This window comes from Streptomyces sp. WZ-12 (genome assembly GCF_028898845.1).
Classification (GTDB): domain Bacteria; phylum Actinomycetota; class Actinomycetes; order Streptomycetales; family Streptomycetaceae; genus Streptomyces.
Genome location: NZ_CP118574.1, coordinates 6,745,001 through 6,858,112, shown reverse-complemented (window position 1 = coordinate 6,858,112; position 113,112 = coordinate 6,745,001). Strand labels below are relative to the sequence as shown.

The 113,112-nt window shown below is 72.7% G+C and carries 104 protein-coding genes and 2 rRNA genes (2 of these 106 only partly in view); 26 read left to right on the top strand and 80 right to left on the bottom strand.

Translation table 11 applies throughout. The annotated features are described in order from the left end of the window. Positions 1–724, bottom strand: the start of a protein-coding gene (gene asnB, locus PV796_RS29735; protein WP_274916564.1) for an asparagine synthase (glutamine-hydrolyzing). 1,127 nt of this gene lie to the left of the window's left edge; the window shows 724 of its 1,851 coding nt (coding positions 1–724); it begins with the start codon at positions 722–724; its stop codon lies off the left edge, out of view. A 452-nt stretch (positions 725–1,176) separates the two neighbouring features. On the opposite strand from asnB, the gene PV796_RS29730 reads away from it, so the two are divergent. Further along, on the top strand, positions 1,177–3,696 hold the full coding sequence (locus tag PV796_RS29730; protein WP_274916563.1) for a SpoIIE family protein phosphatase: 2,520 nt from the start codon (positions 1,177–1,179) through the stop codon (positions 3,694–3,696). Between the two features lie 256 nt (positions 3,697–3,952). Here PV796_RS29730 and PV796_RS29725 read toward each other — a convergent pair whose 3' ends face one another. From PV796_RS29725 to PV796_RS29605, 25 genes are all read right to left on the bottom strand, one after another. After that, positions 3,953–5,125 (bottom strand): tyrosine-type recombinase/integrase, encoded by a 1,173-nt coding sequence (locus PV796_RS29725; RefSeq protein WP_274916561.1) that lies wholly within the window; start codon positions 5,123–5,125, stop codon positions 3,953–3,955. 68 nt (positions 5,126–5,193) lie between these two features. Then, complete coding sequence (locus PV796_RS29720) at positions 5,194–5,403, bottom strand: helix-turn-helix domain-containing protein (protein ID WP_274916559.1); 210 nt, start codon at positions 5,401–5,403, stop codon at positions 5,194–5,196. A 136-nt stretch (positions 5,404–5,539) separates the two neighbouring features. Then, positions 5,540–6,766, bottom strand: coding sequence for a DUF3631 domain-containing protein (locus PV796_RS29715; RefSeq protein WP_274916558.1), 1,227 nt, complete (start codon positions 6,764–6,766; stop codon positions 5,540–5,542). Next, the gene (locus PV796_RS29710; RefSeq protein ID WP_274916557.1) at positions 6,763–7,098 is read right to left on the bottom strand and encodes a hypothetical protein; all 336 of its coding nucleotides are present in this window, start codon (positions 7,096–7,098) and stop codon (positions 6,763–6,765) included. The genes PV796_RS29715 and PV796_RS29710 overlap by 4 nt, the downstream gene beginning before the upstream one ends. Further along, positions 7,095–7,979, bottom strand: coding sequence for a DNA primase (locus tag PV796_RS29705; protein ID WP_274916556.1), 885 nt, complete (start codon positions 7,977–7,979; stop codon positions 7,095–7,097). Before PV796_RS29705 ends, PV796_RS29710 begins: the two co-directional genes overlap by 4 nt. 323 nt (positions 7,980–8,302) lie before the next feature. Further along, positions 8,303–8,482 carry a hypothetical protein gene (locus tag PV796_RS29700; RefSeq protein ID WP_274916555.1) on the bottom strand — a complete coding sequence of 60 codons (180 nt, stop codon included), beginning with the start codon at positions 8,480–8,482 and terminating at the stop codon, positions 8,303–8,305. 87 nt (positions 8,483–8,569) lie between these two features. After that, complete coding sequence (gene ssb, locus PV796_RS29695) at positions 8,570–9,028, bottom strand: single-stranded DNA-binding protein (protein ID WP_274916554.1); 459 nt, start codon at positions 9,026–9,028, stop codon at positions 8,570–8,572. Positions 9,029–9,045: 17 nt separating this feature from the next. Next, complete coding sequence (locus tag PV796_RS29690; protein WP_274916553.1) at positions 9,046–9,183, bottom strand: hypothetical protein; 138 nt, start codon at positions 9,181–9,183, stop codon at positions 9,046–9,048. Positions 9,184–9,194: 11 nt separating this feature from the next. Next, on the bottom strand, positions 9,195–9,647 hold the full coding sequence (locus PV796_RS29685; protein ID WP_274916552.1) for a hypothetical protein: 453 nt from the start codon (positions 9,645–9,647) through the stop codon (positions 9,195–9,197). A gap of 29 nt (positions 9,648–9,676) precedes the next feature. Then, the gene (locus PV796_RS29680; protein WP_274916550.1) at positions 9,677–9,871 is read right to left on the bottom strand and encodes a hypothetical protein; all 195 of its coding nucleotides are present in this window, start codon (positions 9,869–9,871) and stop codon (positions 9,677–9,679) included. Between the two features lie 203 nt (positions 9,872–10,074). Next, complete coding sequence (locus PV796_RS29675) at positions 10,075–12,276, bottom strand: hypothetical protein (protein ID WP_274916548.1); 2,202 nt, start codon at positions 12,274–12,276, stop codon at positions 10,075–10,077. Beyond that, positions 12,269–13,408 (bottom strand): hypothetical protein, encoded by a 1,140-nt coding sequence (locus PV796_RS29670; RefSeq protein WP_274916547.1) that lies wholly within the window; start codon positions 13,406–13,408, stop codon positions 12,269–12,271. Before PV796_RS29670 ends, PV796_RS29675 begins: the two co-directional genes overlap by 8 nt. Before the next feature lie 347 nt (positions 13,409–13,755). Next, on the bottom strand, positions 13,756–14,064 hold the full coding sequence (locus PV796_RS29665; protein WP_274916546.1) for a hypothetical protein: 309 nt from the start codon (positions 14,062–14,064) through the stop codon (positions 13,756–13,758). A gap of 499 nt (positions 14,065–14,563) precedes the next feature. Then, positions 14,564–14,809, bottom strand: a complete 246-nt coding sequence (locus PV796_RS29660) for a hypothetical protein (RefSeq protein WP_274916545.1) — start codon at positions 14,807–14,809, stop codon at positions 14,564–14,566. 10 nt (positions 14,810–14,819) lie between these two features. After that, positions 14,820–15,062 (bottom strand): hypothetical protein, encoded by a 243-nt coding sequence (locus PV796_RS29655; RefSeq protein WP_274916544.1) that lies wholly within the window; start codon positions 15,060–15,062, stop codon positions 14,820–14,822. A gap of 31 nt (positions 15,063–15,093) precedes the next feature. Then, positions 15,094–15,408: a hypothetical protein gene (locus PV796_RS29650; protein ID WP_274916543.1), complete on the bottom strand. Its 315-nt coding sequence runs from the start codon at positions 15,406–15,408 to the stop codon at positions 15,094–15,096. A gap of 14 nt (positions 15,409–15,422) precedes the next feature. Beyond that, complete coding sequence (locus PV796_RS29645; RefSeq protein ID WP_274916541.1) at positions 15,423–15,800, bottom strand: RRQRL motif-containing zinc-binding protein; 378 nt, start codon at positions 15,798–15,800, stop codon at positions 15,423–15,425. Beyond that, positions 15,800–16,090, bottom strand: a complete 291-nt coding sequence (locus PV796_RS29640) for a hypothetical protein (protein WP_274916540.1) — start codon at positions 16,088–16,090, stop codon at positions 15,800–15,802. Before PV796_RS29640 ends, PV796_RS29645 begins: the two co-directional genes overlap by 1 nt. Before the next feature lie 243 nt (positions 16,091–16,333). Beyond that, a complete protein-coding gene (locus PV796_RS29635; protein ID WP_274916539.1) occupies positions 16,334–17,554 on the bottom strand; it encodes a hypothetical protein in 1,221 nt (406 codons plus the stop codon). Beyond that, positions 17,554–17,865 (bottom strand): hypothetical protein, encoded by a 312-nt coding sequence (locus tag PV796_RS29630; protein WP_274916538.1) that lies wholly within the window; start codon positions 17,863–17,865, stop codon positions 17,554–17,556. The genes PV796_RS29635 and PV796_RS29630 overlap by 1 nt, the downstream gene beginning before the upstream one ends. Positions 17,866–17,876: 11 nt before the next feature. Beyond that, positions 17,877–18,227, bottom strand: coding sequence for a hypothetical protein (locus PV796_RS29625; protein ID WP_274916536.1), 351 nt, complete (start codon positions 18,225–18,227; stop codon positions 17,877–17,879). Between the two features lie 76 nt (positions 18,228–18,303). Next, a complete protein-coding gene (locus PV796_RS29620) occupies positions 18,304–19,074 on the bottom strand; it encodes a DUF4097 family beta strand repeat-containing protein (RefSeq protein WP_274916535.1) in 771 nt (256 codons plus the stop codon). Positions 19,075–19,131: 57 nt separating this feature from the next. Further along, a complete protein-coding gene (locus PV796_RS29615; protein ID WP_274916533.1) occupies positions 19,132–19,305 on the bottom strand; it encodes a hypothetical protein in 174 nt (57 codons plus the stop codon). Between the two features lie 163 nt (positions 19,306–19,468). Next, positions 19,469–19,813: a hypothetical protein gene (locus PV796_RS29610; RefSeq protein WP_274916532.1), complete on the bottom strand. Its 345-nt coding sequence runs from the start codon at positions 19,811–19,813 to the stop codon at positions 19,469–19,471. A 396-nt stretch (positions 19,814–20,209) separates the two neighbouring features. Then, positions 20,210–20,959 carry a hypothetical protein gene (locus PV796_RS29605; protein WP_274916531.1) on the bottom strand — a complete coding sequence of 250 codons (750 nt, stop codon included), beginning with the start codon at positions 20,957–20,959 and terminating at the stop codon, positions 20,210–20,212. 442 nt (positions 20,960–21,401) lie between these two features. On the opposite strand from PV796_RS29605, the gene PV796_RS29600 reads away from it, so the two are divergent. Then, positions 21,402–22,532, top strand: a complete 1,131-nt coding sequence (locus PV796_RS29600; RefSeq protein ID WP_274916530.1) for a helix-turn-helix transcriptional regulator — start codon at positions 21,402–21,404, stop codon at positions 22,530–22,532. Here the strand turns inward: PV796_RS29600 and PV796_RS29595 are convergent. Then, positions 22,516–23,301 carry an NUDIX domain-containing protein gene (locus tag PV796_RS29595; protein ID WP_274916529.1) on the bottom strand — a complete coding sequence of 262 codons (786 nt, stop codon included), beginning with the start codon at positions 23,299–23,301 and terminating at the stop codon, positions 22,516–22,518. The genes PV796_RS29600 and PV796_RS29595 overlap by 17 nt on opposite strands. Before the next feature lie 515 nt (positions 23,302–23,816). Here PV796_RS29595 and PV796_RS29590 point away from each other — a divergent pair. After that, complete coding sequence (locus PV796_RS29590; RefSeq protein WP_274919297.1) at positions 23,817–24,791, top strand: lytic polysaccharide monooxygenase auxiliary activity family 9 protein; 975 nt, start codon at positions 23,817–23,819, stop codon at positions 24,789–24,791. Positions 24,792–24,825: 34 nt separating this feature from the next. Here the strand turns inward: PV796_RS29590 and PV796_RS29585 are convergent, their stop codons facing one another. Beyond that, positions 24,826–25,293 (bottom strand): Lrp/AsnC family transcriptional regulator, encoded by a 468-nt coding sequence (locus tag PV796_RS29585; protein ID WP_274916528.1) that lies wholly within the window; start codon positions 25,291–25,293, stop codon positions 24,826–24,828. Positions 25,294–25,373: 80 nt separating this feature from the next. Here PV796_RS29585 and PV796_RS29580 point away from each other — a divergent pair, with 80 nt between their 5' ends. Continuing rightward, positions 25,374–26,666 (top strand): APC family permease, encoded by a 1,293-nt coding sequence (locus PV796_RS29580; RefSeq protein ID WP_274916526.1) that lies wholly within the window; start codon positions 25,374–25,376, stop codon positions 26,664–26,666. A 61-nt stretch (positions 26,667–26,727) separates the two neighbouring features. Here PV796_RS29580 and PV796_RS29575 read toward each other — a convergent pair whose 3' ends face one another. Beyond that, positions 26,728–27,633, bottom strand: coding sequence for an esterase/lipase family protein (locus PV796_RS29575; RefSeq protein WP_274916524.1), 906 nt, complete (start codon positions 27,631–27,633; stop codon positions 26,728–26,730). A gap of 344 nt (positions 27,634–27,977) precedes the next feature. Between PV796_RS29575 and PV796_RS29570 the strand changes: the two genes are divergently transcribed. Beyond that, entirely contained in the window at positions 27,978–28,688 is a 711-nt protein-coding gene (locus tag PV796_RS29570; RefSeq protein ID WP_274916522.1) for a pyridoxamine 5'-phosphate oxidase family protein, read from the top strand. Here the strand turns inward: PV796_RS29570 and PV796_RS29565 are convergent. Next, a complete protein-coding gene (locus PV796_RS29565) occupies positions 28,679–29,719 on the bottom strand; it encodes a DNA polymerase Y family protein (protein WP_274916521.1) in 1,041 nt (346 codons plus the stop codon). The two genes, PV796_RS29570 and PV796_RS29565, sit on opposite strands and share 10 nt — an antisense overlap. Continuing rightward, positions 29,716–33,243: a DNA polymerase III subunit alpha gene (locus tag PV796_RS29560; RefSeq protein ID WP_274916519.1), complete on the bottom strand. Its 3,528-nt coding sequence runs from the start codon at positions 33,241–33,243 to the stop codon at positions 29,716–29,718. The genes PV796_RS29565 and PV796_RS29560 overlap by 4 nt, the downstream gene beginning before the upstream one ends. 195 nt (positions 33,244–33,438) lie before the next feature. Here PV796_RS29560 and PV796_RS29555 point away from each other — a divergent pair, with 195 nt between their 5' ends. After that, a complete protein-coding gene (locus PV796_RS29555) occupies positions 33,439–34,512 on the top strand; it encodes a DUF3533 domain-containing protein (protein ID WP_274916518.1) in 1,074 nt (357 codons plus the stop codon). A 135-nt stretch (positions 34,513–34,647) separates the two neighbouring features. Here PV796_RS29555 and PV796_RS29550 read toward each other — a convergent pair whose 3' ends face one another. After that, the gene (locus PV796_RS29550) at positions 34,648–35,418 is read right to left on the bottom strand and encodes an SDR family NAD(P)-dependent oxidoreductase (protein ID WP_274916516.1); all 771 of its coding nucleotides are present in this window, start codon (positions 35,416–35,418) and stop codon (positions 34,648–34,650) included. Between the two features lie 118 nt (positions 35,419–35,536). On the opposite strand from PV796_RS29550, the gene PV796_RS29545 reads away from it, so the two are divergent. Both PV796_RS29545 and PV796_RS29540 read left to right on the top strand, forming a co-directional pair. Then, positions 35,537–36,217 carry a TetR/AcrR family transcriptional regulator gene (locus tag PV796_RS29545; protein ID WP_274916514.1) on the top strand — a complete coding sequence of 227 codons (681 nt, stop codon included), beginning with the start codon at positions 35,537–35,539 and terminating at the stop codon, positions 36,215–36,217. Between the two features lie 329 nt (positions 36,218–36,546). Continuing rightward, positions 36,547–36,990, top strand: coding sequence for a subtilase-type protease inhibitor (locus PV796_RS29540; RefSeq protein WP_274916513.1), 444 nt, complete (start codon positions 36,547–36,549; stop codon positions 36,988–36,990). 126 nt (positions 36,991–37,116) lie between these two features. On the opposite strand, the gene PV796_RS29535 is transcribed toward PV796_RS29540, so the two are convergent. The 11 genes from PV796_RS29535 to PV796_RS29485 form a co-directional block, all read right to left on the bottom strand. Then, positions 37,117–38,181, bottom strand: a complete 1,065-nt coding sequence (locus PV796_RS29535; RefSeq protein ID WP_446750636.1) for a S1 family peptidase — start codon at positions 38,179–38,181, stop codon at positions 37,117–37,119. Between the two features lie 785 nt (positions 38,182–38,966). After that, on the bottom strand, positions 38,967–39,920 hold the full coding sequence (locus PV796_RS29530; protein WP_274916511.1) for a slipin family protein: 954 nt from the start codon (positions 39,918–39,920) through the stop codon (positions 38,967–38,969). Positions 39,921–40,509: 589 nt separating this feature from the next. Next, positions 40,510–41,415 (bottom strand): S1 family peptidase, encoded by a 906-nt coding sequence (locus tag PV796_RS29525; RefSeq protein ID WP_274916510.1) that lies wholly within the window; start codon positions 41,413–41,415, stop codon positions 40,510–40,512. 279 nt (positions 41,416–41,694) lie between these two features. After that, positions 41,695–42,501 carry a DUF1684 domain-containing protein gene (locus PV796_RS29520; protein ID WP_274916508.1) on the bottom strand — a complete coding sequence of 269 codons (807 nt, stop codon included), beginning with the start codon at positions 42,499–42,501 and terminating at the stop codon, positions 41,695–41,697. A gap of 1 nt (position 42,502) precedes the next feature. Continuing rightward, entirely contained in the window at positions 42,503–43,870 is a 1,368-nt protein-coding gene (locus PV796_RS29515; RefSeq protein ID WP_274916507.1) for an NtaA/DmoA family FMN-dependent monooxygenase, read from the bottom strand. Beyond that, complete coding sequence (locus PV796_RS29510) at positions 43,867–44,907, bottom strand: LLM class flavin-dependent oxidoreductase (RefSeq protein ID WP_274916506.1); 1,041 nt, start codon at positions 44,905–44,907, stop codon at positions 43,867–43,869. Before PV796_RS29510 ends, PV796_RS29515 begins: the two co-directional genes overlap by 4 nt. A 41-nt stretch (positions 44,908–44,948) precedes the next feature. Further along, positions 44,949–45,917 (bottom strand): ABC transporter substrate-binding protein, encoded by a 969-nt coding sequence (locus tag PV796_RS29505; protein WP_274916505.1) that lies wholly within the window; start codon positions 45,915–45,917, stop codon positions 44,949–44,951. A gap of 62 nt (positions 45,918–45,979) precedes the next feature. Beyond that, positions 45,980–46,795, bottom strand: a complete 816-nt coding sequence (locus PV796_RS29500) for an amino acid ABC transporter ATP-binding protein (RefSeq protein ID WP_274916503.1) — start codon at positions 46,793–46,795, stop codon at positions 45,980–45,982. Then, complete coding sequence (locus PV796_RS29495; protein WP_274916501.1) at positions 46,792–47,709, bottom strand: amino acid ABC transporter permease; 918 nt, start codon at positions 47,707–47,709, stop codon at positions 46,792–46,794. The genes PV796_RS29500 and PV796_RS29495 overlap by 4 nt, the downstream gene beginning before the upstream one ends. Continuing rightward, positions 47,693–49,597: an FAD/NAD(P)-binding protein gene (locus PV796_RS29490; RefSeq protein ID WP_274916500.1), complete on the bottom strand. Its 1,905-nt coding sequence runs from the start codon at positions 49,595–49,597 to the stop codon at positions 47,693–47,695. Before PV796_RS29490 ends, PV796_RS29495 begins: the two co-directional genes overlap by 17 nt. Next, complete coding sequence (locus tag PV796_RS29485; protein ID WP_274916498.1) at positions 49,594–50,457, bottom strand: amino acid ABC transporter permease; 864 nt, start codon at positions 50,455–50,457, stop codon at positions 49,594–49,596. The genes PV796_RS29490 and PV796_RS29485 overlap by 4 nt, the downstream gene beginning before the upstream one ends. A 505-nt stretch (positions 50,458–50,962) precedes the next feature. On the opposite strand from PV796_RS29485, the gene PV796_RS29480 reads away from it, so the two are divergent. The 3 genes from PV796_RS29480 to PV796_RS29470 all read left to right on the top strand — a co-directional run bounded on the left by PV796_RS29480 (position 50,963) and on the right by PV796_RS29470 (position 53,456). After that, positions 50,963–51,469: a GNAT family N-acetyltransferase gene (locus PV796_RS29480; RefSeq protein ID WP_274916497.1), complete on the top strand. Its 507-nt coding sequence runs from the start codon at positions 50,963–50,965 to the stop codon at positions 51,467–51,469. Beyond that, entirely contained in the window at positions 51,466–52,419 is a 954-nt protein-coding gene (locus PV796_RS29475; protein ID WP_274916496.1) for an ABC transporter substrate-binding protein, read from the top strand. Before PV796_RS29480 ends, PV796_RS29475 begins: the two co-directional genes overlap by 4 nt. A gap of 587 nt (positions 52,420–53,006) precedes the next feature. Then, positions 53,007–53,456 carry a cell division protein SepF gene (locus PV796_RS29470; protein ID WP_274916494.1) on the top strand — a complete coding sequence of 150 codons (450 nt, stop codon included), beginning with the start codon at positions 53,007–53,009 and terminating at the stop codon, positions 53,454–53,456. A gap of 75 nt (positions 53,457–53,531) precedes the next feature. Here the strand turns inward: PV796_RS29470 and PV796_RS29465 are convergent, their stop codons facing one another. After that, the gene (locus PV796_RS29465; RefSeq protein WP_274916493.1) at positions 53,532–54,725 is read right to left on the bottom strand and encodes an acyl-CoA dehydrogenase family protein; all 1,194 of its coding nucleotides are present in this window, start codon (positions 54,723–54,725) and stop codon (positions 53,532–53,534) included. Between the two features lie 163 nt (positions 54,726–54,888). Next, complete coding sequence (locus tag PV796_RS29460) at positions 54,889–56,541, bottom strand: MFS transporter (RefSeq protein WP_274916492.1); 1,653 nt, start codon at positions 56,539–56,541, stop codon at positions 54,889–54,891. 226 nt (positions 56,542–56,767) lie between these two features. Between PV796_RS29460 and PV796_RS29455 the strand changes: the two genes are divergently transcribed. Together PV796_RS29455 and PV796_RS29450 are read left to right on the top strand one after the other, a co-directional pair. Then, positions 56,768–57,961 carry a mannosyltransferase family protein gene (locus PV796_RS29455; protein WP_274916490.1) on the top strand — a complete coding sequence of 398 codons (1,194 nt, stop codon included), beginning with the start codon at positions 56,768–56,770 and terminating at the stop codon, positions 57,959–57,961. Between the two features lie 265 nt (positions 57,962–58,226). Further along, positions 58,227–59,261 carry a phosphatase PAP2 family protein gene (locus tag PV796_RS29450; RefSeq protein ID WP_274916489.1) on the top strand — a complete coding sequence of 345 codons (1,035 nt, stop codon included), beginning with the start codon at positions 58,227–58,229 and terminating at the stop codon, positions 59,259–59,261. Positions 59,262–59,390: 129 nt separating this feature from the next. On the opposite strand, the gene PV796_RS29445 is transcribed toward PV796_RS29450, so the two are convergent. The 5 genes from PV796_RS29445 to PV796_RS29425 all read right to left on the bottom strand — a co-directional run bounded on the left by PV796_RS29445 (position 59,391) and on the right by PV796_RS29425 (position 63,490). Further along, the gene (locus PV796_RS29445; RefSeq protein WP_274916488.1) at positions 59,391–59,615 is read right to left on the bottom strand and encodes an I78 family peptidase inhibitor; all 225 of its coding nucleotides are present in this window, start codon (positions 59,613–59,615) and stop codon (positions 59,391–59,393) included. A gap of 552 nt (positions 59,616–60,167) precedes the next feature. Further along, positions 60,168–60,434 carry a helix-turn-helix domain-containing protein gene (locus PV796_RS29440; protein ID WP_342456932.1) on the bottom strand — a complete coding sequence of 89 codons (267 nt, stop codon included), beginning with the start codon at positions 60,432–60,434 and terminating at the stop codon, positions 60,168–60,170. Positions 60,435–60,483: 49 nt separating this feature from the next. Beyond that, a complete protein-coding gene (locus PV796_RS29435; RefSeq protein ID WP_274916487.1) occupies positions 60,484–61,350 on the bottom strand; it encodes a hypothetical protein in 867 nt (288 codons plus the stop codon). A gap of 83 nt (positions 61,351–61,433) precedes the next feature. Continuing rightward, the gene (locus PV796_RS29430; RefSeq protein ID WP_274916486.1) at positions 61,434–62,705 is read right to left on the bottom strand and encodes a glycosyltransferase; all 1,272 of its coding nucleotides are present in this window, start codon (positions 62,703–62,705) and stop codon (positions 61,434–61,436) included. 206 nt (positions 62,706–62,911) lie between these two features. Continuing rightward, positions 62,912–63,490 (bottom strand): LysM peptidoglycan-binding domain-containing protein, encoded by a 579-nt coding sequence (locus PV796_RS29425; protein WP_274916485.1) that lies wholly within the window; start codon positions 63,488–63,490, stop codon positions 62,912–62,914. A 287-nt stretch (positions 63,491–63,777) separates the two neighbouring features. On the opposite strand from PV796_RS29425, the gene PV796_RS29420 reads away from it, so the two are divergent. Beyond that, the gene (locus PV796_RS29420) at positions 63,778–64,575 is read left to right on the top strand and encodes a hypothetical protein (protein ID WP_274916484.1); all 798 of its coding nucleotides are present in this window, start codon (positions 63,778–63,780) and stop codon (positions 64,573–64,575) included. A gap of 170 nt (positions 64,576–64,745) precedes the next feature. After that, positions 64,746–65,039, top strand: a complete 294-nt coding sequence (locus PV796_RS29415) for a hypothetical protein (protein ID WP_274916483.1) — start codon at positions 64,746–64,748, stop codon at positions 65,037–65,039. 36 nt (positions 65,040–65,075) lie between these two features. On the opposite strand, the gene der is transcribed toward PV796_RS29415, so the two are convergent. From der to PV796_RS29340, 15 genes are all read right to left on the bottom strand, one after another. Beyond that, a complete protein-coding gene (der, locus tag PV796_RS29410; RefSeq protein ID WP_274916481.1) occupies positions 65,076–66,548 on the bottom strand; it encodes a ribosome biogenesis GTPase Der in 1,473 nt (490 codons plus the stop codon). Between the two features lie 70 nt (positions 66,549–66,618). Next, positions 66,619–67,275, bottom strand: coding sequence for a lysophospholipid acyltransferase family protein (locus tag PV796_RS29405; RefSeq protein WP_274916480.1), 657 nt, complete (start codon positions 67,273–67,275; stop codon positions 66,619–66,621). Further along, the gene (cmk, locus tag PV796_RS29400; RefSeq protein WP_274916478.1) at positions 67,272–68,015 is read right to left on the bottom strand and encodes a (d)CMP kinase; all 744 of its coding nucleotides are present in this window, start codon (positions 68,013–68,015) and stop codon (positions 67,272–67,274) included. The genes PV796_RS29405 and cmk overlap by 4 nt, the downstream gene beginning before the upstream one ends. A gap of 166 nt (positions 68,016–68,181) precedes the next feature. Next, positions 68,182–69,267, bottom strand: a complete 1,086-nt coding sequence (locus tag PV796_RS29395) for a prephenate dehydrogenase (RefSeq protein WP_274916477.1) — start codon at positions 69,265–69,267, stop codon at positions 68,182–68,184. Next, entirely contained in the window at positions 69,264–69,626 is a 363-nt protein-coding gene (gene aroH / locus PV796_RS29390) for a chorismate mutase (protein ID WP_274916475.1), read from the bottom strand. Before aroH ends, PV796_RS29395 begins: the two co-directional genes overlap by 4 nt. Before the next feature lie 150 nt (positions 69,627–69,776). Continuing rightward, positions 69,777–70,787: an ADP-ribosylglycohydrolase family protein gene (locus PV796_RS29385; RefSeq protein WP_274916474.1), complete on the bottom strand. Its 1,011-nt coding sequence runs from the start codon at positions 70,785–70,787 to the stop codon at positions 69,777–69,779. An 81-nt stretch (positions 70,788–70,868) separates the two neighbouring features. Further along, positions 70,869–71,978: a pseudouridine synthase gene (locus PV796_RS29380; protein ID WP_274916473.1), complete on the bottom strand. Its 1,110-nt coding sequence runs from the start codon at positions 71,976–71,978 to the stop codon at positions 70,869–70,871. Beyond that, on the bottom strand, positions 71,978–72,661 hold the full coding sequence (scpB, locus tag PV796_RS29375; RefSeq protein WP_274916472.1) for an SMC-Scp complex subunit ScpB: 684 nt from the start codon (positions 72,659–72,661) through the stop codon (positions 71,978–71,980). Before scpB ends, PV796_RS29380 begins: the two co-directional genes overlap by 1 nt. Further along, positions 72,658–73,854, bottom strand: a complete 1,197-nt coding sequence (locus PV796_RS29370; protein WP_274916470.1) for a segregation and condensation protein A — start codon at positions 73,852–73,854, stop codon at positions 72,658–72,660. Before PV796_RS29370 ends, scpB begins: the two co-directional genes overlap by 4 nt. Positions 73,855–74,100: 246 nt before the next feature. Continuing rightward, on the bottom strand, positions 74,101–74,715 hold the full coding sequence (locus PV796_RS29365; RefSeq protein WP_274916469.1) for a hypothetical protein: 615 nt from the start codon (positions 74,713–74,715) through the stop codon (positions 74,101–74,103). Continuing rightward, complete coding sequence (locus PV796_RS29360; RefSeq protein ID WP_274916468.1) at positions 74,712–75,728, bottom strand: ParA family protein; 1,017 nt, start codon at positions 75,726–75,728, stop codon at positions 74,712–74,714. The genes PV796_RS29365 and PV796_RS29360 overlap by 4 nt, the downstream gene beginning before the upstream one ends. A 493-nt stretch (positions 75,729–76,221) precedes the next feature. Continuing rightward, complete coding sequence (gene ald / locus PV796_RS29355; protein ID WP_274919295.1) at positions 76,222–77,337, bottom strand: alanine dehydrogenase; 1,116 nt, start codon at positions 77,335–77,337, stop codon at positions 76,222–76,224. Between the two features lie 167 nt (positions 77,338–77,504). Next, complete coding sequence (locus PV796_RS29350; RefSeq protein ID WP_274916466.1) at positions 77,505–79,613, bottom strand: tetratricopeptide repeat protein; 2,109 nt, start codon at positions 79,611–79,613, stop codon at positions 77,505–77,507. Between the two features lie 173 nt (positions 79,614–79,786). Continuing rightward, the gene (locus PV796_RS29345) at positions 79,787–80,413 is read right to left on the bottom strand and encodes an NUDIX domain-containing protein (protein WP_274916465.1); all 627 of its coding nucleotides are present in this window, start codon (positions 80,411–80,413) and stop codon (positions 79,787–79,789) included. 98 nt (positions 80,414–80,511) lie between these two features. Continuing rightward, positions 80,512–82,182, bottom strand: coding sequence for a CTP synthase (locus tag PV796_RS29340; RefSeq protein WP_274916464.1), 1,671 nt, complete (start codon positions 82,180–82,182; stop codon positions 80,512–80,514). Positions 82,183–82,581: 399 nt separating this feature from the next. Here PV796_RS29340 and PV796_RS29335 point away from each other — a divergent pair, with 399 nt between their 5' ends. Further along, the gene (locus PV796_RS29335; protein WP_274919294.1) at positions 82,582–84,381 is read left to right on the top strand and encodes a glycoside hydrolase family 15 protein; all 1,800 of its coding nucleotides are present in this window, start codon (positions 82,582–82,584) and stop codon (positions 84,379–84,381) included. Positions 84,382–84,454: 73 nt separating this feature from the next. Here PV796_RS29335 and PV796_RS29330 read toward each other — a convergent pair whose 3' ends face one another. Next, complete coding sequence (locus PV796_RS29330; protein WP_274916463.1) at positions 84,455–85,609, bottom strand: beta-1,3-glucanase family protein; 1,155 nt, start codon at positions 85,607–85,609, stop codon at positions 84,455–84,457. 190 nt (positions 85,610–85,799) lie between these two features. Between PV796_RS29330 and PV796_RS29325 the strand changes: the two genes are divergently transcribed. Further along, positions 85,800–87,425, top strand: coding sequence for a PucR family transcriptional regulator (locus tag PV796_RS29325; RefSeq protein ID WP_274916461.1), 1,626 nt, complete (start codon positions 85,800–85,802; stop codon positions 87,423–87,425). 21 nt (positions 87,426–87,446) lie between these two features. Here the strand turns inward: PV796_RS29325 and PV796_RS29320 are convergent, their stop codons facing one another. The 3 genes from PV796_RS29320 to recN all read right to left on the bottom strand — a co-directional run bounded on the left by PV796_RS29320 (position 87,447) and on the right by recN (position 91,571). Then, on the bottom strand, positions 87,447–88,607 hold the full coding sequence (locus PV796_RS29320; protein ID WP_274916459.1) for a glycosyltransferase family 4 protein: 1,161 nt from the start codon (positions 88,605–88,607) through the stop codon (positions 87,447–87,449). A 412-nt stretch (positions 88,608–89,019) separates the two neighbouring features. After that, positions 89,020–89,814 carry a hypothetical protein gene (locus tag PV796_RS29315; RefSeq protein ID WP_274916458.1) on the bottom strand — a complete coding sequence of 265 codons (795 nt, stop codon included), beginning with the start codon at positions 89,812–89,814 and terminating at the stop codon, positions 89,020–89,022. Positions 89,815–89,843: 29 nt separating this feature from the next. Next, on the bottom strand, positions 89,844–91,571 hold the full coding sequence (gene recN, locus PV796_RS29310) for a DNA repair protein RecN (protein WP_274919293.1): 1,728 nt from the start codon (positions 91,569–91,571) through the stop codon (positions 89,844–89,846). Between the two features lie 262 nt (positions 91,572–91,833). Between recN and PV796_RS29305 the strand changes: the two genes are divergently transcribed. Continuing rightward, positions 91,834–93,336: a S41 family peptidase gene (locus tag PV796_RS29305; RefSeq protein WP_274916456.1), complete on the top strand. Its 1,503-nt coding sequence runs from the start codon at positions 91,834–91,836 to the stop codon at positions 93,334–93,336. A gap of 86 nt (positions 93,337–93,422) precedes the next feature. On the opposite strand, the gene PV796_RS29300 is transcribed toward PV796_RS29305, so the two are convergent. From PV796_RS29300 to PV796_RS29290, 3 genes are read right to left on the bottom strand one after another with little or no spacing between them, the layout of a single operon-like run. Beyond that, positions 93,423–94,301 (bottom strand): NAD kinase, encoded by an 879-nt coding sequence (locus PV796_RS29300; protein ID WP_342456968.1) that lies wholly within the window; start codon positions 94,299–94,301, stop codon positions 93,423–93,425. Positions 94,302–94,360: 59 nt separating this feature from the next. After that, complete coding sequence (locus PV796_RS29295) at positions 94,361–95,176, bottom strand: TlyA family RNA methyltransferase (RefSeq protein WP_274916454.1); 816 nt, start codon at positions 95,174–95,176, stop codon at positions 94,361–94,363. A gap of 14 nt (positions 95,177–95,190) precedes the next feature. Beyond that, the gene (locus tag PV796_RS29290) at positions 95,191–95,511 is read right to left on the bottom strand and encodes a hypothetical protein (RefSeq protein ID WP_274916453.1); all 321 of its coding nucleotides are present in this window, start codon (positions 95,509–95,511) and stop codon (positions 95,191–95,193) included. Between the two features lie 64 nt (positions 95,512–95,575). On the opposite strand from PV796_RS29290, the gene PV796_RS29285 reads away from it, so the two are divergent. Further along, positions 95,576–95,923, top strand: a complete 348-nt coding sequence (locus PV796_RS29285; RefSeq protein ID WP_274916451.1) for an alkyl sulfatase C-terminal domain-containing protein — start codon at positions 95,576–95,578, stop codon at positions 95,921–95,923. Here PV796_RS29285 and PV796_RS29280 read toward each other — a convergent pair. The 3 genes from PV796_RS29280 to PV796_RS29270 form a co-directional block, all read right to left on the bottom strand. Beyond that, the gene (locus PV796_RS29280) at positions 95,907–96,734 is read right to left on the bottom strand and encodes an ABC transporter ATP-binding protein (protein WP_274916450.1); all 828 of its coding nucleotides are present in this window, start codon (positions 96,732–96,734) and stop codon (positions 95,907–95,909) included. The genes PV796_RS29285 and PV796_RS29280 overlap by 17 nt on opposite strands. A 91-nt stretch (positions 96,735–96,825) precedes the next feature. Further along, on the bottom strand, positions 96,826–97,914 hold the full coding sequence (locus PV796_RS29275) for a FecCD family ABC transporter permease (RefSeq protein ID WP_274916449.1): 1,089 nt from the start codon (positions 97,912–97,914) through the stop codon (positions 96,826–96,828). Between the two features lie 77 nt (positions 97,915–97,991). Continuing rightward, complete coding sequence (locus PV796_RS29270) at positions 97,992–99,050, bottom strand: FecCD family ABC transporter permease (RefSeq protein WP_274916448.1); 1,059 nt, start codon at positions 99,048–99,050, stop codon at positions 97,992–97,994. Between the two features lie 110 nt (positions 99,051–99,160). Between PV796_RS29270 and PV796_RS29265 the strand changes: the two genes are divergently transcribed. After that, on the top strand, positions 99,161–100,186 hold the full coding sequence (locus tag PV796_RS29265; protein ID WP_274916447.1) for an ABC transporter substrate-binding protein: 1,026 nt from the start codon (positions 99,161–99,163) through the stop codon (positions 100,184–100,186). A 73-nt stretch (positions 100,187–100,259) separates the two neighbouring features. Next, positions 100,260–101,144, top strand: a complete 885-nt coding sequence (locus PV796_RS29260) for a siderophore-interacting protein (RefSeq protein WP_274916446.1) — start codon at positions 100,260–100,262, stop codon at positions 101,142–101,144. Positions 101,145–101,213: 69 nt separating this feature from the next. Here the strand turns inward: PV796_RS29260 and PV796_RS29255 are convergent, their stop codons facing one another. Further along, the gene (locus tag PV796_RS29255; protein WP_274916445.1) at positions 101,214–102,245 is read right to left on the bottom strand and encodes an HAD-IIA family hydrolase; all 1,032 of its coding nucleotides are present in this window, start codon (positions 102,243–102,245) and stop codon (positions 101,214–101,216) included. A gap of 180 nt (positions 102,246–102,425) precedes the next feature. Between PV796_RS29255 and PV796_RS29250 the strand changes: the two genes are divergently transcribed. The 5 genes from PV796_RS29250 to PV796_RS29230 all read left to right on the top strand — a co-directional run bounded on the left by PV796_RS29250 (position 102,426) and on the right by PV796_RS29230 (position 109,136). Beyond that, a complete protein-coding gene (locus PV796_RS29250; protein ID WP_274916444.1) occupies positions 102,426–103,691 on the top strand; it encodes a DUF1015 domain-containing protein in 1,266 nt (421 codons plus the stop codon). Positions 103,692–103,833: 142 nt separating this feature from the next. Beyond that, complete coding sequence (locus tag PV796_RS29245) at positions 103,834–105,399, top strand: pyridoxal phosphate-dependent decarboxylase family protein (RefSeq protein WP_274916443.1); 1,566 nt, start codon at positions 103,834–103,836, stop codon at positions 105,397–105,399. A gap of 40 nt (positions 105,400–105,439) precedes the next feature. Next, complete coding sequence (locus PV796_RS29240) at positions 105,440–106,765, top strand: lysine N(6)-hydroxylase/L-ornithine N(5)-oxygenase family protein (protein ID WP_274916442.1); 1,326 nt, start codon at positions 105,440–105,442, stop codon at positions 106,763–106,765. Beyond that, positions 106,762–107,334, top strand: coding sequence for a GNAT family N-acetyltransferase (locus PV796_RS29235; protein ID WP_274916441.1), 573 nt, complete (start codon positions 106,762–106,764; stop codon positions 107,332–107,334). Before PV796_RS29240 ends, PV796_RS29235 begins: the two co-directional genes overlap by 4 nt. Next, positions 107,331–109,136: an IucA/IucC family protein gene (locus tag PV796_RS29230; protein WP_274916439.1), complete on the top strand. Its 1,806-nt coding sequence runs from the start codon at positions 107,331–107,333 to the stop codon at positions 109,134–109,136. Before PV796_RS29235 ends, PV796_RS29230 begins: the two co-directional genes overlap by 4 nt. Positions 109,137–109,233: 97 nt before the next feature. Here PV796_RS29230 and PV796_RS29225 read toward each other — a convergent pair whose 3' ends face one another. From PV796_RS29225 to PV796_RS29210, 4 genes are all read right to left on the bottom strand, one after another. Further along, positions 109,234–109,992 carry a hypothetical protein gene (locus tag PV796_RS29225; protein WP_274919292.1) on the bottom strand — a complete coding sequence of 253 codons (759 nt, stop codon included), beginning with the start codon at positions 109,990–109,992 and terminating at the stop codon, positions 109,234–109,236. Then, on the bottom strand, positions 109,971–110,798 hold the full coding sequence (locus PV796_RS29220; RefSeq protein ID WP_274919411.1) for a hypothetical protein: 828 nt from the start codon (positions 110,796–110,798) through the stop codon (positions 109,971–109,973). Before PV796_RS29220 ends, PV796_RS29225 begins: the two co-directional genes overlap by 22 nt. A gap of 203 nt (positions 110,799–111,001) precedes the next feature. After that, positions 111,002–111,118, bottom strand: a 5S ribosomal RNA gene (rrf, locus tag PV796_RS29215). Between the two features lie 168 nt (positions 111,119–111,286). Continuing rightward, positions 111,287–113,112 (bottom strand): 23S ribosomal RNA (locus tag PV796_RS29210) (it continues 1,295 nt past the right edge of the window).

The window sequence follows — 113,112 nt, the reverse complement described above, 5'->3', positions numbered from 1 at the left end:
GGACGCGGGCGACGGTGGTGTCGAGGTCGTCGGTGTGCTCGCGGGCCTCAAGGGCCCAATAGCGGCTGACGTGCACGCCGTTGCGGTCGACCCGCACCAGGTGCCCGGGCCGCACCTCGTGCAGTCCCTGATAGACGCCGTGGCCGGGCGTCTTGGTGAAGGTGATCAGCTCGGCGAGGCCCTCGGCGTCGACGGTCGGGCGGACGTCGGGGTGGGCGTGCACCGCCTTGGGCTCGGAGCCGAACAGCACGCCGTCGCGGGTCGGGTAGTAGTAGAGCGGCTTGATGCCCATCCGGTCGCGGACCAGCAGGAGTTGCTCGGTGCGCGGGTCCCACAGCGCGAAGGCGTACATGCCGTTGAGGCGCTCGGCGAACTGCTCGCCCCACTGGAGGTAGGCGTGCAGCACCACCTCGGTGTCGCTGCTGGTCCGGAAGGCGTGGCCGAGCTGCTCCAACTCGGCGCGCAGCTCACGGTAGTTGTAGACCTCGCCGCTGTAGGTGGTGACGAGCAGGGTGCGGCCGTCCCGTTCGACGCTCATCGGCTGCTTGCCGCCGTCGATGTCGATGACCGCGAGCCGACGGTGGCCGAACGCGGCGTGCGGGGCGAGCCATATGCCGCCGGCGTCCGGGCCGCGGCAGGCCATGGTCCCCGTCATCGCCTCAAGGGCGGGGCGCCGGGTGGTGAGGTCGTTGTCGTAGGAGATCCATCCGGTGATTCCGCACATGGTGGCGGCTCCTCCCTCGGGTTACGGCGGGCCGCCGGGGTCCCTCCGACGGCCCGCGCGAGCACCGTACGCCCAGATAGATGCATCGGCCACCTAAGCTTCGGGGGAGGCGCCGGATTGAGCCACGCCTCTACCGGGCGCCGGAAAAGCCGCGGCAATCCGCGCACCGCACACCGGGAAAGCCACGGCAAAGCGGGCGAGTTGGGCCCGCGGTCCGGACCCATGACGCCCACCGTGCGCGCCGCCCGCCCCGTACGCCGGCGGCCGGACGCGACGGCGGGTGATCGGCCGGATCCGGGCCGGGGCGGCGCCCGACGGGGGCGCTGCGGGGCTTACGTCGGGCAGGCGCCCCGGCCGGCCGCGGGAGTACCGTGGGAAGGGCCGGTGGTACGCGGGGGCGGGCCGGTGGCCGGCCCGCACGGGGTGTTGAGCCGGCATGGGAACGGTCTTGTATGAGCGCCTCCCCGAGCAGCCGCCTCCCCGGCAACGGGGCCTTCGACCTCACCCGAACCGCCGTGGTGCTGGCCGATCGCACCGGGGTGGTGCGCGGCTGGTCCGCCGGCGCCGAGCGGCTGCTGGGCCATCCGACCTCCGCGGCCCTGGGCCGGCCGCTGGCCGAGCTGTTCGCCCCGGCGAACCCCGACGCGGCACCCGGCGGGCCGGCCTGGCGGGAGCGGCTCGCGGCGGCGGACGGCTGGAGCGGCCTGACCGCGGTGCAGGACGCCACCGGGCACCGGCTCGACCTGGAGGTGCGGGTGCTGCCGGTCCTCGCCGGACCGGGCCCGGACACCCGGCTGGTGCTGGCCACCGAGACGGCGCGGACGCCCTGGTCGGGCGCCGGCCGCTCGCTGCTGAACGGGATCCTCGGGGCGTCGCCGTTCGGGGTGGCGATGCTCGACCCCGAACTGCGCTACGTCTGGGTCAACGACGCCCTGGAACGGATGGGCGGCGCCCCGCGCGCCGAGCGGTTGGGCAAGCGGCTGGGCGAGGTGCTGCCGGGCATGGCGGTGGAGTCCATCGAGACGGAGATGCGCCGGGTACTGCGCACCGGCCGCCCCTCCCTCGGCTACGAGTACCTCGGCCACCCGGAGTCCGACCCCCGGCACGAACACGCCTACTCCACGTCGTTCTTCCGGCTGGAGGACGAGTCCGGCCGGGTGCTCGGCGTCTGCTACATGGTCCTGGACGTCACCGAGAGCTATCGCGCCCGGCAGCGGATGGCGCTGCTCAACCGCGCGGGCGAGCGGATCGGCGGCTCCCTCGACGTCTGGCAGACCGCCCAGGAGTTGGCGGACGTGGCGGTGCCGGACCTCGCCGACTTCGTCACCGTCGACCTGCTCGACGCGATGGTCAGCGGAGCCGAGCCGGCGCCCGGGCCGGTCGAGCCCGCCGACCTGTTCAGCGTGCGCCGGGCGGCGCAGCAGTCCGTGCGGGACGGCTGCCCGGAGGCGCTGATCCCGATCGGGGAGCGGACCGGCTATCCACCGTCGGCGCCGGTGGTGTTGAGCCTGACCGAGGGCGAGTCGGTGCTGATCCCGGACCTCGATCTGGATCACACCGACTGGGCGGCCGACGACCCGGTCCGGGCCGGGAAGTTGCGGGCGCTCGGCTTCCACTCGCTGATGGTGGTACCGCTGCGGGCCCGGGGCCACTTCCTGGGCGCGGCCGCGTTCGCCCGCTGGCGGCCCACCGGCCCGTTCCAGCCCGACGACCTGGTCCTGGCCGAGGAGTTCGTCACCCGCGCGGCGATCTCCATCGACAACGCCCGCCGGTACACCCGTGAGCACGCCGCGGCGCTCACCCTCCAGCGCAGCCTGCTGCCGCGCGAACTGCCCGAGCAGAGCGCCGTGGAGGCCGCTTACCGCTATCTGCCGGCCGATTCCCGGTCCGGGGTGGGCGGCGACTGGTTCGACGTGATCCCGCTGTCGGGCGCGCGGGTGGCGCTGGTGGTCGGCGACGTGGTCGGACACGGGGTGCACGCCGCGGCCACCATGGGCCGGCTGCGGGCCGCCGTGCAGGCGCTGGCCGACCTCGACCTGTCCCCGGAGGAGGTGTTGGCGCACCTGGACGACATGGTCAACCGGGTCGCGCACGACGCGCACAGCGACGACGGGGTGGTCGGCGCGACCTGTCTGTACGCGGTCTACGACCCGGTCGCCTGCTGCTGCACGCTGGCCCGGGCCGGGCACCCCGCCCCCCTGTTGGTCAGCCCGGCGGGCGGCTGCCAGATGCTGGAGCTGCCCACCGGGCCGCCGCTGGGGCTGGGCGGGATGCCCTTCGAGTCCACCGAACTGCCGCTGGCCGAGGGGAGCTTGCTGGCGCTCTACACCAACGGGCTGCTACTGGGGAAGGCCCTCGACCTGGACGGCGGGATCACCCGGCTGCGGACCGCGCTGTCCGATCCGCAGGCCCCGTTGGAGGAGATCTGCGAGAGGGTCATCAGCACCCTGCCGGGCACCCGGCCGGTGGACGACGTGGCACTGCTGCTGGCCCGCACCCGGGCCCTGCCGCAGGAGCAGTTGGCCACCTGGGACATCGCCGCGGACCCGTCGGCGGTCGGCGAGGCCCGACGGTCCGCCGCCGACCAACTGGCCCAATGGGGGCTGCCGCAACTGGAGTTCTCCACCGAGCTGATCGTCAGCGAGCTGGTCACCAACGCCCTCCGGCACGCCTCGGGGCCGATCGGGCTGCGGATGATCCGGGCGAGGGCGCTGATCTGCGAGGTGTCCGACGGCAGCAGCACCGCGCCGCACCTGCGGCACGCCCGGACCACCGACGAGGGCGGCCGGGGACTGTTCCTGATCGCCCGCTATGCCAGCCGGTGGGGCACCCGCTACACCCCGCACGGCAAGTTCATCTGGGCCGAACTCCCGCTGGACGCCGCCCCCGAGGCGCTGACCGCGGCGGCGCTCGGCGCGCTCACCGACGGCCTGGACGACCCGGCGGCGCCGTTCACCGACGCGGACCGGTGAGGCGCCGACGCCACGGAGGCGCCCCGGAATTGCCCCGGGAGGCTCCCCAACTCCCTTCCCCCGGCCCCCGGATGCCCCTCGCGGGCCGCCTCCCCGCACCCCCGCTTAGCGGCTCCTTACCCGCCCCTTAAGGATCCCCTGAAGTGGGGCACCCTCAAGTTGCCTGCTCCCCCGCAGGTTAGAGCCGCTGGGGCGGCTGCAAGTTGGCGCGGTTGGGAGTCGGGGGAGCCAAACAGGGAGCCATGCCCGCGCATCCTCAGTCAGTGCCGGAGTCCACGCACCTAAAGAAGATCTCGTCCATGGCCTGGGCCCCGTCCGTGACCACAGGGCGGATCTGCTTCCGATACACCTTCTCAGTCGTCTGCGACGTGCTGTGCCCGACAAGCCGAGCGATCTTTTCCAGCGGGATCCCGTGATCCGAGAGGATCGAGACGAAGCTGTGGCGAAGTTCCCTAGGGGTCCACTGCTTCGGGTCGGGAAAGCCTGCTCCCTTCAGCAGCACACGGAAGTTTCGGCGCACGTTCTCCGCCGTTCGCTGCTCACCGCTGCTCGTACCGAAGACCAAGTCGGTAGCCGTCCATGGAAGGCCGAGACCCTCACGGCGCTTCCGCTGCTCAGCCTGGTAGCTCTCCAGCGTCTCCACCAGTTGCCGCGGCATAGCCAAGGTGCGCCGACTCTTCACGGTCTTGGTCTCACCGCGCCGACGCACCGACCTCCAGACTTCAATGTGCGGAGCGACCCCGCCGACGGGGCGAAGGTGGACCCGATCCCAGGTGAGCGGACGCACCTCTTCAGTCCGAATTCCAACTAGCAGTGACACAGCCACATAGACATGCACCCAGGTATCCCGCTGCGCAGTGAGAAGCGACTTCGCTTGCTCCAGGGTGAGGGATTTACTCGGACGCCCGGACTGCCCTTCAGGCAGATCAACAAGCTCTGCCACATTCCTTAGAATCAAGTCGCGACGTTGCGCATGTGTAATCGAGCGCCGCAAGATCGAAAGGATCATTTCCATCGAGCTCTTCGCGAGGGAAATGGATTTTTCATCCAACCAGCAGTCGACGGTGTCAGCCGTGAGATCTTTCAGCCGCGCTTTCCCCAGATCAGCAATTACGTGGTTCTCCGCCATGCTGGTGTACGTACTGATCGACCCTGCGTCACGCCCCTTCAGCCCTTGAGAAAGCCATGCACGCACAGCCTGCTCAATGGTATAGGTGGCACTGGACTTCACTCCCACCTCGAGCTCCTTCCGCTTCTCGCGCAATTTTGCTCGCACCTCGGCCTTGGTCTTCCCTGACACCTTCGGACGGCTCCTCTTACCGGCAGGTGTGAAGCCGAGAGAAATCGCCCCGATGTAGCGATTCTTGGACTTATCCCAGTAGATCGAATCGTCGCCATTCCCTGCCCGGCTTCGCTTCTCGTCAGTCATTCAGATGTCTCCTTCGGAAAGAAACGAGGCCACGCCCTAGCGGGGCGTGGCCTCGTTTGCGTCGCGCTTCAGTTGGAATCTTCCGATTCACGCATCAGCAGGGCGACGTAGTCGTCGATGTACTGGAGTGGCACAAGTCGGCGTCGGCCGATGCGGACGGTGCGGAGCCGGCCGAGTCGGATCTCCTCGCACGCCTTTGAGCGTCCGATGCTGCACAGCCTTGCGGCCTCTTTGATCTCATACAGGCGTGGTCGTACAAATTCGGCTGCGGTGGCCATGGGCACGATCCTTTTGTTTGACCGCGGGGCTCTCCGCCCCCTTCTGGGAGGTCCGCTACATCCGCTACATCCGCTACATCGCAGGTCAGGGGCCTGTTTTGTGTAGCGGGTGGGCGCGATGTAGCGGATAGATGTGCTACGCGGTGCGGGCGACGGTCAGGTGGGGTGTAGCGGCGCTATCCGCTACACCGCTCGTTTCCGCTACAGCCGCCCCCTTGTTGACCTGGGGTGTAGCGGATGTAGCGGATGTAGCGGCTCCCTGGGTAGGGAGAGGGCAGTACCGGCTCCACGCGTCGGCCAGGTCTTCGGCGTAGTACCCCCGCGGCACGCCGCTGGAGGTGCGGATCGAGCGCGGTTTGATGGGCTTGTTGTCCGCGGTGACGTACTCGCCGAGCATCTTCGCCAGCCCCCGGCTCGTCAGGGCCCGGCCGTTCATGTCGCCCCAGGGCGCGTCTTCCAGCGCGACCAACACCTCCAGAATCGCGGCGGTGGGCATGCGGTCAGCTCCCTGGAAGACCTTGTCCCGCAGGTCGGTCAGGAGCTGGACTCCCAGGGAGGCCGGGTCGCCTTCCCGGGCTGCGGCGACGAGTTCGATGCACGCGGCACGGGCCCGCTCGGGCCAGGTGCCACCAGCCGCTTCGGCGACCGCCAGCAATGGCTCCCAGACGTCGGCGGGCCGGTCGGAGATGCCGTCGGGAAGGGTCGGCCACGCGCCGGTGACCTGGTCGCGGACCTGGTCGGCCCATTCGGCGAGGCGGTCGCGAAGGGCGTGCCCTTCCGGCTCGTTGAGCCGCTGACGGAACGGCTCGATCGTCTCGTTGGGCGCGCGCTTACGCATGCGGATGATGACGGAGCGGGACATGATCGTGTCCGGCAGGTGCCCCAACCCGGCCATCGCCACCACGCAGAACGAACGGAAGGGCTGGACGGTCTGGTTGGCGCCGTCGCCGACGCAGCGGTGCATCTTCCCGCTGCGTCGGTAGCCGGAGTTGATGAAGGCGCGCAGCGGCTCGTTGTCGCCGGCCGCGGGCCCGAAGATGGTGTCCACCTCGTCGAAGAGGATCGTGGGGCGTCCCTGGTCCGCCTCCACCATGCGGAACAGCGCGTTGGCGCTGGAGTTGACCGTGGTCTCTGCCCTCGGTGTCAGTGTCTCCACGATCTCCAGGGCGCGCGACTTCCCCGACCCGGGCTCGGGAGAGAGGAACGCGATCCGGGCGGTGGAGTCGAAGGCGTCGAGGAGGTGGGCGTGAGCGTCCCACAGCGCCACGGCGACGTAGGCCGCTTCCCTGGGGAAGATGTTGAAGCGCCGGTGGAAGGCTTCGACTTCGTCCAGCAGGGCGGCGCCGTCGATGGGGGCGGTCATGAGGCTTTCCTCGTTTCGCGGGTAGCGGGGTGGCGCAAGCGGCAGGTGGTGCGGTGGTGTTCCCAGTCCTCGACGAGCTGTTGGACGGCGGCGCGGCCGCGGGCTTCTTTGTCGTAGGTGCCGCAGCGGCAGATGGCGGTGGCGCGGGTGACGGCGCTCCACTGCGGTGGGGCGATGATGTGCAGCCCGAACAGGGCCTGCTCCGGGGGACGGTGGGTGGTCGGGTGCGGGTCAGGGCTTTGAAAGGACGCCCTTCGGGCGACGTCCTTTGAGCCGCTCACGCCAGACGACGGTTGACCGGTGGCGGCGAGGTTCGGTGGGTTGGTGGTCACGTTGCCCTCCGCGTGGTGCTGGCCAGGCCGCGGGTGACGGCGCGTTGGGCGTATGGCTCGGGGACGCCGACGGAGACGGCCGCCTCGACGATCTGCCGGCCCAGGGTGTCGAGTCCACACGGGCCAGGGCAGTTGGCATGCTGGGTGGCCAGGAAGGAGGCGACGCCGTATGCCTTCGAGCCTGCGCCGGATTCGGTGCGGGTGCGGACCATGGCGAGTCCGCGTTCGAGGCCGGTGAGGACGTAGCGCTCGGTGTGGCGGCAGCCGGTGGCGACGGTGCGGTCCCAGGTGGCGCGCTCGCGGGGAGAAGAGACCACCCCCGGCCCGCCCGGCGCGGGGGTGGTTTCTTCCTTCGCTGTCAGGGCGTGGACGGCTGGCGGGAGGTCGGTCATGGTGCCGGTGCCGGGCCCGAGCCAACGGGCATAGACCATGGCGGACTTGATGTCCACGCCGGGGCGCGCCTTGTTGGCGGAGCGCATGGTGCCGCGGTAGATCCAGTGCTCTCCGCGTCCGGTTGGCACGGTCCGAGTGGCAGGCAGCTTCTCGCGGGCCCAGGTGACGGCGTCGGGGTCGTCGAGGTCGACCACGGTCAGGCCGGCGCCGGCCGGGTGGTAGGCGACCGCGGCCGCGTGCTGCCATGCCGGTGCCCATGCTGCGGAGGTGAGGACAGCCGGATTGGTGGTGGCCGCGGCCCAAGCGTGGCACGGGTGCGGGCACTGGCAGGGGCCGGCGGCCTTCATGTGGGGCCGGTCCCCACAGGTGCTGTTTTCACAGGCCGGGCAGTTGCCGAAGGGGCGTTTCCCTCGGCTCAGGGGGAGAACCGGCACGCCGGCGGCGGCCAGAGTCAGGGCGGTATGCCGAATGTCGGCGGGTTGGGTCATGCTGGGGGTCTCCAGTTCTGTGAATGGGGCTGGTTGCCGGGGCGACCGCGGTTCTTTGGCGAGATGCGGCGGTCGCCCCGTGTGCCGTTAGAACGGGGCTCGTTGGCTGCGGCCCGTGCCGGTGGTAGCCAACGGAGCGGTTAGTTCGCCGGCCCTAGGTCAGAAGCGGCGCCCGATGCGGTTGAGGTCTGCGGGCGGCCAGGTGCGGGTGGTCGCGAAGCTGCTGTTCGGTTGCCCAGTCGGCGAGGTCGGCTTTGTGGGCGGCTTTCACGGCATCGGGGGTGGTGTCGGTGAGGATGGCGATGTCGCCTTGGTCCTCGTCATCAAGACCGTGGTAGCGGTTGAGGGGGGGCGTAGAGGGAGGCCACCCACGTGGGGTTGCTGACGCCAGCGTCGGTGAGTTTTGCGACCAGCCACCGCCGGAACGGAGTGTCCTGGGTCTTCCAGGCGGGGTCGTAGTTGTCGTACTCGGGGTCGTCGTAGCCGGGTCCGATGATGGGCATAGGGCCTCTTTCGCAAAGGGTCTGCCAGCGATGACTTCGAAGATTTGTCAGGACGAGCAGGGTGTGGGAGCCAGGATGCGGGGGGTGTCAGAACGGCGGCTTGGCGTCGTCTGCCGCGCCCGCGGGGGCCGAGCCGGTGGTGTCCCACGGGTTGCTGTTGGTCGGGGCTGGGTTGCTGCGCTGGGCGCGTTGGACGGTGGCGGTGGCGAACTGCAGGGAGGGGCCGATGTCGTCGACTTCGACGGCGAGCATGGAGCGGTTCTCGCCTTCCGGTGTCTGCCAGTTGTGTTGGCGGATGCGGCCGGAGAGGACGACGCGGGAGCCCTTGGTGAGGCTGTCGGCGATGTGCTCGGCGAGCTGGCGCCATGCGGCGCAGCGGAAGAAGGCTGCTGTGCCGTCCGTCCACTGGCCGCTGTTCTTGTCGTAGGTGCGCGGGGTGGAGGCGACGGTGAACTTCGCCAGGGCCGCGCCGCTGGGGGTGAAGCGGATCTCAGGGTCGGCGGTGAGGTTGCCGATGATGGTGATCGGGGTTTCGCCCATGGCCATGGGGTGTCTCCTTGGTGTCAGTCGCAGGTGCAGTCGGGGTGTTCGCTGGAGCCGTCGGCGCCACAGCCGCAGCAGTGGGCGTAGGGGTAGGGCTCGCTGTCGTCGCATGACGGCGAGCACAGTTCGCAGTCGATGAAGTCGTCGTCCTCGTACACGAGGTGTCTCCTTAGCGGTGGTTGATGGTGCCGTTGGCGCGGCCGAACAGGCCGGTTGAGGTGATGTGTTGGGTGATGTGCGGGCGTTGCATCTCGCGCTGTGCGGCGGTGATGCGGGCCCGGACGCGGCCGATGACCCCGGCGGCGGCGATACCACCGGTGGCGATGGCGGCCACCGCGGACCACAGAACGTGGCTGACGGCGAGGAGCCCGGGGGCCGCGGCGGAAAGCCCTACCGCGGTGATGGCGATGCCGCCGCCGACCGTCGGCGCCAGCAGCGCAGTTGCTTTGGCCCAGGCCGGGATCGGCTGAGCGGCCGGTGCCGTCGGAACGGTTGGTGCCGGGAGGACCGGCGGGGTGGGGGCGGTGCTGTAGGCGAGGGCCCTCTCGCCGGAGGGAAGGATGACCTCCTGGACGCCGGGTGGGATGTCGTGGGGCGGCAGGGTGGGGTGTTGGGGGTGCACGGTGTCTCCTCCAGCCCGGCGGCCGGGTGTTAGGTGGTGAGGTGGGTGAGGGCTTGGACGATGGCGTGGCAGGCGGCGGTGATGGGCTTGCTGGCGCCGGTGCTGGCGATGAAGAAGCCGAAGAGGAACAGCGCGGTCGCAGAGCCGAGTTGGACGTAGCGGGCGCGTATGAGGACGAGGCTGATGAGGCCGAAGAGGACGGCGGCGGAGATGGTCACGGCCATGAAAGGTGCCTCCGTTTCTGTGCAGTGAGCCCCGGACCGTGGAGGGTTCGGGGCTCACTGGTGGTTACGTTGTGTGCTTGTTGTCGCTTGTTGTCGCTTGTAGCGATAACAAGGAAAAAGGGGTGGTTGGACGTGGGCGGGGTGGGCTGGAGGGGGGTGTGCTTGTTGTCGCTACAAGCGACAACAAGCGGTGTTGGTGACTGTTAGTTGTCGTGGGCGTTGCTGCGGTGGATGTAGTACGCCTGGGTGCCGGTGCCCATTTGGCGGACCTCGGCGGAGGCGACCCAGCGGCGGAGCCAGCCGGAGATGGTGGTGCGGTGGGTGCCGTAGCCGAGGGCTTTGAGGTCGGCTTCCATGCGGGAGGGGCCGGTGCCGTCGGGCCCGGCGTCCAGCAGCAAGCGCATCGCGGCGTCTTGGGCTGAGGGCATCGGCGCCGACGCGGGCGTGGGTGTCGGCGGGGTGGTGTGGGCCGGTGGTTCCTCGCTCTGGCCCGGCTGCTCGACGGTGCCGGGGCTCGGGTGCTCCTTCGGCGGGGTACCGGCGTTGTCGTCGGTGTTGTCGACGACGAGCCGCAGCTTCTTCTCCGGCCCCGGATCCGGTGGAGTAGCCGGGGCCGGAGGTGTGGGTGTGTCGTCGGGCTTGAGGGTGGTGGGTGCGGTGTTACCGCGGTGGGGGAAGAGTCGGCTCCATTCGGTGCTGCCGGGGGTGATGCCGGAGCCGGGGCCGCCGGGGGTGGCGCCGGTGGTCGGATTCTTCGTCAGGTTCGGGGTGTTGGCGGTGGGGACGGCGATGACGGGGATGCCGGTGTAGGGGTGGGTGACGGCGTGGAGGGTCTCGCCTTCGTAGAGGTGGGGGAGGACGCGGGCCCAGCGGGAGGGGTAGTAGCGGCCGTGGGGGACGCTGCGGGAGATCTCGTCGAGTTCGGGGCGGCGGGCGGAGCAGGCGGCGGCGATCTGGTCGATGCGGTCGGGGGTGAGGTTGAAGGCTTTGAAGGGGCGGGGTTTGGTGGAGTTGTAGGCGTTGAAGCCGCAGCCGGGCCAAGGGGCGTCGGCCGGGTCGACCTGCGGGAATCCCGAGAAGAGGTAGGACAGTTCCTCGGGGTCGGTGACGTACATGCCCCAGCGCCATTTGGCGCGCTTCTTGACGGGGACGGGGATGGAGTCGCTGGTGGCCCGCAGCGAGGAGACCTTGACGCGGACGCGGACGGCGCGGCCGGTGTTCATGATGGTTTCGATCTGCTGCTTGATGTCGCGCGGCTGGTCGGCGGTCTCGTCGACCACGATGATGATGGCGGGGACGTCGGCGCGGGCGGGAAGCTTGGTGTCGTTGGCCTGGCGCATGAGCTTTTGGTAGCGGCGCTTGCGGACTTCGATGATCTGCAGGGCCATGGTGAGCATGGCCCGGGTTTCATCGAGGGTGTGGGCGGTCCAGTCGATGACGGGGCGGGTGTGGGTGCCCTCGATGGCCCAGGAGGTCAGCCACGGCAGGGACAGGCCGGCGCCGGTGGTGTCGATGTGCCATACCAACCCGTCGATGGTGCGGATGAGTTGGGCGTTGATGGTGTTGAGGGTGGTGGTCTTGCCCGAGCCGGTGTCGCCGATGCCCAGCCCGCACTGAAACGCCAGCGAGCCCAGTGCGGGGGTGCCGTCGCGGTGGAGGCCGATGGCGAACTCGTCGTCGATGCTGGTCGGCGACAAATCCAAGGGGAATTCGATCTTCTGCTGCATGACGTTGGTGGTGGACACGCGGATGATGGCGGTGCCCTTGCGTCGTCCGCCGGCGACCTCGACGCCGCAGCCCTCGTTCAGGCGCAGGTCGGAGCCAAGGGCGTCCTCGAACCGCTTGAGCTGGCCCCAGGTGGCGCCGCCGGGCAGGTCGGCCTCGACGGTGTAGCCGGTGTTCATCTGCCAGGGCTGGATGGCGACGATCTTGCAGTTGTCCAGCTTGGCGATGCGGGCCAGCCGGTCCTTCCACTGCGCGCCCCACGCATCGTGCTGCTCTTGGCGCTCAGCCTGTTCGGCGGCGCGGGCGGCGGCGGTGCGGCGGAGTTTCTCGGCGCTCTCGTAGCGGCCGACGGCGCTCCAGGAAAGGCGGCCGATCAGGGCGCCGGCGGCGAGGGTGGCCAGGGTGGGAAGGGACCAGGGCGGGCCGCCGGCGGCGGCCCAGGAGGACCAGCCGCCGGCCGCCAGCCACAGCCCGGCCCGGTAGGTGAGGGTGCCGCCGAGCCGGCCGCGGCGGGCGCCGTCCAGGGCCGTGCCCAGCGCGCCGCCGGCGGCGATGGCCATGTCCCACAGCGGATGGATCCCCGACACGTAGGTGAGGGAGGAGGTGGCCAGCGCGGAGGTGACGGCGGTGGCGGTGGCGGTGTTGAGGGTGTGGCGACCCTGCCAGTCGAGGTCAGGCACGCGCTTCTCCGTTCCTGGGGACGGCCCACATGTGCTCGTTGGGGCGGGGGTTTTCGTTGTGGTCGATGTCTTCGGCGTGCAGGCGGCGGAAGGCCGGTTGCAGCTCCATGGCGGCGGAGACGGCCTTGCGCAGGCCGTGGACGACGTCGGCGACCATCTCGGCGATGCACGGATCGACCGGGTAGGTCTCCGCCGACCGCGTCGCCAGCGACGTCACCGCCTCAGCCAGGTGCTCCAACCCCACGGCCACGCCCTCGTACTCGGCGCCGATCACCATCGCGGGACTGTCGCCAGCACCTTCGGGGGACCAGGTCTGGTAGACGCCGCGGACCTCCTCAGCAGCGGTGGCGAGGACGGAGGCCGTGGCCCACAGAGCGCCGTCGCCGTCGATGCCGCCGACGTTCCACCAGTGCTCGTTGACCCGCGGGTTCTCCAGCCGCATCAGGTCGTGGTCGTGGACGGTGCGGAAGGTCGGTTCGATCTCATCGGCGTAGGCGGCGGTGGCCTCCAGGACCTGGGAGACCTGGGCGACGCCCTCGGCCATCGCCGGATCCATCGGGTAGATCGTGGCGGAGTTCTCCGCCAGCGCCATCACCGCGTCGTTGACGTGCCGGATCGCATCCGGCAGGCCCTTGTACTCGGCGGCGACCGCGGCCATGGACGGCGCCTCATAGGCGGCGTAGGCGTTAGCGACCTCCTGTGCGGAGGTGGCGAAGACGCTCACGTGCTCTCCCCTCATCGTGGGTTCCTCGGTCAGCGGCCCGGCATCGGAGCCGGGGTCGTCGCAGACGTGGCCGACGTGCTCGCGCGCATCGGCGGTGATCGGCTGTGCCATGTCGGACAGTTGGGAGTTCAGACGGCGCCGGGAGGCGTCAGCGACCGTGCCGTAGACCTTGCGCCACACCCGGCCCGGCCACGACATCCCCGTATCGGTGAAACGGAACCGCTTGCTCACGGCGGCCGGGACGTTGGCCGCGGCGCCGACGAGCAGGGAGGCGGGCATCACCGCCAGCGCCGCGATGGTCGCGAAGAACACCGCCGCAGCCAGCCGCAACAGATGCCGCAAGTGCGCGTAGCTGCGCCGCCGGAGCGTCCTGGTCGAGTGCCAGAGCCTCGACAGCCTCGACGTCACCCACCCTGCGGCTCGTGCTCCCCAGCCGCGCAGCCACTCAACACCCCGGCCCCACCAGCCCCGCACCCGGTCACCAACTGCCTGCCGGGCCCGGGCCAGACGGCCCCGCGCCGCCTCCACCGTCGACCGCCCCGGACCGCGGCCACGCAACGCCCCAGCGAATACGCCACCGCCTCGACCGGCCCCGGGCGAACCAGTGCCCGAACGCCCACCGCGCCCCAGCCCCAACAGGCCACCACCACCAGGGGTATTGGGCGTGCGGCGGGGCGAGACGAGCCCTGCCGACCGGTTGCGCGCCGACCCAGCCGCCGCCAGACCGGACCTGCCACCAGGGCCCTTGGTCAGACTCACCGGCGTTCGCCCAGCGGAGCCCAGGCCACCGGGCCGCTGCTGACCCAAGCGAGACGCAGCAGCACCAGAGCGCCCAGTTCCGGCACCGGCGCCCGGGCCGCCGCCCATACCTCGATGCGAGGCCGGCCCACGGCCAAACAGCCCTGCGGAGCGGCCCGCCGGTCCAGCGCCAACACCGTGACGCCCGGCTGGACTTGCGCCCTGGCGGCCTCGGCGGAATCCGAAGCCGCCTCGGCCCGCGCCGGCCGCCCCGGCGGTCGCCGCGCCGTGGCGGGCAGCAGCTCGTCCTTGACCGCGGCCCGCACCCATCGTGGTCGCGGCCGCCGCGCGGCGCTGGGCGGTCGTGCGAGACGACCGCGCCGCGGCCAGCCCCAACGCGCCCACACCGGCCGCAGCCACCCCACCAGCCATCACCCCAGCAACGGGGCCCGCGGCACTGAGCGCACCGCACACCCCGACCGTGGAGAGGTTCACGGCATTGGTCAGCAGCGGCACCGCCGCCAACCCACCACGCTCCGGATCGTCTTGCTCCTCCTCGGCTTCGTCGTCCTGGGGCTGCTCCGGCCCGCCCAGGTCGTAGTCCTCCTCCGGCCCCGGAGCCGGCAGGTCCACCACTCCCCCGGCCCCCTCCTGCTGCTGCGGGAGAACCTGCGGCGGGTTTTTCGCTGGTGGGGGTGTGATCTCGTCGGTTTTCTCGGCGGTCGTGTTGGCGTGCGCCATGCTGGAGGTGCTCCTCTCACGGAGTGCGAAGGCGCCCCCGGCCAGGCCCTGAGAAAGCGGGCCGGGGGCGCCATCAGCGAACGGTCAGAGCGCGTTGCGCTCGAAGGAGAAATGCGCGATCGAAAGCGCCCGGGTGCCCATGTGCTCGGCCAGCAGCCCAAGGACGTAGTGGAAGGCGCTCTCCCGCGTGGCCTTCGGGTGGCTCAGGTCGAAGTCGACGACACCGGAGACCAGCCCAAACGCACCGCGCGGGGTGGTGCCGGACATGGCGTAATGGAAGGACACCAGCCCGGTGCCCTGACCCGTGGCCACGGTGTTTTCGTGGGGCATGGCGAGCTCCTCAGCTCAGGTCGAGGCAGTCGGGGATCTCACCGGCACGCAGTTCGCCGGCGATGTGGCGGTACTCCCGGGCGTTGCCACGAGCGATGGCAGCGCAGCGGGAGGCAACGCCCTGGGTGTAGGCGTCGAGGTTGGGGTCCTTGGCGGCGCGCTCACCGTCGCGGGCAGCAGCGTCGGCGCGCTTGGCCTCCCTCTCGAAGCCATCGGCTTCCTCGTTCAGGCGAGCGCGAGAGAAGAACGACATGAGCAAACTCCTTGTGGGACAGGTGGGTTGGTCAGGCGCGGTAGAGGTGGGTGGGGTGCTCGGCGGCGGTCTCCTGCCAGCGGCGGTTCTCGGCGGCGTCACTGCGCCGGACGCGCACGGTGAAGGCGCAGTCCGGATCGGCGCAGCGGTACGTCGTTGAGCCGAGGAGGTCGACCAGGGTGCCGACGACCCAGACGGTCGTGGCGAGGCAGGCCATGGCGCAGGAGACGATCAGCGACAGGGGCACGTGGTAGGCGGCCAGCTTCGTGCCGATGGAGAGGGCGTTGGCCACCCCCAGCACGGCGCTGACGGTGACGACGAGTCGAGAGACGGTCTTGCGGGACATGAAGAGGTCTCCGATCAGGCGGCGAGCGCGAGGGACTTCGCGCAGTTCAGGCAGGTGCCGAGAGAGGTGGGCAGGGTGTATCCCGCATCCCTCCCGCAGACGGGGCAGGTGCGGCGGGCGGCCAACGCCCGCTCCACAGCAGCCCACTTGGCCGGAGTCATCGGCCGGACGGGGCGGGCGAGGTCGAGGCGGTAGAGGTAGGCGGCCCGCACCCCGCTGCGGGTGCGGCGGGAGCGCCACAGGACTTGCGCGGCGACGGGCTGGCCGCCGGGCCGCAATCCGCGGGCGCGGAGTTGGCGGCGGGTGACCAGCCCGTCAGGGGCCAGGTGGTAGGGGTAGGTGGGGATGCCGTAGCGGGCCCCGTCCGGGTCCCAGAACTGCGGATGCGGCATCAGGGGCGGCCGGGGCGAGGCATGCGGGCCGGAAGCCACAGGCGGCGCTTGGGCTGCGAAGTCGACGGCTCGATGGCGGACTTGTCCAGCGCGGCGGCAATCCGGTCGAGGCTGTCGGCGATGCTGGCGAGATGAGCGTTCGTCGCCTCTTGCTCGGTGACGAGAGCGAGCAGTGCGTGAGGCACAGCCCTCTGCGAACCGTCCTGAACGGACCAGCCGTGCATGGGGTCCTTACCGTCCACGCCTTTCTCCGCGCGGCGGATATGGGTGGCGGTCGAGGTAGTGGTCATCGTTTTCTCCTCCGGTGGCCGGGTGGTGGTGAAGCGCTAGATGCGTTCACGGCTGCTGGTGTGTCGGGTTGGGCAGCGCTCGCCGGGTCTGCTGGCGGATCTGCTCGCCGGCCGCGGGCATGGCCGCGCGGTCGGGTCACTCACCGGCTACTCGCCGGGTCTGCGGGGCTTGTGTCGACTTCCGGCAGTCGCAGCAACGGCCAGCCCGAACCGGATGGGCTGGCCGTCACTGGTGGTGCCGGACTACTGGTCCTTCTCAATCTCGCCGACCTCGGCCGCGTCCTCGGCGGCGTCAGCTTCCTCGTGGGACATCAACTCTCCCCACGCCTTGCGCACGCGCTTTTCCGCACCGACGTATCCGGCGTCACGGAACGCGGCGACGGCCTGGCGGTAGGACAGCGGCGGGTCGTCGCAGTAGCGCAGGTGCCGCAGGACCACGACGAGTTGCGTCTCGGTCAGCTGCTCGCCCGTGGCGGGCGTGGCCACGCCCGCCACGGCCGCGACCTCCTCCAGCGTCACGGCCGCGGCATCGTCCGACTCGTCCTCGCGGTCGACGTCGTCGGACGGCGTGGGCGTGACGCCCTCCACCAGGGCCGGCGTCACGGGCGTCACGGACCGCGTGACGGGCCTCTCGACTGCTGGCGGGACCGGGTCGGCGGCGGGTACTGCAGGCGGGTCTTGTGCGGTGACCTGCGCTTGGTCGTCCGTGCTGGCCGAAGTGGCGCTCTCCAGTGCGGGTTGGGTGCTTGCGGTCGGGAGGGGTGCCGTCACGGGGGTCGGGGCGGGCGTCACGGGGTCCGTGACGGCCGTGACGGTGGGCGTCACGGCGAACATGGCACCCAGGGCAGTGTCGGCGCCGTCCGTGACGCGCTCCCGCTGAACCTCCAACAGCCGTGACGCCAGCGACGTGTCACCGGCACCGACCTTCCGGGCCAGCTTCCACGACTCCCGCTCCGACTCCTCACGCAGGTTCTCGTCCGGGTGGTTCGCAGCGCGGGCCCGGTGATACGCCAGCGACTGCACTGTCGAGGCGGCCTTGCGGTCGGCCTCGATGTCCCGGCCGTCCTGGTGGACGACGATGCGACGGGCCAGAAACGCGATGCCCTCGGCCGCCACGCACATGCCCATCGGCGTGATCGCGTAGATGACCATCCGGCTGGCATCGGGCGCGGCCATGGCCGACATCGCCGATGCCGCGGCCGGCAGCGCCCACAACCCCGCACGAACCACCAACGGAGAGGTCTGGCCCAGCATCGTCAGGCCCAGCAGCACCAGCGCCAGCACGGCGGTGGCGCCCTCACCGGCAGCCACCGCACCCATCGCGGTACCCCTGCCATAGGCACGCGAGACGTTGCTGAACGTGCCGATACCACCGGCGATACCGGTGACGAGCATCGGGACGAACGCCGCACCCAGCACCCACCGTTGGGTCGTGGAGAGCGGCCTACGAGACGCTGCGTGCATCACGCCACCGCCTTCCCGGCCTCGACCTGGCCGTAGCCGACCAGGCGCAAACGGGTGCCGGCGTAGTCGGTGCTGGCCTCCAGCACCGAACTGTGCCCCGCCCCCAGTTCCCTCAGGCCCCTGTACGTCACCGCGTCGGGCGGAACCTCCAGGGCTTCTCGCCACGCCTCGAAGGCGCCGAAGCCGTCGTAGCTGATCAGCCTCAACTGGTCGGGGTAGATGAGGTTGATGTCGATGTCGAGGGCGGGCAGGTCGGGGAAGTCCGCGGCCAGCAGACGCAACGCCCGCAGCGGCGCCACAAGGTCAGCCATGGTCAGCGTGCTCACGCGGCATCACCCATCTCGAACGCACCGTCGGCGGCACCGTGCCGGGCGCTCAAGAGGCTTGCCGGGGCAGCGGTGTTGTGGTGGCGAAAAGGGCCGCGGCCGCTGTGGTGCAGGGCGCCCAGGCGGCGGACGCGGTCGTCGCCGAGCACGGTGGCGGCGGTACGCACGGCGCGGTCGTAGAGGTCGGGGTCGGCGCCCAGAATGTCGCGGGCGGCATCCAGACGCGCGGCGCGCTCCTCCCGGCTCTCGCCGTCGGCGCCGAGCCAGAGGTCCAGGGGCGTGCCCAGGGCGAGTTCGAGAGCGTCGACGGTGGTGACAACCTGATGGCTGCCGATGAAGGTCTTCATGAGGTACTCCGAAGTCAGGGTGTGCGCAGGGCGCCTGCCGGCCATGCGGCCAGGGACGCCCTGCGTGAAGTCGTGGTTAGCGGGAGACCAAGCGGCCGGTGACGGTGTGGGTGTCCTTGTGGACGTTGGGGCCGCCGGTGATGTCGATGGCGCCGGAGACGCTGCGTGCGGTGATGGTGCCGGAGGCGGACTTGGTGGCGTGCAGCGTGATGGCGCCGGAGGTGGTGTCCAGTCGGGCGTCGTGGCCGTCGTAGAGGCCGAGGTCGATGTGGCCGGAGATGGAACGGGCGTTGGCTGTCTCGGTGATCCGGCCGGCGGCGATGTAGCCGGAGGTGGTGTCGGCGGTCAGGCGGCGGACGCCGTCGGCGTCCAGGACGCCGGAGATCGATCGGAATTCCATCTCCTCGACGTAGCCGGAGATGAGGGTGTCGGCGGAGGTGGTGACTACTGCGAGGGACGAGCCGGGCGGAAGCGTCACCACGGCCTCGGTCGGGCTGACCGTCTCCAGCGTGGTGCCGCCGGTGATGATCTGGCCGTTGACGATGGTCATGCCCGTGACCGTGCCGTAGACGGTGCCGAAGCTCTGGACGACCTGGCTACCGCGTGCGGTCTGGGTCATCACGGTGCCGGGCAACTCCGGGACCTGCACCGTCAGAGCCTGACCCACCTGCCCGAAGTGAGCCTTGTTGAGGGCGTCGACGGCTTTGCCGGAGGAGTCGTCCGTCCGCAGGGCCACGGTGGCGTACTTCGCGGCGTCGTCGACCTGGACGCGGACGCTGCCTGTCGGCAGGTCCACGCCAAGGACGACGGGGCCGGCGGTCTGCGAGGTGTAGGAGCGTTCAGTCATGTTCCGGTCTCTCCTGGCGTGTTGAAGGTCGGGCGGTTGGCGATCAGGTCAGTCGTGTCAGTGGCGGATGCCGTGCTTGCACGACGAGCACGGCCAACGGCCGATCCCGTAGATGCGGATCGTCTGCACGGTCAGTCCGGCGGCGCGGGCTTCGGCCAGGCCCCGGGCGCAGTCGCCCAGCCAGCCGAAACCGTCGGCGTCGATGATCTTGTAACCCTTGCGCGACTTCATCAGCGATGTCCCTTCCGATGGGGCGTGGTGTGGAGGCCGAGCACGTGGCGGCCCGCGGCGTAGGCGCCGGCGACAGCAACAGCCGCCGCGCCGAGGAGGGAAGGTGCTGAGTGCCCCGGCCGGGAGTCGAACCCGGCCTGCGACCATCGGGGCTGTTGACTGGTCAGATGCAGGTCGTTGCGAGCGCGAGCCCAATACGCAAGTGCCGCTCGGCTCGCCGGAGCAGCACTTGCTCGTCCTCGTGGCCGTCGGGGTAGAGCGCGCCGTCCAGGGCGCGGTGAGCGGCAGCGAACGCGTCGTCGGCGGCCGTCCACCGCGCCTGGTCGCAGGACTCCAGCGCCGAGGCCAGAAGGACGTAGTCGCGGGCGGCGAGCACGGCCGTGGTCAACTCCCAGGCGGTGCCAGGGGAATGCTCCTCGCTATCCCAGAGGCGGGCGAGGGCGGGGCCGTAGGCGACGATAAGCGCCTTAAAGGTCGGCTCCTTGGCCGGCATCAAGTGCACGAGCATGATTCCTTCCGGTAGGCGCAGTCAGAGGGAGCCACCGGGCTCCCGCTGAGGCAGCGGCGGCAGTTGATCGGTGGACTCGGATGCGCGGTCGTGCTGCGGCTCGGGCTCGCTCACCGGCCGCCCCTGTTCTCCGCGGAGCGCCGGTTGGCTTCACGGACCTTGTCCGAGAGCTCACGGCGCTCGTCGTCGGTCAACCGCGTCACAACTCCTGTGAGCGTGGCGGGCGGAGGTGCGAAGATGTGCGTCAACACAGGTGTGCCTCTCGCTAGGTGTGCCTGTGGCGGGCCCCGGGGATTGCGCCCCCGGGGCCCGCGCCTTGTCGGCGCTCGGACGAGCAGCCACGGCCGCCCACCTGCAAGTGCGGGTGGGCGGCCGTGGCCGTTCGTGCTGCGAGATCTACAGACGCCACCACAGCGCCTCGGCCAGCTCGGTGATGCGGAGGTCAAGGCGCGCCCGCTCGAACCGGTCGAGCCGGCCGTTGATCTGCCGCAGCGTGGCGACGAGTTCGTCACGCACTCGCCGGATCGCGGCCTCCTGCGCGGCCGGAGCGACCGCCGCCCACTGGTCTTTCCGCGGCTTGGCCTTGAGCCGCTTGGCCTGCTCCTGACGCCTCAGTTCGGCGTAGGCGAGGGCGCGACGGGTGCCGATCACACAGGCCGTGCTGCTGGAGCAGACCGGGCACTGCTTGCGGTGGGCCCCGTAGGCCGCGAGCGCCTTGTCAGCGGTGGGGCGATGGGACTGGTTGAGTCGGTGGATGGGGGTGGCCGGCGCCGGCAGCGGCTTGTAGAACTGACGGCGCTGGCGCCGGGATTGAGCGTCCCGGGTCACGCCGTCCATCTCCAGGCGCCAGTCCTCCACGGTCATGTCGACGGCCACGCGCCGGTTGCTGCCCGTGCAGCGCTGGCCGAAGCACTTACCGTCGTGCGGGACGAGCTTGGGGGTGCTCACACCCGTGATCGGGCACCACGTCCGGCAGTCGGGGCAGACCAGGCGCTCCGTCCCAGGTTCCAGATCGAATTCCTGGACCGGGAGGGCGCTCAGCTCAAGGGCAGGGAGGTGAGACACGTTCTTCGTCCGGGTGCGCTTAGGACGCTCCCGCTTGGTGCGGGTGTGGTCAGGGCGCTTGCGGGTCTCAGTCGTAGACATGAGGGCTCCTCGATGCGACGAGAGGGGATGCGGGTGCTCTCTCCGCCTGACAGGCGCACACAGGGATCGTGGTGTCCTGGCGAGCGGACAGCGCATCAGCGATGTCCTCGTACAGCAGCCGTCGCCGGCCGGGGGATTTGGTGGAGCTATCAACCCCGACCGCTACATGTAAGCAGCGACGACTGTTCGTGCACCAAGGCCGGGAATCACCCGCCCCCTGGTGCGCACCAGTAGATTGGCATCTGGTGCGCACCAGAGTCAAGGTGGTTCGCTGAGTTGAGTCAGCGTCACCGGCCTTGGCGCACTTCTAGGGGACCCGATAGCGCGTGAGCGCCGGTAGCCAACAGGGGTTAACTCCGTTGCTATTAACCCCTGTTGACCTGCTCTGATGTAGGGCATCCTGAAGCGAACGGCAACCGGAGCTATGGCTAGGTGGTTACCTGTGGGCGCAGGACTTCGGAAAGTGCGTGCGGCGCGCGGATGGTCTCAGGAGCGACTGGTTCGCGAGATTGAACAGTTCGCCCGACGACACGTCATCGACGTTGCCTCGACCGCGAGTCTCAAGGTCTACGTGTCCGAGTGGGAGAACGAGCGGCGCACCATCTCGGACCGCTACGCGGCGATCCTCCGACGTCTTCTCGGAGTCACGGATGATGAGTTGAGAGCTTCCTCGCCAGCGGCTGTACCGGAGATGGCCGACGGATACGACGAACTTCTGGCCAGGATCGACTCGGCGCGAAGCGTCAGCGAGTCCATGGTGAAGGCATTCAACGACCAAACCGAGGTACTGCGCACGATGGACCGCGAGCGGGGTGCATCCTCGCTGGTCGATCAGATGACGGGGCATCTGTCCCGGCTCGAAGACACACTCAGCTTCGCCGTCCTCCCAAGTGCTCGCCGTCCCGTCGCACTTGCTCTTGTCGGCGCCTCGACCCTCGCCGCTTGGCAGGCCATCGACGCCGGTTCAGTAGATCGAGCGTGGCGACACTACGAACTCGCGAAGCGGGCCGCCCGAGACGCGGAAGCGCCAACGCACCTTGCGCATGCCACGGCGGAGCAGGCGTACGTTCTCATGGAGGCTGGCCGCCCTGGTCTCGGCGTGGACCTAATCCGCGAGGCTCACCGCTCACTTGGCCGGGCAGGGTCGCCGCGTCTTCAAGCGTGGCTGCATGCGGCCGAGGCGGAGTTGTGCGCTCACGCCGAAATGCCCGATGACGCTCGCCGGGCGCTCGATGCCGCAACCGCGGTCATCCCTTCCGGACCGGAAGTTCGCGATCCAGACCTGGCGAGCATCTTCCTCAACGGCGGGCATCTCGCTCGTTGGCGCGGGCACGTCCTTGCGATGCTCGGCGACGGTGGCGCTGTCAGCAGCCTGTACGACGCTCTGGAGGCGATGGATCCGACGTTCGTACGCGCTCAGGCTGGCCTGCATATCGACCTTGCGCACGCCCATCTGGTGCGGGGCGAGTACGACGATGCGGATACCCAGGTCCGGCAGGCTCGGCTGCTGGCGAACCGCACCGGGTCGGTTCGCCAACGCCGCCGCATCGATCGCCTCAACTCGAAGCTGTAGAGCGCTTTCCGCGGTTCGCCAGGACGTGAAGCAGGGCGACGAGCGTGCCTGACCCCATCAGTTGCCCGCGAGCCATCAGCCCCGGAATGTCCGCGAGGGGTACCCACTCGATGTGGCCGGCCTCCTCAAGGTCTGTGGGCTCGCCGATGCGCTTTGCGCCGTGCCCCACGTAGATCTCATGAGGTGAGTCCACCATGCCGACCATGGGCTGATAGGTGACGACGTGCTCCAGCGACTTCGGGCGCCAGCCGGTCTCTTCCTCCACTTCACGACGCGCTGTCTCGGCCGGATCCTCACCGGCGTCGACGATGCCGCCCGGAAGCTCCCACCCCCACTGCTGAGGAACGAATCGGTATCGCCAGAGCATGAGCACTCGGTCTTGATCGTCCAAAACAGCCGTGACGGCGACATGTTGAAGTTGCACCACGTGATGCTCGAAGCGCTCGACTCCAGGGGGCTCGACGTCCCAAAGCTGGAGCTTGACCCACTTGTTGTCGTAGATGTCGCGCTCACCGTGGATCTTCCACGCCTCTAGCCCCTCGGGTGCCTTCACACTGATCGCCCCCGGAACTCGGTAGCTGCTCCGGCCCCGTACCTCCAGCGCGCCTTCGGCGACCAGCCGTGCCAGAACCTGTCGAAGCGCGGTTCGCCCAATGTCGAAACGTTCAACGAGCGTTCGCTCGGAGGGCAGCTTGGCACCGGGCTCATACTCGCCCGAAGCAAGTAGCGCCCGCAGCTCCTCGTAAACCTTCGCCGTCTTGGGTCCCATTCGGGGGGCACCCTCCATTCTCTGGTGGTGCGTACCAGCGTAACGGGCGAGTGACACGACGCCTCCTTGCGTATCTGTGGATGCATGAAGCCAGCGATATGCGTCGACTGGCTCTTGAGGAACTACTGGGGAGCCAGAGTCGGAGGGTCCGGGAGCCAGAAAGGGTGCCACTACAGGCGAACCCGGATGGACTTCTATGGACGCTCACGGGCTCATGGCACCTCAACTACTGGCTCCCGCAGGCCCTTTCCTGTGGTCTCACTTAGCCGCCCCTTAAGCGCACCATAAAGATCCACGAGATCGCCCGTCCGCCGCCGATTCCGCTGCTCAGAGCGGTTAGCGTCGCTTCCGCGAGGCGGGGTTCGGGGGTCCGCCGGTGCCGTTCACCGGGAACGGCACCGCTACCGGACGGACCCCCGACCCCCCACACCCCGCCTTCCGTCCCCCGCCGCGCGCGGCGCACCCCGGGTGCGCCGCGCGCCGCAACCGTCCCCCCGATGAAGGAGACCCCCACGATGACCGCTCGCCGCACGGCCACCGGGATCGCGCTGTTCGGCCTCGCCCCGTTGGCGCTCACCGTGCTCACCGCGACCCCGGCCGCCGCACACGGGTCGATGTCGGACCCGGTCAGCCGGGTCTCGGCCTGCTACGCGGAGGGCCCGGAGAGCCCCAAGTCCGCGGCGTGCAAGGCCGCGGTGCAGGTCGGCGGCGCCCAGGCGCTCTACGACTGGAACGCCGTGCGGGACGGCAACGCCGGCGGCACGTCGCGGCAGCGGATCCCGGACGGCAAGCTGTGCAGCGCCGGCAGCGACGAGTACAAGGGGCTGGACCTGCCGCGCGCCGACTGGCCGGCCACCCCGATGAAGGCCGGCAAGCACACCTTCCGCTACAAGGCGACCGCCCCGCACAAGGGCACCTTCGCGCTGTACCTCACCAAGGACGGCTACGACCCGACCAAGCCGCTGAAGTGGTCCGACCTGGAGGCGAAGCCGTTCGCTGAGGTCACCAACCCGACCCTGACCGACGGCAGTTACGTCTTCGACGGCACCGTGCCCGCCCGCTCCGGCCGCCACCTCATCTACAGCATCTGGCAGCGCTCGGACAGCCCGGAAGCCTTCTACACCTGCTCCGACGTGGTCTTCGGCAAGGACAACGGCGGCGCCGGGGGCGCCTCGACGCCCGCTCCGACCGCCTCCGCGCCGACCGACCACCAGATCGCCGCCGGCGCCGACAGGTCCTCGATGGACATGAGCCACCACGACCACGCCATGACCGGCACCGGTGGCCAGGACGCGCCGGCGGCCGGCAACAGCGCGGGCGGGGCGCACCCGGACGGCGCGGCGGCCCCGGTCGACGGGAAGCACCTGGCCAAGACCGGTGGCGACGGCAGCACCGCCCCGCTGGCCATCGGGGGCGCCGCGGTGCTCGCCCTCGGCGCCGGCGTGCTGTTCGCCGCGACCCGCCGCAGGGCCGCCCGCCACCAGGGCTGAGCCGCCCGGCCGCGCACCGCCGCCCGCCGGTCCGTCAGGACCGCGCGGGCGGCAGCGGTTCGATGACGTCGCCCGCGACGTGCTGGTAGATCACCGAGCTGCGGCAGTCCACCACCTCGCGGCGCTTGAAGATCCGGTCCATCAGCAGGGCGTGCAGCCGGTCCACGTCCGGGACCGCGACATGCACCAGGAAGTCGTCGCCGCCCGCGACGACATAGACGTTGAGCACCTCGGGCAGCGAGGTCAGGAACGCCTTGAACCGCTCGATCACCTCCCGGTTCATCGGCCGGATGCGGACCGTCAGCAGCGCCTGCACCGGGCGGTTGAGGGCGCGCAGGTCCACCGTCGCGCGGTAGCCGGTGATCACTCCGCGGGCGCGCAGCGCGCGGACCCGCTCCAGGCAGGTGGAGGGGGCGATGTTCAGTTTGCCGGCCAGCTCGCGGTTGGTCTGCCGTGCATCGCGCTGCAGTTCGCGGACAATCGCCGAATCAATGTCGTCCATGCCCCCATGGTGCCGGCACACGCCGAATGTTGTTCGGAGACACCGCCATTTGATCAACGTTCCTATTAGCGTTTGCGGCCGTGACCGTACAAGAAACATCGCTCGCCCCTTCTGCACGGCCGGATGTACGGCGCCTGGGGATCGGCAGTGGCACCGCGCTGTGCGCCGGCGCCGTCCTGGGTCCCGGCGTGCTGACCCTGCCGTCGCTGGCCGCCGCCGCGGCCGGCCCCGCCTCCCTGCTGGCCTGGGTCGTCCTGCTGGCCATGTGCGTCCCGGTGGCCGCGTCGTTCGCGGCGCTGGGCGCGAAGCACCCCGACGGCGGGGGCGTCGCCACCTTCGTGCACCGGGCGATCGGGCCGCGGGCCGCGGCGGCGGTCGGCTGGTGGTTCTACGGGGCGGTGCCGCTCGGGGTGGTCTCGGCCGCCTGGATCGGCGGCACGTACGTGGCCGACGCGGCCGGTTGGGGCCAGGGCGGGGCGGCCGCGGTCGGCGCGGTGGTGCTGGCCGGGTCGCTGGCCTCCAACGCGGTCGGGCTGCGGATGTCGGGCCGGGTGCAGTTGCTGCTCGGCGGGCTGCTGGCGGCGGTGCTGCTGTGCGCGGTGGTGGCCGCCGCGCCGCGGGTGTCCGCGGACCACTTCACGCCGTTCCTGCCCGGCGGTTGGACGTCGGTGGGGTCGGCGGCGGCGGTGCTGTTCTTCGCGTTCGCCGGGTGGGAGGCGGCCAGCCACCTCTCCGGCGAGTTCGCCGACCCGGCGCGCGACCTGCCGCGGGTGACCCGCCGCACGCTCGTCGTGATCACCGTGCTCTACCTGGGTCTCGCGGTCACCACCATCGGGGCGTTGGGCCCGGCCGCCGCCAGGACCGACACCCCGCTGACCGCGCTGCTCGCACAGAGCGTGGGCACCGCCGCCCGTCCGGTGGCCGCCGCGGCGGCGGTGTTCCTCACCTTCGGGGCGGTCAACTCCTACCTGGCCGGGGCCTCCCGGCTCGGTGCGGCGCTCGGCCGGGACGGCGCGGCGCCGCGCTGGCTGGCCGAGGGCGGCGAGCCCGGCGAGGTGCCGCGCCGGTCCCTGGCGGTGCTGGGTGTGGCGGCGGCGGCGCTGGCGGTGCCGGCCGCGGTCGGCGCGGCCGACCTGGACCTGCTGATGCGGGCCACCGCCACCTGCCTGGCCGCGGTGACCCTGGCGGGGCTGATCGCCGCGCTGGTGCTGCTGCCGCGGCGCACCCCGCTGTGGTTCGGCGGGCTGGCCAGTTCGCTGCTGACCGTGGGGGTGCTCGCCTTCTCCGGGTGGCTGCTGCTGATCCCGGTGGCGCTGGCGGCCGCTTCCTACGGATTCCTGACGCTGCGTCGGACGGGTCGGGCCGCCCGCTGAACCGCCGCGGGCGACCCGGCCCCGGCCCCGGCCCGCGCGCCGACCGCGGGCCGGGCACCGCTCAACTGGCGGCGGAGGCGCAGGTGGTCGGGGTGGCGTGCGCCGGGTCGAGCGCGTTGGCCGTCTCGTGGAAGGCGATCCGGTCGACGGTCCCGATGGCCACGTGGTCGGAGAGGTCGACCGGACACAGGTCCTGGAGCAGGACGTTGTGGACGTCCGGGCCGCTCAGGTAGCCCGAGGCGTAGGGCGTGACGACCTCGTCGTACCGGGTGGCGATGACGGTGTAGTGGATGCCGGGGAGGGTGTCGCCGCCGGCGTTGAGGCGGCCCAGGATCGCGGACCCGACGGCCTGGTCGGTCAGCCCCGGGGTGAACGTGTCGAGGTACTTCTTGGCACCGGGGAAGAGGTCGAGCAGGTTGGTCAGCCCGTCGAGGGTGGTGCCGTGGTTGTCGGGGGACAGCCCGACCAGCGTGTGCACCTTGTCCGCGCCGCCGTGGAACTTCAGGTAGACCCGCGGCATCATGCCGCCCTGGGAGTGCCCAACCAGGTCCACCTTGTCCGCGCCGGTCGCGGAGCGCACCCGGTCGACGTAGCTGGCGAGTTGCTGCGCCGAGGCGTCCACGGGGCCGAGCCCGTAGAAGAGCGGGACGCCGGGCAGTTGGCCATAATCCAGGGAGAAGACGCAGTAGCCGCGGGCCACCAAGTAGGGTGCGAGGCCGAGCCAGTTGTCGACGGAGTTGCCGAAGGTTCCGTGGACCAGGACGACGGGCCGGGGGTGGGCGGCGGAGGGCTTGCAGGAGAAGTCGTTCCAGCCGCTGGTGGTTTGAAGGGGGCGGCGCGAGGCGTCTCCTGCCGGGGCGGCGGCGGGCGACGGGCGGGCAGCGGCGGCGGGGGTCGCCGCGGTGAGACCCATGGCGAGGGCGACGACCGGGAGGACGGCGCGCAGTCTCGACCAACGCTGTTTCATGCGGTGCTCCTTGCGGGGTGAGGGGGACTGGCGAAGAGCTCGTGAGCCGTTCACCTGCGATCCGGATCGCAAGGACCAATGGGGGTGACTGCACAGTAAGTTACGGGCGGGTAAGCGCGACGTACCAGTGGCGTGACGGTGAAGGAACGCGCACCCGATCCGCACCGCACGGCCGGGTGCGCAACGCCGGTTGCGTGCCGGGGAGATGACGGTCGGTCCGGCGGGCCGGCCCCGGTCCGGACGCCGCCGGCCGGGCCGGGCTGTCAGTGGCGTCGCGTAGGGTCGAAAACGCATCGGAGACCCGATCGACCAGGGCGTCCGGGCGAAGAACGAGGGGAGACACCATGGACGCGACGGTGGACGGACCGACGGAAACGGCGGGCGGTCGGGGGCGCGAGGCTCCGGTGGAGCCGGCGCCCGCGCCGGACGTCCTGACGGGGATCGAGGAGGTCTCCTCGGAGGCGGAGCTGCGGGCGCTGGTCGGCGAGCCCAGCCACCACGCCGCGCACAAGACCCGCGACCGGCTGCACGCGCTCGACCGGCAGTGGTTGGCGCAGTCGCCGTTCTGCCTGATAGCCACCGCGGACGCGGCCGGCAACTGCGACGTCTCGCCCAAGGGCGACCCGGCCGGCTTCACCCACGTCCTGGACGACACCACCCTGGTCATCCCGGACCGCCCCGGCAACAAGCGCGTGGACGGCTTCCGGAACGTCCTGGTCAATCCGCGCGTCGGGCTGCTCTACGTGCTGCCAGGGCGGGGCGACACCCTGCGGATCAACGGCCGGGCCCGGCTGCTGCGCGATGCCCCGTTCTTCGACGAGCTGGTCGTGAAGGGGCACCGCCCACGGCTGGCGCTGCTGGTCGAGATCGAGGAGGTCTTCTCGCACTGCCCCAAGGCGCTGCTCCGCTCGGAGCTGTGGAAGCCGGAGAGCTGGCGGCCGGAGGCGGTGCCCTCAAGGGCCAAGATAACCAAGGAGCTTGAGGCCCAGGACGTGCCGCTGGCGGCGCTGGAGGAGCACTACGGCCCGCGGTACGCGGAGCGGCTCTACGGCTGAGCGCGGTGGGGCGGCCGGGCCGGCCCCGGGGAGGGTCCGAGGGCGGCCGCGGGGCGCACCGCGGTGGTGCCGAAGCGGGCCCGGGCCCGGTCGACGGCCGCCTCGATGCGGTGGGCCCTGTCGTCGGCAGCGTCGAAGGTGAGCTGGCGGGCGGCGCGTTCGGCGCGGCACAGGTCCTCGGTGCGCAGGGCCAGCGCGCGCACCCGGGCCCGCTGGAGGCCGAGCGCGGCGTGCAGTGCGTAGGCCGCGGCGGTCAGTGCGGGGCCGTGCGCGGTCGGCGCGTCCAGGCGCCGGGTGCGGGTCGTGGTGGAGCGGTCGGCGTAGCGGACGGTGAGGGTGAGCGCGCGGGCCGCCTGCCCGGAGGCCCGCAGCCGGGCGCCGAGTTCGTCGGCGAGCGAGAGCAGCGCCCGGCGGCGCCGGTCCGGGTCCAACTCGTCGTGGGCGAAGCGGTGTTCGGCGGCGAGCGAGCGGGCGGCCGCGTTGGGCGTGACGGGGGTGGGGTCGATGCCGCGGGCGCGCTCCAGGACCGCCCGGCCGGCCCGGGCGCCCAGGATTCGCTGGAGGGTGGCGGGCGGCGCGGCGGCGATCTTGCCGACGCTGTCGAGCCCGTAGGCGGACAGCGCGCGGGCGGCCGCGGGCCCGACGCCGTACAGCGCGGAGGCCGGCCGGCGATCGAGGAAGGCGGCGACGGCCCGGGGGTCGGCGGGCACCGCGCGGATCCCGCCGGGCGGGGCGTCCTGGGCTGCCAGCCGGGCCAGTTGCGGGGTGCCGCCGACGCCGATGGTGCACCGCACGCCGTGCCAGGCCAGCGCGCGCAGCCGGATCAGCGCGGCGACGCCGGCCGCGTCCCGGTCGAAGTAGCGCAGGGCGCCGCGGACGTCGGCGAGCGCGGCGTCCGGTGGCAGCGCCTGGATGACGGGGGTGAACTGCCCCAGCAGTCCGAGCAGTTGCTCGTACTGCCGGGCGTCGACGGGCTCGCCGGCGGCGGTCCGGAAGCGGAGGTACAGCGTGCCTGCACCGGGGCGGCTCATCCGGCGCTCCCGGGGCTGGCGTGCCACAGCTTCCGGCCGGTGGCGGCGCGTTCGCCGGGCGGCTGGAGGTCCGCCCAGGGGTGCAGCTCGTAGCCGGTCTCCAGGCGGAGGGTGCGGCCGGCGCCCGCGCCGGAGGGTTCGGGCGCGCGGGAGGGCCCGTCCGCCGGGGCGCCGTCGGGGGCGGTCGCGGGCGCCGTGCGGTCCGGTTCCGGCGTGGCGGCGAGGTGGGCGGTGACCGCCTCCAGGCCGCCGGTGCGGCGGAGTTCGGCCAGCTCGGCGAGGTTCCAGGCGGCGCTGCCGACCACGCTGAGGCTGCGCGGGCCGCGCCGCTGCACCGTTCCGCGCACCAGCAGCAGCCACGAGTGGAAGACGGTGCGGGCGCACGCCTCGTGGCTGTCGTCGAAGAAGGCGCAGTCGACCAGGCCGGTGCTGTCGTCGAGGGTGGTGAAGATGACCCGGCGGCCGGAGCGGATCGGCGGCGTCTGGGTGGCCGCCTTGGCGCCGGCGACCAGCACCGTCTCGCCGTGCCGGGCACCCCGCAGCAGCCGGGCCGGCACCGCGCCCAGTTCGGCGAGGAACTCCCGGTGGTCGGCCATCAGATGGCGGGAGGCGTCCATGCCCAGGACGCCGAGCTCGGCGCTGAGCCGCTCCACGTCGGTGAGGTCGGGCAGCCCGGCCGGCTCGACCGGTTCGACCTCCCCCGCCTCCTGGTCGGTGTGGAGCGTCAACTGCCCGCCGGGGGCGGTCCGTCCGTGGTGGTGCAGTTCGGCGACGTACAGCAGCAGGTCCCGCCGGTTGGCGCCGAAGGCGTCCAACGCGCCGACCCGGGCGAGGCGTTCGGCCACCGGGCGGCCGGGCCGGGCCCGCTGCCAGAGGTCCTGGAGCGAGCGGTAGGGCTGACCGTCCGCGATCCGCCGGGCCTCGACCTGGCTGATTCCGTACACGTCGGAGAGGGCCAGCCGCAGCCCCCAGACGTCCGGGGCACCTCCACCATCGGACACCAGTTCGATTCGATGGGTGACCGCGGACCGGTTCACGTCCAACGGCAGCACCGGCACCCCGCGCCGCCGGGCGTCCGCGAGCAGCAGCCGCTTGGGGTACATCCCGGGGTCGTGGGTGAGCAGCCCGGCGTAGAAGGCCGCCGGGTGGTGCGCCTTGAGCCAGGCGGACTGGTAGGTGGGCACGGCGAACGCGACGGCGTGCGCCTTGCAGAAGCCGTACGCGCCGAACGCCTCGACGATCTCCCAGGTGTGCGCGATGACGTCGGGGGCGTAGCCGCGGGCGGCGGTCCGCCGGGCGAACCAGTCGCGCACCCGCCCCTGCTCCTCCGGGTCCGCCAGCGCGCGCCGCTGCTCGTCCGCCTCGTCCCGGTGACATCCGGTCATGATCCGCAGGATCTCGATGACCTGCTCGTGGAACACCACCACCCCGTAGGTCTCGCGCAGCGGTCCCTCCAGGTCGCGGTGCGGGTAGCGGACGGGCCGCCGGCCGTGCCGGGCCTCGATGAAGGGCCGCACCATGTCGGCGGCGACCGGCCCCGGGCGGAAGAGGGAGATGTCGACGACCAGGTCGTGGAAGGTGGCGGGTTGGAGCCGGCCGACCAGGTCGCGCTGGCCGGGCGACTCGATCTGGAAGCAGCCCAGGGTCTCGGTGGAACGGATCAGGTCGTAGGTGGCCGGGTCGCCGGGCGGCACCTGCGCCGGGTCGTCCAGGTCGAGCCGGGTCCCGGTGGCCCGACCGAGCTCGGCGACCGCGTGCGCCATCGCGGACTGCATCCGCACGCCCAGCACGTCCAGCTTGAGCAGCCCCAGGTCCTCCACGTCCTCCTTGTCGAACTGGGACATCGGGAAGCCGTCGCCGGCGGTGGGCACGACCGGGGTGCGGTCCAGCAGGGTGGCGTCGGAGAGCAGCACCCCGCACGGGTGCATGGCGATCCCGCGGGGCAGCGCGTCCAGCGCCTCGACGAGCTGCCACAGCCGCTCGTCGGCGCCCTCCCGCACCCCGCGCAGCTCGGGCAGTTCGGCCAGCGCGGCGCGGGCGTCCCGGGCCCGGATGTGCGGGAACGCCTTGGCGAGGCGGTCCACCCGCGCCGGGTCCATGCCGAGGGCGGCGCCCACGTCGCGGACCGCGTGCCGGACGCGGTAGGTCTCGGGCATCGAGACGGTCGCCACCCGCTCGGCGCCGAAGCGGTCGAAGATCGCGCGGTAGACCTCCAGCCGGCGGGCCGACTCCACGTCGATGTCGATGTCCGGCAGCGCGGCGCGCCGCGCGGACAGGAAGCGCTCCATCAGCAGCCCGTGCGCGACCGGGTCGGCGTGGGCGATGCCCAGCAGGTGGTTGACCAGGGACCCGGCGCCGGAGCCCCGGGCGGCGACCCGGATACCCAACTCCCGTACGTCGTCGACGACTTGGGCGACCGTCAGGAAGTACGAGGGGTAGCCGAGCCGCTCGATGGTGCGCAGCTCGTCGTGGAGCCGCGTCCAGTGGGCGCGGTCGCGGTCGTAACCGTGCAGCACCATCGCGGCGGCGCAGCGGGAGCGCAACACCCGGGCGGCGGTGCGGTGTTCCGCGCCGACGAGGTGGGGTTCGGGGAAGTGGATGCGGCCGAGCCCGATGTCGGCCCGCGGGTCCACCCGGCACTCCCCCGCGGTCTCCTCGGTCATGGTGAGCAGCCGGTGGGCGAGGTCGCGCCGGAAGCCGGCCGCCTCAGCGATCCGCTCGGCGGTGCGACCCATCGCGTCGGCGCCCTTGAGCCAGCGTTCGCCGCTGTCCCAGGTCTCGGGGCGGCGGCGGTCCACCGGCATCAGGCGGCGGGCGGAGTCCAGGACGTCGGCGACCGGGCCCTGACCGGGGTCGGCGTAGCGGACCGCGTTGGTCAACACGGCGTGGACGCCCTGGTCGACGGCGAGGCCGAGGGTGCGGGCGGCCAGCCGCAGGGAACCGGGGCCGCTGCCGGTGCGCCCGTGGTCGACGACCTCCAGGCGCAGCGCGTCGCCGTACCGCTCGCGCCAGGGGGCGAGGAGCCGTGCGGCGCGGTCCGGGCGGCCGGCGGCCAGCGCCCGGCCGACGTCGGAGTCCGGGCCGAGCAGGACGGTGAGCCCGTCGGTGGCGGATTCCAGGGCGTCGCGCGGGAGGACGGGCTGCTCGCCGCGGTGGGCGTGGGCGGCGGAGACCAGTCGGCAGAGCGCGGCCCAGCCGGCCGCGCCGCCCCGGGCCAGGAAGACGGCGCGGGCGGCGGACTCGTCGAGGAAGGCGCCGCCCCGCACCGGGGTGCGGGGGCGGGCGGCGGGCCGGGGCGCCGACTCCCCGTCCGCGACGGCGAGTTCGGCGCCGAACAGCGGGCGGACGCCGGCCTCGGCGGCGGCCTTGGCGAACCGGACGGCACCCAAGAGCCCGTCCCGGTCGGTCAGCGCGAGGGCGTCCAGGCCGCGTTCGGCGGCGCGCTCGACCAGCCGCTCCGGGTGGGAGGCGCCGTAGCGCAGCGAGAAGCCCGAAGCGGTGTGCAGATGCGTGAACCCGGGCATCCGCACCTCCTGCACCTCATACGCCCCCCGGCTGTATTCGCGTCCCTTGTTTCACTTCCTCCACCATAACGCCTTTCTCGAACACTCGTACGAACACGCGCCCAGGGGGCCCACCGACCGGGAGATATCGACCAAAACGGATATAAAGCCCGTGGAGCAGCTACGAGCAGCTACGAACCCAGAACGGAGCGGCGCATGGCCACGAGCGACGACGGCACCCGCCTCACCTTCATCGGGGAGGTGAAGAGCGCGGTGACGACCCGGGCGGCGCTCCTGGTGATCGGGGTGCTGGGCCTGATGGTCGCCTTCATCACGTCGTACACCGGCGCCTTCCACCACCCGAAGCCGGACCGGATGACGCTGGCGGTGGTCGCCCCGGCCCAGGTCCGCGGGGAGTTGGTGAGCAAGCTGGACCGGCTCCCGGGCGCACCGCTGGACCCGCGCCCGGCGGCCTCCGAGGCGGTCGCCCGGCGCCAGCTCGCGGACCGCGAGATCGACGCCGCGCTGCTCTTCGACCCGCGCGGCACCACCGACCGGCTGCTGGTCGCCAGCGGTGGCGGCGCCGCGCTCTCCCAGGCGGTCGAGGCGGTCGTGACGGCGGTCGAGGCGGAGCAGCACCGGACCGTTCGCACCGAGGACGTGCTCCCGACCGGCGCCGGCGACAGTCGCAGCCTGTCGTCCTTCTACCTGGTGGTGGGGTGGTGCGTCGGCGGCTACCTGTGCGCCGCGATCCTGGCGATCAGCGCCGGGGCGCGCCCGGCCAACGGGCCGCGGGCGGTCATCCGGCTCGCCGCGCTGGCGCTGTACTCGATCGCCGCCGGGCTGGCCGGGGCGATCGTGGTCGGCCCGGTCCTCGGCGCGCTGTCCGGCAGCCTCTTCGGACTGTGGGGGCTGGGCGCGCTGGTGGTCTTCGCGGTGGGCGCCACCACCCTTGCCTTCCAAGGGCTGTTGGGCATCATCGGCATCGGCCTGGCGATCCTGGTGATCGTGGTCTTCGGCAACCCGAGCGCGGGCGGCGCCTACCCCTATCCGCTGCTGCCGCCGTTCTGGCGGGCGATCGGGCCCGCGCTGCCGCCGGGCGCCGGCACCTGGGCGGCGCGCTCGATCACCTACTTCCGGGGCCAGTCGCTGACCGGGCCGCTGCTGGTGCTCTCCGCCTGGGCGGTGGGCGGCACCCTGGTCACCGTCCTCCTGGCGACGCTGCACCGCACGGCCGACGAGCGCAGCGCCGGGCCGACACCCGAGGGCGGGAAGCGGCTGCCCGCCTGAACCGACCCGACGCACGACGGCGCCCCGTGCCTGCCACGCCCCTCCCGACGCGGCACGCACGGGGCGCCGTCCATTCTCCCGCTCCGGCCCGCGGCGGCTCGCCCGCGGGCCGTCGCCTTCCGGCCATGCCGGCCGTCACATGTGCGTACCGCCGTCGATCCGGATCTCCGTGCCGGTGATGAAGGCGCCGTCCTCCGAGGCAAGCATGGCTATCACGCCGGCGACGGTCTCCGGACCGGCGAAACCCCGGCCGAGGGCCGGCGCCAGCTTCACGAACAGGCTCATGTCGGCGTCCTCCGGCAGCCCCGGGCCGCGGCCGGTGGTCATCCCGCTGGCGATGGAACCCGGCGCCACGCACACCGCGCGCAGCCCCTGCTTGCCGTACTCGCTGGCGATGGCGTGCGTCATGGACTGGATGCCGCCCTTGCTCGCCGCGTACGCCGCCATGTACGGGTGCGCGAACGAGGCCGAGGTGGAGCTGAAGTTGACGATCACCGGGGCCTGGCCCGCCAGCAGGGCGGGCAGCGCCTCGCGGATCATCAGGAAGGTGCCGGTGAGGTTGACCGAGATGACCTTGTTGAAGAAGTCCAGGGTGGTCTCGTGGGTGTGCGCGGAGCGCAGGATGCCGGCCGCGTTGACCAGGACGTCCAGCCCGCCGAGGCGCTGCACCGCGGCGGCCACGCCGGCGCGCACCGCGGCCTCGTCGGAGATGTCCAGGGGCGCGGTCTGCAGGCGGTCGGCGGTGCCGTCCGCGGCGGCCCGCTCGGCGGTGGCCGCCAGGCCCGCCTCGTCGACGTCCACCGCGACCACCCGGCCGCCCTCGGCGAGGATCCGGTGGACGGTGGCCTGTCCGATGCCCGAGCCGGCCCCGGTGATCAGTGTGCGACGTCCGTCAAAGCGGTTCATGGTGCTGCTCCTTCGTGAAGTGCCTCAGGGGACGTTGTGCGCACCGTACGCCCACTTGGCACGTTGTGCCACATTCACATGACATGCCGATCAGGCACGCGCTCCGTAAGCTGGGCGCATGCCCACCGCACCCCGCCCCTCCCTCACCCAGCGCCGGAAGGCCGAGACCCAGCTGGAGATCGCCCGCACCGCGGCCGCCCTGTTCGCGGAGCGCGGCCCCGGGGTCACCGCGGACGAGATCGCCCGCACCTCGGGCGTCGCGCTGCGCACCTTCTACCGGTACTTCCGCACCAAGGAGGACGCGGTGGCCCCGCTGTTGGCCGTCGGCGTCCGGCAGTGGATCGACGACCTGGCGGCCACCACCGCCGGGCCGGACGCCCCGCCCGCCCGCGCGGCGCTGGAGCGGGCCGCCCGCCGGGCGCTGACCCCCACCGACGAGCGGGCCGCCGAGGCGCTGCGCTGGACCCGCGGGCTGCTGCGGGCGATGCCCGACGACCCGGCGCTGCGCGCGGTCTGGCACCGCGTCCACCACGACTCCGAGGAGGCGCTGCGCCCGGTCCTGGCGCGGCTCACCGGCGCCGGCCGGCTCCAGGTGCGGCTGGCCGCGGCGGCGGCGAACACCGCGATGCGGGTCGCGGTCGAGGAGTGGGCCGCGGGCGACGCGCGGGCGGACGGGCCGCACGGCCCCGCGGAGTTGGTGGCCCGCGGCATGCGGGCGCTCACCGCCGGCCTGCCCGAACTCGACCAACGGCCGGGCGACCAGGGAGATTTCGGCGACACCGAGCAGGGCGCACCCTAGGGCGTACCACCCCTGATCCACCGGGCGGACCCCGGGCCGCCCAGGCCCCGCCCTTCGGACAATCGGCGGAGATCGACTCCCGTCCGAACGGACGGTCGGCGGCCGGATTCCCTCCTCGCGGAGGTGAATCGAGGGCCTCCGGACGGCCCCCATCGGCGCTGGCAGCGCCCCGCGCCCCGGCGCCCCGCACCCCAACTCCCGGACACTTTCGCGCCATTACCCTCAGCTTTCACCTATCGACCAAAAGTGATCGGGGCGCGTGCGTTTGAGATGCGGTTGGGCCAGACTCCCGTCCGGTATCTGGACCTACGAGCAAGGGAGTGTTCGTCATGCGGTACATCACTGGGGCGGTCGCGCTCGGGGCGGCGCTGATTCTCGGCGCGCTGTCCACCACCGCGCAGGCCGCCACGCCGGCCCAGCCCGCCCGGACCGGTGGCCTCTACGCCCCGTCGGAGCTGGTGCTGACGGTCGGCCGGGGCGAGACCCGGGCGGACGCCACGGTGGAGCGCGCGGCGACGCTGAGCTGTATGCCGATGGCGACCGGCACCCACCCGGCCCCGATGGCCGCCTGTACCCAACTGCGCGCGGTCGGCGGCGACTTCGAGGCGGTGACCGAGGGTGCGACGAAGAGCACCCGGGTGTGCAACATGCTGTGGGACCCGGTCGTGGTCACCGCGGACGGGGTCTGGCAGGGCCGTCGGGTCTCGTACACCCACACCTTCGCCAACTCCTGCGTGATGACGGACGGCAAGGGCTCGGTCTTCGAGTTCTGACCGACCGCCGGCCGATCCTGACGCACCACCAGGAAACGGCGGACCGCGGACGGCGCCGGCCCCCGGACGAGGAGAGCGTCCGGGGGCCGGTTCATGCCGTCGACCGGGGCCGGTCGGCCGGGTCGGTCAGCCGATCTGGGTACCGGTCGCCTGGAGGGCGGCCGGAACCGGCTGGAAGAAGGTCTCGCCGCCCTGGCTGCAGTCGCCGCTGCCGCCGGAGGTGAGGCCGAGCGCGCTCTCGCCGTCGAAGAGGGCGCCGCCGCTGTCACCGGGCTCGGCGCAGACGTCGGTCTGGATCAGCCCGTCGACCGTGCCCTCCTGGTAGTTGACGCTGGCGTTCAGCGCCTTGACGGTGCCGTCGTGCACCTGGGTGGTGCTGCCGGACCGCTTCACCTGCTCGCCGACGGTGGCGTCCGCGGCCTTGGTGATCTTCTGGGTGCTGCCGTTGTAGAGGTCGACCTCGCTGGGGTGCTCGGTGCTGCCGCTGTACTTGGCGATCGAGTAGTCGTTGCCCGGGAACTTCGACGTCTCGGTGGTCGCGATCGTCTGGCCGCCCTGCTGGTCGGACCACTCCTGGACGGCGTTGCCGCAGTGGCCGGCGGTCAGGATGTACGGGTCGCTGCCCTTGACCACGTTGAACCCGAGCGAGCAGCGGGCGCTGCTGCCCCAGATCGCGTCGCCGCCGGCGATCAGCGGGCGGAACTGGCTGTTGGTGTGGCGGAGTTCGACGGTGTCGCCGAGGCCCTTGGCCACCTTGGTGAGCCGGTCCAGCTTGGCGCCGGTGACCGTGCGGTCGGAGGTCACCACGACCTTGTTGGCCTTCGGGTCCATCGCCCAGGCGGTGCCGGGGATGGTCGCCTTGGCCTTCAGGGTCTGCCGGGCCGCGTCGAGTTGGGCCATCGTGTGCGTGACCATTCTCGGCTCCGCGCCCTTGGCCCGGACCTTCGCCGCGGACGCCTGGTCCACGACGTTGACCACCAGCTTCTTGGCCTGGGCGTCGTAGTACGCGCCGGCGGTGCCGGACTTGAGCTGGGACGCCAGCGTGGTCGCGGCGGCCGGCGAGAGCTTGGCCGTCGCGGGCGCCGGTGCGGCGTGGGCGTTGGCGAGGGTGACGGTCGCGGTGGCGGCCAGCGCGAGTGCGCCGGCGCCGGCCAGCATCGTGCGGCGGCGGGGTATGCGTCGGTGCTTCAACTCAGGGCCTCCCGTGGGGGGTTGGGCCCGGACCGTGGGGAGTCCATGCGGGCCCGAGAGTGAGGTGTGAGGTACCGAGCACGGACGGCACCACCCCGTGGCGACCACCTCGGGGAGTCGCGTCCATGCCAACGGAGCCGAGTATTCCCACCCGTCCCACTCGTGCACAAGACCGGGTTCCGGTCTCGGGTGCGGGAGTTCACGCTTTCCCCACATCTCGTTCACACCGATATCCGACCGCTTTACTCCTGAGTACGGACATCAGAGGGCGGGTGGCGCGGTCGGCGGCCACCGGAAGTGTGAGGATCGCGGCTGTCCGGAAAAAGTCCCGCCATGGGTGGCCTCAGCGCGCCAAGTGCCCTACGCACCGCGCCATTTCGCCGTCCCACCCTCGTTCTACGTGGAGGTACCCGTTCGCACCGGCCGACGAAGGCGTCATCGGCGGCGGGGCCGCCCCCCTGGGCGCGGCGGGCCGAAAGGCGCTCCGGTTCCGCGGCGGTGCGGGAGAACTCCAGCTCCTGGTGGGCGCATCGGACGGCCGCCGCGTGCGCGGTGACCACGGTGGCGGCGGTGGCGCCCCCGTAGGCCAAGCGGGGACACCACACCCACGGCGGCCACTAACGCCAGCTCCACCCACCGGACTTGGGCAGCTCAGCGCGGTCCGCGCACCCTCCCGGCGCCGTCCCGCGAGGGGCCGGGCACGCCGCTACGGGGGCGGTCGCCGTACAGCGGGCGACCGCCGTACCCGGGTGCGGCGGTCGTCCTCGGTGGCGGTGCGGGGCGGGCTACGGCGAGCCGCTGCGGAGGTTTTCGGCCCGCGGGAGGTCTTCGAGGGCCGGGAGGGCGTCCTCGACGACGCCGTCCGGGACCGACGGCGCGGGCGGGGCGGCGTCCGTCGGAACCGTCCGCTCCTCCGACGGCCGCTGCGCGCGGGCCCGTTCGGTCTCCGCCTGTGTCTGCGCGGTCTGCGCCTGGGCCTGGTGCCCGGCGTGCTCCAGGAACCGCAGCAGCTCGACGGGGAACGGCAGGACGAGGGTGGAGTTCTTCTCGGCGGCGACCGCCACCACGGTCTGGAGCAGCCGCAGTTGGAGCGCCGCGGGCTGACCGGACATCGCCGCGGCGGCCTCGGCCAGCTTCTTGGACGCCTGGAGCTCGGCGTCGGCGTTGATCACGCGGGCCCGGCGGTCCCGGGTGGCCTCCGCCTGGCGGGCCATCGAGCGCTTCATGGTCTCCGGCAGCGAGACGTCCTTGATCTCGACCCGGTCCACGCTCACGCCCCAACCGATGGCCGGGCTGTCCATCATCAGCTCCAGACCCTGGTTGAGCTTCTCGCGGCTGGACAGCAGGTCGTCCAGCTCGCTCTTGCCGATGATCGAGCGCAGCGAGGTCTGGGCCATCTGCGAGACCGCGAACCGGTAGTCCTCGACCCGGACCACCGCGTCGGCGGCGTCCACGACCTTGAAGTAGACCACCGCGTCGACCCGGACCGTGACGTTGTCCCGAGTGATGCCCTCCTGCGCGGGCACCGGCATCGTGACGATCTGCATGTTGACCTTACGCATCCGGTCCACGCCCGGGATGATCATGGTGAAGCCCGGACCGCGCGCCGGGCTGGTCAGCCGCCCCAGCCGGAGCACCACGCCCCGTTCGTACTGCTTGACCACCCGTGCCGCGGCCATCAGATAGACCGCACCCGCGGAGACCAGCCCCACGCCGGCCGCCACCAGTTCTCCGACCATCACGGCCCCCTGAACTGCGCCGATACGGCGCACTAAGGGTTTCTACGGCTCTTGGATCCCATGGTAGGCCCGCGGCCGGCCGGCTTTCCACGTTGGCGGCTGACGCCGCAGGCCCCGTACGTCGTCGGCCTCCCCGCCGTGGTGGGGTTTCCGCCTTCGGCGGAAGGGGTGTTGGGGCGGGGCCCGGCTTTGCGATGGGTGCCGGGTGCGGGCCCACCCCTCCGGCCCCGCACCCTCCCGTACGTAACGGGACCCCGCCCCGGCGGGAGAAGAGGCACAAGCACCACCCCGTTTCCGACTCCCCCTCCGGCGGAAGCAGGGATACGAACAGCACCCCACTCCGCCCCCTCTCCCCTCACCCCCACCGGGCGGAGGCGCCCACCCCACGGGAGGGGGCGGGCCGGAGGGGGCGGGGTTTTCGGACGTAAAGCGAAGCAGTCCGAAAACCCCGCCCCCGGAGGACCGCACCCGCCACCACAGACCCACCAGACGCCCCGCCCAACACACCCCTCCGCCGAAGGCGGAAAGACAGCAACCCGCACGGCGGGAGAGCCAACAACGTGGGAAGCGAGCCGGCCGCAGGCCCTCGTCAGGCCAGGCTCACGCCATACGCGCTGAGCGCCGCCGTGACCGGCTGGAAGAAGGTGGTGCCGCCGCTGGTGCAGTTGCCGCTGCCGCCGGAGGTCAGGCCGAGCGCCGTGCTGCCCGCGTACAGGGGGCCGCCGCTGTCACCGGGCTCGGCGCAGACGGTGGTCTGGATCAGGCCGGAGACGATCTGGCCGTTGCCGTAGTTCACCGTGGCGTTCAGGCCGGTGACCTTGCCGCTGTGGACGCCGGTGGTGGAGCCGCGGCGGGTGACCGTCTGGCCGACCGTGGGGTTCCCGGCGCCGGTGATGGTCTGGCCGCCGACCGCTCCGGGGTGCGCCAACGCGGTGTTGGTGTACTGCACGATGCCGTAGTCGTGGCCGGGGAAGCTGGAGCCGGTGGTGGGGCCGATGCTCGTGGCGTGCGAGGAGTCGGTGTACCAGGGCGGTTGGCCGTCGGTGCAGTGACCGGCCGTCAGGAAGTAATAGGTGCTGCCCTTGCGGACGTTGAAGCCGAGCGAGCAGCGCCAGCTCGGCGCGTAGATGGCGTCGCCGCCGGAGATCAGCTTGCGGAGCGTGCCCGGGGTGCGCTCGATCCGGACGGCGTCGGCGTTGCTCCCCGCGGCCCGCCGGATCGTGGCGAGCTGGTCCTGGGAGACGGTGCGGTCCGCGGTGACGACGAGGGTGCGGGTCGTCGGGTCGACCCGCCAGGCGGTGCCCGCGACGTCCGCGGCGCGGACCGCGTCGCCCGCGGCGGTGAGTTGGGCCGCGCTGAACGTCCGTGCGGGGGTGGGGGTTTGGGCGGCGGCGTTCGGTACGGCGAGGGCGCCGAGGGCCACCAGTCCGGCGGTCGCGGCGATCAGCCGGCTGCGTCTTGCGCCGCTGCGGGGGGTCATGCGCGCATTCCTCACTGATTCCTCCGAGGGGGATCGGGGGCCGCCAACGGGCGGCCCGTGAGGCGCAGTCGAGGAGCACGCGGGCGCGCCGGAGGGAAGCCCCGCGGCACATTTTTAACGTGCCCCTGACAAGCGCTTGACCGGATTTTGAGGGTCGCCGCCCCCGCGGCGCAAGAGGGCTGCCATGATCCCGCACTCCTCGCACCACCCCGCCGGGCTCCGTCAACGCGCCGTCCCGGGCGCCGAGTTGACGGCACCCGGGACGGTCACGGCCCGCGCGGGGCGGCCTCCGGCTCAGCGGACGCGGACGTTCCGCTCCCCCGCCCGCAGCGCGAACGGCAGGGTGTTGCCGGGCGGCGGGAAGGGGCAGATGAAGTGGTCGGCGAAGGCGCAGGGCGGCAGCAGCGTCCGGTTGAGGTCGACCGTGACGGTGCCGTCGGCGGCCGGCGCGGGCGGCCGCAGGAAGCGGAAGCGGTAGCTGTCGGTGCCGCTGGTGGCGTCGGCCAGCACCGCCCACAGCGAGCCGTCCGGCTCCACCGCGACCTTCAGGACGTGCTCGTCGCCGTCGAGGGTGAAGGCCAACTCCCCGCCGAGGACGAAGCCGCGCTGCCGCCCGTCGGCGTTGGCCACCCGGATCGTCTGCCGCTCGGCGTACGGGCGGAACAGGCCGGGCCGCACCCAGCGCGCGTCGTGCGGGTAGGCGTCGATGCCGGCGAAGGCCCGCCGGGTCGGGGCGTCCGGGTCGAAGTCGCGGACCGCCCACAGGTCCTCGCGGCGCAGCACCACCAGGCGGCGCGCGCCGTGGGCCACCCGGGCCGCCGCGGGCCCGGCGTCCGCGTCGAGCCGGAACTCCCCGACGGCGGGGGTGCCGTCCACGGTGAGCCCGTCCTCCGGCGCGGCCGCGAGGACGACCGCGGCCCCGTCAGTGGCGACCGTCCAGCGGCCCGGCAGCCCCTCGATGCGGCCCTCGGGGTGGTCGGCGAGCCAGTGGGTGCCGGCGAGCGCGAGCGGTCCGTGGGGTCCGCTGACCGCGGCCCGGCGCCCCTCGCGCCACTCCTGCCACTCCTGGACGGCGTCCGGCGGGGTCGTGCTGCTGGTCATCTCAGTCCTTCCTTACGGGGCGCGCCGGATCCGGCAGCCCCAAGTGGGAGCGCAGGGTGGTTCCGGTGTATTCCGTGCGGTACGCGCCGCGCTCTTGGAGCAGCGGGACGACCCGCTCGACGAACGGGTCGAGGCCGCCGGGCGTGAGGTGCGGCACGAGGATGAAACCGTCGGCGGCGTCGCCCTGCACGAAGGCCTCCAGCTCGCGGGCCACGTCCTGGGGCGTGCCGATGAACGACTGCCGCCCGGTGGTCTCGATCACGGTCTCCCGGATGGAGAGCCCCTTGGCGCGGGAGAGCGCCCGCCACCGGTCGGCGACCGCCCGCGGGTCGGCGATCCGCACCCGGCCCTGGGCCAGTTCGCCGTGCGGGTCCGGGTCGATGTCCGGCAGCGGCCCGTCGGGGTCGTAGGAGGACAGGTCCACGCCCCAGACCTGCTCCAGCGTGAGCAGCGCGGTCTGCGGGGAGACCTGCTGGCGGCGGATCTCGGCGGCGTGCTCCTGGGCCTCGGCGGGGGTGTCGCCAAGGACGTAGGTGACCCCCGGCATGATCTTCAGGTCCGCCGGCCGCCGCCCGTACGCCGGGAGCCGGCGCTTGACGTCCGCGTAGAAGGCGCGGCCGGCCTCCAGCCCGCTGTGCCGGGTGAAGATCACGTCGGCGGCGGAGGCGGCGAACTCCCGTCCCTCCGAGGAGTCCCCGGCCTGGATGATGACCGGGTGCCCCTGCGGGCCGCGCGGGACGCCGAACTCGCCGCGGACGGTGAAGTGCGCCCCACGGTGGTCCACCGGCAGCGGCTCCCCGGCGTCGGCCCGGGAGTCCCAGAACTCGCGTGCGGTGGCGAGGAATTCGGCGGCGCGGGTGTAGCGGTCGGCCCGGTCCAGGAAGCCGCCGCGCCGGAAGTTCTCCCCGGTGAAGGCGTCGGAGGTGGTGACGACGTTCCAGGCGGCCCGGCCGCCGCTGAGGTGGTCCAACGAGGCGAGCCGGCGGGCCAGTTCGTAGGGCTCGTTGAAGGTGGCGCTGACCGTGCCGGCCAGGCCCAGCCGCTCGGTGACCGCGGCCAGGGCGGCCAGCACGGTGAGCGACTCGGGCCGGCCGAGCACGTCGAGGTCGTGGATGCGGCCCTTGTGCTCGCGCAGCCGCAGCCCCTCGGCCAGGAAGAAGAAGTCGAACAGGCCGCGCTCCGCGGTGCGCGCCAGGTGCTCGAAGGAGGCGAAGTCGATCTGACTGCCGAAGGAGGGGGGACGCGCAGCGTCTCGGCCAGGGGCGGTGGTCGGGCCGGCGGGCGGGGCGGCCCAGACGGTGGTGTTGTTGACGCCGGGGAAGTGCGCGGCGAGGTGGATCTGCTTGCGGGGACCGGCGGTCGGGCTCATCGGACGGCCTCCCGGGCGGGCGCGTAGATGCTGGCGGGGCGCGGCAGTCCGAGGTGGTCGCGCAGGGTGGTGCCCTCGTAGGAGTGGCGGAACAGGCCGCGCTCCCGCAGGGTCGGGACGGTGCCCTCCACGATCCGGGGCAGGTCGCGGGCGGGGTCGGCGGGGCGCAGGTGGAAGCCGTCGGCGGCCCCTTGGGCGAACCAGTCGCCGAGCAGGTCGGCCAGGCCGACGGCGTCGGCCGGGGACTCCAACTCGACCGGCAGCGAGGCCAGTACCCGCAGCGCGCCGGGGTCGCGGCCGTGCGCCCGGGCCCGGTCGTGCAGGGCCGCGCGGGCGGCGCCGGCGGTCCCCGGGTCCTCGGCCCGGACCAGCACCACGTCGGCGCGGGCGGCGGCCACCGCCCAGCGGGCCCGCTCCGCGTGGCCGGCATCGGGGGCGTCCGCGACCTCGACGACGGTCACCGGGCGGCCCTGTGGCGGCCGGGGGACGATGGACGGCCCGCGGACGGTGAAGGTGTGGGCGGTGAAGTCGACGTAGTGCAGCCGGTCGCGGTCGACGAAGCGGCCGGTGGCCCGGTCGCGGATCTCCGCGTCGTCCTCCCAGCTGTCCCACAGCCGCCCCACCACGTCGGCGACCTCGTCGGCCTCCGACCAGACCTCGGCGGCCGGGGCGGCCGGGCGCCGGCCGACGAGCGCGGCCTCGGCCTCGCTGGTGGACGCCGCCACCGTCCAGCCGGCCCGGCCGCGGCTGACCCAGTCCAACGTGGCGACGCCGGTGGAGACGTGGAACGGCTCGGTGTGGGTGGTGGTCACCGTGGCGACCAGGCCGAGGCGTTCGGTGGTCGGCGCGACCCGGGCGAGCACCGAGAGCGCGTCCGGGCCGGGGCCGCCGAAGCGGTCGCCGAGGGTGACGAAGTCGAGGGTGCCGCGCTCGGCGAGCCGGGCCAGGGCGAGGTAGGGCGCGGCGTCGGACGGGGGCGGGGCCTGCGGGGCGTCCAGGGCGACGGCCAGCCGCAGCGGGTGGTGCGGGACGGGCATGGGGTCAAGCCTTCCTGTGCGTAACGGCCGGGTCCGAAGGGTCAGTTGGTGGTCCGGGGCAGGCCGGGCGGGTTGATCCGGGAGTGCGGCACGGCCTCGCCGGACAGTCCCCAGCGGGCCAGGACCTTGGCGTAACGGCCGTCGTCGATGACCTTGTTCAGGGCCGCGGCGTACGCCGCGGCCAGGCCGCTGCCCTTGTGGGTGGTGGCGGCGATCTCGCCCTTGAGGTGGGCGCCGCCGCCGGAGAAGGTGCCGGCGATCTCGGTCTGGCCGGCGGTGGCGACGTGGTACGCGGCGGTCGGGTTGGGGCCGAAGTAGCCGTCGATCCGGCCCGATTGGAGCGCGAGGTAGACGTCGGTGGCCTTCTGGAAGTACTTGATGTCCACCGGCTTGCGGCCGGCCTTCTCGTCCGCCCTGCTCCAGTCGAGGAGGATCTTCTCCTGATTGGTGCCGGAGCTGACCGCGATCGACTTCCCCGCCACGTCCGCGGCGCCGCGAACGCGCCACCCGCTGCCCTTCTTCGTCTCCATGGCCAACTGGTCCAGCCGGTAGGTGGCGAAGTCGTACTTGTCCTTGCGCTCCTCGGTGACCGTGACGTTGCTGAGGACCGCGTCCAACTTGCCGCTGTCCAGGCCGACGAAGAGGTTCTCCCAGGACAGCGGCTCGAAGCGGGGGGTCAGGCCGAGGGTGTCGGCGACCAGCGTGGCGAGGTCCTCCTCGACGCCGATCAGGGTCTTGTCGTCGGTGGCGTAGAAGCTGAGCGGGGGGATGCCGCCGGCGTCCACGCCGATCCGCAGTTCGCCGGTGCCCCGGACCCGGGCGGGCACCAGCGCGGCGCTCTTGGGGTCCTTGGTGCCGCGGACGCGGTGCTGGTCGGGGCCGATGTTGAGCTTCGGGCCGCCGCCCGCGGTGCCGACCGCCGCGTCCGCCGCGTCGCCGGCGCCGCAGGCGGTGAGCAGGGCGGAACCGGCGGCGAGGGCGAGGACGGCGGCGAGCGTGCGGCGGATCACGGGAGGTCTCCTTCGGAGCGGTACGGAGGGTGCTGCGGGGACGGCGGGCGCGGCGGTCACGGTCACAGGACCTTGGAGAGGAAGGCCCGGGTGCGCTCGTGGCGCGGGCGGTCGAGCACCTGGCCGGGCGGACCCTGCTCGACGATCCGCCCGTCGTCCATGAAGACGACGGTGTCGGCGACCTCCCGGGCGAAGCCCATCTCATGGGTGACGACGACCATGGTGGTGCCCTGGTGCGCCAAGTCCCGGATGACGTCCAGGACTTCGCCGACCAGCTCGGGGTCGAGGGCCGAGGTCGGCTCGTCGAAGAGCAACAGCTTGGGTTCGAGGGCCAGTGCCCGGGCGATGGCGACCCGCTGCTGCTGGCCGCCGGAGAGCTGCTTGGGGTAGGCGTGGGCCTTCTCCACCAGCCCGACCCGGGCCAGCAGTTGGCCGGCGGCGGCCTCGGCCTCCTTGCGCGGGCGGCGCTGCACCGCGATCGGGGCCTCGACGAGGTTCTCCAGCACCGTCAGGTGCGGGAAGAGGTTGAAGTTCTGGAAGACGAAGCCGATGCCGGTGCGCTGCTTGAGGATCTCCCGCTCGCGCAGCTCGTACAGCTTCTCGCCCACCCGTCGCCCACCACCGCCCTTGCCGGTGGCCCTTCGGGCCGCGGGTTTCGCTTCCCTCCGGTATCCCACCAGCGCCCCGTCCACGCTGATCCAGCCGCTGTCGACCTTCTCCAGGTGGTTGATGGTGCGCAGCAGGGTGGACTTGCCCGAACCGGACGGCCCGAGCACCACCGTCACCTCCCCGGCCGCGACCGTGAGGTCGATGCCGCGCAACACCTCGGTGGACCCGAAGCTCTTGTGCACGGACCGGACTTCGACCATGGCGCTCATCGCGCGGCCCCCTTGGCGTAGTGGCGTTCGACGTAGTGCTGGAGGACGGAGAGCACGGTGGTGAGGAGGATGTACCAGGCGGTGGCGACCATCAGCAGGGGCACCACCTGGCCGTTCCGTCCGTAGATGACCTGGACCTGGTAGAAGAGTTCGCCGATCGCCATCACGGAGACGATCGAGGTGCCCTTGAAGAGGGAGATCACCTCGTTGCTGGCGTTCGGCAGGATCGAGCGCATCGCCTGCGGCAGCACGATCCGGCGCAGGCGGCGCAGCCGCGGGATGCCGAGCGCGGCGGCCGCCTCCAACTGGCCGCCGTCCACGGACGAAACGCCGGCCCGGACGATCTCGGCGGCGTACGCGGCCTGGTGCAGGGCGAGGCCGAGCACCGCCGCGCCCATCGCGCCGACCAGCCCCATGGTGTCGAGGTGGAAGAGGCCCGGGCCGAACGGGATGCCGAAGTCCAGCCGCTTGTAGAGGTAGGCGAGGTTGAACCAGAACAGCAGTTGGACGATGAGCGGGATGGAGCGGAAGGCCCAGATGTAGCCGAACGCCACCCAGCGCAGGAACGGGCTGGCCGACAGCCGCATCAGCGCCAGCACCAGACCGAGGGCGAAGCCGAGGGCGGTGCCGTAGACGGTCAGTTGGAGGGTGACCCAGACCGCCCTCAGGACCGTCTCGCTCGCGAAGAACCGGGCGAACACCCCCCACTGCCAGGCCGGGTTGGTGATCAGGCCGTGCGCGAACTGGGCGAGCAGCACGGCGGTCACCGCCACCCCCACCCAGCGCCAGGGGTGGCGGACCGGGACGACCTTCAGGGCCGTCGGGTCGTCCGGGCCCGGTGGCCCGGCGCGCTGCGGTACCGGTTCGCCGGCCGGGGCGGCCTCGGTGACGGCGGGTTCACTGGTCAGCGGCATCGGCAGTCCTGGGGGTGGATGCGGGGACCGGGACCGGTGGGGCGGTGCGGTCGCGGAGGAAGGTGAGCAGGGCCCGCGCGCTCGCGTCGTTCTGCCGGAAGGCGGGCGCGTTGGTGCGGGGGCGGGTGAACGCCCCGCCGGCGCGGGCGTCGGTGTGCGGGCCGAGCGCGAAGCGGCGGGGGTGCGGGCGGCCGGACCGGTCCAGCACCCGGCCGTCCACGGGGTCAACGGCCAGCAGCCCGCCGGCCGTTGACCGGGCGCCGTCGGTGCCCAGCGCGCGCAGCAGCCCGTCCCGGGTGCCGGCCACGGTCGGCTCCGGCAGCCGCGCCTCGACCAGCGCGCGGGCCCGCGTCCAGTGGCCCGGCACGGTGGCGGACCCGGCGCGGAACACCCCGCGGTCCTCGTCGGCGGTGACGGCGAGGTCGGCGCCGAGGAAGCGCACCACGCCGGCCCGGGAGAGCGCCAGCAGTTGCCGCAGCCGGGGGCCGGGCGGCCCGGAGGCGAGGAAGCTGAAGAAGCCGTGCCACCAGGGCCCGTGGTCGCCCAGCTTCGGCAACTGGCCGTAGACGGAGAGCAGGGCCAGGAAGACGGCCAGGTCGGGACTGTGTACGGGGTCGTGGCGGCGCGCCAAGTCGGCCTCGATGTGGGCGCGCAGCCCGGCCTGGAGGGCGTCGCCGTCGGGGTGGCGGATGCCGTCCAACGGGCGGTCCAGCGCGGCCAGGTCCAGCCGGTCGGCCGGGTCGGGGACGGCGGCCGAGACCAGGGCCTGGAGGGCGGCGCTGCCGGGCTCGGCGACGGCGTACTTCTCCTCGAAGTCCGGCCAGGCCATCAGGGTGCGCTCGGCGTGCGCGGTGAACAGCCGGTGGTAGTGGGCGAACCCCAACTCCTTGTCGATCAGCGGCCAGACGTCCCGCTGGAAGTCGAACCCGCCGGGGCGGGCGAGCAGCGCATCGACCTCGGCCGGGCCGAAGAACCGCGGCAGCGGCGGCAGGTCGCCGGACGGCCCGTAGCCGATCTTGGAGTGGTAGGGGACGCCCCGCCGGGACCCGACGTGCAGCACCGGCTCACGCCCCGAGGGATGGTAGGTCAACTCCCCGTCGGCGCCGGTGGTGTACGTCCCGCCGCGCCCCTCGGTCAGCAGCACCATCAGGTCGACGAAGGCCAGCCCGAAGCCGCGCACCAGCACCGGCTCGCCGGGCCGCAGCGCGTCGAGGTCGCTGTCGGCGGTGAAGGCCGGCGGCAGGTACACCAGTCCGTGCCGGTCCGCGAAGTTCGTCAACTTCCTCTCTTCGTCCGTCGGTTGGGCCTCCAGGTGGCCCAGGGTGAGCACCACCAGGTCGGCGAGGAGCGGGGCGGGCCGGCCGGCCAGCCACACGTGTTGACGCCCGTCGCGGGGGCCGGTGACGCGCAGCGCGGCCCGCCGGTGCTCGTGCACCGTGACCCGGGGCGGCAGCGCGGCCACCGCCTCCTCGTAGACCCAGCGGAGGTAGCCGCTCTGCAGCCGCCGGCCGGCGAAGTCCCGCGGGCCGAGCGCCGCCAGGTCGTCGGCGAGGTCCGGCGGGGCGGCGATCTCACCGTCCCGTACCGCGCGGGACCACTGCGCGAGCGAGGGCCCCGGCCGCACCGGCCCGGCCAGCTCCACGGTCTCGTCGGTGAACATGGTGACGTCCTCGGCCATGGAGTTCATCCACAGCAGCGGGGACTGCTCCCGGCGCCAGATCCGGCCGCCGCCGGGCGGATGCGGATCGACCAGGTGCACGTCGAGGGGCGCGTCGCCGTACAGCTCGGGGGCGTTGGCGGCGATCCGCTCCAGCACCCCGGTGCCCCGCGGCCCGGCGCCGACGATCACCACGGACGGCCGGTCCCGGCCCGGTGCGGTCGCGCTCATCGGGCACCGGCCGTTCCGCGGGCGTAGTGCCGCTCGACGTAGAACTGGCCGGCGTTGAGGACCGAGGTGACCAGGACGTACCAGAGGGTCGCCACCAGCAGCAGCGGGATGACCTGGTAGGTGCGGTGGTATACCAACTGGGTCGAGTACAGCAGGTCGTTGACGGCGATCACGCTGACGATGGAGGTGCCCTTGAGGGTGCCGATCAGCATGTTCCCGGCCGGTGGCACGATCGACCGCATCGCCTGCGGCAGCACGATCCGGCGCAGCCGCCGCCAGGCGCCCAGCCCCAGCGCCTGCGCGGCCTCCCACTGCCCCCGGTCGACGGAGAGGATGCCGCCGCGGACCACCTCCGCGGCGTAGGCGGCCTCGTGCAGGGTGAGCCCGATGACCGCGACGGCGACCGGCGAGAGCAGGTCGACGGTCTTGACGCCGAGGACGACCGGGTAGAGCGCCCCGACGTTGAACCAGAACAGCAACTGCACCAGGATCGGCGTCGACCGGAACAGCCAGACGTAGCCCCAACCGACGCCGCGCAGCACGGGGTTGGCGGACAGCCGCCCCGCCGCGAGCAGGGTGCCGAGGGCGAAGCCCAGCACCATCACCACGACGGTCAGCCAGAGCGTCAGCCCCAGGCCGCGCAGCACGGCGGAGGTCAGGAAGTAGTCGGCGACCACGTCCCACTGGAAGGCGGGGTTGCGGGCGACGGAGAAGAGGGCCAGCGCCAGCAGGGCGAGCAGCACGGCGGCGGCCGTCCACTGCCCGGTACGGCGGCGCGGCACGATGCGCGGGGCGGCGGGGGACGGTTCGCCCGGCGGCGCCGCGGACACGGCGGGGGCGTCGAGGGTGTCGGAAGGCATGCGAAGGCTCCGTGGACGCATCGATCGAGCACGGGAGTCGAGCGCCTTCACACGGGAAGAGACTTCACACGGGAAAATGCGGGCCGCGCCCCTCAGCACGACCGGCACTTGAGGCTATGGGGTGAACACCGCGGGTTGTCAAGGGCGTTGGGCGGACCGTCTCGGACTGTGAGCGATGGATCACGTCACGGTTGACGCGGAAACGGATGCCTGTTCCACTTAGCCCCATGCATCCATGGCAGCGGCTGGTCACCCGCGACCACATCGACTTCGGTCGCGTGTGGTCGTCCTCCTGTTGAGCTGACCCCCTGCCCCCGCGGCCCGTTGCCGATCGGCCGGGCCCCTTCGCGGTCTCTCCCTCTCCCTCGCCGCGCGCCTTCGCACCGCTTCACACACCGCGCCGCCGTCCGGCGCCCCCTCCCCTCGCCCTACCCTCGTCCTCTCCTACCTGCATCCCGCGCGCCCGCCCCGTCGAGCGCCGCCACTGGCCACGGAGACGCCCCCGATGACCGCCGCGCCCCGGCCGCTCCACGCGGCCCACCTGACGATCCGTCACACCACCGTCACCGACCCGCTCGCCCGCCCGCTGCTGGCCGAGCTGACCCACGAATACAGCACCCGCTACGGCCACCCCGTGGACCTGGACCGGGAGTACCCGCCGGAGGAGTTCGGCCCGCCCGGCGGCGCGTTCCTGCTGCTCCTGGAGGACGGCGCCCCGGTCGCCGGCGGCGCCTACCGCCGCTACGACGCGACCACCGCCGAGCTCAAGCGCATCTGGACGCACTCCGCGCACCGCCGCCGCGGCCTGGCCCGACGCGTTCTGACCGCCCTGGAGGAGGACGCCGCCGGCCGCGGCTACACCCGGCTCTACCTCACCACCGGCCCCCGCCAGCCCGAGGCCAAGAACCTCTATCTCGCGGCGCGTTACCGCCCGTTGTTCGACCTGACCGCCGACCCGGAGTCGATCGGCCCGCTGCCGTTCGAGAAACATCTGGAGATCCCGCGCCCATGACCCCCACCCGCCTCCCCGCCGCCGCGCTGCGCACCGCCGCGCTCCTGGTCACCGCGGCCCTGACGGTCACCGGCTGCGCCTACGGCCGGGCGGTCACCGGTGCCCGGGACGCCGGACCGGCCGCCGCGCACGACGCGGTGCCCACTGCGGACGTGGTCTCCGGCGAGCGCAGGGACCCGGCGGCCGCCGCGCTGCTGCCCGCCGCCGTCCGCGCCCGCGGCACCCTCGCCCTGGCCGCCAGCGTCGGCGCCCCGCCCAGCTCGACCTACCTGCCCGACGGCACGACGGTGGTCGGCCAGGACATCGACGTGGCGAACGCGGTCGGCAAGGTCCTCGGCCTCAAGCTCACCCGGGAGGTGGCCAGCTTCGAGGCGATCCTGCCGGCGCTGGACAGCGGCAAGTACGACGTGGGCACCGGCAACTTCGGCGTCACCGACGACCGCCGCAAGACCCTCGACTTCGTCACCTACGTCAACGACGGCCAGGGCTTCGCGGTCCGCGGGGACAGCCCGCTCGCGAAGGTCACCTCGCTGACCCAGCTCTGCGGACTGACCGTGGCCACCGGCGCCGGCACCACCTTCGAGACGACGCTCGAACAGAACAGGCCGAAGTGCGCCGAGGCCGGCAAGCGCCCCTACGACGTCAAGACCTACGCCGAGCAGGGCGCCCTGTGGCTCTCGCTCCAACAGGGCCGCAGCGACGTGGTGATGAGCACCATCAACGGGCTCCGCTACGCCGTCAAACAGCAGCCGGGCCTGCGCTTCCTCAACGAGTTCAAGCGCCTGGACGTCGGCTTCGCCTTCAAGAAGGGCACCGCGCTCGCGCCCGCCTTCCAGGCCGCGGTCAACCGTCTGATGGCGGACGGCACTTACGCCCGCATCCTGGCGAAGTGGGGCACCACCCCCTCGGCCCTGACGACCTCCCGGATCAGCCCGCCGGAGAAGCACTGATCCGGGTGGGCGGCGCCCCGCGCCGCCGCGCAAAGGGACGCGGGGTCCCGATCTCCGGCCGGAGATCGGGACCCCGCGTCCGTCCGCCCCGCGAGACGGACCGCCGGTCAACGGGCCACCCCTGACCTTCTTCGCCAGCGCCCGCCCCGCGGCGGCGCGGCAGGCGCTCCACCCCGGCCGGTGTGGTCACGTGCTGAACCCTCGGAGAGTCCGTGGAGGGGAGGTGACGATTTCCGCTCCCGCGTCAACGACGCTCCAAGAGGTCGGTCACCCGATGACCGGGCCATCCGGCGCGCCGCCGCCAAGACCGCGGACATATGTCCTGGTCCCCATGGCGAACGTACTCACAAGTCGAATCCAGTCTTTCGCGTCAACTTGTCGACATCACCGCGCCGGTGCACCTACCGTGATGCCCTTCGTACTGTCAGTTCACCGCCAGGGCACGCGGCCTGACGGCGCACCACCCTCTTTGCACCAGATATGTCACGAACCCCCCGTGCGGCGGCTATCCGCTTGGCACACCCTCGCCCTCATGGACGACGATAGGGCGAACGGAACGCACACGCCGCGGGTGAGAGGAGGCGTCAATGGGATCGGTACGCAAGGCGAGCGCCTGGCTTGGCCTCGTCGACGACAACGATGACGAGCGCTACTACGACGATGACTACGCCGAGGGACCCGAGTCCGCCGACTCGGGCGGCAGCCCCTGGGTGACCGACCCCCGGGTCCGGGTCGCCGACGAGGCCGCTCAGGACCAGGGCACCCGCATCGCCACGATCTCCCCGGCCTCGTTCCGGGACGCCCGCGGCATCGGCGAACTCTTCCGGGACGGCGTGCCGGTGATCGTCAACCTCACGGCCATGGAGTCGGCCGACGCCAAGCGGGTGGTGGACTTCGCGGCCGGCCTGACCTTCGGTCTGCGCGGCTCCATCGAGCGGGTCGCCACCCGGGTCTTCCTGCTGACCCCCGCCGACTACAAGGTGGTCACGGGCGAGGCCCGCGCCCACCGCAACGGCGGCTTCTTCAACCAGAGTTGAGCCGGCCCCGGCCGCCCGCCCCGGCGGGGCCCGACGGGCCCGACCGGCGCGGCGGTCGGCGCGGGGTCGCGCCCCTCACCGGAAGGCGTCGAGTCCGGTCAGGGCCTTGCCCAGCACCAGTTGGTGCATCTCCGCGGTGCCCTCGTAGGTGAGCACCGACTCCAGGTTGGTGGCGTGCCGCATGACGGGGTACTCCAGCGAGATCCCGTTGGCGCCGAGGATCGTCCGCGCGGTGCGACAGATCTCGATCGCCTCGCGGACGTTGTTGAGCTTGCCGAAGCTGATCTGCTCCGGCCGCAGCACCCGGGCGTCGAACCGCCGCCCCAAGTGGTGCGCGAGCAGCACCCCCTTGTGGAGCTCCAGCGCCATGTCGGCCAGTTTGGCCTGGGTGAGCTGGAAGCCGCCGATGGGCCGGCCGAACTGCTCGCGGGTGCGCGCGTAGTCGAGCGCCGCCTCGAAGCAGGCGCGGGCGGCCCCCATCGCGCCCCAGACGATCCCGTAGCGGGCCTCGCCCAGGCACCGCAGCGGCGCGCCCAGCCCCTTGGCGTCCGGCAACACCGCCTCGGCGGGCAGCCGCACCTCGTCCAGGACCAGTTCGCTGGTGACCGAGGCGCGCAGCGACCACTTGTGCTTGATCTCGGGTGCGGCGAAGCCGGGGCTGTCGGTGGGGACGACGAAGCCGCGGATGCCGTCTTCGGTCCGGGCCCAGACCACCGCGACGCCGGCCACCGACCCGTTGGTGATCCACATCTTGCGCCCGGTCAACACCCAGTCGGTGCCGTCGCGCTTGGCGTGGGTGCGCATGCCCGCCGGGTCGGAGCCGTGGTCCGGCTCGGTCAGCCCGAAGCAGCCGATGACCTCGCCGGCGGCCATCCGCGGCAGCCACTGCCGCTTGAGCTCCTCCGAGCCGAACCGCCAGATCGCGTACATGGCGAGCGACCCCTGGACGGAGACCAGCGAGCGGATGCCGGAGTCGGCGGCCTCCAACTCCAGGCAGGCCAGCCCGTACTGGACGTGCGAGGCGCCGGCGCAGCCGTAGCCGGTCAGGGACATCCCCAGGGCGCCGATCCCGCCCAGCTCGCGGGCGAGTTCGCGGATGGCGGGGAGTTCGCCGCGCTCGTACCAGTCGGCGATGTGCGGCAGGACCCGGTCGGCGGCCCACTGGCGGACGGTGGCGCGGACCGCGCGGTCCTCGTCGGTGAGCAGGTCGTCCAGGCCCAGGGGGTCGTCGGGGTTGAACGGCGGAAGCTGGGACGGCGTTGCGGACATGGCGGCCTCCGGCGGGTTCAGCGCTCGCGCGAAAAACTAGCAGTGGTAGTTACGCGGCTCCGACGGTACGGTCCCCGACACCGCGCGGGCAAGGGTCACCGCCGCGGCGCCGGTCCGGAAAACGACGCGGGGCCGGCCCGACGGATCGGACCGGCCCCACCGCTCAACGGCCGGTGCCCGCGGGGGCCCGCGCCCCCTCGCACCCGGCGGACGCCGGGCACTCCCCGGGCACCACCATGGCGCCCTCCTCGGCGGTCCGGTCCGTGGACTCCGCGGCCCGGCGCGGCAGTCGCAGCGCGATCCCGGCGCCGACCAACAGCAGCACCGCGCTGGCGACGAGGGTGACCCGCAGGCCGTGGACGAAGGAGTCGCGGGCGGCCACCCGGAGCGCCGCCTTGGCCTGCTCCCCCAGCCCGCCGGCGACCTTGTACGCCTCGCCGAGCGAGTGCGCGGCCGATCGGGAGGCCGCCTCGGAGACCCCGGAGACGTGGTGCAGCCCCGGCGCGTAGGCGGCGTTCATCACGCTGCCGAGCAGCGCCACGCCGATTCCGGCGCCGAGTTGGTAGGCGGTCTCGCCGAGGGCCGCCGCACCGCCCGACTGCGCGGCCGGGGCCTCGCTCAGCATCGACTCGTACGCCCCGAACAGCGTGGCCTGGAAGCCGAATCCGAGCAGCACGAAGCCGAGCGAGAGCTGCCAGAAGCGGTCCTGACTGCCCATCGCGGTCAGCGTCAGCACCGCGGTCGCGGTCAGCGTGAAGCCGCCCGCGACCATCACCCGCGGGCCGAGCGCCTGGAGCAGTTTGGAGCCGGTGAGGCCGGCGGCCATCGCGGAGAACACCAGCGGCAGCATCCGCAGCCCGGTCGCCAGCGGGCTCAGCCCCAGCACGAGTTGGAGGTACTGGACGGCGATCAACTGCAAGCCGACGAGGGCCAGCATGGCCAGCACGATGCAGCCGATGGAGGTGCCGAACGCCGGGCGGGCGAAGAGCCGCATGTCGATCAGCGGGTGCGCTCGGCGGTGCTGCCGACGGACGAAGACCACCAGCAGCGCGACGCCGAGCAGGATCGGCAGCAGCGTCGTCACCCCGAACACCGGGGCACCGCTGCCCAGTCGCTTCACCCCGAAGACCATGCCCACCACGCCGAGCGCCGCGACCACCGCGCCGATCAGGTCCCAGGGCCCGTTGCGCTCGCCCCGGGACTCCGGCAGCAGCCAACGCCCTATCAGGAACATCGCCGCCATCATCGGGATGTTGATCAGGAAGACCGAGCCCCACCAGAAGTTCTCGACCAGGAAACCGCCGAGCACCGGGCCGACCGCGGCGCCGACCGCGGCCACCGCGCTCCACACCCCGATCGCGACCGCCCGCTCCCGCCGGTCGGGGAAGACCTGCCGCAGGATCGACAGCGTCGCCGGCATGATCATGGCGCCGCCGATGCCGAGCAGCGCCCGGGCCGCCATCAGGATCTGCGGATTGGGCGCGAGCGCGGCGACGGCCGAGGCCGCGGCGAAGAGCCCGTAACCGAGCAGCAGGATGCGGCGACGGCCGACGCGGTCGCCGAGCGTGCCGAAGAGGATCAGCAGCGAGGCCGCCATCAACGGATAGACGTCGACGATCCACAGCAGCTCGACCGGTCCTGGCCGCAGGTCCTCGGTGACGGACGGCACCGCCACATAGAGGATGGTGGTGTCCAGCGCGACGAAGAGCAGACTGACGCAGAGCACGGTCAACACGGTCCAGCGGTTCGCGCCACCACCTGTGTGCCGGGGAACAGCACCCGCCCGCCCCCTGCCGGACGCGGTCGTCCCTGACATCCAGTACCTCCTGTCATGCGCTCGCCGTGCTGCGCTCGCGGCCGCGGTCCAGGGCGCGACGACGCGCCGGCGGAACCGGCGGCACGGGCGAGTTGAGACGTCAGACTACGCGAGTCCCTCCACGGCACGCGTGGCCCACCTCACGGTGAGACGCTCATCGCAGCCCCGACGTTGCCCCGGACCGACCCCATCGGGTGGGCCCGGCGCCACCTGGATAATCGTCCGGATGAACGATCTCGCCTCCACCGCCGCACCCGGCCGGACCCTGTGCCCGCCCGCCGTCCGTGCCGCGCTGCGCCGCGCCGTCCCCGGCCTCGCGGCCTTCGCGGCGATCCGGCTGCTGGGCCTGGCCGTGCTGATGGTCTGGTCGGCGGCGAACGGCAAGAGCTGGCACACCCTGCTGACCGCCCGCTGGGACTCCCTCTGGTACACCCGGGTCGCCGAGCAGGGCTACGGCTACACCGTCCATCTCGCCAACGGCGACGTCCACTCCAACCTGGCGTTCTTCCCGTTGCTGCCCTGGCTGGAGCGGGGCGTCTCGGCGCTCACCCCGCTCTCCGCGGCGAACGCCGGGATGACGGTGGCCTGGCTGTCGTCGCTGGCCGCGGCCTGGGCGCTGTACGCCACCGGGGAACGGCTGCACGGACCCCGGGCCGGAGTGCTGCTGGCCGCACTGTGGGCCGCGCTGCCGGTCGGGATCGTCCAGTCGATGGCGTACTCGGAGTCGCTGTTCACCGCGCTCGCGGCCTGGGGCGTCTACTGCGTGCTCACCGGGCGCTGGGTGTGGGCGGGCGTGCTGGCGTCGCTGGCCGGACTGACCCGGCCGATCGGCGCCGCGGTGGTCGCCGCCGTGTGGATCACCGCGGCGGTGACGGTCGCCAACGAGCGGGCCGGCGGGACCCGATGGCGCGCCCTGCTCCGCGGCCGGCACCGACGGATGCTGCTCGGCGTCGCGCTGGCCCCCTTCGGCTGGTGCGGCTACGTCCTGTGGGTCGCCGCCCGACAGGGCTCGCTCGCCGGCTACCTGGACGTCCAGGCCGGCTGGCACAACGGCTTCGACGGCGGCATCGCCTTCGGCACCTTCGTCTGGCACCAGTTGACCGGACCCGCGTTCGCCGCCGGCCTCGGCCTGCTGATCGGCGTGGCCCTGGTGATCTGGTTGTACGTGCACGGGGTGCGGAAGGGCCAACCGCTGCCGTTGGCGGTCTACGGCGGGCTGGTACTGCTGATCGCGCTCACCGCCAAGGGCTACTTCGGGTCGAAGCCGCGGCTGATGATGCCGGCCTTCCCGCTGCTGCTGCCGCTCGCGACCGGCCTGGCCCGGTGGCGTCCCGTGCGGTCGTGGCTGGTCATCGGCGTCGTGGCGGTCGGCTCCGCGCTCTACGGCGCCTTCTGGCTCAACGGCTCGGGCCCGCCGTGACCGGAAGATCCCGCTCCGTAATCGCCGGCCCGAAGAAAACACGCCGCGACACCCGTGCGAATGGCGGATAAACTCCGCCGCCGAAAAACAGATAAGCACCTATGCGAGCGACACCCGGCTGACTGGAAGGGAATCAGATAGCCGGGTAATTCTCTTCGAAATCCCGGGAAGCCAGCCCGGATTGAGACCCATTCCACATCACATCGTCATTACAAAGCGCACGGTTTGACCAAGTGCATACATCACACGCGGTAACGTCGTTTGAGTGCGTACCGATGACAAGCTCGACCAGATGGAGGAGCACCTCCCGACCGATCGCATCAAACCGCCGCGCATGACCCGGACCCGCCTGTGGCTGCTCTGGGGCACGCTGGCGGTGTATGCGGCGATCGTCGCGGGGGTGCTCGCCAACACCTCCCTGGTCACCATCGACTGGCAGTTGATGTTCTTCCGGCCGTACAAGCAGTGGCCGGAGTTCCACGCCTTCCTCGACTACTTCGTCGTGCTGGGGCAGCGCGGCCCGACGGCACTGGCGGTGGCGGCGTGGCTGGGCTGGCGCTGCTGGCGGCAGCGCAACCTCCACCCGCTGCTGGTGCTCGGCGCCTCGCTGCTGCTGCTGAACATCACCGTCGGCGCCGCCAAGCTGGGGATGGGCCGCCTCGGCCCGCACTACGCGACGGTGGTCGGCTCCAACGAGATGTGGCTCGGCGGCGACATATTCCCCTCCGGCCACACGGCCAACGCCGTGGTCACCTGGGGCGTGCTGGCCTACCTGGCCACCACCTCGCTGCGCCGCCGCATCCTGTCGGTGATCGCCGCGCTGGGCGCGCTGGGTGTCGGCATGACCACCGTCTACCTCGGCACGCACTGGGTCAGCGACGTCATGCTGGGCTGGGCCGCGGGCCTGCTGGTGCTGCTGGCGATGCCGTGGCTGGAGCCCGGCGTCACCTGGGTCGAGGACCGGCTGATGGGCATCCTGCTCCGGCTGTGGCTGCGGCTGCGCCCGGACTCGCTGCGCGGCCCGCTGCCGGCCGGCGCGCTGGCGCCCGAGGTCTCCCGGCAGCGGGCCGCCGCGGACGGCGAGGTCCTGGTGCGCGAGGCGGTCGGTGCGACCACCGGGAGCCGCGCCACCCACGCCCCCGAGGGCTGGCCGCACCACCCGCCGCGCCCGCACACCTCCCGCGCCGAGCGCAGCCCGGTCACCCCGACCGGATCCCGCCGGCCGCCGCACGCGGACCGCTTCCCGCGCGGCACCACCCCGTTCGGCCCGGCCCCCGGCCGCCCCCGCAACGGCGCCTGACCCCCGCGGCGCGGACCCGGTACGCACCCCGCCCGCCCGCACCGAGGCCCCGGCCGCTCCGTCCAGGAGCTGCCGGGGCCTTCGTCGTGTTGCTGCCGGCCCGGCCACGGGAGCCACGCCGACGGGCCGTCAGCCCCGCCAGGCGCGCGCCACCGCCCCGTCCTTGACCTCGAAGTTGATCCGGCCGACGAGGTACTCCATGGTCAGCATCGCGCCCGGCTGGACCGCCCGGACGGTGGACCAACCCCGGGCCCGGGCCAACTCCTCGGCGGCCTCTCGGTCGAGGCCGACGTACGCCTCGGGGTCGTCCTGCACATCGGGGGTCTCGCCGGGAAGGTTCGGTTCGGGTGCCATGCCAGCCACCGTAGGCGCCAGCGGAGGTGGGCGGAAGGCCCGCCCCCGCGTCCCGTCACGACTTCCGGCCCGGCCATTGGTCACGCTTCTGTCACGGCGAACGCCCCTCCGATTGACTGGGCAACGCTTCCCGTTACCCGCCGTACAGCACCGCGAACGGGCACAAAACAAAGCGGCCGGAATTCCCCCTTGATCGGCAACGGAAGGGTGTGCCGGCGTATCGGACAACGCCGGGCAGCCCACCGGAATTAATCGTGCAACGCCCCGGGATTCCCCTTACCCGACGCCCTTTTCCGGCCGCCCTCGAATTGACCAACGAGACACATTCCACACACATTTCGTGCACATCACCCGAGAGCACTCGGCCAACCTCCGGCCAACTCCCGCCCGCCTTCCGGCCCCGGGGGCCCGCGGGGTCCCCGAGCCGCCGGGTCCTCCGGGGCCCTCGCCAGCGGCCAACGCCGCCCGGCCCGCGCGCCGTTCCGTCGCCCACTCGGGCGTCCGCTCAGGCACCCGTTCGCGGGCGGCTCCCCTCGGGGGCGGTCGCGTCGGTCACCTCGGCGACGTGCCGCCACCACGCCCGGAGGCGCGGGTCGTCGCCGGCCCGTAGGGACGCGGCCAGGCCGGTGCGGACGGCGGCATCCCGACGGCGCGCAGGTCCCGGATCCGGTGCCGCCGGGCCACGGCGTCCGCCCCGTAACGACGGTGCCCGCCGGCGCCGCGGCCGGCCTCCGGCGACAGCCCGGCGTCCGGGTAGTGCCGCGCGGTCCGGACCGTCACCCCCGCGCGCCGGGCCAACTCCCTGATTCCCCACGCCACTTGGCCCGGCTCCCGTGCCGCGGGCCCGCCCCAGGTCCGGTCCGGCGGATCAGGGTCGGACAGGGGCCTGGTCCGGCTCGTTCGGGCCGGTGACCCGTACGGCCAGGTCGTTGTCGAGCGTGTAGTACGGGCCGATCCGGAGCTCGCCGCCCGGTGCCGGCACCGGGCGCGTCGGGTAGCTGAACACCTGCTCCTTCTCCGGGACGTCGTCCAGGAGGCGGGCGATCCGGACCGGCGGGGCGCCCTCGGCGGGGCGCAGCCACAGGTCCCAGGGCTCGCTGCCGTGCCGCCAGTGGGCGACCAACTCCCCGTACGGGAGGGTGAAGCGGAAGAGCGGTCCCTCCTCGGCCAACGGGACGGCGACGACCGGGGCCCGTCCGGGGTGGCGGGGCCGGGCCTCGGCCTGGGCGCCGGTCGCCGGACTCGCCCCGTACAGGCGGCCGATGACGGTGATGCCCTCGGGGGCGACCAGGATGTCGCCGGCCTCCGCGTGCGGCCCGCGCAGCCAACTGCGCAGCGCGAGGTTGCCCAGCTTGGTGGCGTAGGGGATGCGCACGCCGAGCCGGCCGATGCCGGCCAGCGGGCGGCGGTCCACCAGGGACCGCAGGTCGTTGACGCCGGGCAGCAGCCGGCGCGGATCGGCGCCGTCGCCGAGGTCGGCGTAGGCGTGCCAACGGCCCTCGGCCAGCGCGACGGTGCTGGGCAGCACGGCGCGCAGCCGGCCGGGCCCGTTCGGCCCGAGCGGCAGCCGCACCTCGTCGTCGGCCGTGGTCGCGACGGTGCCGGGGTCGGCCGCGCGCAGCCGCAGCACCAGGGCAGCGCTCCAGGAAGTCCCGGTGTCCTGCGGGACGTTCAGGTCGAAGGTGAGGCCGCCCGCGGAGTCCGCGATGCAGTCGGCCTTCAGGTCCACGGGCACCGGCGCCCCTCCTCCCGTCGCCGCGGTACGCCGCGGGCGCTTCGCCGCTCCGGGCCCGGTCACGGGTGACTGCGTCGGGGAGTTCATGCCGTCCGCACCCCTCTCACCGCGGCGCGGGCCGCGTGCGCGGCGGCGTACTTGGTGGCGTAGGCGCCCCCGATGAGGGTCCCCCGGGCGCGGTGCAGCGAGCCGCGCAGCCCGCTGCCGCGGCGCCGGGCGATCAGCTCGGCGAAGAGCGCGGCGTGCCGCTCGGCGACCTCCGCCGGGTCGAAGCGGGCCGAGGAGGCGAGCGCGGCGGCGCCCATCCGCGTCCGGGCGGCGTCGTCACCGATCAGCTCCAGCAGCGCGGCGGCCAGCGCGGCGGGGTGCCCGACCGGCACCACCCGGCCGGTGGTCCCGTCCGCGACGATCTCGCCCGGCCCGTAGGGGCAGTCGGTGGCGATGGCCGGCAGCCCGCAGCGCATCGCCTCGGCCAGCGCCGTCCCGAGCGGTTCCCGGCCGGAGGAGTCCACGGCGAGCGCGCCCTTGGCCCACTCGCTCTCCAACGGGCCGGCCGGGCCCATGAGGAAGACGTGGTTGTAGAGGCCGAGTTCGTCGATCAGGGCGCGCAGCGCGGGCTTCTCCGGCCCGCCGCCGTAGATCCGCAGCCGCCAGTCCGGGCGCCTGGCGACCACCGCGGCGAACGCCCGGACGAGCACGTCGAAGCGCTTGGTGCGGGTGAGCCGGCCGGCGGCCATCACCCACCGGCCGGTGCCGTCGGCCGGCGCCAGCCGCGGCGCGGGGACCGCGCGGGGCACCGCACTGACGGTCACCCCGGGCAGTCGCAGACGGCGCAGATGGGCCCGGGCGTCCGCCTCGGTGGCGGTGACCAGCCCGTCCAGCCGCGGATAGGCGCCGCGCAGCGCCAGCCGCAACTCCCGGCTGTGCGCGGCCAGACAGAGCGGTTCCTGACCGACCCGGAGCGGCCCCCGGCGGGTCTGCCGGGCGACGTGCACGGTCAGGCCGGGCCGGGTGCCGACCACCACGTCGGCCTCGGTCCGCCGCAGGTACTGGGCGATCCGCTGGTCGGTGAGCTCGCTGTACTGGCGGGAGGCGGGCTCGGCGGTCGGGAACACCTTGGCAGGCCGGGCGTGCGCCGGCGCCATCCGGTCGCCGGACCGGCCGTGCTCCCGGAGGTCCACCAGGTGCCGGAGCGCCACCTTGGGGCCGAGGTCGAGTGCCGGGGCGTCGCGGTGCCGCAGGACGGAGACGATCTCGACGTCGTGCCGTTCGGCGAGCGCGTCCGCCAGGCTGAAGGTCGCCCGCACCGTCTCCCCGCTGCCGTAGGCGTGGTGAATCAGGAATGAGATGTGCATCCGTCCCCGTATCCCCTGGTCCCTCGCTCGTCCTGGTCCCCCGCTTCCCGGACGGTAGCCCTACGGGCGTCCGGTGTCCGGCTGTTGAAGGGTAAGACTGCGAAGTGACCTTCGAGGTTGGGGGTATTGGCCAAGTCGTGCCGAAATAGTTAGGGCATCGGTATGGCGGTGCGGGAACTCTCGCGGGGGCGGCGCCGGCGCGCAGGTCAGCGCAGCTTCAGCCGGGTGCCGATCGCCAGGACGTCCGGGTACTCCCCGACGGCGTGCCGGTTGACCTCGTAGAGCCCGTGCCAGCCGCCCTTGACGTGGTGGCGGCGCGCGATCCCGGAGAGAGTGTCACCGTGCTGGACGGCGTAGACGCGGTCGCCGAGCAGGCCGTAACGCCGGGCACATGTGGGCCAGGCGCCCCAACCCTGGTCGGCCTGGACCCGCTTGGCGATCTCGATCTGCTCGTCCCGGGTGGCGAGATCGGCGCGCCGGGCGTACTTGAGGCCGCCGTACGCCTCCCAGGTGGGCTGCCAGAACTGCAGGCCCCCGTAATAGCTGTTGCCGGTGTTGATGTGCCAGTCGCCGCTGCTCTCGCACTCGGCGAGGCAGCCCCAGGGCCACTGGTCGTCGGCGCAGGCGTACGACGACCGGCCGCCGTCCCCACCGTCGTCGTCACCGCCCGGTGCCCCGTCGGCGGCCGCGCCGCCGGGCAGGCACAGGAGCAGGGCTGCGGCCGCCGCGACGAGCAACCCGACGGATTCCACGCGGCGCCACGGCGCCGAAGAGTTGTCCGACATAGCCGGTGACGGTAGGCAGCGGTCCGCCGGGCCCCCGCGCGCCGCGCCCTCGCGGGGTCCGACCGCACCCCGTCCGGTGTACAAAACGCGGCCACCTGCGCCGTGTTCTGCGTAGAAATTGGCGGTGTGTGACCGGCCCAATGACGACTTCTCACCGAATCTCCGCCGTGCGACGCGTGGTTCGATTCTGTTCGCGCCCGCGCGTGACTCTGCAGGAGGTCGCCCGTTGTCCTTGTACGAGCCGGGAGACCACCCGGCAGCCGCTCATGAAGATCGAGGAGCCACCCGTGCCGCGCATGCTCGACGTCAGCGACGACGTTCGCGCCGAGATCGGCGACGCAGAAGCCGACCGGCTGCTGGCCGGGGAAGACGCCCCCGGCAGCTACGACTGCACCTCCTGCCGGACGCCCGGCAACAGTGAGCAGGAGCGGACCAGCACCGTCCTGTTCGTCGGCGAGGAGACCGCGGTGCTCGCGTTCGCCCATGCCACCTGCATCCCCTCGCAGGTCGTCCCCGTAGCCGAGGAGCAGCTCCGCGGGGCCGTGCGCTCCATCACCGGCTCGGACGCCGCGCCCGCCCCGGGGGCCCCGGCCGCCCCGATCCCCACCAGCGACCGTCAGGCCACCCTCGGCATCACCTGCGGTCTGGTGCTGGTCAAGGAAGAGCTGCACCCCGCCCTCGTCGTCGAGCCCAACGGCCCGATCGCCCGCCCCGGTTCGACCAGTCAGAACGACGACTTCCTGCCGCTGCTCCTGGAGCACGGCTTCGCCCCCGTGCGGGACGTGAACGAGCGCCCCGCACCGCTGGAGGGTTGGTCCGCGCTGCTGGCCATGGGCAAGCTGCACGCCGTGCTCCAGCCGGGCACCAACGGCACCCAGTCCGCCTGGTGGCAGGCCCACCAGCCGCTGGCCGTCTCGGACGGCTGGCGCACCGCGGCCAACAAGGAGCGGACCGTGCTCATGTACGCCGCGCCCTCCGGCACCATCGGCCACCAGCCGCGCGAGGACCTGATGCGTCAGGCGCTGGAACAGGCCGCCGCCAAGGGCCTGTTGGTCGCCGGGTCGATGCCGCTGGCCGGAACCTGACGCTCCGGCGTCCGATCGCGGGAGCAGGACCGCCCGGTGTGGCGGGATTGCACCCGCGATCAGCCATTTCCCCCCGAAAGCCGCATCCCGCCGGCAGCGGGGTCGTTGGCACCTACGTGCACGCATATGACCCCGCCCCTCGCGCCCCGTACCCCCACCCCATCCCCGGCATGCGCCCGGCCCGCGACCACGGGGGGCCGCTCCGCGCGGACCGCGGTGGGAGCACGCCGATCTACGACGAGCTGTACGCCGAGTACCGCCGCTCCTTCCGGGCGCTGCCCGGGGACCGCACGGACGAGCCCGAGGTACCGGAGTCGCTGCGCGGCGGGAACTGGCGCCCTACGGCGGCGTCGCCGGGGCAGTGGGAGGTGGTGGGCCGGCAGCCGTTCCGGCCCCGGGGCCAGCTTCCGGCGGCGCTGCCGCCGGGGCCCCGGGAGGCGCCGCGGCCGCCCGGCGGTCACTGACGCCGCCGGGCCGCACCGCGGCCGCCGCGCGCCCGCTTACTTCTTCTTGCCCTTGTTGGTGCCGCGCTTCTCGCGCACCCGCACCGAGATGTGGATCGGCGTGCCCTCGAAGCCGAACTCCTCGCGCAGCCGCCGCTCGACGAAGCGGCGGTAGCCGGCCTCCAGGAAGCCCGAGGCGAAGAGCACGAAGCGCGGCGGCTTGGTGCCGGCCTGGGTGCCGAAGAGGATCCGGGGCTGCTTGCCGCCGCGGATGGGGTGCGGGTGGGAGGCCACGATCTCGCCGAGGAAGGCGTTCAGCCGCCCGGTGGGGATCCGGGTCTCCCAACCGGACAGCGCGGTCTCGATCGCCGGGACCAGCTTGTCCATGTGACGGCCGGTGCGCGCGGAGACGTTGACCCGCATCGCCCACGGCACCTGGACGAGGTCCCGCTCGATCTCCCGCTCCAGGTAGAAGCGGCGCTCCTCGTCGAGGGTGTCCCACTTGTTGTAGGCGATGACCAGGGCCCGACCGGCCTCGACGGCCATCGTGATGATCCGCTGGTCCTGCACGCTGATGGACTCCGAGGAGTCGACCAGGACGACCGCGACCTCGGCCTTCTCCACGGCCGCCGCGGTGCGCAGCGAGGCGTAGTAGTCGGCGCCCTCCTGGAGGTGCACCCGGCGGCGGATGCCGGCGGTGTCCACGAACTTCCAGGTCTTGCCGCCCAGTTCGATCAGCTCGTCGACCGGGTCGCGGGTGGTGCCGGCCATCTCGTTGACCACCACCCGCTCCTCGCCGGCGACCTTGTTGAGCAGCGACGACTTGCCGACGTTCGGGCGGCCGATCAGCGCGATCCGGCGGGGGCCGCCGACGGCGGCGCCGAAGGTCTGCGCGGGCGCCTCGGGGAGCGCGTCCAGCGCGGCGTCGAGCATGTCGCCGGTGCCGCGGCCGTGCAGCGCGGAGACCGGGTGGGGCTCGCCGAGGCCCAGCGACCACAGCATGGCCGCGTCGGCCTCGCCGGACAGGCCGTCGACCTTGTTGGCGACCAGGACGACCGGCTTGCCGGCGCGGCGCAGCAGCTTGACCACGGCCTCGTCGGTGTCGGTGGCGCCGACCTTGGCGTCCACCACGAAGACCACCGCGTCGGCGGCCTCGATGGCGAACTCGGCCTGCATCGCCACGGACGCGTCGATGCCGAGCACGTCCTGCTCCCAGCCGCCGGTGTCGACGACCTTGAAGCGGCGGCCGTTCCAGTGGGCCTCGTAGGTGACCCGGTCGCGGGTGACGCCCGGCCGGTCCTCGACGACCGCCTCGCGGCGGCCGATGATGCGGTTCACCAGCGTCGACTTGCCGACGTTGGGGCGGCCGACGACGGCGAGGACCGGCAGCGGGCCGTGGCCGGCCGCGGCGATGTCGCCCTCGACGTCCTCCAGGTCGAAGCCCTCTTCCGCGGCGAGCTCCATGAACTCCGCGTACTCGGCGTCGCCAAGCGCACCGTGCTCGTCGCCGGTGGGGATCTGCTCGTTCATGAAGTCCGTTCCTCGTTCATCCATGTGGTCGGTGGGCCGCTCGCGAAAGGGCCCACTGCTCAAGTGTGGGTCAGCGCCCGGTAAGGCGCCGGGCCTGTGCCAGGTGGGCGGTCAGCCGCTCCTGGATCCGTACGGTCGCCTCGTCCAGCGCCTTACGGGTGCGCCGCCCGCTGCCGTCACCCGCGTCGAAGGCGTCGCCGAAGACGACGTCGACGCGGCCGCGCAGCCGCGGCACGGCCGGGGTGAGCCGGCTGGGGCGGTCGGTGCTGCCGAGCACCGCCACCGGGACGACGGGGGCGCCGGAGCGCACCGCGAAGTACGCGAGCCCGGCGCGCAGCGACGCGAAGTCGCCCTCGCCGCGGGTGCCTTCGGGGAAGATGCCCAGCACGCCGCCGGCGGCCAGCACCCCGAGCGCATCGGTGATCGCCTTGCGGTCGGCGCTCTGGCGATCGACCTTCAACTGCCCGATGCCCCGCAGGAACGGGTCCAACGGGCCCACGAAGGCTTCCTTCTTGATCAGGAAGTGCACCGGTCGCGGCGCGGTGCCCATCACCATCGGGCCGTCGACGCCGTGGGAGTGGTTGACGGCGAGGATCACCGGGCCGCTGGCCGGCACCCGCCAGGCGCCCAGCACCCGCGGCTTCCACAGGCCGTACATCAGCCCGATGCCGATCCGCCGGCCGATCGCGGCCCCGCGGGGGCTCGGCGTCTTGCCGCCGTCGGTCACCGGATGTCTCGCCCCGCCTTCTCGGCGCGGACGCCCTCGATGAGGGTGACCACGCATTCGATGACCTGATCCAGCGTCAGGTCGGTGGTGTCGACCTCGACGGCGTCGTCGGCCTTGGCCAGCGGCGAGGTCTTGCGGGAGGAGTCCGCGGCGTCCCGCTTGATCAGCGCCTCACGGGTGGCGGCCAGGTCGGACGCGAGCTGCGGGCCCTGGGCCTTGATCTCGCCGTTGCGACGGGCCGCCCGCGCCTCCGGGGAGGCGGTGAGGAAGATCTTGAGGTCGGCGTCGGGCAGGACCGTTATGCCGATGTCCCGGCCCTCGACGACGATGCCGTGCGGCGCCCCGCCGGCGATGGAGCGCTGGAGCTCGGTGATCGCGGTGCGCACCTCGGGGACCGCGCTGACCGCGCTGACCGCGGCGGTGACCTCCGCGCTGCGGATCGGGCCGGCGGCGTCCGTGCCGTCGACGGTGATGGTCGGCGCCGCCGGGTCCGTGCCGGAGACGATCACGGGCTTGGCGCAGGCGTCGGCCACCGCGACCGGGTCGTTGACGTCGATGCCGTTGGTCAGCATCCACCAGGTGATCGCGCGGTACTGCGCGCCGGTGTCGAGGTAACCCAGGCCCAGCTTTCCGGCGACGGCCTTGGACGTGCTGGACTTGCCCGTGCCTGCGGGGCCGTCGATGGCGACAATCACTGCAGCCTGGGCGGTCCGATCGGCGGTTTCCACGGTGACGAACACCTTTCTTGATACACGGGGCGTGGTCCAGGGCGCCGGGTCTCGTCGTCGCGCTCCCGCCGTCCGCACACGGGGCGGACCGGCTACGACCGGCGGGTGGGAGTTCGGCAACGGGACCTAGGGCCTCGGACAAGGTTACTGTCTCGGCCACAGCGCGCCGTCCACGGTGTCACTGACGGATCGACCACCCCCGCTCCCGCAGCTCCGCGGTCAGCACCGGGACGGCCTGCGGCTCGACCATGAGCTGGATGAAGCCGGCCTGCTGACCGGTGGCGTGCTCGATGCGGACGTCCTCGATGTTGACCCCGACGCGGCCGGCGTCGGCGAAGATCCGGGCCAGCTCGCCGGGCTGGTCGCCGATGTAGACGGCGACGACCTCGTAGGCGGCCGGGGCGGCGCCGTGCTTGCCGGGGACCCGCTCGCGGCCGGCGTTGCCGCGGCGGAGGACGTCCTCGATGCCGCCGGCGCCGGTGCCGCGCTGCACGTCGTCGGCGGACTCCAGGGCGCGCAGCGACTGGACCGTGGCGTCCAGATCGGCGGCGACCGCGGTGAGGACGTCGGCGACCGGGCCGGGGTTGGCGGAGAGGATGTCGATCCACATGGCCGGGTCGGAGGCGGCGATCCGCGTCACATCGCGGATGCCCTGGCCGCAGAGGCGGACGGCGGTCTCGTCGGCGCCCTTCAGCCGGGCCGCGACGAGGCTGGAGACCAACTGCGGGGTGTGCGACACCAGGGCGACGGCGCGGTCGTGGGCGTCGGCGTCCATCACCACCGGGACGGCCCGGCAGAGCGCGACCAGCTCCAGGGCGAGGTTGAGCACCTCGGTGTCGCCGCCGGGCGACGGGGTGAGCACCCAGGGGCGGCCCTCGAAGAGGTCGGCCGTCGCGGCCAGTGGGCCGGAGCGCTCCTTGCCGGCCATCGGGTGCGTGCCGAGGTAGCCGGACAGGTCGCAGCCGAGGGCCTCCAGCTCGCGGCGCGGGCCGCCCTTGACGCTGGCGACGTCGATGTACGCCCGGGCCGCGCCGCGCCGGATCGCCGCGGCGAGCCCCTCCGCGACGTGCGCCGGCGGCACCGCCACGACGACCAGGTCGACCGGGCCCGGGGGCGGCTCGGCGGTGCCGGCGCCGAGCGCGGCGGCCGTCAGGGCCTGGGCGTGGTCGTGGTCCTCCAGGTGGACCTGGACGCCGCGGGCGCTGAGCGCGAGGGCGACCGAGGTGCCGATCAGGCCCGTTCCGATGACGAGTGCGGTTCTCACTGGGCGATGTCCTTCCTCAGGGCCGCGGCCGCGCCGAGGTAGACATGGGCGAGGTCGGCCTTGGCCAGCCCGGTCTCGACGTGCGCCAGCACCCGCACCACCCGCTCCATGGCGCCGGCCACCGTCAACTCCTGGGCGCAGATCAGCGGGACGTCCGTGATCCCCAGGGCCCGGGCGGCGGCGGCCGGGAAGTCGCTGTGCAGATCGGGGGTGGCGGTGAACCACACGCTGATCAGGTCGTCCGGCACCAGCCCGTTGCGCTCCAATATCGCGGTGAGCAGCTCGCCGACCCGCTCCCGCATGTGCTCCGCGTCGTCCCGCTCCAGCTGGACGGCCCCGCGCACGGCCCGTACCGCCACGTCCTCAGCTCCCCTGCGTCGTGCATCCGCGCACACGTCCGCGTACGCACTGATCAGCGTAACCAGCGCCACTGACAACCGTGCCCGGAGCTCCGGGCATCCGACGTCCGGCACCGGCTCCGTCCGCCGCGGCGGACGGAGCCGCACCGCTCAGGCGTCCCAAGCCGCCCCGAGGGCCAGGAGTTCCCCGCGGTACTCGATGCGGTCGGTCCAGTCGCGGGGCCAGGCGTCGGCGCCGAGCCGGGCGCCCGCGAAGGCGCCGGTGAGGCAGGCGATCGAGTCGGAGTCGCCGGAGGTGCAGGCGGCACGGCGCAGCGCGGTGCTCGGCTCGTCGGGGAAGAGCAGGTAGCACAGCAGGCCGGTGGCCAGCGCCTCCTCGGCGATCCAGCCGGCACCGGTGGCCAGGCACGGGTCGGCCTCCCGGTCCGGGGCGGCCAGCGCGGCGTCCAGCCGGTCCAGGACGGCCAGGCAGTCGTCCCAGCCGCGGGCCGCGAAGGCCGTCGGGGAGGGGGCCTGGGAGCGCCGCCACAGGTCACCGAGCCAGTCCTCGCGGTAGAGGGTGCGCTGGGCGTGCGCGTACGCCCTTAGCAGGCCCGGCAGTTCGGCGGGGCGCGCGCCGTCGACGAGGACGCGGACCGCGTACGCGGTGAGGTCGCTGGCGGCGAGCGCGGTGGGGTGCCCGTGGGTCAGCGCGGACTGGAACTGGGCCGCGCCGGACCGCTGCTGCGCGGTCCGCCCCGGCACCAACCCCAGGGGCGCCACCCGCATGTTGGCGCCGCACCCCTTGGAGCCGATCTGGCTGGCGTCGACCCAGGGCAGGCGCGGGTCGGCGAGCAGTGCACAGGCGCGCAGGCAAGTCCCGCCCGGTGCCCGGTTGTTCTCCGGCGAGCGCCACCAGGTCACGTACTCCTGGCGGACCGGCGCCTCCAGGGTGCCGGCGGTCAGCGCGCCGCGCTCCAGGGCCGTGCGCAGCCCCCGCCCCAGCGCCAGCGTCATCTGCGTGTCGTCGGTGACCAGGGCCGGCGTGGGCAGCCCCAGCTCCCGCCACGGCCCGTACGCGGCGGCGATCGCCGGTACGTCCTTGAACTCGGTCGGGAAGCCGAGCGCGTCCCCGAGCGCCAGCCCGAGAAGTGAACCGGTCGCCGCGGACGATGCCGCCATGGAAGCCCCCATGAGAAAACCACCCCTTAATCGTCATGGTGACGTTAAGGGGTGGTGGGCGGCGACCGCAAGCCGTATCGGCTAGAGGTCGACCTCCCGCATCAGCATCCCGACCTCGGTGTTGGTCATCCGGCGCAGCCAGCCCGACTTCTGGTCGCCCAGCGCGATCGGACCGAAGTGCGTGCGGACCAGCTTCTCCACCGGGAAGCCGGCCTCCGCGAGCATCCGGCGCACGATGTGCTTGCGGCCCTCGTGGAGGCTGACCTCGACGAGGTAGTTCTTACCGGTGTTCTCCACGACCCGGAAGTGGTCGGCGCGGGCGTAGCCGTCCTCCAGCGGGATGCCGTCCTTGAGCCGCTTGCCCAGGTCACGCGGGAGCGGGCCCTGGATGGCCGCCAGGTAGGTCTTGGTGACGCCGTACCGCGGGTGCGTCAGGCGGTGAGCCAGCTCGCCGTGGTTGGTGAGCAGGATGATGCCCTCGGTCTCGGTGTCCAGCCGGCCGACGTGGAACAGCCGGGTCTCCCGGTTGGTCACGTAGTCACCCAGGCACTGGCGCCCGTCGGGGTCCTCCATCGTGGAGACCACACCGGCGGGCTTGTTCAGCGCGAAGAAGAGGTACGACTGGGTGGCGACCGTGAGGCCGTCCACCTTGATCTCGTCCTTCTCCGGATCGACCCGGACGCCCTGCTCCATGACGACCTTGCCGTTGACCTCGACCCGCGCCTGGTCGATCAGCTCCTCGCAGGCACGCCGGGAGCCCATACCGGCCCTGGCCAGCACCTTCTGGAGCCGCTCGCCCTCCTGCTCGCCGAAGGTCTTGGGGGTCTTGACCTGCGGCTTGTCGTAGCGGGCGCGGTTGCGCTCCTCGATCTTGGCGTCGTACTCGCGGGACCGCGCCGGCGACTGGCCCCGGCCGCGCTGCTGACCACCCTGGCCACCCGGGCGCCCGCCCTGGGACGCGCCACCCGTACGGGGACCACCCTTGGCACCGCCGCGAGCCCCCGCGCCCCGGGCACCGGTCTTGCCCCGGCGCTCGTCGCCGCCCCCGGAACCGCCCACGTCGTAGCGGCGCTCCTCGGGACGGGGACGGCCAGCGCGCTGCTGCTTCTCGTCCCGATTGTTGCCGGCGCCGCGGTAGTTGCCCCTGCCGCCGCCGCTGCTGCCCCTGCTGTTCCTGCCGCTGCTTCGCATCAATGATCCGTCTGAGAGTCGCCGCTGTCGTCTACGTCGAACGACGGGATACCTTCCGGGGAGTCGCCCTCGACCGCGTCCGCCTCCGGGAGGAACGGTGCGAGCTCAGGGAGCTCGTCCAGGCCGCGCAGGCCCATCCGCTCCAGAAAGTAATTCGTCGTCCTGTACAGGATCGCACCTGTTTCAGGTTCCGTCCCCGCCTCCTCCACCAGGCCGCGCTGGAGGAGCGTGCGCATCACACCGTCGCAGTTGACCCCGCGGACGGCCGAGACACGGGAACGGCTGACCGGCTGACGGTACGCGACCACGGCCAGAGTCTCCAATGCGGCCTGGGTGAGCCGGGCCTGCTGGCCGTCCAGCACGAAGCTCTCCACGGCGTCCGCGTAGGCCGCCCTGGAGTAGAACCGCCAGCCGCCGGCCACCAGCCGCAGGTCGAAGCCGCGGCCCTGGCGGGTGTAGTCGTCGGACAACTCGCGCAGCGCCAGCGCGACGGCCCGGCGGGACCGCTGGAGGACCCGCGCCAGGTGCTCCTCGGTCGCCGGCTCGTCGACGACCATGAGGACGGCCTCCAGCGCGGGCTTCAGCTCCAGGTCGGCCACGCCCAGCGCGCCGGCCGGCCGCTCCGGCCCCGACCGCCCGTCGCCCGACTCCTGCTCGGTGATGTCGTACGCCGCGCCGCTCACGCCGGCTCCTCCCGCTGCTCTTCGCTCTGCGCGCGGCCCACCGGGTCCGCGTCGCCGTCCGCGTCCTCGCCGCCCGCGGCGGCCTCGCCGGCCCCATCGGTCAGCCCGTCCGGTTGCCGGTCGAACTCGTCGGTGACCCGAGGGGACGCCCCCTCCTCGCCCGTCCAGCGGACCGTCAACGCCCCCAGCGCCTCCTCCTGCTCCAAGGCGACCGCCCGCTCCCGGTAGAGCTCCAACAGGGCCAAAAAGCGCGCGACGACGGTGAGGGTGTCCGGGGCGTCGGCGATCAGCTCCTGGAAGCCGGCCTCGCCCAGCGCGCGCAACTGCGCCATCACCACCTCGGCCTGCTCCCGGACGCTGACCAGGGGCGCGTGGATGTGGTCGACGTAGACCTGCGGTTTGGCCTTGGGCTGCATCGCCTTGACCGCGAGCCGGGCGAACCCCTCCGCCCCGATACTGATCACGACCTCGGGCAGCAGCTCCGCGTGGTGCGGCTCCAACCCGACGGTACGGGGATGGCAGTGCGCCTCCTCGGCCAGCCGTCCACTGAAGATGTCCGCGATCTGTTTGTAGGCGCGGTACTGCAGCAACCTGGCGAACAGCAGGTCCCGGGCCTCCAGGAGGGCGAGGTCGGCCTCGTCCTCCACTTCGGCGGCGGGCAGCAGCCGGGCCGCCTTCAGGTCGAGCAGGGTGGCCGCGACGACCAGGAACTCGGTGGTCTGGTCGAGGTCCCAGTCCGGCCCCATGGCCCGGATGTGCGCCATGAACTCGTCGGTCACCTTGGACAGCGCGACCTCGGTGACGTCCAACTTGTGCCGGGAGATCAACTGGAGCAGGAGGTCGAAGGGCCCCTCGAAGTTGTCCAACCGCAGCGTGAACCGGCCGTCCTGGCCGCCCTTGCCGTCCGGGCTGTCCGGTCCGTCCCGACCTTCCGGGCCGTCCTGGCCGCCCGTGAGCGCCTCCGCCGCCGCACCCGGGCCCCCGCTCCCGAAAACCTCCCCCGGGCCGCCCACGCCCCCGTGCACGGCCGCCTCGGCGGTCTCTGCCGGCGCGGCCGCCTCCCCGTCCCCCCGCACGTCCGCTCGCGCTTCCGCGGGGGCCTCGGGCGCCGCCTCCTGAAGGGTGCCCGGCCCCGGTCCGAGGGCGCGGCGGGTGCGGCGCGGGGCGGCGGGATCGTCGTCGGTCGTCGGCATGGCGGTCCAGGGTGCTGCGGTCCCGCGCGAAGCGGCGGGCTGGTCACGGGCGGGACACCCCGCCGGAACGGCAGGCTATCCCGCCGCGCCCCGACGACCGGCCTCCAGGGCGTGTCGGACGGATCCGGAACCACTCCGGGGCGCTGGGGCCCGTCTGCCGGGTCAGGTCCCAGCCATGGCCCACCGGACAGGCCCTAGAACGCTTCTGACGGACCTCCGACGCCGCGGAGGTCTGTCAGAAGCGCCCTAGCGGCCGCGGAGCCGCCGCACCAGGATGCTGGCGTCCCCGCGCGACTCCAGGTCGGCGAGGACCACGGCCACCGCCTCGCGGACGATCCGGCCGCGGTCGACCGCCAGGCCGTGCTCGCCGCGCAGCACCAGGCGGGCGTGTTCGAGGTCCATGAGCTCCTCGGCGGAGACATAGACGGTGATCTTCTCGTCGTGCCGTTCCCGGCCGCTGGGACGGCGGTTGGCGCCGCGCGACCGACGACGGCCCGACGCACCGGCCGTCGCCGCGGCCTCCCGTTCGGCGCGGGCCGCCCGCCCGCCCGACGTCCGGTGCCCCGCGGCGGCCTCCGACTCCGGCTCGCGGCCGCCGTGTTCGGCCGGCGCCGCGGCGGACGCGGAGCGCGCCGCGGCTGAGCCACCGTCACCGGCCGCCGGAGCCTCGGCATCCGAGCCGCTCCGGGACCGCCGGCGGCCCGCCTGGGCCTCCTCGGGAGCGTTCGGCGCCGGGTCCGACTCGCCGGCCGGTGCGGGCACCCGGGCGTCCTCCCCGCCAGTCGCACGGCGGGGAGCGGACGACTGAAGGCCCACTCCCCCGGTGGTGCGGAACAGTTCGTCGGCTCCGGGCAGACTCACTCGGCGTGACACCGGGCGAGCACCTCCCTGGCGAGCTGACGATAGGCCGCGGCCCCCACGGAGTTGGAGGCGTAGGTGGTGATCGGCTCGCCGGCGACGGTGGTCTCCGGGAAGCGGACCGTACGGCCGATGACGGTGTGGTAGACGTGGTCGTCGAACGCCTCGACGACGCGCGCCAGGACCTCGCGGCTGTGCACGGTACGGGAGTCGTACATCGTCGCCAGGATGCCGTCCAGCTCCAGGTCGGGGTTGAGCCGCTCCTGGACCTTCTCGATCGTCTCGGTCAGCAGCGCGACCCCGCGCAGCGCGAAGAACTCGCACTCCAGCGGCACGATGACCTTGTGAGCGGCCGTCAGGGCGTTGACGGTCAGCAGGCCGAGCGAGGGCTGGCAGTCGATGACGATGTAGTCGTAGTCGGACAGCAGGGGCTTCAGCGCCCGCTGGAGGGTCGACTCACGGGCGACCTCGCTGACCAACTGCACCTCTGCCGCTGACAAATCGATATTGCTGGGCAGCAGGTCCATGTTGGGGACCGCGGTCTTGAGCAGGACCTCGTCGGCCGACATGCCCCGCTCCATGAGCAGGTTGTAGACCGTCAGATCCAGTTCCATCGGGTTGACGCCGAGTCCGACCGACAAGGCGCCCTGCGGGTCGAAGTCGACGAGCAGCACCCGGCGGCCGTATTCGGCAAGTGCGGCGCCCAGGTTGATGGTCGAGGTGGTCTTGCCGACCCCGCCCTTCTGGTTGCACATCGCGATGATCTTCGCCGGACCGTGGTCCGACAGCGGCCCCGGGATGGGGAAGTACGGAAGCGGGCGCCCGGTCGGGCCGACCCGCTCGCGCCGCTGGCGCGCCGCGTCCGGCGCGAGCGTCGCCGCGTATTCGGGGTCCGGCTCGTACTCGGCGTCCGGGTCGTAGAAGTGCCCCTCGGGCAGGTCGTCGTAGGCGGCGAGACGGGTGGGCTCTCCACTGCCCCGGTCGCCGGCCATGCCGTTCACGTGTTGGCCGTCCATGCTCTGGTGGGCTGTCGTGGAAGTGCTCTCTTGAGCTGCGGAGGTGTGGACCGCTACGGAGCCGACAGCCTCGCGCCCCGAGGGACCCTGGCCCCGTGCAACCGCTCCTGGCCGACCACCTCCGGGAGTAAATGTCGACTCATTCACAAGTCGTCTTACCTCCTTGGATGTGACCAGGAAACTTATCGATAGGTCAGCGTGGCACCATGCCGACGGTTGGCGACTCTATGGCGTGTCGGGCGTCCGCAGCAACACAATCCGCCGGACCCGGCCCGATGTGTCGGTAACGGAACCCCTCGATGTCAAGAGCGCGCAGCGTCCGAGACGGATGTTTTGGGCGTACGCGAATCGGTTAAAGGGCTACGTTCACGGCGAGTTGGGAGTCGGACGCCGGAAGTCGCTCCCGGGGCATGTCGCACATGCGACCGGCCGGGCCCTGTCGACAAGGCCCGGCCGGTTGCGCGGCGTTTGACGCGTGCGGTTGACGCCGTCGTCAGCCGAGGAGGGTGCGCAGCTCCACGTACTCCAGGCCGTGGGCCTGGGCGACCTCGGGGTAGACGACCTTGCCGTCGTGGGTGTTCAGACCCTTGGCGAGCGCCGGGTCGCGGCGCAGCGCCTCGGCCCAACCGCGGTTCGCCAGCTCGACGATGTAGGGCAGCGTCGCGTTGGTGAGCGCGTAGGTGGAGGTGTTGGGCACCGCGCCGGGCATGTTGGCGACGCAGTAGAAGACCGAGTTGTGGACCGGGAAGGTCGGCTCGGCGTGGGTGGTCGGCTTGGAGTCCTCGAAGCAACCGCCCTGGTCGATCGCGATGTCGACAAGGACACTGCCGGGCTTCATCTTGGCGACCAGCTCGTTGGTGACCAGCTTCGGGGCCTTGGCACCCGGGATCAGGACCGCGCCGACGACGAGGTCGGCCTCGACGACGGCCTTCTCCAGCTCGTAGGCGTTGGAGACGATCGTCTGCACCTTGGTGCCGAAGATCTTGTCGGCCTCGCGGAGCTTGTTGATGTCCTTGTCGAGCAGGGTGACGTGGAAGCCGAGGCCCACCGCGATCTGGACGGCGTTCCAACCGGAGACGCCACCGCCGATGACGACGGCCTTGCCGGCCTGGACGCCGGGGACGCCACCGGGCAGCACGCCGCGGCCGCCGGCCTGGCGCATCAGGTGGTAGGCGCCGACCTGCGGGGCGATGCGGCCCGCGACCTCGGACATCGGGGCGAGCAGCGGCAGCGCGCGGTTGGCGGTCTCGACCGTCTCGTAAGCGATCGCGGTGGTGCCGGACGCGAGCAGGGCGTCGGTGCACTCCTTGGACGCGGCCAGGTGCAGGTAGGTGAAGAGGGTCTGGTCCTTGCGGAGGCGGTGGTACTCCTCCGCGATCGGCTCCTTGACCTTCAACAGCAGGTCGGCGGTGGCCCACACCTCGTCGGCGGTGTCCAGGATGGCGGCACCGGCGGAGACGTACTCCTCGTTCGGGATGGACGAGCCGAGGCCGGCGTCCTTCTCGATGAACACCTGGTGGCCGTTACGGACGAGCTCGTGGACTCCGGCGGGCGTGATGGCCACGCGGAACTCGTTGTTCTTGACCTCGCGGGGGATGCCGACCTTCACGTCGATCACGGTCCTTGAATGAGTGCTTGCGATAGGAATTATCCCTCATGCGATGCATGGCGGGAGCGACCGCGCCGTACGCGGCTCGCCCAGTCTATTGAAGGACCTCGTGTTGTCTAGCCTTGTAAACAACTAATTTTTCGGAAGACCACTACCGATTTCGTAGGTCACTCGGGGATCTCCTTGCGGCAGCGCTCCCCCGCAGCCCGGTGGAGCCGTGCCGCTTCCGGGTCGCCGAGCCGGTCGAGCAGCTCCGCAATCCGAAGCTGAAGATCCGCCTCCAGCTCCCCGTCGGCCGCGGCGCGGGCCAGATCGAGGGCTTCCAGGCGCCTGCCCAGCGCCGCGTCGAGCTGCCCGGCGCACTCGTGGACCCCCGCCGCGACCTCCTCCGCACCCGCCTGGCCCGCGGGATCACCGAGCCGACGGAAGGTGCGGGCGGCCGCCCGGCAGTCCCTGAGCGCCTGCTCGTAGCGGCCCGTGCGGCCGTGCGCGCCCCCGATCCGGGCGTACAGCCGCGCCGCGTCGGACCGCTCGCCGCGGGCCAACCGCAGCTCCAGCGCCCGCCCGTACCAGTCGGCGGCCCGGACCCAGTCGGCCAGCTCGGCGTAGCTGTCGCCCAACGATTCCAAGGCGCGGCCGGTGGCCGTGGGGTCCTTCACCGACCGGGCCGCCTCCAGGGCACCCCGATAGCGGCCCAGCGCCTGCTCGGTGCGGCCGGCCCGGGCGTCGAGGTCGCCGAGGTTGAGCAGGGCGGCGGCCCGCTCGCGCGGCACGGTGCGGCGCTCGGCGACGCGGAGCACCAGCTCGTGCAGGGCGTAGAGGTCGGCGGCGGCCTCGGGGCCCTGGTGGGCGAGCAGCGCGCGGGTCAGCGCGGCGATCAACCGCCGGTCCAGCGTGTCGAGTTGGCCGTCCGCGACGGCCATCGCGGCGGCGTCCAGGAGGGCGCCGCGGTGGGTGCGCAGCCAGTGCGCGGCGGCGGCCCGGGTGGGGAAGCGCAGCGGGCGGGGCAGCTCCGCGGCCTTCCGGCGGGCCGGGGAGCCGTCCGGTTCGGCGGCCGCCCAGCAGGAGCGGACCAGCCGCACGGTCCGCTCCAGCATCCGGGCCCGGGCCAACTGGACGTCGGCCGGCCGCTCTTGCTCGTGCAACAGCGCCCGGGAGAGCGGGGCGAGGCAGCCGGGGAGCCGGTAACGGGGGCCGGCGCCGGCGTCGACGGGACCGGCCCCGGTGGGGTCGGTCCCGTCCACCGGGCGCAGCAGGCCCAGCGCGACGAAGTCGTGCAGCACGGCGGCGGCCGCCGGCATCGTGCACCCGCCGAGCGCGGCCGCGGTGTGCACGTCCACCAGGCCGTCCGGGGCGAGAGTGGCGAACCGCAGTATCCGGGCGGCGGGTTGCGGCAGCGACCCGTAGGTGAGGTGGAAGGCGCGGTGCAGGGGGCGGGCGCCGGCCGGCAGGTCCGGCGGCAGCGGCACGGCGAGCAGCGCCTGGCGCAGGTCGGCGACGGACAGCTTGGGGCGGGCGGCGAGCCAGGCGCCCGCCAGTATCAGCGCGGCCGGTTGGCCGCCGCTCTCCTCGGCCACCGCCTCCGCGGTGCGCGGATCGACGGTGACCCGGGTCGGCCCCGCGTAGTGGCACAGCACCTCGACGGCGGACGCGGTGTCCAACCCGCCCAGGACGCACGGCCGGACGTCCGGGATGCCGGTCAACGGGCCCTGCGCGACGACCACTACGAGGCAGTCCGGCGCGTCCGGGATGAGCGGCTCGACGTGCTCGGCGCCCGGTGCGTCGTCCAGCAGCAGCGCCGCCCGCCGGCCGGCCAGGGCCGTGCGCACCGCCTCCGCCAACGCGTCCTCGTCGGCGCCGGCCGGGACGTCGGTGCCGAGCGCGGCGAGCAGGTCGCGGGCGGTGCGGGCGAGGCCGGCGGGGGCGCCGTCCCGGCCGGTCAGGACGGCCCGCAGCACCCCGTCGGGATAGTCGTCCGCGACCTCCCGCAGCAGCGCCTCGGCGAGCGTGGTGCGGCCGGATCCGGGGCGGCCGGCGATCAACAGCACCCGGCTGCGGGCGCCGCGGCGGCCGGTGAGAGTGTCCAGACCGGCCCGCCCGATGTCGGCGCGCAGCGCCTTGAGTTCATGGCGGCGGCCGGCGAAACCCGGGAGGCCGGCGCGGGCGGTGGCGGCGTCCCGGCGGGGCAGCGCGCCCCGCCGGTCCCGTGCCGCCGCGCCGGCCCCGCGCGCCACTCCCGGTGCGAGGTGCCCCCCGCCCACCGCCTGGTCCGTCACCGGTCACGCTCCCGTCCGCCCTGCGCGTCGGTCCCCGTCGCGGGCGCGCACGGGAACCCTGCCGAGCGTAGTTCACGAACCGTCACGACCCGTGCGGAGCAGGGCTGTTGGATCACTCGATCGGATCGGACGATCATCCGACCGGAGAGTGGAACCGGGCGGCCGGCGACGGGTCAGACCGTGAAGGGGCGGGCCGGCCAGGGCGCGTCGGCGGGCCGGAGGGCGGACAGGCCGTCGCCGGCCCGGGCCGCGATCAGCGACAGCGCCCCAACGACGAGGCAGTTGTTGTGCAGTTCGCCGGCGAGCACGCCGCGGGCCAGCTCGTCGAGCGGGACCCGCGCCAGCTCCATGTCGGCCTCCTCCTCGGAGACCTCGAAGCGCGCCCCCTCGGCCTCGGACAGCCCGCGGGCGAGGAAGATCCGCACCGCCTCGTCGCAGCCGCCCGGGGTGGTGTAGACGTCGGTCAACACCCGCCAGTCCTCGGCCTTGACGTGCGCCTCCTCGTACAGCTCGCGCTGCGCGGCGTGCAGCGGGTTCTCGCCGGGGACGTCGAGCAGCCCGGCGGGGATCTCCCACAGCTTCTGCCGCACCGGGTGCCGGTACTGGCGCAGGACCAGTACGCGGTCGGCGTCGTCGAGGGCGAGGACCGCGACCGAGCCGGGGTGGACCTGGTAGTCGCGGGTGGCGGTGGAGCCGTCCGGCATGACGACCCGGTCGGTGCGGACGCTGGTCTTGGCCCCGGTGAACGGCGTCGTGGTCCCGGTGACGGTCCACTCCTCCGGGGTGTCCTTGATCGCCATGCGCGTCCTCCTGTGTGTGCCTGTGCCAACGCGGAAACCGGGGTACCGCCTCGCTGGACGAGGCCGTACCCCGGCAACCGTAACGGGAGGGGTTCCGCTTACTTCTTGGCGCCCGGCTTCGGGGCACCGACCTTGCGCTCGACGGCGGCCTTCACCAGGCCGGCGAAGAGCGGGTGCGGACGGGTCGGGCGGGACCGCAGCTCCGGGTGCGCCTGGGTGGCGACCAGGTAGGGGTGGGCCTCGCGCGGGTACTCGACGTACTCGACCAGCTTGTTGTCCGGGGAGGTGCCGGAGAACAGCAGGCCGGCCTTCTTCTCCAGCTCGCCGCGGTAGGCGTTGTTGACCTCGTAGCGGTGGCGGTGGCGCTCCTCGACGTAGGGCTCGCCGCCGTAGACCTCGCGGACGATGGAGCCCTCGGCCAGCTTGGCCGGGTACATGCCCAGCCGCATGGTGCCGCCCATGTCGCCCTCGCCGGCGACGATGTCCATCTGCTCGGCCATGGTGGAGATCACCGGGTCGGTGGCGGCCGGGTCGAACTCGGTGGAGTTGGCGCCCTCGATGCCGGCGAGGTTGCGGGCCGCCTCGATGACCACGCACTGCAGGCCCAGGCAGAGGCCGAGCAGCGGGAGCTTGTTCTCCCGGGCGTAAGTGATGGCGCCGACCTTGCCGTCCACGCCGCGGTCGCCGAAGCCGCCGGGGATGCAGACCGCGTCGCAGTCCGCGAGCTGCTCGCGGGCGCCGGCCGGGGTCTTGCAGTCGTCGGAGGTGACCCACTTGATCTTGACGCGGGCCTTGTTGGCGAAGCCGCCGGCGCGCAGCGCCTCGGTGACCGAGAGGTAGGCGTCGGGCAGGTCGATGTACTTGCCGACCAAAGCGACCCTGACCTCGTGGTCGGGGTTGTGAACCCGGTCGAGCAGGTCCGCCCACTGGGTCCAGTCCACGTCCCGGAACGGCAGGTCCAGCTTGCGGACGACGTAGGCGTCCAGGCCCTCGGCGTGCACGACCTTGGGGATGTCGTAGATCGAGGGGGCGTCCGGGCAGGCGATGACCGCGGCCTCGTCGACGTCGCACATCAGCGAGATCTTCCGCTTGATGGCGGTGGGGACCTCGCGGTCGGCGCGCAGCACGATCGCGTCGGGCTGGATGCCGATGTTGCGCAGCGCGGCGACGGAGTGCTGGGTCGGCTTGGTCTTCAGCTCGCCGGACGGGCCGATGTAGGGCAGCAGCGAGATGTGCACGACGAAGACGTTGTCCCGGCCGACCTCGTGGCGGACCTGGCGGACGGTCTCCAGGAACGGCAGCGACTCGATGTCGCCGACCGTGCCGCCGACCTCGGTGATGACCACGTCGACGTCGTCGGTGGCCAGCCGCCGGATGCGGTGCTTGATCTCGTTGGTGATGTGCGGGATGACCTGCACGGTGTCGCCGAGGTACTCGCCGCGCCGCTCCTTGGCGATCACGGTGTTGTAGACCTGGCCGGTGGTGACGTTCGCCGAGCCGTCGAGGTCGACGTCGAGGAAACGCTCGTAGTGGCCGATGTCCAGGTCGGTCTCGGCGCCGTCGTTGGTGACGAACACCTCGCCGTGCTGGAACGGGTTCATCGTGCCGGGGTCGACGTTGAGGTACGGGTCCAGCTTCTGCATCGTGACCCGCAGACCGCGCGCCTTCAGGAGCGCACCCAGGCTGGAGGCGGTGAGCCCCTTGCCGAGCGAGGAGGCGACGCCCCCGGTGACGAAGAGGTGCTTGGTCGTCGTGGATTTGGGCGGCATGGCCAAGAGGGAGCTCCCGTGGTCGCGAGGTGGAGAGGGGCGACAGGGCGCCGGCCCTGGGATTCAGGGGGCGGTGTCGCTGCGGTTCGGGGGTGCCGCATTTCTGCTGGGTCCCACCGGTCCACGGGGTACCAGGCTATCAGCGACCGGGCGTGGTCGCGTCCGGCCGCGCACCCGGAGCGCCCTCGAACACGGCCACCCTTTCGGACCAGCCCCACTCGACGCGAGCATCGCGCGCCCCGCCCGCCTGCGTCGTATCCTGCTCGGACACTCGCTACGAGCCGTCCGGGAAGGCATCACCCCCGCCCGTTTTCCGGTCCCACAGCTCGGCGACGTTTCATGGGCAGGACGGACAGCACACAACGTCCCATGGGGGGCGTGACTCCAGTTCGACGGGAGATGCACGTGGCCGGGCGCATCGAGGACTACGCACTTATCGGTGATATGCAGACCGCCGCTCTCGTGTGCCGGGACGGCACCGTCGACTGGCTGTGCCTGCCTCGTTTCGACTCGATGGCGGTCTTCGCCGGGCTGCTGGGCACCGAGGAGCACGGCTTCTGGCGGATGGGGCCGGCCGGGGAGGGTCCGCGGGCCGCGGACCGGCGGCGCTACCGCGGGGATTCACTCGTCCTGGAGTCCGAGTGGGACACCCCGCGCGGTACCGTCCGGGTGATCGACTTCATGCCGCCGCGGGACGGCGTGCCGCAGGTGATCCGCATCGTGGAGGGCGTCAGCGGCCGGGTCCCGATGCACTCGGAGCTGCGGATGCGGTTCGCGTACGGCTGGGTGGTGCCGTGGGTGCACAAGGTGGACGGCCGGACCGTCGCGGTGGCCGGGCCGGACGCGGTGTGGCTGGACACCTCGGCCGAGACCTACGGCAAGGACCTGACGACGTACTCCGACTTCACGGTGTCGCCGGGCGAGCGGATCGCGTTCACGATCAGTTGGCAGCCCTCGCACCAGGAGCCGCCGGCGCTGGCCGAGCCGGAGGCGTCGCTGGAGGCGACCGAGGATTTCTGGCGGGAGTGGGTCGAGCACTGCACGTACCACGGGCCCTACCGGGACGCGGTGGTGCGCTCGTTGATCACGCTGAAGGCGCTGACGTACGCGCCGACGGGCGGGATCGTGGCGGCGCCGACGACGTCGCTGCCGGAGTGCATCGGCGGGGTCCGGAACTGGGACTACCGCTTCACCTGGCTCCGGGACGCGGCGATCACCCTGTCGTCGCTGCTGCGCACCGGCTACCGCGAGGAGGCCCGGGCGTGGCGGGAGTGGCTGCTGCGGGCGGTGGCCGGCGACCCGGAGAACCTCCAGATCATGTACGGCATCGCCGGTGAACGGGAGTTGGGCGAGACCGAGCTGAAGTGGCTGCCCGGGTACGAGGACTCGCGCCCGGTGCGGGTCGGCAACGGGGCCGCCGGCCAGCTCCAGTTGGACGTCTACGGCGAGGTCACCGAGGCGCTGCACCTGGCGCACATGACCGGGCTGGCGCGCAACGACTACGCCTCGCTGCTCCAGATCAAGCTGATCGACTGGGTGGAGAAGCACTGGGACGAGCCGGACGAGGGCATTTGGGAGGTGCGCGGGCCGCGCCGGCACTTCGTGCACTCCAAGGTGATGACCTGGGTCGCGGTGGACCGCACGGTGAAGCTGATCGAATCCGGTGACGTGGACGGGCCGTTGGAGCGGTGGAAGGACCTGCGGGAGACCATCCACCGGGACGTCTGCGAGCGGGGCTACGACAAGGAGCGGAACACCTTCACCCAGTCCTACGGGTCGCAGGAGCTGGACGCGTCGCTGCTGCTGATCCCGCAGGTCGGCTTCCTGCCGCCGGACGACAAGCGGGTCATCGGCACCATCGAGGCGATCCAGCGGGAACTGTCCACCGAGGACGGGTTCGTGCTGCGCTACCCGACGGCCGGCGAGGGGCTCGGGGTGGACGGGCTCGAAGGGGAGGAAGGGGCGTTCCTTGCCTGCTCGTTCTGGCTGGCCGACGACCTGGCGATGATCGGGCGGGTCGAGGAGGCCCGCAAGCTGTTCGAGAAGCTGCTCTCGCTCCGCAACGACCTGGGGCTGCTCGCCGAGGAGTGGGACTCGAAGCTCCAGCGCCAAGTGGGGAACTTCCCGCAGGCGTTCAGCCACGTTCCGCTGATCGACACGGCGCTGCGGCTGACCGCGAGCGGGGCGTACGGGGGGTAGCACCCCGGTCCCCTTGCGGGCACCCCCTCCGGCCTCCTTGCGGGCGGTCCGGAGGGGGTGCCCGCGTTCGGGGTCAGAACGGGGTCAGGGTGAGGGTGAGTTCCTTGGGGGCGTGGTCCTCGATGTAGGAGGCGAAGCCAGCGACGTCGTCGAAGGCGAAGCCGTACGCCTTGCCGTCCTTGGTGGCCGCGTGCAGGGCGCGGGCGTAGTGGTTGGTGTGCGGCTGTCCGTAGAACGCGGCCGGGTCGGTGACCGGTTGGGCGGCGTGGGTGGCCAGGTTGGAGCGGTTGAGGGCGGCACCCAGGACGGCGGCGACCGGGCCGCGGATCCCGTCGTTGGGGGCGGCCAGGACGCCGTCGCAGAAGAGGACGTCGCGGGTGCTGGGCTTGGTGAAGGAGATGTTCGCGGGGCCGGTGAAGGCGAGTTGGCCACCGCTGGTGCGGCCGGTGAAGGCGCCGGCGTTGGTGGTGACCTTGAGGTCCTTGCTGGCGTAGGCGGACCATGCCTCGTCGATGGCGGAGTTGAGGTAGTCGGCGGCGAACAGGCCGGTGTCCAGGCCGTGTCCGGGGGCGATCACCCGGCGGTCGCCGACGACCAGGCGGTCGAAGCCGGCGGCGGCCCTGACGTCGGCGAAGACCTTGGCGCGGGCGCCCTCCTTGAGGGTGCCGGTGGTCTGGTCGGCGGCGCCGGTGAGGTGCAGCGCGAGCGGGACGCTGAACATGTCGACCATGGTGGTGTTGCAGTGCATCCCGCTGGCGTCGTAGGTGAACTCGGCGCAGTCGTGCAGCACGTCGTAGTTGGGGTCGCCGGCGACCCAGCCCGCGGGGTAGGCCAGGGCCGGTTTGCCGTTGCCGTCGGCGACCGCCTTGATCTTGAGCTTGCCGCCGAGGGACACGTAGATCCGGCCGGACATCGGGGGCAGTTGGAGCGTGGTGGGGCCGGAGCCGGCGAGCGGGATGGCGTAGTCGGTGAAGCCGTCCTTGCCGTTGTCGGCGAGGGCGACGGGGGCGAGGCGGCCGTCGGGTGTGACGCGGACCTGTTGGCCGCCGGCGCTGCCGAGGACGTAGATCCAGGCGGAGGTGTTGGCGTAGGCGCCGGAGGTGTTGACGATGTGCAGCGGGAGCGGGCCGGCCGCGCGGGGGGCGGGGGCGCCGGCGGCCCGGCCGGCGAGGGCGGCGGCGGTGGCGGTGGCGGCTATGCCGCCGAGCAGGGCGCGGCGGGTGATCATGGGGCGGCTCCTCGTGGGGGGGGTGAGCGCTCTCCTGGTCCGGGCACCCTGCCGAGTGATCCCCGATGCCGTCAAGTGGGCGGACGGGAGGGGGAGTTGGGGAGGGGCGGGGCGAGTGCTCCCCAAGGGCGGCGGAGGTCATCCGGATGGTGTTCCTCCGGATCGGCGGATGCGCGGTAGCGTTCGCGGCATGGGGCCGCACGCGACGATCGAAGCCGAGATCACGGTACGCAGGGCACTGGAGCTGCCGTCGTTGCGGCGCGGGCTGCCGGAGGTGCTGGCCGGCGAGGGGCGGCTGGACCGGCCGGTGCGCTGGGTGCACGCCGGGGAGGTGCCGCACATCGCCTCGCTGCTCAAGGGCGGCGAGCTGCTGCTGACCACCGGCCTCGGGGTGGGCACCCGGCCGTCCGAGCAGCGCGCCTTCATCCGCAAGCTGGCGGACCGGGACGTGGCCGCGCTGGTGGTGGAGCTGGGGTCGCGGTTCGACGCGCTGCCGGCGGCGCTGATCGACGCGGCCCGGGACTGCGGGCTGCCGCTGATCCAACTGCACCGCGAGGTCCCGTACGTCACGGTGACCGAGGAGATCCACACCGAGATCATCAACAGCCACTACAGCCTGCTGCGGCGCGCCGACGAACTGCTGCGGCGCTGCACCGCCGTGCTGTTGCGGGGTGGCGGCGCCCCGGAGGTGCTGCGGCTGCTCGCGGTCTTCACCGGCAATCCACTGTGCCTGGAGGCGCCCGACGGCAGCCCGCTCTACGCGGCCGGGCCGGAGGGCGACGACGGCGGCGCGGACGCCGATCCGCTGCTGGCCTGGGAGGGGCTGCGGGAGACCGGCGTGCGGATCGAGGTGCCGGGTGGCGGGCCCGGGCCGGACGCGGTGCGCGCCCGGCTGGTGCTGCTCCCGGTGAACGGGCCGCTGGCGCCGGTGCACCGGATCGCCGCGGAACGGGCCGCCGATCTGCTGGCGGTGGTCATGCTCCAGTCCCGTCAGGAGGAGGTGCTGGCCGCCCGCGGCCGCGGCGACTTCCTCGCCGAACTGGCGGAGGGCCGCGTCTCCGCGGCCGAAGCTCCGGCGCAGGCCCGGCTGTTGGGCTTCCGGCCGGGCGCCGAGGCGATCCTGCCGGTGGTGATGCGGCTGCCGGCGGCGCTGCCCTCCCCCGGGAGCTGGGCGCTGCTCGCCCAGGCACTGCGCGAGGAGTTGGCCGGGCCCGGGGTGCCGGTGCTGCTCGGCGTGCGGCCCGTCGAGGGCCGGGTGCCGCTGCTGGTGACACTGCGCGGCGGCCAGGACCGGGCGGCGCTGGCCGACCGGATCGCCGAGGCGCTGCGCGCCGGCGTCGTCCGGGCCGGCCTGGACCGGCCGTCCGCGCAGCGCCCGGTGGTGGTGGTCGGCACGGCCGGCGACTGGGCGGCGGCCGGCACCGGGCTGCGGCACGCGGCGGAGGCGGCGGCCGCGGCCCAGGGGTTGCCGGAGGCGCCCTGGTACGACGCCCAGCGGCTGGACATCGAGCTGCTGCTGTGGCGGATGCGGGACCACGGCGAGCAGGGGGTGCTCGGCGACTTCGTCGAGCGCGCCATCGGCCCGCTGCTGGCCCACGACCGGACGGCCCGCCAGCCGCTGCTGCCGACGCTGGAGGCGTACCTGGCCAGCGCGGGCCGCAAGGCCGAGACCGCCCGCGATCTGAACGTCAACCGACAGACGCTCTACGACCGGTTGGCGAAGATCGCCCAGTTGCTGGGGACGGACCTGGACGATCCGGGGACCGTGCTGGGGCTGCGGCTGGCGCTGCGGGCGCGGCGGCACACCGGGCGGTAGCAGCGCGCCGGCGGGCTGGGGTCAGGCCGGGCGACCCGCAGGGGTCGGCTGGGTCAACTCGTCGTAGACGCTGAGGACCTGGGCGACGGTGTCGTTCTCGCTGGGCCAGTGGGCGGCCTGGGCGCGGCCGGCCGCGGCGAGCGCGGCGCGGCGCACCGGGTCGGCGAGCAGTTCCAGGACCGTACGGGCCAGCGCGGCGGCGTCGCCGTAGCGGACCAACGCGGCGGCCCGGCCGACCAGTTCGCGGGTGCCGCCGGTGTCGGTGGCCACCAGGGGGACGCCGGCGCGCAGCGCCTCCTGGGCGATCAGCGACCGCGCCTCCCAACGGCTCGGCAGCATCACCAGGTCGGCGGCGGCGAGGAGTTCGGGCACGTCGTCGCGGCGGCCGAGGAGCTGGACCGGCAGCCGTTCGCCGTCGATCCGGCGCTGGAGCGCGGCCCGTTGGGGCCCCTCGCCGGCGATGGCCAACAAGGGCTGGGGGTCCAGCCCGCACCAGGCGTGGGCCGCGTCCAGCAGCACGTCGTGGCCCTGGGAGGGGTCGAGCCGGCCGACCGCGAGCAGCAACGGCCGGTCCACCGCGCCCAGTTCGGCGCGCTCCTTGTCGGGGCTGCGGTCGGGGTCGGCGGCGGCCCGGCCGGGGCGGAGGTCCGGGACGGCGACCGGCGCGAGGCGGGCGTCCCTGGCGCCGCGCGCGCGGGCCCGGTCGACGAGGTCGGAGCAGACGCCCAGGACGACCGCGGCGGCCCGGGCCGCCCGACGTTCCATCAGGTGCACCATCTGGGCCCGGGCGCCCTCGGTGTGTGCCTTGGTGTGCCAGGTGAGGACGAGCGGGACCCGGCCGCCCCGGGGACTGCGCAGCCCGCGCAGGGCCGTCGCCGCGCGCACGCCCGCCCGCAGGCCGTGCGCGTGCACCAGATCGGCGTCCCAGCAGGTGCCGCGGAGCACGGCCAGGCCCGCCGGGTCCAGCCGCGGGGTGACCGGGACGAAGCGGGCGCCGGCCGCGGCGAAGCCGTAGGTCTCCTCGGCCTCCGGCGGGGCGCAGACGGTCACCCGGATCCCGCGGGCGACCAGCCCCTCGGTCAGGGAGCGGACGTGCGCCGCGCTGCCGGCCCCGCCCCGGCCGAGCACCTGGACCGTGCGCAGCGACGACGGCCCGTGCGGCGGGGTCGGGGTGCAGCTCACGAGGGCGGGCTCCTGGGTCGGGGGGCGGTACGCGCGGTACGAACCGTACCGGCGGGGCGGTTTGCCACTGCGAGGTGCCGTGATGTGTCGGGGCGTGACTGCGTGCCCGGATCGTGGGCAGGGCGGAGCGGGCGCGCCCCGGCACTGCGCACCGCGCCCAGGATGCCAGTTGGGCACCGTCAATTCGGCACCGTGCGCACGCCGTTCCGGTGGGAAGTCTCATCCGCGGATCCGCGGATTCACCCACATGGGCGACATGATGCGTGCACGGATTGCCACCCGAACGGGGTGAACCCGCCCCTGAAGCCACACCCCGCCACTGTCCGGAACCCGACCTTCACTGTCCGGATCGGGTGGCGCCGGATCTTCCCCGGGCCGGCGGCCGGAAGGCCGGGCCGGCGCCGGGCGTGGGTCAAGGCGCCCCGGCGAGGCGGCTGATGCGGTCGCCGGCGGCCGCCGCGGCGACCAACCCGGCGGCGTGCGCGGCCAGTCCGGCCCGCCCGTTGCCGGCGACGACGGCCAGGCCGAGGGCGGCGCCGAGGGCATGCGCCCCGGCGTCGCCGAGCATGGTGCGCTCCCCGAGGTCGTCCGCGACGACCGCGGCCGCGGCGCCGAGGGGGACGGCGGAGAGCGGCCCGGCCGGCCCGCGGCGCAGCAGTCCCGGCGCGGCCAGCGCCAGCGCGGCGCCGGCCGCCCGGCCCGGACGCACGTCGAGGAGGTTGACCAGATGGGCCGAGCCGGCGATCACCACGCCCGCCAACACCCGTTCCGCCGGGCGGTCCTTGAGCAGGGCGCCGGCGGCGAGCCCGGCGGCGCCGATGCCGAACAGCTTGACCGCGCCGCTGGTGACCTCGCCGTGCCGCAGCGCGGACAGGTGCGCCCGGAAGCCGCGCCGGGGGTCGCCGGCGCCGGCGACGTCGTCGTAGCCGCCGCAGCCGCCGGCGGCCAGCACGGCCAGCGCCGCCGCCGCGCGGGCCCGGGCCGGCAGCCCCGGCGCGCCGGCCGCGGCCAGCGCGGTGCCGAGCGCGGCCGCCGGGCCGGCGTGCAGGGTGACCGTCCGGCCCGCGTAGTTGGTCCGCTCCCAACGGGCCGGGCCGCCCGGTGGCCGGCGGCGCAGCGCCTCGTAGGCGGCCCGGGTCGCGCCGGCCGCCGCGAGCAGCGCCGCGCCCCGCCGCGACGGCCCGCCGCGGCCGCTGGTCCCCGTCATGTCGCTCCCCCTGGTGGGTCGTTGCCGCGCTACGCGCTGGTGCGCGCGGTCTCCAGCAGTTCCTCGGCGTGCGCGCGGGCCGTCTCGGAGTCCTCCTGGCCGGCCAGCATCCGGGACAGCTCGCGGACCCGGTCCTCGCCCTCCAGGACGGTGACGCCGCTGCGGGTGACCGAGCCGTCGTTGGTCTTCTCCACCAGCAACTGCCGGTCGGCGAACGCGGCGACCTGCGGGAGGTGGGTGACCACCACGACCTGCGCGGACTTGGCGAGCCTGGCCAGCCGCCGGCCGACCTCGACGGCCGCCTTGCCGCCGACGCCGGCGTCCACCTCGTCGAAGAGGTACGTCGGCACCGGGTCGGAGCCGGCGAAGACGACCTCCACGGCGAGCATCACCCGGGACAGCTCGCCGCCGGACGCCCCCTTGGCGATCGGCCGGGGCGGGGCGCCCGGGTGCGGGGCCAGCAGGATCTCGACCTCGTCGGCGCCGGCCGGTCCGTAGGCCACCGTGCGGCCGCCCACGACGATGCCGTCGGCGTCCTCGGGCACCTCGCTCTGGTGCAGCGCGACGCTCACCCGGGCGTGCGGCATGGCGAGTTCGCCGAGCTCGGCGGTGACCGCGGCGGCGAAGCGCTCCGCGGATTCGGTCCGGGCGTCGGTCAACTGCTGGGCCAGCTCGCCCAGTTCGGCGCGGAGCGCGTCGCGCTCCGCGGTCAGTTCGGCGATCTTGTCGTCGTCGCCGTCGAGTTCGGCGAGCCGGGCGGCGCTCTCCTCTGACCACGCCAGCACCGCGGTGAGGTCCTCGCCGTACTTGCGGGTGAGGTGGGTCAGGGCGGCGCGGCGCTCCTCGACGGCGGCCAACCGCAGCGGGTCGGCGTCCAACCCGTCGGCGTAGCTCGCGAGTTCGGTGGCGACGTCGGCCATCAGGATGCCGAGCTCGCCGAGCCGGTCGGCCAGGGCGGCCAGCTCCCGGTCGTGGCCGCGGACCGCCTCCAGGGCGCGGTGCGCGCCGGCGACCAGGGTGGTGGCGTCGACGCCCTCGGGGTCCACGGGGTCGCCGGCCAGCGCGCCGTGCGCGGCGGTCGCGGCGGAGGCCAGCGCCTCGGCGTGGCCCAACCGTTCGGCCTCGGCGGCGAGTTCCACGTCCTCGCCGGGCAGCGGCTCGGCGGCGGCGATCTCGTCCAGGCCGAAGCGGAGCAGATCGGCCTCCTGGGCGCGCTCCCGGGCCCGGGTGGTCAGCTCGTCCAGCTCGGTGGCGACGGTGCGCAGCCGGCGGTGCGCGGCGGTGTACTTGGCGAGCGGGACGGCGACCGCGTCCCCGGCGTAGCGGTCCAGGGCCTGGCGCTGGCGGGCCGGCCGCAGCAGGCCCTGCTGGTCGGTCTGGCCGTGCACCGCGACCAGGTCGTCGGCGAGTTCGCCGAGCAGCCCGACCGGCGCCGAACGGCCGCCCACATGGGCCCGCGAGCGGCCCTCGGCGGAGACCGTGCGGCTGATCAGCAGCGCGCCGTCGTCCAGCTCCGCGCCGGCCTCCTCGGCCCGCACGGCCGCGGGCGAGGCGGACGCGAGGGTGAGCCTCCCCTCGACCACCGCCGACTTGGCACCGATCCGCACCAGGGCGGGGTCCGCCCGTCCGCCCAGCAGCAGGCCGAGGCTGGTGACGACCATGGTCTTGCCCGCGCCGGTCTCGCCGGTCACGGCCGTGAAGCCCGGGGACAGCTCGACGACCGCATCGTCGATGACGCCCAGGGACCGGATCCGCATCTCCTCCAACACGGGTATGACCTTACGAGGTCCCGGGCCCGCCCCGCGACGGCCTCCCCCACACCGCCACCGCCACCGCCCCCTCTCCGCTCCCCGCCCGGACCCGCCGCGCGCCCGGGACCTGCGGAAAACCCCACCGGGAAGAGGGGAGGCCGCCGCATGGTCGCCGGTTTGGGCCGGCCGGCAGGCTGGCAGCGCACCGGATCGGCCCGGCGCCCCTTCTCCCTCGTTTCCGCCCCTTCGACCCTTGTGAGGTACTCCCATGCGTGACCCGGCGACGCTCCGGCCGACTCCCGGCCGCCGCGCCCCGACCCCGCCGTCCCGCCCGGCCCGCCGTCACCGCACCCCGGTCCTGTTGGCCGCCGCCCTGGCCGCGGTGACGGTGCTGCCCGCCTGCACCGCCGCCGCGGCGCCCGCCCACGCGGCCGGGACGGCGCGGACGGCCGCGCCGTCGCTGGACGGCGTCTGGCGGACGGACGGTTACGGCACCCTCGTCACCCTTCAGGGCCGCACCCTGAAGACCTACGAGACCACCGCCCTCAGTTGCCTGCCCGGCTCGCTCACCGGCGGCCGGGCCGGCACCCCCGGCCCGGACGGCACGGTCCGCTTCACCGTGCCGGACGGGGCGCCGCTCACCGTGGCCCCGGCGGGCCGGGACGAGGCCCGGCTGTCCTCCGAGGACAACGCCGGCCACCGCATCCTGCACCGCGTCGGCGCGCTGCCCCAGCGCTGCGCGACCCCGCCGGCCCACGACCCGCGGACGGTCTTCGACGTCTTCTGGCAGACCTACGCCGAGAACTACCCCTTCTTCCGGGCCAAGGGCATCGACTGGAACGCCGTCCGGGACCGCTACCGCCCCCGGATCACCGCCCGCACCACCGACGCCCAACTCTTCGCGGTGCTGCGCGAGATGATCGAGCCGCTGCACGACGCGCACACCCGGGTCGTCGCCGACAAGGACCACTGGTTCGCCGGCAAGCGCCCCGGCACCGTGCTGCCCACCCCGGAGTTCACCACCCGGGTCGACGCGGCGCTCGCCGCCAACCTCGGCCCGGGCACCGTCCAGCGGCACTGGGCCGACGGCAAGCTCTCCTACGCCGATCTGCCCGGCCGGATCGGCTACTTCCGCGTCACCCAGTTCGCCGGCTACACCAAGAACGGCGGCTACCCGGGCGATGTCGCCGAGCTGGACCGGGCGTTGGACGCCGTCTTCACCAAGGAGCGCACCCAGGGGCCGCACGCGCTCCGCGGCCTCGTCCTCGACCTGCGGCTCAACGGCGGCGGCTCGGACGCCCTCGGCCTACGGATCGCCTCCCGGCTCACCGACCGCCCCTACCTCGCCTACCGCAAGCGGGCCCGCAACGACCCGCGGGACGCGGGGCGGTTCACCACCCCGGAGCCGCTCGTCGTCCGCCCGCACCGCGGCCCCGTCTACACCGGCCCGATCGCCCTCCTCACCGGGCGGCTGACGATCAGCGCGGGCGAGACCTTCACCCAGTCCCTGATGGGCCGCTCGCCCGCGCCCACCCGGATCGGCGAGAACACCCAGGGCGTCTTCTCCGACGTGCTGGACCGGAAGCTGCCCAACGGCTGGGGGTTCGGGCTGCCCAACGAGGAGTTCCTGACCGCCGACGGCCGCACCTTCGACGGACCCGGCATCCCGCCCGCCGTCCCCACCCCGGTCTTCACCGCCGCGGAGCTCTCCGCCCGCCGCGACACGGCCCTGACCCGGGCCCGGGAACTACTGGCGCGCGGCGGCGCGTAGTCGCGCACCCGCCCGCGACAACGGCCCGGACCGGGCGCTCTCGCGCGGTCCGGGCCGCTTCCGTACGGACGGCACCAAGGACGGCCCTAGTGGGGGGCGCCCCGCCAACCGGCCACCGGGAGGGCGAACTTGGCGACCAGCCGGTCCGTGAAGGAGGCGTGGTGCAGCCGGGCCAGCCGGACCGGGACGGCGCCGCGGCGGACCTCGACGCGGGCGCCGGCGGGGAGTTCGACGGTGCGCCGGCCGTCGCACCAGAGCACCCCGTGCGGGGTCTTGGGCTGGACCTCGACGGCCAGCACCGAGGTCGGCGCGGTGACCAGCGGCTTGGCGAACAGGGCGTGCGCGCTGATCGGCACCATCAGCAGCGCCTCGACCTCCGGCCAGACGACCGGCCCGCCGGCCGAGAAGGCGTAGGCGGTCGAGCCGGTCGGCGTCGCGCAGACCACCCCGTCGCCGCCGAACCGGGAGACCGGCCGGCCGTCGACCTCGGTGACCACCTCCAGCATCCGCTCCCGGGCGGCCTTCTCCACCGACGCCTCGTTGAGCGCCCAATCGGTGTGCACCACGGCGCCGTTGTTGCGCACCAGGACGTCGAGGGTCATCCGCTCCTCGACCTCGTAGGAGCGGGTGACGACCCGGTCGACGACCTTGTCGAGGTCGTCGCGCTCGGCCTCGGCGAGGAAGCCGACCCGGCCGAGGTTGACGCCGAGCATCGGCACCCCGGACGTCCGGGCGAAGTCCGCGCCGCGCAGCAGCGTGCCGTCCCCGCCGAGGACGACCAGCAGTTCGCAGCCCTCGGCCGCGCACTGCTCGGACTCCACCCGCTCCACCCGCTCCGGCAGCGGCAGATCCGCGGCCTCCTCGGCCAGCACCCGCACGCCGATCCCGCTGCGCAGCAGCCCCTGGACGACGAGTTCGGCGCTGCGGACGGCCGCCGGGCGGCCGGTGTGCGCGAGCAGGAACACCGTCCGCCCGGCGCGGCCGGTCTCGGGTGCTGCGCTGCCTTCAACTGCCTGGGTAGTGGTCAACTGGGCCCCTCCGCCACTGCACGGTCGACATCCGCCGGGTCGAGTGCAGGCGCCCCGGCGCGCAGCCACAGAAAGTACTCGACGTTGCCCGACGGACCGGGCAACGGGCTCGCGGTCACCCCCAGGACGCCGAGCCCCAGCCCGGCCGCGCGGTCGGCGACGTCGCGGACCGCCTGGGCGCGCAGGGCCGCGCTGCGCACCACTCCGCCGCTGCCGAGCCGCTCCTTGCCGACCTCGAACTGCGGCTTGACCATCAACACCAGGTCGGCGTCGGGCGCCGCGCAGCGGACCAGCGCGGGCAGCACCAGGCCGAGCGGGATGAAGGAGAGGTCGCCGACGACCAGGTCGACGGGCCGGTCGTCGATCTGCTCCAGGGTCAGCTCGCGGACGTTGGTGCGGTCCTTGACGGTGACCCGGTCGTCGCTCTGGAGCTGCCAGGCGAGCTGCCCGTAGCCGACGTCGACGGCGACGACGTGGCCGGCGCCGGCCCGCAGCAGCACGTCGGTGAAGCCGCCGGTGGAGGCGCCGGCGTCCAGGGCCCGGCGGCCCTCGACCCGCAGCCCCAGGGGGCCGAAGGCGGCCAGCGCGCCGGCCAGCTTGTGGCCGCCGCGGGAGACGTAGTCGGGGTCGGACGCGTCGGCCCGGACGACCACGGCCGCGCTGGTCTCCACCTGGGTGGCCGGCTTGGTCGCGGTGGTCCCGCCGACGGTCACCCGGCCCGCGGCGATGAGCTGGCTCGCGTGCTCCCGCGAGCGGGCCAGCTTGCGGCGCACCAGCTCCGCGTCGAGTCGGCGTCGTGCCACTCCTGCCACCTGTGGTTCAGCTCCTAGTGATCGGGACGGTCGTGCGTCGGGGACGGTGCGGACGGCCCGGGGTGCTGGTCGAGCGAGGCCAGGGTGTCGCGCAGCCCTCGGTGCACATCCTCGTACATGACCAGGTGACCGCTGACGGGGAGGTGGTCGGCTCCGGCCAGGCGCGCCAGGCCGGCGTCGACCGCGGGCTGGCCGGTGGGGGTCACCGCCAGACCCAGCGGCCGGGGACCGGCGGGCTCGGCGGGGTCGGTGCCGCCGGGGAGTTGTGCCCCTTCCGGGCCTTCGGCCGGGGTGTCGGGGGCCGCCGGCTCCGGGTCGTTCGTCGGGTCTGCCATGCCCCCGACGCTACCTCGGACGGACGCCCCCGGCCGTCCGTGACCTGGCGTATCGTCGGGCGCGATGGCAACTCTCGACCAGTGCCGCGCCGCGCTCGAACGGCTGGCCCACAATCTGTCCTCGGCGGACGGCGAGGTGCGCGGCGCCGCGGCCCTCGACCGCTCCGTAAGCTGCCGCATCACCGACCTGGACACCACCTTCGTCGGCCGGCTGGCCGACGGGGCGCTGCGGGACGTGACCGCGGTGCCCGGGCCGCCGCCGGAGAAGGCCGAGATCCGGCTGACCATGACCGGGGACGACCTGGTCGCGCTGGTGGCCGGCGACCTCAACTTCGCCCGGGCCTGGGGCAGTGGCCGGGTGAAGCTGGAGGCCGGCTTCCGCGATCTGCTGCGGCTCAGGACGCTGCTGTAGCAGCGGCCGGCACGGCCGCCTTGGCGGACCGGCGGGCGGCCGGGATGACCAACGGGGTGCCGGACTCGGGGTCGTCGATGATCCGGCAGTCGATGCCGAAGACCCGGTGCACCAGCTCGGCGGTGACGATGTCCGCGGGCGCGCCCTCGGCGATCACCTCGCCGTTCTTCATGGCGATCAGGTGGGTGGCGTAGCGGGCCGCCTGGTTGAGGTCGTGCAACACCGCGACCAGGGTGCGGCCCTGCTCCTCGTGGAGGGTGGCGCACAGGTCCAGGATCTCGATCTGGTGCTGGATGTCGAGGTAGGTGGTCGGCTCGTCGAGGAGGAACAGCGGGGTCTGCTGGGCCAGCGCCATGGCGATCCAGACCCGCTGCCGCTGGCCGCCGGAGAGCTCGTCGACGTAGCGGTCGGCGAGCTCGTCGACGCCGGTGGCGGCCATCGACTCCTGGACGACCCGCTCGTCCTCGGCGGACCACTGGCGCAGCAGGCCCTGGTGCGGATAGCGGCCGCGGGCCACGAGGTCGGCGACGGTGATGCCGTCGGGGGCGACCGAGGACTGCGGCAGCAGGCCCAGGGTGCGGGCGACCTGCTTGGCCGGCAGGGCGGAGATCCGCTCGCCGTCGAGCAGCACCGCGCCGGCGGTCGGCTTGAGCATCCGCGACAGGGCGCGCAACAGGGTCGACTTGCCACAGGCGTTGGGGCCGACGATGACGGTGAAGGAGTTGTCCGGGACGGCGACCGAGAGGCGTTCGGCGATGGTCCGCTGGTCGTAGGCGAGGGTGAGGTCCTCGGCCGCGAGACGGCTGCTCACTGGGTGGCTCCTGGGGTGGTGGGGGTCGTCGGGTCAGGGGCGCCGCGGGGGCGCGGGGGCCGGGCGGGGACGGGCGCGCCGGCGCGCTGGCTCACACCCGTCCCGCCTTCCGCTCGATGACCAGCAGCCACAGCAGATAGCCGCCGCCGAGGACGCCGGTCAGCACGCCGACCGGCAACTGGTCGGCGCCGAAGAGCCGTTGGCTGGCCCAGTCCGCGCCGACCAGCAGGGCGGCGCCCATGAGGGCGGCGGGCAGCAGGTTGGGGCCGGGCGAGCGGGTGGCCCGGCGGGCGAGCTGGGGCGCGGTGAGGGCGACGAAGGAGATCGGGCCGGCCGCCGCGGTACCGGCCGCGACGAGGATGACGGCGGCCAACAGCAGGGTGATCCGGACGCGTTCGGTCCGCACGCCCAGCGCGGCGGCCGCGTCGTCGCCCATCTCCAGCATCCGCAGCGGGCGCGCCTGGAGCAGCACCACCGGGACGAGCACCGCGCAGACCGCGGCCAGCGGCCAGACCTGGGTCCAGTCGCGACCGCTGAGCGAGCCGGTCATCCAGGCGGTGGCCCGGGTCGCGTCGTAGATGGTGCCCTTGGTCAACAGGTAGAGCACGACGGCGTAGAGCATGGCGGCGGCGCCGATGCCGACGAGGACGAAGCGGTAGCCGTGGATGCCGCGCTTCCAGGCGAGCAGGAAGATGGCCAGCCCGGTGAGCACCCCGCCGGCGACCGCGCCGCCGGCCACCGCGAAGGTCCCGCCGTGGAACCACACGATCACGATCAGCGCGCCGACCGACGAGCCCTGGGAGAGGCCGAGCATGTCCGGGCTGCCCAGCGGGTTGCGGGAGACGGCCTGGAAGACCGCGCCGGCGAGGCCGAAGGCGGCGCCGACCAGCAGCCCCACCAACACCCGCGGCAGCCGCAGTTCGTGGACGATGAACTCCTGGCCCGTCGTGCCGCCGCCGGTCAGGGTGGACAGCACCTGTGACGGCGTCATCGGGTAGTCACCGGAGCCGATCAGGGCGACCGCGGCGGCCAGCGCGACGGCCAGCAGCAGGCTCCCGACCAGTACGGCGCGGGCGTCCAACCGGAGCGAGAGGCCGCCCGCGGTGCGCACCGCGCGGGCCCGCCGGCCCGGCGTCCCCGTGGACGGCCCGGCCTTCTGGGGCTTCACTGTCGCGTTCACTGCGCTCTCTCCTCGTTCCTCCCCGGCGCGGCCCGGGCGCTGTCCGGTGGCCGGCCCCGGCCCTCCCCGTGCGGCCGTCACAGTTGGGCCATCCGTCGGCGCCGGACGAGGTAGATGAAGACCGGGCCGCCGATGACGGCGGTGACGATGCCGACCTGGAGTTCGCCGGGCCGGGCCACCACGCGGCCGAGCACGTCCGCGCCGACCAGCAGCACCGGCGAGAGCACCGCCGAGTACGGCAGGATCCAGCGCAGGTCGGGGCCGGTGAGGGCGCGCACCGCGTGCGGCACCATCAGGCCGACGTAGACGATCGGGCCGCAGACCGCGGTCGCGCCGCCGCACAGCAGGGTGACCGCGACCATCGCCAGCACCCGGGTGCGGGTGAGCCTGGCCCCGAGCGCCCGCGCCTGGTCGTCGCCGAGCGCGACGGCGTTCAACGGGCGGGCCAGCAGCAGCGCGAGGACCGCGCCGGCCACCAGGAACGGCGCGATCTCGGTCACCGTCGGCATGGTCGCGGAGGCCAGCGAGCCGACCGTCCAGAAGCGCATCCGGTCCAGCGCCGCGGAGTTCAGGAGGTTGACGGCGTTGAGGTAGCCGGTGAGGACGGCGGTCAGCGCGGTGCCGGCGAGCGCGAGCCGGACCGGGGTGGCGCTGCGGGTGCCGCCCAGGACGTAGACCGCGACCGAGACCACCGCGGCGCCGGCGAAGGCGAACCAGACATAGCCGGACAGCGAGGTGACGCCGAGGAAGCTGATGGCGGAGACCACCGCGGCCGAGGCGCCGGCGTTGATGCCGAGCACGCCGGGGTCGGCGAGCGGGTTGCGGGTGAGCGCCTGCATGACGGTGCCGGCCAGGCCGAGGGCGGCGCCGGCCAACAGCCCGAGCAGGGTGCGCGGCAGCCGCACGTCGCGGATGACGACGTCGGTGTCGGAGCCGGAGTAGTGGAACACCCCGTGCCACACCTGGTCGAGGGGGATCTGCTTGGCGCCGACCGCGATGCCGAGGACCGCGACGACGGCGAGCACGCCGACGGAGGCGGCGAGTCCCGCGGCACGGGCGGCCGATCGTCGGCGGGGCGCGGTGGGGGGCGGCGCCGCCTCGGGGGGACTGGCTGCGGGGGGACTGTCGACCAACACGTCAGTTAGGTTAGCCTACCCTCACACGTTGTCGATCTGCCGGCCCTTCCGGTTCGGCCTGCCCACCATGCCCGTTGGGGCGTGCAGCTCCAGAGAGAAGCACCAAAGCCATGCGAACCACCCGAAGCGTATCCCTGTCCCGTCGCGGCGTGCTGGCCGCGGGCGGCGCCGTCGGCATCGGCGCCCTGCTCGCCGCCTGCGGAGGGGGCAAGGAATCCGGGGGCGCGGGCGGCGGCAAGGGCGGCCCGTGGTCCTTCACCGACGACCGCAAGCAGAAGGTCTCGCTCTCCGAAACCCCGCGCCGCATCGTCGCGTTCACCGGCACCGCGGCCGCGCTGCACGACTTCGGCATCGGCGACCAGATCATCGGCGTCTTCGGCCCCACCAAGCTCGGCAACGGCAAGCCCGACCCGCAGGCCGGCGACCTCGACGTCGACAAGGTCACCATCATCGGCAACGCCTACAACCAGTTCAACGTCGAGAAGTACGCGGGCCTCGCCCCCGACCTGCTGGTGACCAACATGTACGAGCCGGGCGCGCTCTGGTACGTCCCGGACGACAGCAAGGACAAGATCACCAAGCTGGCCAAGTCCGTGGCCCTCACCGCCTCCCGGAAGCCGCTCGACCAGATCATCGGGCGCTACGCGGACCTCGCGGCCGCGCTCGGCGCGGACCTGAAGGCCAAGAAGGTCACCGACGCCAAGGCCCGCTTCGAGCAGGCCGCCGCGCGGCTGCGCAAGGCCGCCGCCGCCCACCCGGTCAAGGTCCTCGCCTGCTCCGGCAGCGCCGACCTCTTCTACGCCTCCAACCCGGGCGTCAACGCGGACCTCATGTACTTCAAGTCCCTCGGCGTGGACCTGATCGTCCCCGACCACCTGGACAAGGGCGGCTACTTCGAGTCCCTGAGCTGGGAGAACGCCGACAAGTACAAGGCGGACGTGCTGCTGCTGGACAACCGCACCGCCACCCTCCAGCCCAAGGACCTGGCCGCCAAGCCGTCCTGGACCAAGCTCCCCGCCGTCAAGGCCGGCCAGATCGCCCCCTGGTCCAGCGAGCCGCGCTTCTCGTACGCCGGCGCCGCCCCGCTGCTGGAGTCGCTCGCCCAGGCCATCGAGAGCGCGAAGAAGGTCAACTGACCTAAACCCGGGCCGGCTTGACCGCCGGCCCGGTCCACCCGCCCCAGCCCGCCCCGTCCCGGGAGGTTCCGACATGACCGCGACCGCCGCCCCCACCACCGCGCCGTTCCGCTTCTTCGACGTCCAGGTCGTCCGCACCCGGCGGCTCGGCCCGTCCATGGTCCGGATCACCTTCACCGGGGAACGGCTTGAGGAGTTGGCCTCCGGCGGCCGGGACCAGCGCTTCAAGCTGTTCCTCCCGCAGCCCCACCAGGCCGCGCCGGTCTTCGAGGACATGGGGGACGGCTGGTACGCGGCCTGGCGAGCCCAGGACCCGGCCGAGCGCCCGGTGATGCGCTCGTACACCATCCGCGAACAGCGCCACGACCCCTGCGAGTTCGACGTGGACTTCGCGCTGCACGGCGCCGACGACCCCGCCTCCCCCAGCAGCGGCCCGGCCAGCCGCTGGGCGCTCGCGGCCCGGCCCGGCGACCGGCTGACCGTCCTCGCGCCGGCCGTCGAGGACAACGGCGGGGTGGACTTCCGGCCGCCGCCCGGCACCGACTGGATCCTGCTGACCGGCGACGAGACCGCCCTGCCGGCCATCGCCGGCATCCTGGCCTGGCTCTCCCCGGGCACCACCGTCAAGGTCTGGATCGAGGTCGGCCACGACGGCGACCAACAGCCGCTGCCGACCTTCGCGGACGCCGACGTCACCTGGCTCGCCCGGGACCGCTCCACCGCCCACCAGGGCGAGGCCGTCCTTTCCGCGCTGCGCGCCGCCGAGCTGCCCGAGGGCACCGGGTACGCCTGGATCGCCGGTGAGGCCGGCACCGTCAAGGCGGTGCGCCGGCACCTGGTCGGGGAGCGCGGATTCGACCGCCGGGCGGTCAAGTTCACCGGCTACTGGCGGCGCGGGGCCACCGAGGAGGACCTGATCGCGGAGCTGACCGCGGCGGCCACCGCCACCGCCAAGTGAGCCGTCGGGCCCCGCCGCTCCCCGCGGCGGGGCCCGCCCGCATCCTCCGGTCACGCACCTGACGTGACGTCACATACTGATCCGGTGCAGCGCCTTGGCCGGGTCCACCGGGCAACTCCCCCCGCCCGCTTCGGTCCAGGCCGCCGCGCACAGCGCCCGCAGCCCGTCCAGCGGCTCCCCCTCGCCGTCCACGACCAGTTCGCCCCCGGCGGCCTCGGCCCGCCAGCCGCCGCAGGCGAAGCCGGCGCCGTCCGCCGTCACCTCCGGCTGCGGCCGCAGCAGCCCGCGCAGGTCCGCGTCCACGTAGCTCGGCCGGTGCGCGGGCGGCGCGGCCAGCAGCTCCGCCGGCGTGGTCACGCCGGTGAGCACCAGCAGGGAGTCCACCCCGCCGTTCCAGGCACCCTCGATGTCGGTGTCCAGCCGGTCCCCGACCACCAACGGCCGCCGCGCACCGGTCCGCAGCACCGTCTCCCGGTGCATCGGCGGCTGCGGCTTCCCGGCCACCTGCGGCGCCCCGCCGGCGGCGATCCGCACCACCTCGACCAGCGCGCCGTTGCCGGGCGCGATGCCGCGCTCCTTGGGGATCGTCAGGTCGGTGTTGGAGGCGAACCACGGCACCCCGCGCTGCACCGCGTACGCGGCCTCCGCCAGCCGCGCCCAGTCCAGCGTCGGGTCGTAGCCCTGCACCACCGCCGCGGGGTCGTCGTCCGCCGAGTCGACCGGCACCAGGCCCCGCTCGCGCAGCGCCACCCGCAGCCCCTCGCCGCCGACGGCCAGCACCCGGGAGCCGGCCGGCACCTGCTCGGCGATCAGCCGGGCCACCGCCTGCGCGGAGGTGATCACGTCCTCGGGGGTCGTCGGCAGACCGAATCCGGACAGTTGGTCGGCCACCGTCCGCGGCGTGCGGGCCGCGTTGTTGGTGACGTACGCCAGGTGCATCCCGCCGTCCCGGGCCGCGGTCAGCGACGCCACGGCATGGTCGATCGCCCGTCCGCCGGCGTAGACCACCCCGTCCAGATCCAGCAGCGCCGTGTCGTACGCCTCGCTCAACGCGCGCCGGCACCCGTCGGGTCGACCTCGCCCGCGAACCTGCTCGTTCATGCCGTCCCGCTCCTCGCTCCTCCGTGCCGCACGGAGGGGGTCCCTCGTGCGCGGTGCGCGGGTCGTTCCCGAACCTCACCGGGCCCGCCCGTCGGCACCCGCGCGGCTACCGATGTTTCCGGCCGAACGCGGCCGCTCCCCCGATCATCCCGCACCCCCTTCCCGGCATAGCATTCTTCAATGACCACATCCGACGGCCTCCGCCTCCTCCCGTTCCGCGGCCTGCGCTACGCCCCGGACCGGGTCAGCAGCCTCACCGCGGTCACCTCCCCGCCCTACGACGTCGTGGTCCGCCCGGACGGCGTCCGGGCGTTGGAGACCTCCGATCCCTACAACATCGTCCGGCTGATCCTGCCGCAGGCCCCCGACCCGGCCACCCGCCACCGCCAGGCCGCCGACACCCTGCACCGCTGGCGCGAAGAGGGAATCCTCACACCGGACCCGCAGCCCGCGCTGTACGTCTACGAGCAGCGCGCCGGCGACCTCCTCCAGCGCGGCCTGATCGGCGCGCTCCGCCTGGACGGTCCGGTGCTGCCCCACGAGGACGTCATCCCGGAGGTGGTCGCGGACCGGGCCGCCCTGATGGACGCCGCGGCCGCCAACTTCGAGCCGCTGCTGCTGTCGTACTGCGGCGACGGCACCGCCAACGGCGCCGCCGGCGTCATCGAGCGCACCGCCCAGCACCCCCCGTTGCTCGCCACCACCACCGAGGACGGCTTCGCGCACCGCCTGTGGGCGGTCACCGACCCCGCCGAGTTGGCCGCCGTCGACGCGGACCTGGCCCGCCGCCGGGCGCTGATCGCCGACGGCCACCACCGCTGGGCGACCTACCGGCGGCTGTACGAGCAGCGCCCGGACGCCGGGCCCGATTCCCCCTGGGCCTCCGGCCTGGTGCTGCTGGTCGACACCGCCCGCTACCCGCTCCAGGTCCGGGCCATCCACCGGGTGTTGCCGCACCTGCCGCCCGTCAAGGCGCTGGCGGACGTGGCCGGCGCGTTCCGGGTCCGCCGGCTGCCGGGCGAGCTGTCCGCCGCCCTGGAGGCGCTGGCCAAGACGTCCGGCGCGGCCTTCGTGCTCGCCGGCGGCCCGGACTGCTTCCACCTCCTGGACCAGCCCGACCCCGGGCTGCTCGACCGCGCGATCCGCACCGACCGGCCCGAGGCGTGGCGGCAACTGGACGCCACGGTGCTGCACTCGGTGCTGCTGGACGAGGTCTGGCGGATCCCGGACCACCCGTCGGACATCGGCTATCTCCATCACACCGAGGCGGCGGTGGCGCAGGCCGCCCGGCACGGCGGGACGGCCGTCCTGATGCGCCCCACCTCCGAGGAGACGGTCCGTCAACTCGCCGAGCAGGGCGTCACGATGCCCCGGAAGTCCACGTCGTTCGGACCGAAGCCGGCCACCGGTCTGGTGCTGCGGACCCTGGAGGAACAAGGGGACTGACGGCCCCCAGCGGGCACCCCGAATCCACCCGGTGATCCAGTTAGGTTAGGCTTACCTCACTGCGTCATCGGGCGGATTCCCTGCCCCTGTGCACCACCTGCCTGCACAGGACGCGGTCGACCCGCACCAGGGAGGGCCCCTCATGAGTCTCCTCGCGCACCCCGCCGAGGACCCGGCCGACAGCCGCACCCATCTCCTCAACCACCGCACCGCCGACCGCTACCACGCCGCCGTCACCGACAGCGTGACGCGGCTGCGCGACCGGTTCGCCACCACCGAGCGCCCCTTCACCGGCGTCCGCGTCGACGAACTGGCGCCCACCGTCGCCGCCGTCGACCTCGACGCCCCGCTCAACGACCCGGCCGCCGCCCTCGACGAGCTGGAGCACCTCTACCTCCGCGACGCGATCTACTTCCACCACCCCCGCTACCTCGCGCACCTCAACTGCCCCGTGGTGATCCCCGCGCTCGTCGGCGAGGCCGTGCTCTCCGCCGTCAACTCCTCCCTCGACACCTGGGACCAGAGCGCCGGCGGCACCCTGATCGAGCGCCGCCTGGTCGACTGGACCGCCGAGCGGATCGGCCTCGGCCCGGACGCCGACGGCATCTTCACCAGCGGCGGCAGCCAGTCCAACCTCCAGGCGATGCTGCTCGCCCGGGACGAGACCTGCCACCGCGAACTGGCCCGCGACGACGCCGACGACGCCGAGAGCGCCGACGCCCGCCGCGCCGCCCTGCTGCCCCGGCTGCGCATCCTCACCTCCGCCGTCAGCCACTTCAGCATCCGCAAATCCGCCACCCTGCTCGGCCTCGGCGCCGACGCCGTCATCGCCGTCCCGGTCGACGACACCAAGCGGATGCGCACCGACGCCCTCGCCGCCGAACTGGAACGCTGCCGCCGCGACGGCCTGATACCCATGGCGGTCGTCGCCACCGCCGGCACCACCGACTTCGGCTCCCTCGACCCGCTCCCGGAGATCGCCGACCTCGCCACCCGGTATGGCGCCTGGATGCACGTGGACGCCGCCTACGGCTGCGGCCTGCTGGTCTCCCGCCGCCGCGCCCTCCTCGCCGGCATCGAGCGCGCCGACTCGGTGACCGTCGACTACCACAAGTCCTTCTTCCAGCCGGTCAGTTCCAGCGCCGTCCTGGTCCGCGACCGCGCCGCGCTGCGGCACGTCACCTACCACGCGGACTACCTCAACCCGCGCCGGATGGTCGAGCAGCGCATCCCCAACCAGGTCGACAAGTCGCTCCAGACCACCCGCCGCTTCGACGCCCTCAAACTCTGGCTGACCCTGCGCACCATGGGCGCGAGGGGCATCGGCGAACTCTTCGACGAGGTCATCGACCGGGCCGCGGACGGCTGGAAACTGCTGCACGACGACCCGCGCTTCGAGGTCGTCGTCGAGCCCCAGCTCAGCACCCTGGTCTTCCGCTACCTCCCCGGCGGCACCCAGGACCCCGACCCCGAGCTCACCGACCGGGTCAACCTCCACGCCAGGGAAGCCCTGTTCGCCTCCGGCGCCGCGATCGTCGCCGGCACCAAGGTCGACGGCCGGCACTACCTGAAGTTCACCCTGCTCAACCCCGAGACCACGCTCGACGACATCGCCGCCGTCCTCGACCTGATCGCCGAGCACGCCGGCCGCTACCTCGCCGAGCAGCCCGGCGCCGGCCGCCCCGCCCCGGCCCTCAGCGCCCCCTGACACCTCCCCGACCGACCACCCCCCTGCGGAGAGACATCCCGTGACCGTCCCCCACGAGACCCCCTACGACTTCCTCGCCATCGGCCTCGGCCCGTTCAACCTCGGCCTGGCCTGCCTGACCGCGCCCATCGAGGAGCTCAACGGCCTCGTCCTCGACGACCGTCCTGGCTTCGACTGGCACCCCGGCATGATGCTGGACAGCACCCACCTCCAGGTGCCGTTCATGGCCGACCTGGTCACTCTCGCCGACCCCACCTCGCCCTTCTCCTTCCTCAACTACCTGAAGGAATCGGGCCGGATGTACTCCTTCTACATCCGCGAGAACTTCTATCCGCTGCGCGCCGAGTTCAACGACTACTGCCGCTGGGCCGCCGGCAAGCTGGACAGCATCCGCTTCTCCCACACGGTCACCGCCGTCGAGTACGACGAGCGCGCCGAGCTCTACCTCGTCCACGCCGACCACCGCGGCGAGCGCCACACCTTCCGCACCCGCAAGCTGGTGCTGGGCACCGGCACCCCGCCGCACCTGCCCGAGTCCTGCCGCGACCTGGGCGGCGACGCGGCGCACAACTCCGGCTACCTGGACGCCAAGCCAGCCCTCCAGGCCAAGGACAGCATCACCCTGATCGGCAGCGGCCAGAGCGCCGCCGAGATCTACTACGACCTGCTCCAGGACATCGACGCCCACGGCTACCAGCTCACCTGGGCCACCCGCTCCCCCCGCTTCTTCCCCCTCGAATACACCAAGCTCACCCTGGAGATGACCTCCCCGGAGTACGTGGACTACTTCCACGCCCTCCCCGCGGCCACCCGCGACCACCTCAACGCCACCCAGAAGCACCTCTACAAGGGCATCGACTCCGAGCTGATCAACGCCATCTTCGATCTGCTCTACCAAAAGCGCCTGGCCGGCCCGGTCCGCACCCGCCTGCTCACCAACTCGGCCCTGACGGAAGCCCGTTACGACGAGGCCACCGGCACCTACACCCTCGGCATGCACCAGGCCGAACAGGACCGCGACTTCACCCTCACCACCCAGGGTCTGGTCCTCGCCACCGGCTACCGCTACCGCATCCCCGCCTTCCTGGACCCGGTCCGCGACCGCATCGCCTGGGACGCCCAGGGCCGCTACGACGTCGCCCGCAACTACAGCATCGACACCACCGGCCGCGACATCTTCGTGCAGAACGCCGAGCTGCACACCCACGGATTCGTCACCCCCGACCTCGGCATGGCCGCCTACCGCAACTCCTGCATCATCCGCGAACTCCTCGGCCGCGAGCACTACCCGGTCGAAAAGGCCATCGCCTTCCAGGAGTTCGCCGCCCCGGCCGGCCCGCACGACCCGATGGAGATATCCGCGTGAACGCCCCCCTCTTCACCCGCACCGACCCCGCCCTCGGGGAGTTCACCCTGCGGCCCGTCGACCCGCTCGCCGACGCGCCCGTCCTCCACACCTGGGTCACCCACCCCAAGGCCGTCTTCTGGCTGATGCAGGAGTGCGATCTGCCCGCCGTCGAGAAGGAGTTCACCCGGATCGACGGCGACCCCCACCACGACGCCTTCCTCGGCCTGCACAACGGCACCCCGGCCTTCCTCATGGAGCGCTACGACCCCGCCCACCGCGAACTGGTCGGCATCCACGCCGCCCGCCCCGGCGACGTCGGCATGCACTTCCTCACCGCCCCGACGAACGCCCCCGTCCACGGCTTCACCCGCGCGGTGATCACCACCGTCATGGAGATGCTCTTCGCCGACCCGACCGTCGAGCGCGTGGTCGTCGAACCCGACACCCGCAACACCGCGGTGCACGCCCTCAACGAGTCCGTCGGCTTCGAGGTCGTCCGCACCGTGCAACTCCCCTCCAAAGACGCCCACCTCAGCATCTGCACCCGCGACCAGTTCCTGGCCACCCGAGGAGACCACCGCCCATGACCGCCCCGCAGCAGCCCGCCCAGGACGCCGTCGCCCACCTCACCCCCGAGCTGTGGGCGCGCGCCAACCGCGCCCTGGTCCGCAAGGCCCTCGCCGAGTTCACCCACGAACGCCTGCTCACGCCCGAGCCGTTGGGCGTAGCGGACGGCGCCGACCGCTACGCCGTCCGCAGCGACGACGCCACCACCACCTACCGCTTCACCGCCCACAGACGGGCCCTCGACCACTGGCAGATCGATCCGGACAGCATCAGCCGCCACCGCGACGACGCCGAACTCCCCCTGGACGCACTGGACTTCATCACCGAGTTCCACACCTCCCTCGGCCTGTCCGAGACCATCCTCCCGGTCTACCTGGAGGAGATCAGCTCCACCCTCTCCGGCACCGCCTACAAGCTGGCCGGCAAGGCCCCCACCGCCGCCGAGCTCGCCGCCGCCGGCTTCCAGGCCGTCGAGACCGGCATGACCGAGGGCCACCCCTGCTTCGTCGCCAACAACGGCCGCCTCGGCTTCGGCGTCCACGAGTACCACGCCTACGCCCCCGAGGCCGCCGCCCCGCTGACGCTCCTGTGGCTGGCCGCCCACCGCGACCACACCACCTTCACCGCCGGCGCCGGCCTCGACTACGCCACCCTCATCGACGCCGAGCTCCCCGCCGAGACCCGGGCCCGCTTCACCGCCACCCTCACCTCCCTCGGCCTCGACCCGGACGCCTACTTCTTCTTCCCCACCCACCCCTGGCAGTGGTGGAACAAGCTCTCCGTCACCTTCGCCGCCGAGGTCGCCCAGCGCCGCCTGGTCTGCCTGGGCCCCGGCGACGACCAGTACCTCGCCCAGCAGTCCATCCGCACCTTCTTCAACACCACCAGCCCCGAGAGGCACTACGTCAAGACCGCCCTGTCGGTCCTCAACATGGGCTTCATGCGCGGCCTCTCGGCCTCCTACATGGAGGCCACCCCCGCCATCAACGACTGGCTGGCCCGCCTGATCGACGCCGACGACACCTTCCGCGCCGCCCGCTTCTCGATCATCCGCGAGCGCGCCGCCATCGGCTACCACCACCGCCAGTACGAGGCCGCCACCGAAAAGGGCTCCCCGTACCGCAAGATGCTCGCCGCCCTCTGGCGCGAGAGCCCGGTCCCCACCCTCGAACCGGGCCAGCGGCTGGCCACCATGGCCTCCCTCCTCCACGTCGACCGCGCCGGCGACTCCTTCGCCGCCGCCCTCATCGCGGAATCCGGCCTGGCCCCCGAGGTCTGGCTCCGCCGCTACCTCGACGGCTACCTCACCCCGGTCCTGCACGCCTTCTACGCCTACGACCTGGTCTTCATGCCGCACGGCGAGAACGCCATCCTGGTCATCGAGGACGGCGCGGTGGCCCGGGTGATCTTCAAGGACATCGCCGAGGAGATCGCCGTGATGTCCGCTGACGCGGTCCTCCCGCCCACGGTGGAGCGCATCCGCGCCGACGTCCCCGACGACCAGAAGCTGCTCTCCGTCTTCACCGACGTCTTCGACTGCTTCTTCCGCTTCCTCGCCGCCACCCTCGCCGACCGCGGCACCCTCGACGAGGACACCTTCTGGCGCACCGTCGCCGCCACCGTCAGCGACTACCAGGCGGCCCACCCCCACCTCGCCGACAAGTTCGCCGAACACGACATGTTCACCCCGGAGTTCGCCCTCTCCTGCCTCAACCGCCTCCAACTGCGCAACAACGAGCAGATGGTCGACCTCCAGGACCCCGCCGGCGCCCTCCAACTCATCGGCACCCTCCACAACCCCATCGCCCCCTACGCCCCCTGACCACCTCCCTCCCCCACAAAAAGAAGAAGGGCGGGCCCACCCGGGCCCGCCCTTCTCGCCGTCTCGACTACCTCAGCGCATCCATGCGCCGACTCGCCTACTCACCCTTGTCCGTGCCCTCCTCGGAACCGGACCCGACCGTGCGCTCAGCCTCGGACCCGGCCTCCGCCTCGTCCTCCTCCAACGCATCGGTGAACTGCACCCCGTCCAGCTCAGCCAGCCGGTCCGACGCATCCGTGGCACCGGCCTGATCGGCCTCCAGCGCCCTGGCGAACCAGTCCCGCGCCTCGCCCTCGCGCCCGACCTCCAACAGCGCGTCCGCATACGCGTACCGCAGCCGGGCCGTCCACGGGTGCACCGCGCCGGACGCCAACTCAGGGCTCTGCAGCGTCACCACCGCGGCGTCCGCCTGCCCCATGTCCCGCCGGGCCCCTGCCGCGACCAGCCGCATCTCGACCTGGCCGGCCCGGTCCAGCCGCTGCACCTCGGGCTCACCGGCCATCGCCAGCGCCTTCTCCGGCCGCCCGAGCCCCCGCTCGCAGTCGGCCATGACCGGCCACAGCTCCGCGCTGCCGGTCATCCGCCGCGCCGCCCGGAACTCCTTGAGCGCCTCGCCGTACTTCCCGGACGCGTACGCCGCGAAGCCCGCGGCCTCGCGCACCGCCGCAACCCGGGACGCCAGCCGCAGCGCCACCAGCGAGTACCCGTACGCCTTCTCCGGTTCCTCGTCGAGCAGCCGCGCGACCATCACCAGGTTCTTGGCGACGTCCTCGGCGAGCGTCTTCGGCAGGCTCTGCAGCTCCTGCCGCACCGCCTTGTCGATCTCATCGCCGGTCACGTCCTCCGGAATCGGCAGCCGCCTGATCGGCTCCCGATCCCGATCCCGCCGCTCATCCCGCCGCTCATCCCGACGGAACCCGCCACGGTCCTCACGCCGGTCGTCCCGTCGGAACCCGCCACGGTCGCCGCCCCGGTCATCGCGACGGAACCCACCGCGGTCGTCACGCCGGTCGTCCCGACGGAAACCGCCACGGTCGCCGCCCCGGTCGTCCCGACGGAAGCCACCGCGCTCGCCACCACGGTCGTCCCGACGGAAACCGCCACGATCGCCGCCGCGGTCGTCCCGGCGGAAGCCACCGCGCTCGCCACCACGGTCGTCACGCCGCTCATCGCGACGGAACCCGCCACGGTCGCCACCGCGCTCGCCACCACGGTTGTCACGCCGCTCATCGCGACGGAAGCCACCACGGTCATCGCGCCGCTCGTCCCGACGGTCATCCCGACGGAACCCACCGCGCTCGCCGCCACGGTCATCGCGACGGAAACCACCACGGTCGTCACGACGCTCGTCTCGACGGTCATCGCGCCGGACCCCCCCGCGCTCACCACTCCGGTCGTCCCGGCGGAAGCCGCCCCGGTCGTCACGACGCTCGTCCCGTCGGAACCCGCCGCGGTCGTCACGCCGTTCGTCCCGACGGTCGTCACGACGGTAACCACCGCGGTCGCCGCCCCGGTCGTCACGCCGTTCATCGCGCCGGAAACCGCCACGGTCATCGCGCCGTTCGTCCCGACGGTCATCCCGACGGAACCCGCCACGGTCGCCGCCACGCTCATCGCGACGGAACCCACCGCGGTCGCCACCCCGGTCGTCACGACGGTCATCCCGACGGAAACCACCGCGGTCGCCGGCGTCGCGCCTCGGCCGGCGCTCCGAACGATCGTCGGAAGAGTTGGTGGACATCGACGTGACTCCTGTCTTCGGTACTGCGTTCATTCTCACGCACCGACCCCTGCGGCGCGCTCCGGCAAAACAAAAGGACCCCTGGTCCCAGCTGAACGCTGGGACCAGGGGTCCTGGAAAAATTGTTCGGCGGCGTCCTACTCTCCCACAGGGTCCCCCCTGCAGTACCATCGGCGCTGAAAGGCTTAGCTTCCGGGTTCGAAATGTAACCGGGCGTTTCCCTAACGCTATAACCACCGAAACCCATTCGGTTTCGAGCGAACAAGCACACTCTTCAGTTAGTAAAGTGAATCTGGCACCCCGCAAAGCGGGACATCAGCTAGTTCACCGAATCCGAAAAACTTCGAAACTTAGAACAACCGTTGGTCTGTTCGTGGCTTCAGAACCAACACAGTGGACGCGAGCAACTGAGGACAAGCCCTCGGCCTATTAGTACCAGTCAACTCCACACCTTACGATGCTTCCATATCTGGCCTATCAACCCAGTCATCTACTGGGAGCCTTACCCCATCAAGTGGGAGGGAGCCCTCATCTCGAAGCAGGCTTCCCGCTTAGATGCTTTCAGCGGTTATCCTTTCCGAACGTAGCCAACCAGCCATGCCCTTGGCAGAACAACTGGCACACCAGAGGTCCGTCCGTCCCGGTCCTCTCGTACTAGGGACAGCCCTTCTCAAGACTCCTACGCGCGCAGCGGATAGGGACCGAACTGTCTCACGACGTTCTAAACCCAGCTCGCGTACCGCTTTAATGGGCGAACAGCCCAACCCTTGGGACCGACTCCAGCCCCAGGATGCGACGAGCCGACATCGAGGTGCCAAACCATCCCGTCGATATGGACTCTTGGGGAAGATCAGCCTGTTATCCCCGGGGTACCTTTTATCCGTTGAGCGACGGCGCTTCCACAAGCCACCGCCGGATCACTAGTCCCTACTTTCGTACCTGCTCGACCCGTCAGTCTCACAGTCAAGCTCCCTTGTGCACTTACACTCAACACCTGATTACCAACCAGGCTGAGGGAACCTTTGGGCGCCTCCGTTACCCTTTAGGAGGCAACCGCCCCAGTTAAACTACCCACCAGACACTGTCCCTGATCCGGATCACGGACCCAGGTTAGACATCCAGCACGACCAGAGTGGTATTTCAACAACGACTCCACACCAACTGGCGTTGGCGCTTCACAGTCTCCCACCTATCCTACACAAGCCGAACCGAACACCAATATCAAGCTATAGTAAAGGTCCCGGGGTCTTTCCGTCCTGCTGCGCGAAACGAGCATCTTTACTCGTAATGCAATTTCACCGGGCCTATGGTTGAGACAGTCGAGAAGTCGTTACGCCATTCGTGCAGGTCGGAACTTACCCGACAAGGAATTTCGCTACCTTAGGATGGTTATAGTTACCACCGCCGTTTACTGGCGCTTAAGTTCTCAGCTTCGCCTGAACGAATCCAGACTAACCGGTCCCCTTAACGTTCCAGCACCGGGCAGGCGTCAGTCCGTATACATCGCCTTACGGCTTCGCACGGACCTGTGTTTTTAGTAAACAGTCGCTTCTCGCTGGTCTCTGCGGCCACCCCCAGCTCAGACAGAAAATGTCATCACCAGAAATGGCCCCCCTTCTCCCGAAGTTACGGGGGCATTTTGCCGAGTTCCTTAACCATAGTTCACCCGAACGCCTCGGTATTCTCTACCTGACCACCTGAGTCGGTTTAGGGTACGGGCCGCCATGAAGCTCGCTAGAGGCTTTTCTCGACAGCATAGGATCATCCACTTCACCACAATCGGCTCGGCATCAGGTCTCAGCCTTAACATGTGACGGATTTACCTACCACACGGCCTACACCCTTACCCCGGGACAACCACCGCCCGGGCTGGACTACCTTCCTGCGTCACCCCATCGCTTACCTACTACAAGTCTGGTCCGTCGGCTCCACCACTCCCCTTTGCCCGAAGGCTCCAGGGCGGCTTCACGGACTTAGCATCGCCTGATTCAGTATTGGGCGCTCCAAAGCGGGTACCGGAATATCAACCGGTTGTCCATCGACTACGCCTGTCGGCCTCGCCTTAGGTCCCGACTTACCCTGGGCAGATCAGCTTGACCCAGGAACCCTTAGTCAATCGGCGCAAGAGTTTCCCACTCTTGTATCGCTACTCATGCCTGCATTCTCACTCGTGAACCGTCCACAACTCGTTTCCACGGCTGCTTCACCCGGCACACGACGCTCCCCTACCCATCA

Bases quoted from the DNA above. Each gene is read 5' to 3' on its own strand.
- PV796_RS29730 (WP_274916563.1), top strand. From the start codon at position 1,177: ATGAGCGCCTCCCCGAGCAGCCGCCTCCCCGGCAACGGGGCCTTCGAC.
- PV796_RS29725 (WP_274916561.1), bottom strand. From the start codon at position 5,125: ATGACTGACGAGAAGCGAAGCCGGGCAGGGAATGGCGACGATTCGATC.
- PV796_RS29720 (WP_274916559.1), bottom strand. From the start codon at position 5,403: ATGGCCACCGCAGCCGAATTTGTACGACCACGCCTGTATGAGATCAAA.
- PV796_RS29715 (WP_274916558.1), bottom strand. From the start codon at position 6,766: ATGACCGCCCCCATCGACGGCGCCGCCCTGCTGGACGAAGTCGAAGCC.
- PV796_RS29705 (WP_274916556.1), bottom strand. From the start codon at position 7,979: ATGACCCAACCCGCCGACATTCGGCATACCGCCCTGACTCTGGCCGCC.
- PV796_RS29700 (WP_274916555.1), bottom strand. From the start codon at position 8,482: ATGCCCATCATCGGACCCGGCTACGACGACCCCGAGTACGACAACTAC.
- ssb (WP_274916554.1), bottom strand. From the start codon at position 9,028: ATGGCCATGGGCGAAACCCCGATCACCATCATCGGCAACCTCACCGCC.
- PV796_RS29680 (WP_274916550.1), bottom strand. From the start codon at position 9,871: ATGGCCGTGACCATCTCCGCCGCCGTCCTCTTCGGCCTCATCAGCCTC.
- PV796_RS29660 (WP_274916545.1), bottom strand. From the start codon at position 14,809: ATGCCCCACGAAAACACCGTGGCCACGGGTCAGGGCACCGGGCTGGTG.
- PV796_RS29655 (WP_274916544.1), bottom strand. From the start codon at position 15,062: ATGTCGTTCTTCTCTCGCGCTCGCCTGAACGAGGAAGCCGATGGCTTC.
- PV796_RS29650 (WP_274916543.1), bottom strand. From the start codon at position 15,408: ATGTCCCGCAAGACCGTCTCTCGACTCGTCGTCACCGTCAGCGCCGTG.
- PV796_RS29645 (WP_274916541.1), bottom strand. From the start codon at position 15,800: ATGCCGCATCCGCAGTTCTGGGACCCGGACGGGGCCCGCTACGGCATC.
- PV796_RS29640 (WP_274916540.1), bottom strand. From the start codon at position 16,090: ATGACCACTACCTCGACCGCCACCCATATCCGCCGCGCGGAGAAAGGC.
- PV796_RS29635 (WP_274916539.1), bottom strand. From the start codon at position 17,554: ATGCACGCAGCGTCTCGTAGGCCGCTCTCCACGACCCAACGGTGGGTG.
- PV796_RS29630 (WP_274916538.1), bottom strand. From the start codon at position 17,865: ATGGCTGACCTTGTGGCGCCGCTGCGGGCGTTGCGTCTGCTGGCCGCG.
- PV796_RS29625 (WP_274916536.1), bottom strand. From the start codon at position 18,227: ATGAAGACCTTCATCGGCAGCCATCAGGTTGTCACCACCGTCGACGCT.
- PV796_RS29620 (WP_274916535.1), bottom strand. From the start codon at position 19,074: ATGACTGAACGCTCCTACACCTCGCAGACCGCCGGCCCCGTCGTCCTT.
- PV796_RS29615 (WP_274916533.1), bottom strand. From the start codon at position 19,305: ATGAAGTCGCGCAAGGGTTACAAGATCATCGACGCCGACGGTTTCGGC.
- PV796_RS29610 (WP_274916532.1), bottom strand. From the start codon at position 19,813: ATGCTCGTGCACTTGATGCCGGCCAAGGAGCCGACCTTTAAGGCGCTT.
- PV796_RS29605 (WP_274916531.1), bottom strand. From the start codon at position 20,959: ATGTCTACGACTGAGACCCGCAAGCGCCCTGACCACACCCGCACCAAG.
- PV796_RS29595 (WP_274916529.1), bottom strand. From the start codon at position 23,301: ATGGGACCCAAGACGGCGAAGGTTTACGAGGAGCTGCGGGCGCTACTT.
- PV796_RS29590 (WP_274919297.1), top strand. From the start codon at position 23,817: ATGACCGCTCGCCGCACGGCCACCGGGATCGCGCTGTTCGGCCTCGCC.
- PV796_RS29585 (WP_274916528.1), bottom strand. From the start codon at position 25,293: ATGGACGACATTGATTCGGCGATTGTCCGCGAACTGCAGCGCGATGCA.
- PV796_RS29575 (WP_274916524.1), bottom strand. From the start codon at position 27,633: ATGAAACAGCGTTGGTCGAGACTGCGCGCCGTCCTCCCGGTCGTCGCC.
- PV796_RS29570 (WP_274916522.1), top strand. From the start codon at position 27,978: ATGGACGCGACGGTGGACGGACCGACGGAAACGGCGGGCGGTCGGGGG.
- PV796_RS29565 (WP_274916521.1), bottom strand. From the start codon at position 29,719: ATGAGCCGCCCCGGTGCAGGCACGCTGTACCTCCGCTTCCGGACCGCC.
- PV796_RS29560 (WP_274916519.1), bottom strand. From the start codon at position 33,243: ATGCCCGGGTTCACGCATCTGCACACCGCTTCGGGCTTCTCGCTGCGC.
- PV796_RS29555 (WP_274916518.1), top strand. From the start codon at position 33,439: ATGGCCACGAGCGACGACGGCACCCGCCTCACCTTCATCGGGGAGGTG.
- PV796_RS29550 (WP_274916516.1), bottom strand. From the start codon at position 35,418: ATGAACCGCTTTGACGGACGTCGCACACTGATCACCGGGGCCGGCTCG.
- PV796_RS29545 (WP_274916514.1), top strand. From the start codon at position 35,537: ATGCCCACCGCACCCCGCCCCTCCCTCACCCAGCGCCGGAAGGCCGAG.
- PV796_RS29540 (WP_274916513.1), top strand. From the start codon at position 36,547: ATGCGGTACATCACTGGGGCGGTCGCGCTCGGGGCGGCGCTGATTCTC.
- PV796_RS29530 (WP_274916511.1), bottom strand. From the start codon at position 39,920: ATGGTCGGAGAACTGGTGGCGGCCGGCGTGGGGCTGGTCTCCGCGGGT.
- PV796_RS29520 (WP_274916508.1), bottom strand. From the start codon at position 42,501: ATGACCAGCAGCACGACCCCGCCGGACGCCGTCCAGGAGTGGCAGGAG.
- PV796_RS29515 (WP_274916507.1), bottom strand. From the start codon at position 43,870: ATGAGCCCGACCGCCGGTCCCCGCAAGCAGATCCACCTCGCCGCGCAC.
- PV796_RS29510 (WP_274916506.1), bottom strand. From the start codon at position 44,907: ATGCCCGTCCCGCACCACCCGCTGCGGCTGGCCGTCGCCCTGGACGCC.
- PV796_RS29500 (WP_274916503.1), bottom strand. From the start codon at position 46,795: ATGAGCGCCATGGTCGAAGTCCGGTCCGTGCACAAGAGCTTCGGGTCC.
- PV796_RS29495 (WP_274916501.1), bottom strand. From the start codon at position 47,709: ATGCCGCTGACCAGTGAACCCGCCGTCACCGAGGCCGCCCCGGCCGGC.
- PV796_RS29490 (WP_274916500.1), bottom strand. From the start codon at position 49,597: ATGAGCGCGACCGCACCGGGCCGGGACCGGCCGTCCGTGGTGATCGTC.
- PV796_RS29485 (WP_274916498.1), bottom strand. From the start codon at position 50,457: ATGCCTTCCGACACCCTCGACGCCCCCGCCGTGTCCGCGGCGCCGCCG.
- PV796_RS29480 (WP_274916497.1), top strand. From the start codon at position 50,963: ATGACCGCCGCGCCCCGGCCGCTCCACGCGGCCCACCTGACGATCCGT.
- PV796_RS29475 (WP_274916496.1), top strand. From the start codon at position 51,466: ATGACCCCCACCCGCCTCCCCGCCGCCGCGCTGCGCACCGCCGCGCTC.
- PV796_RS29470 (WP_274916494.1), top strand. From the start codon at position 53,007: ATGGGATCGGTACGCAAGGCGAGCGCCTGGCTTGGCCTCGTCGACGAC.
- PV796_RS29465 (WP_274916493.1), bottom strand. From the start codon at position 54,725: ATGTCCGCAACGCCGTCCCAGCTTCCGCCGTTCAACCCCGACGACCCC.
- PV796_RS29460 (WP_274916492.1), bottom strand. From the start codon at position 56,541: ATGTCAGGGACGACCGCGTCCGGCAGGGGGCGGGCGGGTGCTGTTCCC.
- PV796_RS29455 (WP_274916490.1), top strand. From the start codon at position 56,768: ATGAACGATCTCGCCTCCACCGCCGCACCCGGCCGGACCCTGTGCCCG.
- PV796_RS29445 (WP_274916488.1), bottom strand. From the start codon at position 59,615: ATGGCACCCGAACCGAACCTTCCCGGCGAGACCCCCGATGTGCAGGAC.
- PV796_RS29430 (WP_274916486.1), bottom strand. From the start codon at position 62,705: ATGCACATCTCATTCCTGATTCACCACGCCTACGGCAGCGGGGAGACG.
- PV796_RS29425 (WP_274916485.1), bottom strand. From the start codon at position 63,490: ATGTCGGACAACTCTTCGGCGCCGTGGCGCCGCGTGGAATCCGTCGGG.
- PV796_RS29415 (WP_274916483.1), top strand. From the start codon at position 64,746: ATGCGCCCGGCCCGCGACCACGGGGGGCCGCTCCGCGCGGACCGCGGT.
- der (WP_274916481.1), bottom strand. From the start codon at position 66,548: ATGAACGAGCAGATCCCCACCGGCGACGAGCACGGTGCGCTTGGCGAC.
- PV796_RS29385 (WP_274916474.1), bottom strand. From the start codon at position 70,787: ATGGCGGCATCGTCCGCGGCGACCGGTTCACTTCTCGGGCTGGCGCTC.
- PV796_RS29380 (WP_274916473.1), bottom strand. From the start codon at position 71,978: ATGCGAAGCAGCGGCAGGAACAGCAGGGGCAGCAGCGGCGGCGGCAGG.
- PV796_RS29370 (WP_274916470.1), bottom strand. From the start codon at position 73,854: ATGCCGACGACCGACGACGATCCCGCCGCCCCGCGCCGCACCCGCCGC.
- PV796_RS29360 (WP_274916468.1), bottom strand. From the start codon at position 75,728: ATGGACGGCCAACACGTGAACGGCATGGCCGGCGACCGGGGCAGTGGA.
- PV796_RS29345 (WP_274916465.1), bottom strand. From the start codon at position 80,413: ATGGCGATCAAGGACACCCCGGAGGAGTGGACCGTCACCGGGACCACG.
- PV796_RS29340 (WP_274916464.1), bottom strand. From the start codon at position 82,182: ATGCCGCCCAAATCCACGACGACCAAGCACCTCTTCGTCACCGGGGGC.
- PV796_RS29335 (WP_274919294.1), top strand. From the start codon at position 82,582: ATGCACGTGGCCGGGCGCATCGAGGACTACGCACTTATCGGTGATATG.
- PV796_RS29330 (WP_274916463.1), bottom strand. From the start codon at position 85,609: ATGATCACCCGCCGCGCCCTGCTCGGCGGCATAGCCGCCACCGCCACC.
- PV796_RS29325 (WP_274916461.1), top strand. From the start codon at position 85,800: ATGGGGCCGCACGCGACGATCGAAGCCGAGATCACGGTACGCAGGGCA.
- PV796_RS29315 (WP_274916458.1), bottom strand. From the start codon at position 89,814: ATGACGGGGACCAGCGGCCGCGGCGGGCCGTCGCGGCGGGGCGCGGCG.
- recN (WP_274919293.1), bottom strand. From the start codon at position 91,571: ATGCGGATCCGGTCCCTGGGCGTCATCGACGATGCGGTCGTCGAGCTG.
- PV796_RS29305 (WP_274916456.1), top strand. From the start codon at position 91,834: ATGCGTGACCCGGCGACGCTCCGGCCGACTCCCGGCCGCCGCGCCCCG.
- PV796_RS29290 (WP_274916453.1), bottom strand. From the start codon at position 95,511: ATGGCAGACCCGACGAACGACCCGGAGCCGGCGGCCCCCGACACCCCG.
- PV796_RS29285 (WP_274916451.1), top strand. From the start codon at position 95,576: ATGGCAACTCTCGACCAGTGCCGCGCCGCGCTCGAACGGCTGGCCCAC.
- PV796_RS29265 (WP_274916447.1), top strand. From the start codon at position 99,161: ATGCGAACCACCCGAAGCGTATCCCTGTCCCGTCGCGGCGTGCTGGCC.
- PV796_RS29260 (WP_274916446.1), top strand. From the start codon at position 100,260: ATGACCGCGACCGCCGCCCCCACCACCGCGCCGTTCCGCTTCTTCGAC.
- PV796_RS29255 (WP_274916445.1), bottom strand. From the start codon at position 102,245: ATGAACGAGCAGGTTCGCGGGCGAGGTCGACCCGACGGGTGCCGGCGC.
- PV796_RS29250 (WP_274916444.1), top strand. From the start codon at position 102,426: ATGACCACATCCGACGGCCTCCGCCTCCTCCCGTTCCGCGGCCTGCGC.
- PV796_RS29245 (WP_274916443.1), top strand. From the start codon at position 103,834: ATGAGTCTCCTCGCGCACCCCGCCGAGGACCCGGCCGACAGCCGCACC.
- PV796_RS29230 (WP_274916439.1), top strand. From the start codon at position 107,331: ATGACCGCCCCGCAGCAGCCCGCCCAGGACGCCGTCGCCCACCTCACC.
- PV796_RS29220 (WP_274919411.1), bottom strand. From the start codon at position 110,798: ATGACCGTCGTGACGACCGGGGTGGCGACCGCGGTGGGTTCCGTCGCG.